Origin of the sequence: Leucobacter sp. OLIS6, assembly GCF_002752355.1 — a bacterium.
Lineage (GTDB): Bacteria > Actinomycetota > Actinomycetes > Actinomycetales > Microbacteriaceae > Leucobacter.
The window spans coordinates 111081-226423 of the sequence record NZ_MRAV01000011.1; the positions used below are offsets into that span (position 1 = coordinate 111081).

A 115343-nucleotide genomic window follows, 5' to 3' on the forward strand; every position below is an offset into this window, starting at 1 on the left:
CTTGCGCACGACCCCGACGAGCTCGGTCTCGAGCTGTCCGCCCATGCGCTGCAACCGGGTGCCGTCGGACTCGGAGACGCGCACCACGAATCGGTTCGGGGCGAGCGTGCGGTCGCGATCCACGATCACGGAGCCGACGTCGAGCTGCTTCTTCAGAGCGGAGGCGATCTCGACGGGCTGGACGCCGGAACGGAAGGTGCGCGCGAAGGCGCCGTTCACGGCGCGCTCGAGCCCGCGCTCCACGCTGTCGAGGATTCCCATCCCGTGCCTCCCCTCGTGCTGTTCGTCGGCGTGCGCCGTCGGATTCGGTGTGCGAGGGGAGCGACAGCCGGGGCCGCGCACACTCCTCGAGTGTTGCTCATGCTACTCGGAGCTGCTGAACGGGGTCCAAATCGCGCCGGGCGTCGTCGACTTTGGCAGAACGAGCCGATCCTGCTAAGCTGGTCTGGTTGCCCGGCGCTTCGGTGCTGGCGGCAGACTCGCGCGAGTGGCGGAATTGGCAGACGCGCTGGCTTCAGGTGCCAGTGCTCGAAAGGGCGTGGGGGTTCAAGTCCCCCCTCGCGCACGAGTAAGAAACAGCAGGCCCCGGATCGGATGATCCGGGGCCTGCTGTGTTTTCGACTCCAGGGGTGTCAACAGCGTGCTCGTCGACGAGCAAGCCAAGCCGTGCCGCGATCAGGCGATCGCGACCCCGAAGAGGAGCCCGATCGCGTAGGTGGCGGCCATCGTCGCCGAGCCCATGATCACGTTGCGCAGGATCGCCGGCCAGATGGGCGCCCTGCCGAGCCGTGCGCTGATGAGTCCCGTGAGGAACAGACCGACCACGACCGACGCGGCGGTCACGGCGACGGGAGAGCCGAGGGGCAGCAGGATCATCGCCAGGGGGATCAGCGCGCCGATCGTGAACGCGACGAACGACGACAGGGCGGCGTGCCACGGGTTCGTGAGTTCTTCGGGGTCGATCCCGAGCTCGACCTCCGCGTGCGCGGCGAGGGCGTTGTGCGCGGTGAGCTCCTCGGCGACCTGGCGGGCGAGGCCCGCCGACAGTCCGCGCTTCCGGTAGAGGCCGGTCAGCTCGGCGAGCTCCGCTGCGGGCTGCTCCTCGAGCTCCTGGATCTCCTTCGTGACCATCGCCTTCTCGGTGTCGCGCTGGGTGCTCACCGAGACGTATTCGCCGCCGGCCATGGAGAAGGCGCCGGCCACGAGGGCGGCGATGCCGGCGGTGGCGATCGCGGGGACGTTGCCGGGGGTGGCCGCGGCGACACCGACGACGACGCCCGCGACCGAGACGATCCCGTCGTTCGCGCCGAGCACGCCCGCGCGCAACCAGTTCAGGCGCTGGCCCAGGCGCTCATCGTTGTGGGCCTCGTGCAAGTGGTTAATCGCCGCTTCGATATCGGACGTCTCGTCGCTCATGGCTCCATGATGCTCCCGCTCAGGAGGCCCCACAAGCAAGGTAAGGCTGCGCATACCGGGCGCAGAGGTCGGCCTCGCCTAGGGTGTGATCCATGCGCCTCCGTCCCGTACTCGCCTTTGCAGCTCTCGGTGCTCTGCTCCTCGCCGGGTGTGCGCAGGAGCCCGACCGATCGAAGAGGACAGCACCGGCGGATAGACCGGAGACGACCGCGCAGGTCTCGACCGCTGATCCCAGCGAGAAGACGCAGTCGGATCCCTCTGCAGGGAAGCGCTGGACGATGCCGAAGGACTGCAGCGGCGTGGTGTCCGCCGAGCAGCTGGCGCGCTTCGACGGTCGGGTGGAACCGATGGTGTACTCGGCGACGTTCACCGGAGAAGCGGGCGACGAGCCTCGGTGGGCGTACTCGCTCGGGCCGGTGGCGCTCGCCGCGATGGCCTCGGCGACGGAGTCGATGAACTGCTCCTGGGGCATCCACTCGACCGATGCGGGAGCGACGGTGTTCGTCGGAAGGATCACCGAAAAGACCGCGACGGAGCTCTCTGCCGCACTCTCGGACTCCGTCTGGGAAGCGTACCGGGTGCCGGGTGCTGCGCACGCGTTCTCGAACCCGGTGAACAGCGACCATCGCCTCAGCACCCACCTGATCATCGATGGAGATCTCATCGTGATCGACGACCACACGATCGGGGATCCGTCCGGCGATTTCGCGATGTTCGCGTTCGAGAACATCTCCGGCTGAGGCGTCGTGGACCCCCGGATCCGCTCCTCGCCGCCGCGTCACTTTTCCCGCCGGGACTGCACTCTGTTTTGAAGGTCCATCGCTTGCGGGGGTGAGGCCTGTCATCATGAAGTACAGGGGGATACCGAGGACATGCCGTTCCGGACATGCACTCGGGTTGGCAGATGTTGGAACCACAGAACGGCGAGCTCGGGGAGCTCGCAGACGAAGCGCTGATCGCCGCGTCACGAGAAGGCAATGAGCTCGCTTTCGCGGAGCTGTGGCGGAGGCATTCCGGTGCGGCCCTCACGGTGGCGCGCCGGCTCGCGTTCTCGGACGCCGAGGACGTCGTCTCGGAGGCCTTCGAGACGGTCTGGGAGCAGCTCGGGCGGGGGATCGGACCACGGCAGTACTTCCGCGCGTACGTATTCACGGTGGTCAGGAACATCGCCGCCCGCCAGTACCGCCTGCGCCAGCGCACCGTCACCGGGGTGGAGATCGAGGGCACTCCGGTGCCCGGTGGCGATGAGATCATCGCCCTGACCGAGAACGTCCACGAGGTGCTCGAGGCGTTCCAGACCCTTCCGGAGCGCTGGCAGCTCGCGCTTTGGTGGATGGAGGTCGAGGGACTGTCCCGCGGTGAGGTCGCGCAGCGCTTCGACCTCAGCCCGAACGCCCTCTCGGTGCTGCTCAGGAGGGCCAAGGAGGGCCTCCGCGTCGCCTGGCTGGAGAAGCAGCTCCCGCCGCTCGCCGACGACGAGCACCGCTTCGCCTTGGAGGCGCTTCCCCGGTACGTCCGTCGAGGCCTGGGCAACGCGTTCCGTCGGGACGTCACCGCGCACCTCCGGAGCTGCGCGAGCTGCGCGGCGGCGGAGGCGGAGCTGCGGGAGGAGAACCGCAGGCTCGGCGGGAAGGTCGGCGGTTCGCTCCTCGTGCTCGTGCTGGGGATCGCGGCCGTCGACCACGCGTGGAGACCGACGAGTGCCCTCGCCGCGGAGGCCGCGAACGATCATCACTCCGCGGGAGGCCTCGGCACGCTGCTCGGAGCGTTCCCGCTCAAGGCCATGGCGTGGATCGCCGGTGTCGCGGTCTTCATCGTGGTCGCCGGCTTCGTCATGTGGCCCCGGCCGGAGCCGGCCGGGGACCCGCAGTCCCCGTCGAGCACCGACACCCGGACGGGGGAGGCGCGCCCTTCGACCCCGGCGCCGACGGTGCGCCGACCGAGCACCGGCGCGACCGGGGGAGAGACTCCCGCGCCCGGCGCGGGCTCCGGTGCGGCGGACGACGCGCCGCTGCCCACGAAGCCGGGCCCCGTCCCCACCACTCCGGCGCCCCCGCAGGGCACGAGCGGCACCTTCACGCTCGTGACCGCCGACGGCGCCGAGGGCGGGTTCGCCCCGGTCATCTCGGGTCGGAGCGCCCCCGGTTCGGCGGTCGCGCTGTCGGTGGGCGGCATCGGATACTCGGTCGACGCATCGCCGGAGGGGGTCTGGTCGAGCGACCTGTCGACCCTCGACCTCCCGGCCGGCACGTACGAGGTCTCGGCGCGACCGTCCGCGAGCGGGTGGAGCCCCGAGGTGCTCACCGCGGGATTCGTCGTCGTGGTACCTGGCATGTCGGCCCGGCTCTCCCCGTCCGCCGCGCAGGCGGGCGGGTCCGGCGAGGCGAACGTCTCGATCTCGGGGCTCCCGTCCCGCGAGGTCTGCGTGATCCTGGGCCCCGGCGTGTACCAGCGATTCGTCCTCGATGCTTCGGGCGCGGCCTCCGGAACCGTTCCGTTGACGGAGCCGAAGCAGTCCGCGGTGAGCTTTCGGTACTGCTCCGGCAGCCGATTCGGAGCGATCGCGAGTACCCCGGTGCGATGATCGTCCGCTGAGTTTCTGCGAACTCGCGTCACTTTCCCGGCACGGCCGCCACTCTTCGGAGTGAACGCGCATGGCTGCTGGGTGATCTCTTCCATCGCATGCGCCCGGAACAAGGGGAGCTTGATGACGCTCAAGAGACAGGGACGCCGCTTCAGAGCCGCCGCGGGGGCGGTCGTCATGGCACTGCTGGCAGTGACGATCGGCACGACCACGGCGGCGCAGGCGGTCGTGGGGGATCCGGCCGTTTCGACGCAGCCCGCCGGGGTGACGAGCGTCGCCTCGACGGCGGGCAAGGCGAAGGGGTCGGGCCTCTGGGGCTACGCGGGCGACGTGAAGACGCGCTCGACGGGGACGGTCTTCAGCTACGGACTCGATCTCAGCCCCGCGGACGGGTCGCTGTGGGTGACCGACAGCGCCAAGATCCAGTGGACCTCGAACAGCTTCCTCTGCTCCCTCGCGGGTGGCACGCTGATGACCGCGTCCGGCCCGTGCTACGTCGGCGATTCGAAGCTGCACCGCTACGCGCTGTCGAGCGCTCCCGATTGGGCATTGGGCCAGTATCAGGCGAACGGCGTCTACGGCGCGGTCGCCGCCGGCGACAACGCGGGCCTGGGCGCGAACTACGCGAAGCTCGCCGATGCGCAGCGTCTCGACGGCGCTGCGATGCCGAGCGGCCAGTTCGGCGGCGTGCGCGGCGTCGCCGTCACCGATGCGGGCGTCGCCTGGACGGTGGACTCCGACGCGGGGTACGCGTGGCTCAACCACGCGAACCACACCCTCCGCATGGTGAACCCCGACGGCTCGGAGGCCGGGGCGCTGGGCAAGACGACCTGGCCGAGCGGCAACACCTGGTCGAATCGGAACGATCCCGAGGCGTTCGACTACTCGGTGGGCATCGCGCGCATGCTGAACGGTGACATGGTCGTCACGAGCCAGACGCCGGAGCTGCTGAAGCAGTACAAGCCCGACGGCACGTTCGTGCGCAACATCTACCTGAACCAGCCCGCGGGCACGGCTTACCCGACGGACGGCGGGTACCGCTCGCCGTACGCGATCGCGGTGGATCCGGCCGACGGCTCACTGCTCGTCGGTTTCATCGATCCGGGCGCCGGCAACCAGACCTTCATCCAGCGCATCGATCCCAACAATTGCACGACCGAGGCGGTCGGCAATCCGACGGGTTCCTCGCGCGACCGGTGCGCGGTCACCCAGACGATCGGTCTCGGCACGCTCGCGACGGGTGATGGGCAGACGAATGCCACGTTCACGATCCAGGTGGAGCCGCGGACGGGCGACATCTACGTCGGCCAGCGCAACGGGCTCATCTCCATCTTCGCGTCCGACGGAACGCCGAAGGGCAAGTTCTCGGCGTTCGGGCAGGGCAATGCGAACGGCCAGGTGAACCAGGTCCGCGGCATCGCGTTCGACGACCGCGGATTCATGTACCTCACGGTGTCCGAGGGCACGGCGAGCACCCGGGTCGAGATCTTCGCGCGCACCCCGGACGCGGTGACCGGGCTCACCGGCGCGTACACGGATGCGAGCAAGACCTCGGCGCAGCTGACCTGGAACGCGCTGCCGACCGGAGTGACCGCCGACGCCCAGGCGCCCCTGCGCGACTTCGTGGTGGAGCAGTCCACCGACGGCGGGACCACCTGGAGCGTCGTGACGACCCCGGCGGGCACCGGTGCTTCGGCGACGGTCACGGGTCTCGACCCGACGAAGACGTACCAGTTCCGGGTGTCCGCCTGGAACGAGGCGGGCAACGGCAATACGGCCGTGACCCCGCTCGCATCGCCGCCCTCGGAGATCAGCGTGGTGAAGACCGGCAACGGCGTGGCGACGCCGACGGCCGCGGACGCGGTGCATGTCGCTGCGGGATCGAACGTCGCGTTCTCCTACACGGTCACCAACGAGGGCGCCTCGCCGGTGACCGGTGTGACGCTCTCGGACAGCGTGCTCGGCACCGTCGCTGCGCCGGCCGGATTCTCCGGCACCCTCGCCGGGGGCGAGAGCGTGACCTTCACGGCCACGGGTCCCGTGGCCGCGGGGAGCTATCAGAACATGGCCACCGCGAAGGGCGTCTCGGAAGGACAGGACGTGACTGCGTCCGACACCTGGTACGGCTTCGGTGTGACGACCGGCATCAGCGTCGTCAAGACCGGCAACGGCCAGACGGCTGAGAACGCGGGAGATGCGATCCAGGTTCCGGCCGGAGCCGACGTGACCTTCAACTACACGGTCACCAACACGGGCAACGTCCCGGTCACCGATCTGGAGCTCGTCGACAGCAAGCTCGGCGCCGTCGGCACCGTGGTCAGCCCCTCGGGCTTCACGGGCACCCTGGCACCCGGCGCCTCGGCGGTCTACCAGGCCACCGGCCCGGTCGCAGCGGGTGCCTACACGAACACGGTCGAGGCGACGGGCACGCAGAACGGCTCGGAGGTGACGGCCTCCGACGAATGGTTCGGCTTCGGCGTCACCGCCGCACTCTCGGTCGTGAAGACGGGCGACGGCGTCGCAACCGCGTCCGCATCGGCACCGGCCTACGTCGCTGCGGGATCGGACGTCGACTTCGCGTACCGGATCACCAACGGCGGGAACGTCCCGATGACGATCAGTACGGTCGTCGACAGCGTGCTGGGCACGATCCAGGCGCCGGCCGGGTTCTCCGGGGTGCTGAACGCGGGTGAGAGCGTCACCTTCACCGCGACCGGGCCCGTCGCGGCGGGCGCGTACGAGAACACGGTCGATGTGCGCGCGACCGCCGGATCCGAAGCGCTGACGGCGTCGGACGACTGGTTCGGGTTCGGTGTCACCAGCGGGCTCACCGTCGTGAAGAGCGGTGACGGCGTGACGAACGACTCGGCCGCCGACGCGCACGCCGTGGCAGCGGGCGCCGCGGTCGACTTCACCTACACGGTGACGAACACGGGCAACTCGACCGTGTCGATCACGGGCGTCGACGACGACCGGATCGGTGCGGCAACGCCTCCGTCCGGCTTCGACGGAACGCTCGCTCCCGGTGCGCACGTGGTCTTCACCGGGTCCGGGCCGATCCCCGCGGGGGACTACCGCAACTCGGTGACCGTCGCCGCAGCGACGCTCTCGGGCGGAACGCTCACCGCGACCGACGACTGGTTCGGGTTCGGCGTGGTCTCCGCGCTCGACGTGGTGAAGCGCGGCGACGGAGTGCGGGCATCGACGAAGGCGCAGGCCCGGCACGTGGTCGCCGGTTCGACGGTCGCGTTCGAGTACGTCATCACCAACCGCGGCAACACCCCGGTGCGGCTCGGGGCGGTCGAGGACAGCGTCCTCGGCGCCATCACCGCACCGGCCGGCTTCGACGGCCTGCTGAAGCCGGGCGCCTCGGTCACCTACACCGGATCCGGCCCCGTCGCGAAGGGCGCGTACCGCAACACCGTCGAGGTCTCAGCGACCGAGACGCTGCTCGGGGTGAAGCTGACGGTGAAGGACGACTGGTACGGGCACGGTGATGCGAAGGTCGTGCCGCCGACGCCCAAGCCGACGCCGAAGCCCCCGGTGGATCCGGGCACGCCCGTCGACCCGAAGCATCCCGGCGAGTTGAGCACGACCGGCTCGAGCGGGGCGCCGTGGATGGCGGCGGTCGCCACGGTGGCGCTGCTCGCGGCCGGCGGCGCGCTCCTGGTCGTCAGGCGGCGACGGGATCGTCCCGCCGGCGAGTGACCGCTCAGAACGAATCGTGGATGGCCGGTGCGGGTCCCGGAGGACCCGCACCGGCCGCTGAAACCAGAAGGAGAACCCAGCAGATGAATACTCGTACGCGCGGCCTCGCGCTGATCCCGGGCCTCGCGCTCGTCCTGGCGGTGCCGCTGCTCGGCGCGCCGGCCGCGTCCGCCGCGGAGACCGATATCTCGGTCACCTACTCGACCCAGAACAACGCGAACGCCGCGATCGACGGCAGCACCACCGTGCACGGCCGGGTCGGTCAGACGCGCGACGACATGCGGGTCACCTACACGATCAAGAGCGACACCGTGAAGTACCCGATCCCGGTGCTCACCTACACGGGCGATTTCACCGACAGCTCCGACGCGACCTACACGTTCCGCTTCGGCTGCGACGCCACCGTGCCCGGCAGCGACTGCGCGGGGTACCAGTACCAGGTCGACGCGATGAACGCCGTCGCGGCCACGCTCGACGGCCGGAGCATCTCCGGGTTCACCGCGGACGTGACCCCGATCATCATGACCTTCGGCGGCGACGTGCCTCCCGGCATCACCGGCACGGTGACGGCCTCGGTCAACTCGAGCGTTCCCGGAACGGGGCAGCTCGAGTTCTTCCTCCAGGAAGGTCAGCAGGCCGGCGCGGAGCGGCTCTCGCCGACGGCGGTGACCCCGCTCTCGATCACCCGGCCCGAGCTCGCCGCCAAGTCGGCCTCGTCGTTCTGCGCCGCGGATCTCGCGGAGCACGTCGAGGGCACGACGAAGTACACGCCGACCGGTTTCGGGCGCTCGACCTTCGACGTCTCGGCGACCGTGACTGACGCCGGCATCCTTCCCGATGACACGACCGCGGTCGGCACCGATCCCGCGGCGCTCCGCTTCAGCGTGCAGAACGGTGCGACGAACCTGACCGAGGCCCAGCTCGAGACGACGCTGCTCGCCGCCGCCCCCGGCACCTACCAGGTGGCGGGCTCGTACACCGCGCCCGACGGCGTCGCAGCCCCCGGCATCTCGACCGGCGTCACCGTGCTCGGCGCCGATGCCGCCGAGTGCTGGTCGACCAGCGAGGTAAAGCCGCCGGTAACCCCGAAGCCCGAGAAGCCGAAGCCGACTCCGACCGCTCCGGCACCCGAGCTCGCCAAGACCGGTGCCGACGGACAGAACGCGCTCCTCGCGGGCGGAGCGGGCATCGGCCTGCTCGGCGCGGCGCTGATCGCGGGCGCACTGGTGCGCCGCCGCGCGATCTGAACGATCATTCTCTGAAAGGAGGTGCGCCGGACGCCCGTCCGGCGCACCTCGCCCACCCCTGACAGGTCGGTCCCCTCCCACGGGATCGGGCTCCTCTCGAGGTCGAAGGAACACCCGCTCATGAAAATCGTCAATCGGGCCGCGGTCGCGGCCGGGCTCGTCGTCGGTCTGCTGCTCGGCCTGCTCGGCGTTCCCGTCGCGGCGACCGCCGCGAGCGGGACCTTCGACTCGGTGAAGCTCACCAAGATCGCCGACGGATACTCCTTCGCGAACAATCCCGTCGACCCGAACAACTCGAACGGCGTCGTCGGCGTGCGCGACCTCGTCGGGTTCGAGATCCAGGCGACGACCACCGGCGCGGTCAACGGCGCGACGATGACGCTGAAGAAGCCGAGCTGCTGGGTGTGGGACGCCTCGGTCGATCAAAACCTCACCTTCAACCTGAACGGCGGGCAGACGACCGGCTCGGTCGCGCATCCGGACGCCGACACCATCGTCGTCACGTGGACCCAGGCGGCGAACGGCGTCGTGCTGACCCAGCCGTTCCGCGCCAAGGCGGGCGAGGGCTGCGCCGACGGGTCCACCTGGACCCCCGAACTGACCGTCACCGATGATTCGGGAACGCAGACCCAGACGCTCCCTGCGATCACCGTCCGCTCCGTCGCGAGCGCCGACATCTCGCTCCAGGCCGTGGGCGCACCGTCGATCCAGGCCAGCCACTGGTTCGCGGGCCCCGAGTTCGGTCCGGGCGGGGCGGGTCCGGCGCTGGTGCAGCGGTGGGACATCCGCCTGCAGCCCGATACGCTCTCGAAGGTCGGCTACGCGGATCCGAACGGCAACATCACTTTCACGGTGGCCTACTCGGGACCCCGATCCTCCTTCGAGCTCCCGCGCAACAACAGCACGCAGGTGCCCGTCGGCGGCGGATGCTGGGCGTTCGTGGGCCCCAACCCCTACAACAACAACCAGTACTACCCGTCGAGCAGCGCTCAGACGGTGACCATCACGATGAAGAAGAACCCGGCGTGCGAGGCGATGCTGGCGGATCAGGGCAACGTCCTGCAGATCTATTCCTTCACTCCGCAGAAGGTGCTCGAGGACGACTACGGCTGCCAGGCCACGCTCAGCGCGCACGTCGCCGCCGGATCCTGGGTCGACGCCAACGGACGCCCCATCGCCGACTCGAACCCGAACAACAACGATGCGAACCGGGCGCTCGCGTGCCAGACCGTCGAGTACGGCTACCAGCAGGGGGCCTCGTACTTCACCCCGAAGGTCGCGGGCGCCGACCTCGTCGACGCGTATCCGTGGCGCAGCACCGCGCAGCCGATCGTGCGCACTCCGGCCGTTGCGGAGTGGGCCCTCCTCGCCGACATCAACAACCTCGGGTACATCGGCAAGGACGGCACCTTCACGAGCGAGACGATCTACGTGCCCGAGGAGCCCGCGCTGACCAACGTCACGAGCTTCCACCTCTGGGACCCGACGAAGCAGCGCCTCGACGTGGCCCACCTCGACGGCGCCGTGCTCGGCGCGGTCGCCCCGAGCTCGAGCTCCGCGGCCACCGATCCGTCGATGGACACCCGCGCGTTCCCCGCATCCTCGTACACGGTGCAGTGCACCGTCGACTTCACCGGGACGAACTCGGGGGCCGCGCCGACGATGACCTGGGCCGACTGCGACTCGCTCGATCCCGCGAAGATCAGCGGGCTCCGATTCCTCCGGGCAGGATCCTTCACCGGCGAGAACTTCGGGGTGAACTTCCCGAACTCGAAGCTGCTGTTCTCGCAGGTCCCGATGATCGCCGTCGGCCAGATCGGGGAACGGCTGCCGACCATCACGCGCTGGCTCGCCGACGAGTTCGCGTCGAAGCCCGCCCGCCAGAACACGGTGAACACCGAGATCATCGGCAACGTGCTGCGCATCTCGAAGGACGCCGCGGAGTCGCAGGCGATGCCCGAAGACGAGCTCCACTACACGATCAAGCCGACCGTGGCACCCGGCGCGGGCACCTTCGTCCCCTACGCGGTCGATGACCTGCGGGTGGTGGACACCCTCGACATCGGCGTGCTCAGCGTCGACGTGTCGAACGTCGATCCGTTCTGGACGGTGACCCAGACGCCGGCCGACCTCGGGCCCGACGGGGTCCCGTACACGGCCGACGATGTGAGCGGCATCGTGCTGACCTTCACCCCGGCGGGTGCGGTGCGCACCGATACCGCTCTGCCCCCGATCACCTACTCCGGCAAGCTCGGGGTGCTCCTGCCCCCGCAGGCCGCGCCCTACAGCGCGACCGTCACGAACACCGCCAGAGTCTCGGCGACCGGCATGGACCCCGAGGTGGCCGCCGGTGTCTCGCCGAAGCGCCACTCCGACACGGCGACGGTGCTCGCGGGCACCCCGCAGGCGGCGTTCTTCTCGAAGCAGCTCATCTCCGCTCCCGAGATCGAGGTCGAGGACGTCCCCGCCGCGTGGCGCGTGCAGTGGGTCAACTACAACAACTACGACCTCGGGCAGGGCCGTTTCGTCGACGTGTTCCCGTTCGACGGCGATGGACGCGGGAGTGCGTTCAGCGGTACGGCGAAGCTCGCGAGCATCGGCCGCGTCGGCGCGGCGAAGCAGCCGGGAACGGTGTTCGAGCTGACCGAGGCGGCACCCGCGGGCATCGGCGCCTCACCGGCGACGGGGACCAACTGGGTCGTCGTCGATCCCGCGGATCCGACCGGATGGCCGGCGCACCCGACTGCGATCCGGGTGACCGTCCCGAACATCCAGGCCAGCACGCAGGGCTACGGCGCGGTCGATCTCGGCTTCGAGGTCGACGGTCAGGTCAAGAACGATATCTACCACAACGACGCCTCCGGCACGGTCCAGGACCCGGTGCAGGGGCGGACGATCAACCTCGGCGAGAAGGCGGCGGACCCGGTCAAGGTCGTCGCGAGTTCGATCGCGGGCGTCGCCTGGGTGGATCGCAATTCCGACGGCGTGCGCCAGGACACCGAGGCGCTCCTTCCGGGCGTCACCGTTCGTCTCTTCCGCGACGGCGATCGGAGCACCGCCTTCCGCACCGCGACGACCGACGCGAACGGCGCCTATCGATTCACCCAGCTCCACAGCTCGGACTACCAGGTGGTCTTCGACGCGGACGAGCTCCGGGCCAAGGGGTACCGCCTCACCGACCAGGGGGTCGGAACGGATCGCACGATCGACTCCGACGCGGACGTCGACTCCGGCGAGGTCGATGAGCTCGCGCTTCCGCGTTCCACCGACGTCGCGCACCTCGACGCGGGTGTGATCCCCATCGGGCTCCAGGCCGCGGTCGACGCCGATGCCTCCCTGACCCGCACGTTCGGCTGGAACATCGAGAAGACGGCCGTCAATCGCGACTCGCTCGCCGTCGACCCGGCCACGGGCGCGACCCGGATCGACTACGCGGTGACGACGACCGAGGGGAAGGCGATCGATTCGAACGCCCGGCTCTCGGGCACGGTCACGGTCACGAACCCGTCGGACACGAAGACCTACACCTTCACGGCAACTGCGGTCGCCGACGGGACCGGACTCAGCTGCACCGTCACCGGGGGCAGCGGCCGGCAGATCGCGCCCGGCGCCCAGCTCTCGCTGCCGTACTCCTGCACCGGTGCTCCGGGGAGCGATCTGGACCGCACCGTGACCGTGACGGTCGCCGCGAGCGACCTCGACCCGATCACCGGCCAGCCGGTCGAACCGGCGACGGCGAGCGTCGATACCAGCTATCGGGTCTCCGAGGTCAACAAGACGGTGAACGTCACCGATACCGCGACGATCGCCGGCGCGACCACGGATCGGAGCTTCGGCCCGTACACCTGGAGCGCGGAAGGGACCGAGCACGCCGAGCGGTACAGCGTCGACGCGACGGTGCCCGCCGGAGACTGCCTCGGTGTCGACAACACGGCGAAGATCATCGAGACGGGCCAGTCCGACACCGAATCGGTGAACGCCTGCCTGCCCGTGGACCTGGCGGTCGGGAAGAACGTCGTCACCGGACTGCAGCGCAGCTACGGGTGGAGCCTGTCGAAGCGACTGACCAACCCCACCGTGCAGCTCGACGCGGACGGGAAGGCGACGCTCGAGTACGCCGTCACCCTGACCGAGGGCGCGAAGACGGATGCGGCCTGGACGATGAACGGCACGGTCACCGTGCAGAACCCCAACCGCTACAAGAGCGTGCAGGCCTCGCTGTCCGATACGCCCGACATCGGCGGGGGTGCGGACTGCGTCTTCGCCGCGGGCGCCACCGTGACCCTCGCCGCGGGTGAGACCCGCGCGCTGGCGTACTCCTGCTCCTTCACCTCCGAGCCCGCCTACGCGGGCACGAACACCGCGAAGGTGACTTGGCGGAGCGACGTTCCCGGAAGCGACCGCGCCCTGACCGTCGACCGAGCGGCCGAGGCTACGGCCGAGATCCGCGAGGCCGACTGGAACCTGACCGAGTTCCGCAGGACCGTCTCGGTGCGCGACCTCATGAAGATCGGCGGGAAGGCCGCCCCGGTACGCGACTTCGGTCCGTACACCTGGAGCGCGGAAGGGACGACCCACGTGGAGCGGTACTCGGTGCCGGTGCAGGTGGATCCCGGAACGTGCCTGGCGGTGGACAACGGGGCGACGATCCGTGAGCTCGGCGTCACGGCGAGCACGCAGCACACGCTCTGCAGGCAGGCCCCCCTTGCCGTGGCCGATACGGCCACGGCGAGCAAGGTGCGGGTGTTCGGCTGGGCGATCGACAAGCGGCTCGACAACCGCGACGACATCGCTCGCGACGCCAGCCCCGAGTCGGTCGACGCGCGCTACTCGGTGACCGTCACGGAGCGCGGATTCACCGACTCGGCGCACCAGCTCTCGGGAACCGTCCTGCTGACGAACCCGAACACGTTCCGCGCGCTGACCGTGAGCGTGCAGGACCTCACCGATATCGACGGGCTGGAGTGCCGCATCGAGGGGGCGCAGAAGGTGTTGATCCCGGCTTCGGGAACGGCGCGCGTGCCCTATCGATGCACCGGCGCCCCCTCGGCCGGAGCCGATGCGAAGCATCTCATCCGGGTCACCGGCACCGGGATCGACCCGATCGACCACGGGACCGCGGTGAAGTACCGGACCTCCGAGGTCGACCGGAAGGTCACCGTCTCGGACGACCGGTTCCGCTTCGATCCGGCGTGGCGGATCACCTGGAGCGCTGCGGGCACGGAGCATCGACGCGAGTACTCGATCCCCGTGCGCACGGAGGCGGGATCCTGCCAGGTGTTCACCAACACGGCGTCGCTCGGTCCGAAGGCGCCTGCGTCGACGGCCTCGTTCGAGATCTGCGCTCCCAGCGGCGCGGGCGGCACCGGGCAGGGGTTCCTCGATCGGCTCTCCACCACGGGCGCCGGCGGGTGGGGCCTCATGATCGGGACGGGAGCGCTGCTGGCCGCAGCCGGTGCGCTCCTGGTGCTCCGTGCGCGACGGAGGCCGCGCGCATAGCGGATGATCGACCGGACGCGGCGCGGGAGAATTCGAATTCTCCCGCGCCGCGTCACCTTTGCACCGCCCCCGGCACTCTCAATGCGAAGAAGTCGAATACGGCAGAGAGTCCCCCTACTCGAGTCCCGGCTCTTCACCCACCGGCTCGCAGTTCCCCCCTTCTTGCCGCAGCCGGCACGGATGGGCGTTCCTCCCCGGGAGGAACGCCCATTCCCTTACCCTGCTCCGCTCCGCTCGCCCTCCAGCGCGAGCCACGCGAGCTCCTCGTCGACGACGAGCTCGGTGATGATCCCGGCCGCGAGGGCGCCGCGCAGGCTCTGCAGCTTGGCGGCTCCCGAGACGACGCAGATGCGGCGGGGGATCCGGCGCACGATGTCGAAGGAGGGGCCGCTCGATCGTTCGTTCAGGGGGATCCCGTCGGTGCTGCCGTCTTCGCGGAAGAACTGGGTGGCGCAGTCGCCGACCACGCCGGCGTGCGCGAGCTCCTTCAGATCCTCGCGCTCCAGGTAGTTGCCCGAGTAGATGTGGGAGCGGCGGTCGCCGAGGCGCGAACCGAGGCTGAACACGAACAGATTGGCGGATGCCTGGAGCTTGAGCACCCGGCTGATGGAGCGTTCGCGCCACAGCGCTCGCCGCGTCTCGGGGTCGTCGAAGATCGCGGGGACCGTGAACTGGTAGACGGTGGCCGAGAAGGCGTCCCCGAATCCGCCGAGGAGGCCCGCGGAGTACGCGAGGCCGGAGGTGTGGAGGTTCGCCGCGCCGTTCAGCTGCACCACGCGGGTCTCGTGCACCGGCTTCGCGGGGAGGTGCCGGGCGACGGCGGTCGTGGTGGCGCCCCAGGCGACGCCGATGGTGGATCGGTCGTCGACGGCTGCGGCGACGAGGTGGGCGGCGGTGCGGGCGGTGCGGTCGAGCCGTGCGGTCTCGGAGGCTCGGGCGGGGGCCGGCGCGACGTGCGCGGTGATCCCGAATCGCTCGGAGAGCTGCTGCTCGAGCCGGGAGCGCGCCTCCTGCGGTGAGTGGACGCGGATCTCGACGAGTCCGGTGTCGCGGGCGTAGCTCAGCAGCCGCGAGATGGAGGATCGGGAGACCCGCATCTCCTGCGAGATCGCCTCCATCGTGTGGTTCTGCAGGTAGTACAGCTGCGCCGCGCGCAGCGCCTCCCGCGCCTTCGTTGCGTTCGCCGGATCTGCCACCGTGCTCCTTCGAGTCGACCCATTCTGCACATATGTGCAGATCGCTTGCAAGCCCGTTCAGTGCTGGATCAGGCTGTGCGTGAATCTCGAAAGGTCTGGACCCCATGAACGATCGCCCGTCGCCCGCTCGCCCCGCCGTCGAAGCTCTGCGTGAGCGCCCGAGCGCCGATGTGCTGATCATCGGCGGAGGCATCAACGGCATCGCCACCTTCCGCGAGCTGGCCCTGCAGGGCATCGACGTGGCGCTGGTGGAGCGCGGCGACTTCGTCTCCGGCGCCTCCTCTGCGTCCAGCCACATGGTGCACGGCGGGATCCGCTACCTCGAGAACGGCGAGTTCCGTCTGGTGAAGGAGGCGGTCACCGAGCGCAACCGCCTGCTGCGCACCGCCCCGCACTACGTCCGCCCGCTCGAGACCACGATCCCGATCTTCTCGACCTTCTCGGGGATCCTCTCCGCCCCGTTCCGCCTGCTCGTCACGCACGGCCGCGGCAAGCCCCGCGAGCGCGGCGCCGCGCTGATCAAGATGGGTCTCACCCTCTACGACACCTTCTCGCGCGACGGCGGCCAGGTGCCTCGGCACCGCTTCCTCGGGCGCCGGCGCTCGCTGGCGGAGCTGCCGCAGCTGAACGACGACCTCTCGTACACGGCGACCTACTACGACGCCTCGATGCACGATCCCGAGCGGCTCGCCCTCGACGTGCTGCACGACGGGATCGTGGCCGGCGGCGACCGCGCCCGTGCCGCGAACTACCTGCCCGCAGTGGGATTCTCGGACGGCGCGGTGCGACTCCGCGACGAGGCGAACGGCGGCGAGGAGTTCGACTTCACCGCCAAGCTGATCATCAACACCAGCGGCCCGTGGACCGACCTCACCAACGCCGCGCTGGGCGAGGGCACCCGCTTCATGGGCGGCACGAAGGGCTCCCACGTGGTCCTCGACCACCCCGAGCTCCTCGCGGCGACGGGCGGGCGCGAGATCTTCTTCGAGCACTCCGACGGACGTATCGTGCTCATCTACCCGCTCAAGGATCGGGTGCTCGTGGGCACGACCGATATCGAAGCTGATCCGGCGAAGCCCGTGGTGTGCACCCCCGACGAGGTCGACTACTTCTTCGACCTGATCTCGCACGTCTTCCCGAAGATCGAGGTCGACCGCTCGCACATCGTCTACACCTTCTCGGGCATCCGCCCGCTCCCGCGCCACGACGACACCGCTCCCGGCTTCGTGTCGCGCGACTACCGCATCGTCGCGTCCGAGCGCGCAGGGGTGCCCCTGCTGAGCCTCGTCGGCGGCAAGTGGACCACCTTCCGCGCGCTCGCCGCGCACCTGGCGGACGACGCGCTGGAGGTCCTGCACCAGCGCCGGAGCGTGCACACCGAGACGCTCCCCATCGGGGGCGGCGACGACTTCCCGCGAACCCCGGCGGCGCGGACCATCTGGGTGGCCTCACGGGCCGACGGGCACGGTCGGGATCGCGTCGAGCAGCTGCTCGACCGCTACGGCACCCGTGCCGACGAAGTGCTCGCCGCGGCGCCCGAGCACGAGGCGGAGCTCGCGGAGCTCCCGGGCTACACGGCGTCCGAGCTCGCCCATCTCGCGGGGACCGAGCAGATCGTGCACCTCGACGACCTGCTCCTGCGCCGCACGTCGATCGCGTTCGTCGGCGGCGTGACCGCCGAGCGCATCCGTGCCGCGGCCGACGCCATTGCGCCGGTGCTCGACTGGGACGAGGATCGGACCGCCGGCGAAGTCGCCCGCACCATCGAACTGCTGCGCACCGCTCACCGCATCGACCCCGAGAAGGGAGGCGCGTTCATCGGCGGCTGAGCAGCCCGAACCGAGCGGCGCGTCCGCTCCTCCACCCGCCGGTCCTGAGCACCGGCACTCCGAAACTTCTCCGATGCGCGGGCGATCCGCCCGGCGTGCAGCGCGAGAACACCCGAAAGGTCAATGACGACATGCAAGAAGTCAATCTCGGTCTCTACTTCCTCTCCGAACTCGTCGGCACGGGGCTCCTCGTCCTCCTCGGATGCGGCGTCGTGGCGAACGTCGTGCTCGCGAAGACGAAGGGCAACGGCGGCGGCACCCTGATGGTGAACTGGGGCTGGGGCCTCGCCGTGTTCATCGGCGTGCTCGCCTCCGCCTACTCCGGCGCGATCCTCAACCCGGCCGTGGGTGTCGGCCTGCTGATCGCGGGCAAGATCTCCGCGGCGCAGTTCTTCGTCGCGGCCGGCGCCGAGATGGTCGGCGCGATCATCGGCGCGATCCTGTGCTGGGTCGCCTACCGCCAGCACTTCGACGAGGAGCCCGAGGCAGCCAACAAGCTCGGCGTCTTCTCGACCGGCCCGGCGATCCGCTCGTACGGCTGGAACTTCATGACCGAGGTCATCGGCACGTTCGTGCTGGTCTTCGCGGTGTTCGCGTTCGCCGACCAGGGCGACATCAAGGTCGGCGTGCCCGGAGGCCTCGGGCCGCTCACCGCGCTGCCGGTCGCGCTCGTCGTCGTCGGCATCGGCGCATCGCTCGGCGGCCCCACGGGCTACGCCATCAACCCCGCCCGCGACCTCGGTCCCCGCATCGCGCACGCGATCCTCCCGATCAAGGGGAAGGGCTCCAGCGACTGGGGCTACGCTTGGGTTCCCGTGCTCGGCCCGCTCGTCGGCGGAGCGATCGCGGCGTTCGCTTCCCCCGTCCTCCTGGGGCTCGCCGCCTGATCGGCGCGCTCACGGCAGCAGCACCCGAACCAGCTATTTCCTCACCGGAGCAACGCCGCTTTCACGAAAGGAAGCACCACATGTCTCAGTACATCATCGCGATCGACCAGGGCACGACCTCGAGCCGGGCGATCATCTTCGACAAGACGGGATCCATCATCTCCGTCGGGCAGAAGGAGCACGAGCAGATCATGCCCCAGGCCGGCTGGGTCGAGCACGATCCGCTGGAGATCTGGCGCAACGTGCAGGAGGTGATCGGCATCGCGCTCGGGCGCGCCGACCTCACCCGGCACGACATCGCCTCGATCGGCATCACGAACCAGCGCGAGACCGCGGTGGTCTGGAACCGCAAGACCGGCCAGCCCGTCTACAACGCGATCGTGTGGCAGGACACCCGTACGCAGGCCATCGTCGACCGCCTCGCGGCCGACGGCGGCATCGAACGCTTCAAGGAGCTCGTCGGCCTGCCGCTGGCGACCTATTTCTCGGGCACCAAGATCGCGTGGATCCTCGAGAACGTCGAGGGCGCGCGCGAGGCGGCCGAGGCCGGCGACCTGCTCTTCGGCACCACCGACTGCTGGGTGCTGTGGAACCTGACCGGCGGACCCGAGGGCGGCGTGCACGTCACCGACGTCACCAACGCGTCCCGCACCCTCTTCATGGATCTGAAGACGCTCGAGTGGCGCGACGACATCCTCGAGGCCTTCGGCGTTCCCCGCTCGATGCTGCCGCAGATCAAGTCCTCCTCCGAGGTGTACGGCGAAGCCGAGGACTCCTCGCTGCTGCGCGGCACCCCGATCTCGGGCATCCTCGGCGATCAGCAGGCCGCGACCTTCGGCCAGGCGGCGTTCGACGCGGGCGAGTCGAAGAACACCTACGGCACGGGCTGCTTCCTCATCTTCAACACGGGTGAAGAGATCGTGCACTCCCAGAACGGCCTGCTCACCACGGTCGGCTACAAGCTGGGCGACGGCCCCACGCACTACGCGCTCGAGGGATCCATTGCGGTCACCGGCTCGCTGATCCAGTGGCTGCGCGATCAGCTCGGGATCATCTCGGCCGCGCCCGAGGTGGAGGAGCTCGCCGACAGCGTGCCCGACAACGGCGGCGTCTACATCGTGCCGGCCTTCTCGGGCCTGTTCGCGCCGTACTGGCGTCCGGACGCCCGCGGCGCGATCGTCGGACTGACCCGGTACTCCAACAAGGGGCACATCGCCCGTGCGGCGCTCGAAGCCGTTGCGTTCCAGACCCGCGACGTGCTCGACGCGGTGAACGCCGACGCCGGTGTGGACCTCACCGAGCTGAAGGTCGACGGAGGCATGGTCGCGAACAACGCGCTCATGCAGTTCCAGGCCGACGTGCTCGGCGTCTCGGTCGTGCGTCCCGTCGTCGCCGAGACCACGGCGCTCGGTGCCGCGTACGCCGCGGGTCTCGCGGTCGGGTTCTGGAGCGGCCTCGACGATCTCGCCTCGAATTGGCAGGAGGATCGCCGCTGGGAGCCCGCCATGGAGGACGCGGAGCGCGACCGTCAGCTCCGCAACTGGCGCAAGGCCGTCACCAAGTCGACCGGCTGGGTCGACGAGGACGTGCGCTGACGCTTCACAGCCCGAAAGCGGAGGGGTCCGTCGGAGTCGCTCCGACGGACCCCACCGCTCTCTCAGGCATCGCCGGGTGGCGGCACGGGGCGCACCGCCCTACCCCTCGCCCGCCTCGATGAGGCCGTGCCGGACGGCCGCGCGCACCGCCTCGGCGCGGGTGTGGGCACCCAGCTTGCGGTAGAGCCGCTGGATCTGGGTCTTCGCGGTGTTGACCGAGATGCCGAGCTCGTCGGCGATGGCCTGCACGCTCTGCTGCGTCGCGAGCGCCTGCAGCACTTCGCGTTCGCGCTGCGATGGCCGTTGGATCCGCGGCAGCTCCGAGACGAGCGAGGGGGCCGAATCGACGTCGGCGAGCAGATCGGCGAACGCGGGGAACTGCAGCTCGCGGGCGATCCCGGCCAGCTCGGTGCGCAGCCGTTCGGGGATGAAGCGCACCTGCAGCGACAGCCGGCTGCTCTCGGCGACCAGGGCCGCCTGCCCGAGGTACAGGGCGACCTCCTTCGTCGCAGCGCCGCTGTCGAGCGCAGCGGCAGCGGCGATGAGGGTGCGCCAGGCCTCGGTGCGCGGGATCTCGCGGGAGCCGTCGAACGCGCCGGTCTCGCGCGAGAGCCGCAGGGCTCCGCCGGGGTCGGAGCGGAGCAAGTGCTGCAGCGCCGGGATCACCGACTCGAGCGGGTCCGCGATCCCCGGAGGCGGTGCGCCCCCGGCATCGCCGTTCGGGGCCTCAGGGCCCATCGCGGTCGGATCGACGAGCCGCATGAGGGCGAGCGCGGTGCGCACGTAGCGGGGGACCACGACGCGGTCGCCCTGTTCGGTGCGGCTGCGCAGCGCGCGTTCGAGCCTGGCCGCGGCAGCGGGGATCCCGGCGGCGGTGTCGACGAGTGCGGCGATGCTCTCGTAGACGGGCCACAGCTCCGCGTCGCCGATGAGGGTGCGCGCGGTCGTGATCGATGCGCGCGCGGTGTCGAGATCACCGCGTTCGAGGGCGAGCATCCCGGCGACGAGCGGGGCGGACGCGGTCATGAACCGTGGTGAGCGCTCCGGGTCCGCGCGGCGCAGGGCCTGCAGAGTGCCTTCGGCGGTGGCCAGGTCGCCGCGGATGGCCTGGACCAGAACGAGATTGCCGCCGAAGACCGCGTTGATGGGCGGGTTCCCGGCGGCGACGGCGATCTCCCAGGAGGTGCGCATGCATGCCGAGGCCTCGGCGAGGCGGTTCGCGGCGAGGTAGGTCATCCCGGCAGTGTTGAGGCCCCAGGCGCCGACGCCCTGATCCCGCGGCGCGAGGGTGCGCGACAGGTCCTGCCAGATCGCGAGCACCCGGTCGGCGCAGTCGGTCGCGCGTTCGAGGTTGCCCTGGATCCGGAACGCGACGGTGAGGATCGCGAAGAAGAGGATCCGGTCGGCCGGGGGAGCGGGCATGGCGAGTTGCGTCGGCTCCATGGCGGCGATGAGCCGGATCCGTTCGGTGATCCCGGGGCCCTCCCCGCGGGTGAAGACGGCGGCGAACCAGCCGAGGTACGGGCAGGGCTCGAACCAGGCCGGCGGCTGACCGAGGCACTCGCGCGCGATCCGGTCGAGCACCTGCGTGTTGAGCCGTGCGGCCGCGGTGACGCCGATACGCCACGCGAGCTGCGCGCCGGCGCGAGGGAACGCGATGTCCCAGGCCTCGTCGAGACGATCCTCGTCGATCCGGTCCTGAGCGAAGGCGGCGAGCAGCGGGAGCGCGGTCGCGTCGTCGAGGGGCGGCAGCGCGGATCGGAGACCCGCGGGGACCCGGCTTCGGGCGCTGCCGGTCCCCGGGAGGGTCTCGAGCCAGCCCGCGCGTGCGAGGTGTTGCACGGTCCAGCCGTCGGGCAGACCGAGTGCGGCCTCGTCGCGGGCGCCGAAGGCGGGCAGCAGCGCGAGTCGCTGCAGGCTCGCGCGCGGGCCGGCCGCGCCGGGATCCGAGCCGTGCGTCGAGCCGGGGCACGCGCCGGGATCCGCGTCGAGCTCGGCGTCGACGAGTTCGCGCAGCGTGCGGGTCAGCTGCAGTCTGCCCGGCACCGGGCGGCGCTGCGCGACGGCATGGCGGAGCTCGTCGAGGATCGCGGCGACGAGTCCGGGCAGGCCACCGGTCAGCTCGTCCACGAGGGTCGTCGTCTCGGTGCCGGCGTCCGGGTGGGCGTCGGCGAGGATCGCGCCGAGCTCGTCCGGGGTGAAGCGCAGTTCGGGCAGGCGCAATGTCGCCGCCGCCGAGAGCCGGTGGTGGGCCCCCGCTGCGCGGCCGAGACCGGTGCGCGATCCGACGGCGATGCGCGCCGAGGGGCCGGCGGCCTCGATGGTCGCGGCGAGTCGCGGGCCCGCGCCCGCGACGTCCCCGTCGAAACCGTCGATGACGAGCGCGTCGACGCCGGTGAGGAGCAGGGGGATCTCGGCGTCGTCGGTTCCGGGAGCGCTCGCGCTCGCCGCAGCGGACTCGCCGGTGCCGGCCGGCACAGGCCGGCCGATGGACTCGATCCATGCGCCGGCGTCGATCCATGCGGTGCGCTCGCCGAGCGCGTGGTGCCGCTGCAGCCATCGGTCGAGCAGGGCCGTCTTGCCGGCCCCGCGCGGTGCGGTCAGCACGGCGATCTCGGTCGAATCCAGTCGGTCGAGCAGGTGGGTGCGCGGCAGCGGGGCGGCGTCGGGCCGCGAGCGGGCATCATCGGTGAAACCGGTCACGTGTCAACTGTAGGGCCATTCGGGCGGGGGAGGCACCGCGGTTCGATCGCGAGCGCCGATAGATTGATCGGATTCGATGAAGCAGGTAACCTATTGGAAAACAATCGAGGGGATCGATCGTGGCCTTCATGTCGACCGACATCACGGTGGTGCTCGGCACCAGGCCGGAGATCATCAAGCTCACCAGCGTCATCCGCGCGCTCGGCGATCGGGCCCGGGTGATCCACACCGGGCAGCACTGGGACGACGACATGGCGAGACGCTTCTTCGACGATCTCAGCCTCGGGGCCCCCGACGTGCGACTGACCGGCATGTCGGGAGCCGGGCGGGCCGGGCAGATCTCGGCGGGCATCGCCGAACTCGCGGCGCACTTCGAGGCGCATCCCGCTGCGGCCGTCGTGGTGCAGGGCGACACCAACTCGACCTCGGCGGGTGCGCAGGCGGCCAACTACCTCGGAATCCCCGTGGTGCACGTCGAGGCGGGGCTCCGCTCCTACGACCGCGGCATGCCCGAAGAGATCAATCGGCTGGTGGTCGGGGCCATCGCCGACGTGCACTGCGCAGCGACCGAGCAGGCGGTCGCGAATCTGCTCGACGAGAACCATCCGGCCGAACGCATCGCGCTGACGGGCAACACCGTGGTGGAGGCGACCGCGGAGGCGGTCGCGCGCGCCGAGTCCACCGAGCGCTTCGCCAGGGAGCCGGGTTCCAGGATCCTCGCGACGATCCACCGCCCCGAGAACACCGACGATCCTGCAGCGCTCGAGCGCGTGCTCGCGGCGCTGATCGAGAGCCGGGCGAACGCGATTCTCGCGGCGCACCCGCGCACGGTGGCCGCCGCCGAGCGCTTCGGGCTCACCGAGATGATGCACTTGCTCGACGTGCGCACGGGGCTCGGGCACGCCGACTTCCTGGCGCTCGCCCAGCAGGCCGACCTGCTGGTCTCCGACTCCGGCGGCGTGCAAGAAGAGGCTACGGTGCTGCAGAAGCCGCTGCTCGTGGTGCGGCGCTCGACCGAGCGGCCCGAGTCGATCGCCGCGGGATTCGCTCGGCTGGTGCGGCCGAGCGAGGACCTGCTGGCGGCGATCCGCTCGGCGCTGGGGCAGAGCTGGGCGCACCTGCGTGAGACGCCGTCGCCGTACGGCGACGGGCTTGCGGGGGCGCGGATCGCGCGGATCGCGATGCGGCTCGGTGATTCTCGGGCACCATGAGGCGAATTTCCCCGGTGCATGGACGCTTCGGGATCTTGTATCTTGCATCTTCCAGGTGACCGCTGAGTTGTTAGGGTGGCAGTCGAGGAGGACGACATGCCGATCCCACAGACCGCATCGCCGATCATTCCAGCCCGGGTGCTGCTGAAGGACGCGATCACCGAGACGATCCGCGACGCGATCCTCTCGGGTGAACTCGCGCCGGGCGCTTCGCTCACCGATATCTGGGTGGCCGAGCAGTACGGAGGCACGCGCGCTTCGGTGCGCGCTGCGCTGCGTCGTCTGGCGGGCGAAGGCCTCGTGGTCGTGCGGCCGCAGGTCGGCACACGCGTGCGCGAGGTCACGCCGGAGCGGACGCGCGATGCGCTCGCGCTGTATCGCGGGATCACCGAATCGACCGCGTTCATGGTGGCGGCCGACCTCGATGACGACGATCTGGCTCGGCTCCGAGAACGGGCGGAGGGCATGCGTCAGGCTCAGCCGGGGCCGGCGAGCGTCGCCGCATTCGACGCCTTCTACGACGTGCTGCTGGTGCGCACCGGCAACCGACTGCTGCACGACTTCCACACGCAGATCGCCGCGCACCTCACACAGGCCGCCGCGGTTCAGGGCGTCGCGCCGCTGTATCGGCCCGAGGTCGATGCGGTGCTCGCGGCGGCCGGGGCCCGCGACGCCGCCGAGCTGGAGCGCGCGATCGACGCGCACTTCGCGCGCGTGGCGGAGGCGTTCGACGTCGCGCTCGAAGCCGAAAGGGACAAGTGATCATGCCGCAGACCGCCAACCGCACGTTCCTGCGGGACCAGGTGTACATCGCGATCCGCGACGCCATCGCCGACGGTGTGCTCGAGCCGGGGGAGCGCCTCCGCGAGGACGAGATCGTCGAGTGGCTGGGATCGTCGCGCGCGTCGATCCGGGACGCACTGGCGCGCCTCAGCGACCAGGGCCTCGTCGAGATGGTCCCGAACCAGTTCACCAGGGTCGCACCGGTGGATCGCGACGACGTGCTGCAGTCGCTCGTCACGCAGTTCGTGTTCTTCCGCATCGCGATCAGCGAGGGCGTGCCGGGCCTGACCGATGAGCATCGCGCGGAGCTGCAGCGTCTCATCGATGTGGTGACGACGTCGGTGGCCGAGGGAGGGCGCCCGTCCGTGTACATCTCGGGGCTCGGGGCCTACATGCGGGTGCTCGCGCGGGCGGCCGGCAACGAGATGCTGCTCCACTACATCGATCAGAGCGGACCGTTGGTGTCGCGCGTGCTCAGCATTCCGGGCACGAGCGTCGATCTGGATCGTCTGAACGGGTACGCGGTGGACGTGCACGAAGCGGTACTTGCGGGCGAAACGGACCGCGCGGTGACGCTGCTGCGCGAGTTCGCCGCGGCGACCGTCGGCGACCTGGAGTAGCGCCCCGTTCCTTCGGACCACCCCGGTGCAGCGAGTCGGGCCCAGGGGCGGGGCTCTTGGTGTGCCCTCATCCCGGTCGGCGGGCGGAGTTATCCACAGCGGGAGCGACTCGTCGAATCCGATCCGCGTTACCTGTTACCGTGAGCTATCGCATCAGCTCACGGAAGGGGTCGGACCTGTACACCGCAGCACCTCCCACCGGCATCGGTGTCGCCGCTGGCGTCCTCGCCATCACGGGCGGCGAACAGCTCGGCCTCATTCTCATCGGGATCGCGCTCCTGCTCGGCGGCGCAGTCCTCACGCGCCTGGGCTGGCTCAACCGCCGTCGTGCGCGGGCCGCGTGATCCGCGGTACGAACAGGGGCGCGCGATGAGCGGCATCACCACCACCCGCGTCCAGCCGCTGAGCCGCCGTGCCCGCCGAGAGCGGGGCGCGGCCCCCGAATCCAAGACCGCCTCGCAGCCCCGCGACTCGAAGACGCGTGGTGCCGGTTCGCCCTTCGACCGTCTCGGCCGGGCGCTCATCGCGTTCCTGCTCGTCGCCGTGGGCGTCCTCTGCTTCGTCTTCGAGGGCGAACTGCGCTGCATCGAGACCGAGATCCAGGCCTGGATCATGAACAGCACGGGCTTGGCCGAAACCGCGGTCTCATCGGTCAACAACGGGATCCCCGCAGTCACCTTCCACGCGAACGGCACCTGGATCTCGCTCCGGCTCATCCCGCAGTGCGCGATCGCCGTGTACCTGGGAGCGGGGTGCCTGCTCTCCGCGATCCTGATCCGGGCGCCCCGGGTGCGCCGCGTCCGTCTGCTCACGGCACTCGCCGTCACCAGCTCCGGCCTCATCCTGCTCAACCAGGTGCGACTGCTGGTCAACGGGGTCATGTTCGCCGAGGGCGGGCGCGAGGCCTTCAACTGGGCGCATGGACCGATCGGCTCCACGATGATGATGCTCGGCGTCGCCGGATCCCTCGCCGTGTTCTTCGCGCTCTGCATCCGACGCTCGGAGCGCCGGGCGTGATCGCGGCCTTCGCCGCCACGGCGCTCGTCGTCATCTGCATCTCGTTCCTCTACCTCTGGACCCTGTTCTTCGCCGGGCTCCGAACCATGAAGAAGCAGGGGGCCGCGCTCTCGACCCTGCGAGGTGCGAAGTACGAGAACCCTTTCGCGGGCGAGCCGGGTACGTTCCACACCTATTTCCTGATCCCGTGCCTCAACGAGGATGCGGTCATCGGCGCCACGGTCGCGGCGCTCGCGGGCTCCCGGTACTCGACCACGATCGTGATCGACGACGCCTCCGACGACTCGACCGTCGTCACCGCCTACGCGCGCGGCGGCGACGGCGTGATCGTGCTCGAGCGCCAGCCGCCCAACGCCCGACGGGGCAAAGGCGAGGCCCTCAACGATGCGCTCAGCCTCGTGCGGCAGCTCGTCGCCGAACGGGGGCAGGATGTCGGCCGGGTGCTCGTCACCGTCATGGACGCCGACGGCCGCCTCTCGGACGGTGCGATGGCCGCCGTGCTGCCCCTGTTCGATGACCCCGAAGTCGGCGCGGTCCAGCTCGCCGTGCGCATCCGCAACCGCGAGCGCTTCCTCACCCGCTTCCAGGACTTCCACTTCTGGTCCCTGACCTCCGTCACCCAGTTCGGGCGTCACCAGTCCTCGACCGTATCGCTCGGCGGCAACGGCCAGTTCTCGCGCCTATCCGCCCTGAACGAGGCCGGCGAGACGCCCTGGAGCGAATCCCTCACCGAGGATCTCGACCTCTCCGTCACCCTCGCGATGAAGAGTTGGAAGCTCGCGACCACCCCCAACGCCGCCGTCGAGCAGCAGGGCGTCGCGCAGATCAGCGCGCTCTTCACGCAGCGCCGCCGCTGGTTCCAAGGACACCTGATGCTGGCGAAGCGCCTGCCCGAGATCTGGGGCGACGCCCGGCTGTCGCAGGTGCGCGCGCTCGAACTCTCCGCCTACATCCTCACCCCGTGGGTCACGGTCCTCCCGTGGTCGATCCTCTTCCACTGGGGCCTCTTCGGTCTCATTGTCGAGGGCCCCTCGTTCTTCTCGTTCGTCACCGGCTCCGCGACGCTGCTCATCGGGTTCGTGATCTGGTACGCGCTTGCTTTCGGTCCCGTCGTCGTCTCCGCGTTCGTCTACTGGAGACGCGACGAGGAGATCCGGTTCCGGACCGCCTTCCTGCACGCGCACTGCTTCCCGCTCATGAACAGCATCGCCTTCGCCGCCGTCTGGTCCGCGCTCGTCCGTATTCTCATGGGTGAGAACGGCTGGCAGAAGACCGCCCGAGTGCGGGAAGGCCGTACCGGTGACCCCGTCGAGGTGCGAGCCGACGCCGAAGTCGTATCGATGCCCGCCACCCCGCTCGGATCGCGCATCACCATGCACCCCGCCCGCCTCGAGCGCCTCGGGGACGCCCCGGCTCCGCTAGCGCTTCTTGCCGCCCGTGCCCGACGTCCGGGGACGCAGCCACGGGAACAGCGACCCGACGGCGACGCCGATGAGGAGCACGACCAGGAACCAGATCCAGGCCGGCATCGTGAGTGCGAGCCCGAGGAAGAACACGCTCGCGCTCCCCAGATTCGAAAAGACGAACAGCAGGGCGATCACGAGCAGCACGATCGCCACGATGCTCTTGGCCGAGAGGCCCTTCGACTCGGACTTCGCTCCCGGCGCGTTCGCCGGTGCTCCAGTGGTGTGCGACATCTGTCTGATCCCCCCTTGCCGGCCGAGGGTCGGCCGAATACTGAAAACGCTAGGGGCCCCGAGGGGTCGTCGAAGCCGCGGGTGACAGCAGGGGTGACATCGCGATTCGAAAGCTGAGTTCTTGCTGAAAGATCCCTTGAACAGGCGGCAGTTCTTTGGGGGAAACATGCTCGGCAAACGATGGCTCGCGTCCGTGGCGGCGCTCAGCGTAGTGCTCACGGCACTGGTACCGCTCGGCGCGACGGCAGCGTCCGCCGCCGACAACGCGGTGCTGCAGCTCAAGAAGTCGCTCGTGGGGGAGCAGACGGTGTTCGAGCCGGGCGACACCTTCGAGTACGAGATCGTGGTGGGCTGCTCGTCCACCCTCGATCTGGGCTGCCTCGACGCCGCGCTCACCGACGCGCTGCCCGAACCCCTCGTGCTGAACCCCGCGAACCCCGACCCCGTGACCGCATCGGTCGCTCCGGGCGGCACCGCGGACGTGGTGCTCGACGGCACCACCGGGTTCACCGTCACGCCACAGCAGCAGGACGCCGACGGCAACACCGGCCTACTCGCCGGCGGCACCATGACCGTGACGGTCAACGTACAGGTCCCCGCCGATACCAGCGGTGAGTTCAACGGCGCCAAGATCACGAACACCGCGCACGCGGACGCCGGCAACGCCGCCGAGGTCCAGTCCTCAGCCGATGTCACCCTGCGGGTCGACACCACGCTGGCCGCGTCCCTCTCGAAGCGGGTCTCACCGACGACGGTTCCAGCGGTGCCGGGCCGTTCGGTCGAGTGGACGATCGCTCCGGGCAACGACTCGAACCAGACGGTCGACACGATCGTGATGCAGGATCCCGCCGCGCCGCCGTTCGCCTTCGCACCGAACCTCGAACTCGCGGGCGTCGACGTCACCGATCCGGCGGGAGCCACCGGGCACGAGGTCGAATACTGGGTGACCGGCACCTGGACCAATGCGCCGCCGAACCCGATCGGGAGCGCCGGCGGCGTGCGTGTCACCTTCACCGGGTCTTTCGCTCCCGGCGCGACCGGCGAGGTGAAGCTGCGCACGCGGACGACCGACGCCGTCGCCGGGATCCCCGAAGGAGGATCGATCGAGGCCGTCAACGCGGCGCAGGCGACCGTCGGCAAGAACGGCGAGGCGAGCGAGCCCGTCACCGCGGACGCGAAGACCACCATCTCGGCGAGCGGCCCCGACGCGACGATCACCAAGACCTTCGACGACAGCACCCTGATCGCGGGCCAGTCCACCGTCGCCACGATCACCGCGACGAACGGCGCGCAGAACGTGCAGCGCCTCACCGTCACCGAGCCGTCGGCGGGCAAGCCCGGCCTCGTCGCCCAGGGCCTCGAGTTCACCGGTTTCGGTGAGGCCCTCGCCTGGCCGGTCGCGGCGAGCAGCGCGACCATCACCTACCGCTACACCGACTGCGCCGAGACCAGCGAGCGCACCACCCGCGTCGATTCGCTGCCCGCCGCGCAGAGCGGCTGCACCGTCGACGGCTTCACCGTGGTGTTCGAAGCCGATGGCGACGGGATCCAGCCGGAGGCGTACGCGGCGCTGCCCCTGCGCGTCACGGCGCTGCCGGTGCGGACCACCGCGGAACTGCACAGCACCAACTTCGTCGACACGCAGGTCGAGAACGAGCTCGGCCAGATCGGCTCGGCCGCGACCGAGGCCCCGTTCACCGTCAAGCCGCTCGTCGTCGACACCGAGGCGTCGAAGCGGATCACGCCCGCAGACATCTACGGGGTGCCGGGCACCCGCGCGAACGTCGCCCTCTCAGGCAAGGTGAGCGACGACTCCACGGTCGGGTCGACCGAGCTCGTCCTCACCGACCCGGTGGATCCCGCGACCGACGGCGACTTCTGGAACGCCTTCGCGCCCGTGCGGATCCACGACACCGACATCCCCAACTGCGTGGCGCTCAGCGTCAGCATCTGGTCGCGGGCCGACGGGGCCTGGAAGCCGCTCGCCGGCGCGACCGACGTGCAGGGCGCGCAGGCCAAGTGGAGCGTCGACATCCCCGCGAGCGTGCGAGCGGACGCCGGCGGGATCCGCTTCGCATACCGGCCGACCTGCGAGAGCACGCTGCCGCCCGGCTTCACCGCGCTCGTGAACCTCGACGTCGAGGTGACCGCCGCGCACAGCGGGCGCGAGACCTTCACCAACACCGTGCAGTCGTCCGTGCACAACGACGACGCCGTCGAACCCGACGCGACCGATACGGCCGAGGCGCCGCTCGGCGTGCACCCGCTCGACGGCACCGGCCCCGATCTCGTCGACAAGCACTGGCTCGACGGCACGGTGCCCGCGCTGTCCGGCGAGGAGCGCACCGCGCGCATCGGCTGGAGCACGCAGGGCCTCAAGCTCACCGACATGACCATCACCGACCCGGCCGCGGCCGGCGAGCTCTCGAACATCGCGACGTCCGTCTACGACGCCTTCGACCTCGTCCGCATCGCACCCGTGACCCCGGCCTCCGATCCCCTGATCGAGAACGACCGGATCACGTCCGTCCTCCGCTACTCGGCGAGCGCGGGCGACTGGGTCGACATCACTTCCGCGGCGTGCGCCAACGGATGCGAGGGAAGGTTCGGTGGCTATTCCCTCTTGCCCGCCGAGCAGCGCGACACCCTCGGTATCCGCATCACATACTCCGAACGCGTCGCGGAAGCCGGGGTCGGCGCATCCTACGATCGCCGACCCCTGGACCTCGTGTTCCGGATCCGGGACACGCTGCGCAGCGACCCGAGCGCGTACGCGCTGGGCACGTTCCACGACTCCGGCTACAACACGGGAGAGCCCGGTCTCGTGCACAACTCCGTCGCCGCCCACGGGGTGAACACCGCGACCGGCATCGATCGCACGAGCACCGACGGCGACCGGATCACGATCATCGACAGCCCGCTCAACGTGTCGCTGCAGAAGGAGTTCGACCAGAGCCAGCTCGGCCTGCCGCAGCCCGGCACCGATCCGGCCGACTATCCGCTGATCTCGGCGAAGCTCACCGCGAGCAACGACTCGGCCGTCCGCATCACGTCGATGCGGATCAGCGATCCTGCGCCCGCGCAGGCGCAGCCGACGGTGTTCGACACGCTGAACCTGTTCTCCATCGACGGCGTCACCGCGCCCGCCGGGCTCGCGGCGGCCGATGCACGCATCGTGCTCACCCGCGGCGCGACCGCGGACGCGCCGATCACCGTCGCCGCGGCGCAGGCCCTCGCTCCGAACGACCTCGCCGACATCACCGGCATCGAGGTCGTGTTCGCGAAGCCCGACGGCAGCCCGGTGATCGAACCGGCCGCAACGGGCGTGCTCGACCTCACCTGGCAGCTGCGCGCCGAGAAGCGATCCGGCGGAGCGGCCTCGATCACCCCCGCGGGGGAGTCGATCCTCAACGAGGCGCATGCCGCGATCGACAGCCCCGGCAGGATCGCGTGTCCCGCCGACGGGTGCAGCACCGGTGAAGCGACCGCCGACGACGAGTTCCGCGTGGTCGAGGCCGACTACGCGATCCGCACGAAGAAGACGATCGCGCCCGGGACGATTCCCGAGAACGGCTCGACCGCCTACCGCACCACGCTCACCGGGCAGCCGCTCGGCAGCGCGCGCACCACGCTGCTCACCCTGACCGATGCGACGCCGACCTTCTGGAACACCATGGAGTACACGGGCGTCAGCATCCGGGTGCCGCGCCCGGTCAACCAGCTGCGCATGGACGTGCTGACCGGGGCCGACTTCGAATTGCAGGGCGGCGTGCTCGTCGCCGTCTGCGACGGGGCACCCGTCGACGCGTCGTCGGACTGCTGGAAGACGGGCGACTGGGTCGACGTGCAGCCGGGCAGCACGGCCCAGCTCGACCTGCCGGCCGGCGTCCCGGCGGGCGATGTGGTCGGCGTGCGCTTCTCGGCGCGGGACCTCGAGAACGGCGCACCCGCGCAGTGGGAGCGCCCCTTCAACCCGACTCTGAACTACGAGCTGCAGACCGAGCGGCTCGAATACCTGCGCAGCGAGCCGATGCGACGCGTCTCGACCACGCGACCGGGCCTCGACCCGAACCCGGGCGAGGCCGAGCGCGGAGTCATCAGCGACACCGTCATCGCCGACGGCACTGCGCAGTTCGGTGCGGACCAGCGGTTCACCGACCAGAAGACGGACACCGCGAAGACCACGGTCACGCACCTGACGAACGCGATCAGGGTGACCAAGACCCGCGGCACCAACCCGCTGGTCAGCCCGAGCGCCACCATCCCCTACGTGATCACCGTCGCGAACACCGGCCAGTGGGACATGACCGGCTTCCGCGTGAGCGACCGGATCGGGCTGATCGACGGGCGCTCGCCGCTGGTCGAGCCGACCCCGGCCGCGTACGATTTCGCGATCAGCGGCCCCGGCGCCCCGTCCGGCGCAGCCGGATTCTCGGCCAGTCTCGACGCGAGCACGGGGATCCTCGACATCGTCAACGCCGACCCCGGCTTCGTGTTCAAGGCGGGATGGACCCTGACCGTCAAGACCCCGCTGAAGTTCCGCGCCGGTGTCTCGCCCGATGTGACGATCGACAACCGGGTCTCGGCGACCTCGGACCGCCTGTTCGACACCTGCGCGTCGACCACCACCGACCTGCAGCCGAACCCCGACACCCACGAGGTCGCGACCTGCGCGGCCGATACCGCGACCGGCGCGCGCGCCAGCGCCTCCGTCGCGCTGAAGAAGTGGGTCAAGGGCGACGGGGCGGGCGACCCCGCGACCGGCGCCGACGACCTCGGCGTGCTCAACGTGCTGGGCGACGGCACCGAGTGCGATCCGTCGACGCCGGGCCTCACCGACCGCGGCTTCACCTCGTACCCCTGCGCACCGATCACCCGCCCCGGCGGGCTCGCGACCTGGCGACTCGACTTCCAGAACACGGGCAACGCGAACGCGCGGGTCATTGCGGCGGTCGACACGCTGCCCGATGTGGACGACCAGGGCGTGATCGTGTCGAGCGGACGCGGGTCCCAGTTCCACGTCACCCTCGCGGGGACCGCGGGCAGCAACCTGAGCGAGCTCGCGGACGCCGCCGACGGGCACTTCGAGCTGTTCGGCTCGACCTCCGTGCAGAGCCAGACCTGCAACCAGAACGCGATCGAGCACTTCACCGAGGGCGCGGCCGTCGACCCGGCCTGCGGTTTCGACTGGCAGCCGCTCGCCGTCGGCATGGACGAGGCGCAGCTGTCGAGCATCCGCTCGCTGCTCGTCGTGCTCCGGTTCGACGATCCGACGCGTGCGACGAAGCCGGGCCTGCGACCGGGCGAGACGCTGCAGCTCGAGTTCGATACGCGTACCCCGTGGGTGCTGCCGGTCGAGAGCGCAGTCGCCGACGGCCTGCCGGTCGCCTACAACTCCTTCGCGGGGGCCTCCCGCTCCGTCGCGACGGCGACGCAGCCCGAGCGCCCCGAGCTGGTGCTCGAGCCGCAGCGCGTCGGCATCGCGACCGTCACGGGGCAGCTCCAGCTGCGCAAGACGGTCGAGCGCGGCGGGTTCCCCGCCGGGGTCGAGCTGCCGAGCAACTTCTCACTGCGCGCCGACTGCGTCTCGGGCATCGCGCCCGTATCGCTCCTCGCCGCGGACGGAGGCGACGCGAGCCGGACGACGGTGCCGGGAGACGGCACGCCGGTGCTCGTCAATGCCGCGACCGGCCCCGTGAACCTGCCCCTCTTCGCGAAGTGCGGCATCACCGAGGACCCGGCACCGGCCGGGGCGACCGTGTCGGTGGATCCGGCGGGCGGCGTCATCGTCGACCGGGATCTGTCGCAGAACGCCGCGGTGTGGAACCCCTACCGGGGCGATACCGAGCGCTCGGCCGTCACCGTGACGAACACCTACACGACCGGCGGCTTCACCGTGCGCAAGGTCGCGGATACGGGCGGCGCGGTCGATCAGAACGGCACGCCGATCGGCACCGCGCAGCGCTTCGCGTTCGCGGCGAGCTGCGATTACCTCGGCCAAGAGGTCCTGCCCCAGGCGCAGCGCGGCTTCGAGCTGCGGGCGGGTGAGACCCGGACGATCACGGGGATCCCGACCGACGCGAACTGCCGCGTGACCGAGACGGATACGGGCACCGCGGTGGGAACGAGCACGACGGTCACGGGCGACTCGGCCGAGCCGCGCACCGAGGCCGGCGAGATCGCCCGCTTCCGGGTCGTCCCGGGCGCGACGCCGCAGGTCGCGGTCGAGTTCGTGAACCGCTTCACCACGGGCACGCTCAGCATCACGAAGGAGCTCACCGGAGCCGGCGCGGAGCGCTGGGGTGACGGGCCGTTCACGGTGCGGGTCGTGTGCACCCTCGCCGGGGCCCTGCCCGAGACCGTCTACGACGGCGAGGCGCAGGTGTCGCGGGCGGCACCCGTCGCGACGGTCGAGCACCTGCCCACGGGCGCGGAGTGCACCGTCACCGAGACGGATGCGGGCGTCGCGACCGAGCACACGACGGAACCGGCGGACGGCCGCGTCACGATCGGCGACGACGCGGACGATCCCGTGGCCGCGGTGACGGTCGTCAACGAGTTCCGCACGGGCGGCTTCGACGTGCTCAAGGAGGTCGCGGGACCCGGTTCCCCGACGTTCTCCGACGGGCCGTTCGACTTCGGCTACGTCTGCACCTTCGGTGGCGAGCGGATCGCCGACGGCACGCTGACGCTGCGCGGCGACGGCTCGGGAGATCCGCTCCGGTCGGAAGCGGTGCGCGGGTTGCCCGTCGGAGCCGAGTGCGCGATCACCGAGAACGGCACGGGCGGCGCCGACGAGACGCCGGCGCCGGTGAGCATCACGATCCCCGACGAGCAGGAGGGTGAGGAGTCGGTGGCGACCGCCGGATTCCTCAACGTGTTCTCGGTCGGCACCGCGACCGTCGAGAAACGCCTCGACGGGCCCGGCGCCGAGCTGCCGAGCGCGCGGAACGCGCAGTTCACGATCCTCGCCACCTGCCAGGTGGAACGCGATGGCACGCTCGTCACGCTGCACGAGGCGAGCCTGCGGATCCGTGGCGGCCAGACCCTGGCCGTGGCCGACGCGAACGGCGACCCGGTGCAGCTGCCGCTCGGCGCGCACTGCTTCATCCGCGAGACCGACCGCGGCGGGGCCAGCGCCTCGACCGTCAGCCACGGCGACTATGCGAACGCGGCCGTGATCGCGCGCTCCGATGCGTCGCAGACGCTCGCGCTCATCGCGACCAACACCTTCGAGCTCCCGGCCCCGAAGCCGGGCGGCAGCGGCGGCGCGAACGGAATCGCAGTGACGGGCGCACCGCTCGGCACCCTGCTCGGCACCGCCGGAGCCGCGGCGCTCATCGCCCTGCTCGGCGGGGTGCTGCTGCTGCGCCGACGGAGGTCGTAGGCGGCGGGAACGGCGACGCGGGGCGGGGATCCAGAGATCCCCGCCCCGGGGTCACCGCCTCGGCAGTCGACCGACTCTGCCCGGCGGACGCAGACTCACTCCACCCGGCGACGGTGCCAGAAGCGCAGCGCCTCGATGACGACCATGCCGACGAGCGAGACGACGAGCACGGCGATCGCGAGCGGCGCGGGCAGGAACTCGACCCGGAAGAACGTCGCGACGATCGGGATGCACCAGATCAGCGCGAGGCCGGCGTACATGGCGACCACGACGGCCGCGCGGAATGCGGTGACCGGGCGGGCCAGCACGGCCAGCACCCACAGCGCGATGCCGGCGAGCACGAGCGTCGACGCGGACTGCATCTGCACCACCGTCGCACCCATGTCGTGGCCGACGATGCGCAGCGCGATGAGCCCGGCGGTCACCACGAGGCCCGCGGGGATCGCGAACGTCAGCGATCGGCGCAGGAAGCCGGACCGGTAGCGCGACGCGTTCGGCATGAGCGCGAGGAAGAACGCGGGGATGCCGATGGTGAGACCGTCGGTGATCGACAGCTGGCGCGGCAGGAACGGGAACGCCCAGGCGAGCAGGCCGAAGATGATGCCGATCGCGAAGGCGTAGGTCGTCTTCGTGAGGAACAGCATCGAGACGCGCTCGATGTTGGCGATCACGCGGCGGCCCTCGGCGACGACGCCCGGCATGCGGTCGAAGCGGCCGTCGAGCAGCACGAGGCGGGCGACGGCCTTCGTGGCTTGCGCGGCGGAGTCCATCGCGATGCCGAGGTCGGAGTCCTTGATCGCGAGGGCGTCGTTCACGCCGTCGCCGGTCATCGCGACGACGTGCCCGCGGCTCTGCAGCGCGTGCACCATGGCGCGCTTCTGCTGGGGGGTGACCCGGCCGAACACGCGCTCGGTCTCGAGCACCTCAGCGAGCGCGTCCTGATCCTCGGGCAGCGTGCGCGCGTCGTAGCCGTGCGCCGCGTCGAAGCCGACCTCGCGTGCGACGGCGGCGACGGTGCGCGGATCGTCGCCCGAGATGACTCGGACCTCGACGCCCTGCTCGCGGAAGTAGGCGAGGGTCTGCGCCGCGTCCTCGCGCACGCGCTCGTGGAACGTGACGAGCGCGACCGGAGCGAGGCCCGCGGGCAGCTCCGGGTGCTCGGCCGGGCCGTCGATCACGGCGCTGTGCGCGAGCACGAGCGTGCGCTTGCCGGCCTCGGCGAGTTCGCCCGCCTGCTGCAGCACGCGCTCGATCTCCGCGTCGCCGCGTGCCTCGGCGAGCACGAACTCGGGGGCGCCGAACACCCAGGTGCCGCCGCCCTCGGCGGCCGGACCGCCGGTGAGCACGGCGCTCCACTTGCGCGCCGAGTCGAAGGGGATCTCGCCCGTGACCGGGGGCGCCTGCTCGCCGCCGAAAGGCTCGGCGAGGCACTGGGCGGTGAGGTTCGCGTCGGGCGCGGACCCGATGCGGCCCAGGATCCCGCGCCAGCCGGCGACCTCGCGCAGTTCGATCGTCTCGCCGAAGCCCATCTTGCCGGTGGTGAGGGTGCCCGTCTTGTCGAGGCACAGCACGTCGACGCGGGCGAGGCCTTCGACCGCGGGGAGCTCCTGGATCAGCACGTTCTGGCGCGACAGCTGCATCGCGCTCACGGCGAAGGCGATGCTGGTGACGAGCACGAGGCCGAGCGGCACCATCGCGATCACGGCGGCCACGGCGCCGACGACGGCCTCGCGCCACTCGCCGGTCTCGAGCGCGCGCTCCCACCCGCCGTGCGACTGGATCTGGCCGTACGCGACGATGAGGATCATGGGGCCGAGCGCCCACGCGATCCATTTGAGCAGGCGGTTGATGCTGCCGCGCAGCTCCGACTGCACGAGCGAGAAGCGGCGGGCCTCGTTGGTGAGTTTCGCCGCGTAGGAGTCGTCCCCGACCCGCACGACCTCTGCGAGCGCGGTGCCGCTCACGACGCTCGATCCCGAGAGCACCTCGTCGTCGCGGCGCTTGCGGATCGCGTCGGACTCGCCCGTGAGCAGCGACTCGTCGACCTCGAGGCCGCTCGGGCCCTGCTCGTCGGTCTGCACGACTCGAGCGTCGGCCGTGACCTGGTCGCCGGTGTGCAGCACGAGCAGGTCGCCGAGCACGACCTGCTGCAGCGGGATCTCGGCATCGGCGCCGTCGCGGCGTACGCGGGCGGTCGGAGCGTTGAGCACGGCGAGCCGGTCGAGGGTGCGCTTGGCGTTGAACTCCTGGACGACGCCGATGACGGTGTTGAACAGCGCGGGGAACGCGAAGAGCGCGTCCTGCCAGCGGCCGAGCGCGAACAGGATCCCGAAGCCGGCGAACACGATCGCGTTGAACAGCGTGAACACGTTTGCGAGCAGGATCTGCCACAGCGAGCGCGTGGAGCCGTCGCTCGACACATTGCCCTGCCCCGCTTCGAACCTGAGGGCAGCCTCTTCGGAGGTCAGACCCGTCTGCTCGGCGTCGACCTCGTCCATCACCCGTTCCATGGGGAAAAGACTACGGAACGCGGGCCCGCTGAGGACCGGAAATCCTCCCTGATCGGCCGAAGATGGTACTCGGGTACCACCTGTCCCGCCGCGGCCCCCTACCGGAGAGGGAGCCGCGTGCGGTTAGGCTGTCCGGCATGGGAATCTCAGCGCACGCGATCACCAGGATCCGCCGCTCGTAGCGGCGGACGCAGTTCCACGTCGTCTCCGCCGCTCCTCGGTCCAACCGGGCGGCCGTTCTCGCGCGCCCGGAAGATCTTCCGCTCCAGGAGTGCATTCCCATGCCCACGTACCGTGGCGGCCGTCATGAGCACGGCCAGAACTACCTCACCGACCGACCGACGATCGCCGCGTTCACCCGGCTCGTCGCAGACTCGACCGGGCCGATCATCGAGATCGGACCGGGGCGGGGCGCGCTGACGCGCGAACTGCACCGCCTCCATCGTCCGCTCACCGCGGTCGAGATCGATCCGCGCAGCGTCGCTGCCCTCGGCGACGCCCTGCCCGGGGTTCGAATCGTCCACGCGGACTTCCTCGACTGGCGGCTGCCCGGATCCCCGCACGTCATCGCAGGAAACGTGCCGTTCCACCTGACCACCGCGATCCTGCGCAAACTGCTGCACGCGCCTGGCTGGAGCCGGAGCGTGCTGCTCGTCCAGTGGGAGGTCGCCCGCCGTCGTGCCGGAGTCGGAGGCGCGAGCATGATGACGGCGCAGTGGTGGCCCTGGTTCGAATTCGGAGTCGATCGTCGAGTGCACCGTTCCGCGCTGCGCCCGGCTCCGAGCGTCGACGGCGGGATCCTGGTCATGAATCGGCGGGCGCAACCGTTGATCGTCGATCGGGATCGCGCCGCCTACCGCGAGTTCGTGCATCGCGTGTTCACCGGTCCCGGGCGCGGCATCGCGGCGATCTCCGCCGCGGCATCGGGACTGCCCCGGCGCGAGGCCGCGCGACGTGTGGCTCGGATCGGGATCGCACCGGAACGGCTGCCGAAGGATCTGAGCGCCGAGCAGTGGGAGGTGCTCTTCCAGGTCATGCGTCGGCAGTGACTCGGGCGAATCCTTGGAGGTTCCTTGGCGGGCCGGGCGGAGGCTGGGTTGCGCGGTGCACCGATTCCGGAGCGCCGTGCGACCTGCGGGAGGAACTCGGATGACTCGGATGATCACGACCCGGCCGGTGCGGCCCGCACGGTCCGCACCGCCGGCGCGAGACCGAGCGGGCCTCGGCGCGCAGCGCGGAATCCTGCGCCGAGCTCCGCGGCCCGCCGTCGCGTTCGTCACGACCGCCGTGGCCGCCGCGGCCGTGATCGCGCTCGGCTTCGTCCTGCGGACCCACCCGTTCGACGCCGGGATCGTGGCCGCGTTCAATCGGGATCACGTCGGAGCCTGGGGCTTCGTCGGGGACGCGATCTACCGGCTCTTCAGCCCCGTCCCCGCCGTCGTGCTCGTCGTCGCGCTCGCCCTGCTCGTCTGGTGGCGTTCGCGCTCCCTGCTGCCGGCGCTGGCGTTCGGCGGCACGATCGCGGTGACGTGGCTGCCGGTCGCGGTGATCAAGGCCCTCGTGGATCGCCCGCGCCCCGATCTGTCGCTGCTCGCGCACCTCCCGGCCCGGGTCCAGACCGACGGGTCGTTCCCGAGCGGGCACACGGCGTTCGCCGTCTCGCTCTCGATCGGGATCTGGTTCCTGCTGCGCGACAGCCGGTGGGAGGGGGTCGCGATCGTCGGAGGCGTCGCGTTCACCCTGCTCGTCGGTGCCGCGGTCGTGAGCGACGGCCTGCACTACCCGAGCGACGCCCTCGCCTCGGTCGTATGGGGGCTCGCGATGGCACCGACGGCGCGGATCCTGGTCGCCGACATCGCCCTGAGCCGGCTCGCGGCGCGATTCGCGCGCTGACCGACCCGGCGCTGCCACCCTGCGCACCCTGCGCACCCTGCGCAGCCGGTGCCCCCGGCACTCGCCCCACCGCCACGAATTACGGAACGGACGGAACGCATGTCTCGACGACCCCGGAACCAGCTGCTGCTCGACGACTCGACTTCGGGCAGGCGTCGGATGAGCCGCCGGAAGCGTCTGCTCATCACGATCTCGGTCGCGCTGACGACGCTCCTCGTCGCGGCCGGCGCGGCGGCCGCGTTCGTGCTGCGCAGTCTGGACGCGGGGATCGTGCGCTCGGACTTCGCGCTGCCGCACGCGACGAAGAAGCCCGAGCCCGGTGAGCAGAACATCCTCATCATGGGGATGGACACCCGGGTCGACCAGCGGGGGAAGCCGCTGCCCAAGCAGGTGTACGAGGCCCTGCATGCGGGTACCGAGGACGACGGCGGGTACAACGCGAACGTGCTCATGCTGGTCCACATCCCCAAGGATCGGAAGAAGTCGGTCGGCATCTCGATCCCGCGCGACGACTACGCCGAGATCGTCGGCGCTCCGCTCGGGGTGACGCACTCGAAGATCAAGGAGGCGTACGGCCTCGCGATGCAGCAGCGCATGAACGAGCTGCAGGACGACTCGAGCCTCACACCGGACGAGCGCTACCAGCAGGCCCGAGCGGCGGGCCGCCAGGCGCAGATCGAGACCGTCTCGCACTTCCTCGGCGACGTGCGCATCGACCACTTCGTCGAGATGACGATGGGCGGTTTCTACTCCGTATCCCAGGCGGTCGCCCCGATCACGGTGTGCCTGAACCGGGCGACCGAGGACAGCTACTCGGGGGCCCATTTCGCGGCGGGCGTGCAGGAGCTCGACGCGCAGCAGGCCATGAGCTTCGTCCGTCAGCGCCGTGACACGGGCGTCGACGGACCGGAGCTGACCGACCTCGACCGAGCGCGGCGCCAGCAGGCGTTCCTCGTGGCGCTCGCCGACAAGCTGAAGCAGCAGAGCACCCTGACCGACCCGAAGACCGTGACGGAGCTCGTCGGGGTCACCCAGTCGCACGTCGCGCTCGACACCGGCTTCGACGTGCTCGGGTTCCTCGACATCGCCCGAGCGGCCGCGCAGAACGGGATCGAGTTCGTCACCCTGCCGATCGTCGAGTTCGGCACCATCGACGGGGCCGCCGTGAACATCGTCGATCTCGATGAGATCCACCGGGTCACCGCCGAGCTGCTCGGAACCGCGCCGAAGGCGGCAGCCGGTGCCGCCCCGTCGCCGGCGGGCGCCGAGCCGAGCACGGCCTCGCCGGCCTCGCCGCCGGTCGAGGGCGGATCGGTCGAGGGCGGATCGGCCGAGCCGTCACCGTCGGAGCGATCCTCACCGTCGGGCACCACCGCCGTCGACTCCTGGGATCAACCGATCCGCCCCGGCACCCGCCCCTGCGTGAACTGAGCTCGCCGTGCCCCCGATGCAGCGCAGCACCATCGGCCTCCCCGAAGCCGCCCCGGCCCGGTTCCGGCTGATCCCCGAGGCCCGGGGACCGCTGCGCCGCCTCACCGTCGCGCTGCTCGTCGTGGTGCTGCTGCTCGTCGCCGTCGGCGTGGTCATGGTCCAGTCGGCCGGCGAGGTCACGGCCATCGCGGCCGGTCAGTTCCCGCTCGAGGGGCTGATGCGGCAGAGCGCGTACGCGATCCTCGGTCTCGGGGCGATGCTCGTGCTGAGCCAGGTGCCCACCGCGCTGCTGCGGCGCTGGGCCTGGGTCGCGCTGCTCGGGGGGTTCGCCCTGCAGGCGCTCGTCTACACCCCGCTCGGCTACGAGGCGGGCGGCAACCGCAACTGGCTGCAACTCGGACCCGTCTCGATCCAACCCGCCGAGTTCATGAAGGTCGTGCTGCTCGTCTGGATCTCGACCGTGCTCGCCGCCAAACGCACGCTGCTGTCCCGCTGGGTGCACGTCGTGATCCCGATCCTGCCCGTGGTCGCGCTGTCGATGCTCATCAACGTGATCGGCGGCGACCTCGGCACGCTCATGATCATCGCGGCGCTCGTGTTCGGCTGCCTCTACTTCTCGCAGGTGCGCGCGCGGATCCTCGCGGGGATCGCGGGAGTCGCCGTGTTCGGCATCGGCGTCATGACCGTCATCAAGCCCAATCGGGTGTTCCGCATCGCGCACTTCCTCGAGGTCGACTGCGTCACGGACGCCGCGCACGCGCAGGGCATGTGCTGGCAGTCGCTCAACGGCTTCTGGGCGCTCGCGGGCGGCGGCCTGTTCGGTACCGGCATCGGCGGATCCACCGCCAAGTGGTCATGGCTGCCCGAGGCCGACACCGACTTCATCTTCGCGATCGTGGGCGAGGAGCTCGGCTTCGTGGGTGCGGTCTCGGTCGTACTGCTGTTCGCCGCGCTCGCCGCCGTGCTGCTCGCGCTCATGGCGCGCTGCCGCGACCCGTTCGCCGTCTCGGCGATCGGCGGGTGCATGACCTGGATCACCGCCCAGATGCTCGTGAACGTCTCGGTGGTGCTGGGGTTCGTGCCCGTGCTCGGGGTGCCGCTGCCGCTCGTGTCGGCGGGCGGCACCTCGCTCGTCTCGACGCTGATGGCGGTCGGGGTGGTGCTGTCGTGCGTGCGCGAGCAGGCGCTCGCGGCGGATCCCGGGCCCTGACGTGCGAGAGTGGACCCGGGCCCGGCTTCGGGCCGTGCGCAGACGGAGGGGGAGCGTGATGCCCGCAACCCGGATCGAACCGGGGGAGCTGCCCGACGAGCGCGCCTACCGGCGGTCGGCCTCGCAGATCGGCTGGCAGGTCATGGCGGTGTGCGCCGGGCTCGTCGTGATCGGCGGCGGCGTGATCCTCGCGTTCGTGTTCTGGCAGACGACCCCCTGGGAGGCGAATCAGCCGCCGCAGCCGGGGGAGATCGAGGTGCGCCTCGATCCCGGTGAGCTGGTGCTCGCGGTCGTGCTGCTCGCGACGGGCGCGGTGCTGAGCGCCGGCTTCGCGGCCCGCATGATCGCCCGCAGGGCCGTGGAACCGCTCGACGAGGCGTTCCAGTTGCAGCGCCGCTTCGTCGCCGACGCCAGCCACGAGCTGCGCACACCGCTCGCCGTGCTGGGCGCCCGGGCGCAGCAGCTGGCCGCGATGACCCCCGACGGGGATCCGCGGGGCGCGATCGTCGCCGAGCTGCGGCAGGACGTGCGCAACCTGGCCGTGGTGATGGACGACATGCTCGATGCCGCGACGGGCGCGGTGGCGGCCCGCGGCCGGGCGGCGCTCGACCAGGTCGCCGGCGAGGTCGCCCGTGACCTCGCGACCGTCGCCGAGGAGTTCGGTGCCGCGATCGCGGTCTCGGCCCCGCCCCTCGCGGTCGCGATGCCCGAGAGCGCCCTGCGACGCTGCCTCGTCGCGCTCGTCGACAACGCGCTCGATCACTCGCCCGCGGGCGGCACGGTGAGGATCGAGGCCGAGCGGCGCGGCGTCTCCGCGGTCGTCGCGGTGTCCGACGAGGGGCCCGGGATCCGGGGCGTCGCCCCCGAGCGGGTGTTCGACCGCTTCGCCCACGGCGCGCCCCCGAGCACTCCGCGCGGACGCGGCCGCACGGGGCGGGGGATCGGCCTCGCGCTCGTGCGCGAGCTCTGCGAGGCCTCCGGCGGGGACGTCCGAGTCGCCGCCACCGGTCCGCATGGGACCCGGTTCGAGCTGACGCTGCCGCTCGCCGCGGACGGGGCTCCGCGATGATGCGCCTGCTGCTGATCGAGGACGATCCGCGGCTCGGCCCCATCATGCGCGACGTCCTGGGCGCCGACTGGCGGGTCGAGCTCGTCGAGTCGGCGGAGGCCGGGTTCGAGGCGGTGCGAACGACGGACTTCGACGCGATGGTGGTCGACCGGGGGCTCCCCGGGATCAGCGGCGAGGACTTCGTGCGCGAACTGCGCAGGCAGCGGATCGCCACCCCGATCCTGCTGCTCACCGCGCTCGGGCAGCTGCACGACCGGGTGGAGGGGCTCGACGCGGGCGCCGACGACTACCTCGTGAAGCCGTTCGAGTTCGAGGAGCTGAACGCGCGGCTCCGGGCGATGACCCGCAGCTACGACCAGCCGCTCGGGGTCGAGATCGGCGGGTGGTTCTTCTCGCCCGAGGACCGCAGCATCGGGTCGCCCTATTCGGGCCGGATCGCGCTGACCGAGACGGAGACGGCGCTGCTCGCCGTGCTCGTCGCCGAGCCGGAGCGCACCTTCACCCGTGAGCAGCTGCTCGAGCGGGTCTTCGCGCAGGGCGAGAGCGCGACCACGGTCGAGACCTATGTGCACTACCTGCGACGCAAGGTCGACCGCGACCTGATCCGCACGGTGCGCGGTCGCGGGTACCGGCTCGGCGCGCTCGACTGAGCGAACGGCCGAGCCGGCACCCGCGAGGCGAGGGTCAGTCGCAGCAGCCGCAGCCGCGGCGGCGCACCAGCATCTCGTTCGGCTGCATCACGAGGCGCGAGTAGCGGCGCTCGCGCCGCGCGGCCGCTGTGGCGACGCGCTCATCGCGCTTCGCGCTGCGGTCGGTGGTGCTGCTCTCGGAGGAACGGGCGGACGGGTTCATAGGGTTCTCCAATGCTCGTGCGAGCTCAGGCCAGGTTCGCGCGGAGCGCGGCGCCCAGCTCGGCGTCGACTCGGGTCCAGTAGTCGATGGCCCGCTCGCGGATTTCGATGCGCTGCACCGAGCCGACGGCGCCCGTGATGGTCGCGAGGAAGCGCTCCTTCGCGGCCGCGTCGAACACCTCGCGGTAGAGGGTGCCGGCCTGGCCGAAGTCGTCGTCCTCGGGATGCAGGGTGGCTGCGGCGCGCAGCAGCTCGCCGTCGGACTCCCAGGAGCCCGCACCCGCGGCGGCAGGATCGGCGACGGGGCCGCCGAGCGAGTTGGGGGCGTAGACCGGCGTGCTCGGCGAGTTGAAGCCGTGCCGCTGCGCGCCGTCCTGCGAGTAGTTCGCGACCGGCGCCACGGGGGCGTTGACCGGGATCTGGTTGTAGTTCGTGCCCACGCGGTAGCGCTGTGCGTCCGGGTACGAGAACACGCGGGCCATCAGCATCTTGTCGGGCGAGATGTCGATGCCGGGGACGGTGTTCGCCGGCGAGAAGGCGGCCTGCTCGATCTGTGCGAAGAAGTTCTCGGGGTTGCGGTTCAGCTTGTGGACGCCCACCTCGATCTTCGGGTAGTCCGCGTGCGGCCACACCTTGGTCAGGTCGAACGGGTTGAAGCGGTAGGTCTTGGCCTCCTCGTAGGGCATGACCTGGACCGACACCTTCCACGCGGGGAAGTCGCCGCGCTCGATCGCCTCGTACAGGTCGCGACGGTAGTAGTCGGCGTCGGCACCGGCGATCGCCTCGGCCTCCTCGTTCGTCAGCTCCTCGTTGCCCTGCAGCGCGTCGAAGTGGTACTTCACCCAGAAGCGCTCGCCGTCGGCGTTGATCCACTGGTAGGTGTGCGAGCCGAAGCCGGGCATGTGGCGCCACGAGCGGGGCAGGCCGCGGTCGCCCATGAGGTAGGTGACCTGGTGCGCCGACTCGGGCGAGAGGGTCCAGAAGTCCCACTGCATGTCGGCGTCGCGCAGGCCCGAACCGGGCAGGCGCTTCTGCGAGTGGATGAAGTCGGGGAACTTGATGCCGTCGCGGATGAAGAACACGGGGGTGTTGTTGCCGACGATGTCGTAGTTGCCCTCGCTCGTGTAGAACTTCACCGAGAAGCCGCGGACGTCGCGCCAGGTGTCCGGCGATCCCATCTCGCCGGCGACCGACGAGAATCGCTGCAGGGTCTCGGTGCGCGCACCCGGCTGGAACACGGCGGCGCGGGTGTAGGCCGAGACGTCGCCGGTGACGACGAACTCGCCGAAGGCGCCGCCGCCCTTGGCGTGCACGATCCGCTCGGGGATCCGCTCGCGGTTGAACTGGGCCAGCTTCTCGACCAGGTAGCGGTCGTGCAGGGCGATCGCGCCGTCGGGGCCGGCGCTGAGCGAGTGGGCGTCGCTCGCGACCGGGGTTCCGGTCTGCGTGGTGGTCTGCGGGGTCTGGGGGCTGGACATGGCTCTCCTTGGGGGATTTCCGGGCACGACGAATCACCGCCCGGCCGTGGGGCGGGCGGACGAACGCGAGTCGTCTATGCGGCCGAGGCTCGGCACTCGGGGCACAGGCCCCAGAACGTGACCTCGGCGGTCTGAACGGTGAAACCCGACGTTGACGACGGGTCGAGGCACGGCGCGTGACCGACGACGCAGTCCACATCACCGACCGCGCCGCATCCGGTGCAGACGATGTGGTGGTGGTTGTCGCCGACGCGCCGTTCATACAGCGCTGCGGATCCTGCCGGCTCGATCCGGCGGGCGAGGCCCGCCTCCGTCAGGTCCGCGAGGATGTTGTGCACCGACTGGATCGAGGTGGTCGGCACGGTTCTCGAGACCGCTCGGAACACCTGGTCGGCGTCCGAGTGGGGCATGGAGGCGAGCGCGTCGAGCACGGCGACCCGGCCAGCGGTCGCACGCAATCCGGCACTGCGCAATGCCGATTCGAGCGTCGTCTCCATGTTCCCCAACCCTATCATTTATTTTGAATGATTCAAAAAAGGAGGCGTTTCCCCATCATTCCCCGCTCCGATTCTCCCGCAGCGGACCGCGATCCTCCAGGGCGAGCGAGCGCCGGTACCTTCCGGGCGTCTGCCCGACGAGTTCGGTGAAGGCGTCGATGAACGCGCTCGGGTTCGCCCAGCCGCACGCCGTGGCCGTGTCGACCACCGAGACCCCGTCGGTGAGCAGCAGGAGCGCGCGGTGCACGCGCAGCTGGATCCGCCACTGCCGGAAGCTCATGCCGACCTCCTGTCGGAACAGGCGGCTGAGGGTGCGACCGCTCGCGCCGACCCTGCGACCCAGCTGATCGAGGGTCGCGGGGCTCGACAGGTCCCGCTCGACCAGGCGGGTCAGGGCGCGGAGCCGGTCGTCGTGCGGCTCCGGCAGGTGCAGGGGCTGCTCGGGCGTCGCGCACACGTCCTCGATGATCACGCGGCGCAGCCGATCGCGCGACTCGGGGGAGCGGGAGGGATCCCCGGTCAGGGTGAGCGTCGCCTCGCGGGCCAGTGGGCTCATCGCGAGCACCGCCGGACGCTCGGGCAGCAGCTCCGCGAGGGCCGCGGGCAGGAACACGACCCGCATGTCGGTCGCGCCGTGCGCCCGGTGCCGGTGCCGGAACCCCGCCGGGATCCAGACCACCCGGTTCGACGGGGCGATCCACGATCCGTCGTCGGTGACGAGCGAGAGCACGCCGGTCGCCGGATACACGAGGTGCCCCATGGCGTGCAGGTGCACGGGGGTGCGCTCGGCGTGATCCAGGAGCAGGATCTGCTCGGGCGCGAGCGAGTCTTGGCGGGTTTCGGGCATCACTGGTCACTGTACCGGTGGATCGCCGCGGCCGGCAGCGGTGGAATGGAGGCACTGGTCGGGATCTCCGACCGCGTCCCGATGCCGAGCCGCCGCAGCCCCCGCCGCTCGAGCGTCTCGGCCCCTTTCGTGAAGGAGCCGCCCGTGCGCACCTCGGAAATCCCGATCATCGACGACCTCCCGGTCGAGGCCGAGCGGCCCGTCGATCGGTCGACGGAGCACCCGGCCGAGCGCTCCCGGAGCCGGGGCGGCATGCTGCTGCTCGCCGCCGGACTGATCCTCATCGGACTCAACCTGCGCATCGGTGTCGCCTCGATCGGCCCGGTGCTCGGCGAGATCCGAGACGCGCTCGGGCTCTCGACCACCGCGGCGGGACTCCTCACCACGATCCCGGTGTTCGCCTTCGGCGCCTTCGCGTTCCTCACGCCCGGGCTCACGCGCCGCCTCGGCATGCACCGGCTGCTCGGCATCACCATGATCGTGCTCGCCGCCGGGATCCTGCTGCGCCTGCACCCGAGCCTCGTCGGGCTGTTCGTCGGGACCGTGCTCGTCGGGGCCGCGATCGCCGTCGGCAACGTGCTCATGCCGCCCGCCATCAAACAGGACTTCTCGCATCGGGCCGGGCTCATGATGGGGCTCTACTCGACCGCCCTGTTCGTCGGTGCCGCCGCCGCATCAGGCCTGACCGTGCCGCTGCTGCCGCTGGTGGGCGGCGGCTGGCGTGCGGCGCTCGCCGTCTGGGCGGCGCCCGCGATCCTCGCGGCCGTGATCTGGATCCCGCAGATGCGCCGCTCGCCCGGCCGCTCGCGGGCCGGCGCCGGGGTCGCCGACGCGCCCTCCGAAGCCGGCGAGCCGCCGTTCCGCGCGATCCTCGGCGACCCCATCGCCATCGCCGTCACCGCGCTCATGGGCCTGCAGAGCGCCGCCTATTACACGAGCCTCACCTGGGTGCCGACGATCCTGCAGGACGCCGGAATCGCGGCCGGTACCGCCGGTTGGCTCTTCGCGTTCTCGGCGTTCCCCGGGATCCTCGCCTCGTTCGTGGTGCCCGCGCTCGCGAAGCGGATCCGACCCCTCTGGCTGCCGGTCGCGGTCGCGGTCGCGCTGATGGCCGTCGCCTACATCGGGCTCGCGGTCGCGCCGGCCGCGGCCCCCTATCTCTGGATGACGCTGCTCGGCCTCGGTCAGGGCGCGTCGATCAGCCTGTCGCTCGCCTACATCGTGCTGCGCTCGCCCGACGCGCATCACACGGGGCACCTCTCGACCATGGCGCAGGGCTTCGGCTACCTGATCGCCGGGCTCGCGCCCATCGGTTTCGGCGCGGTGCACGCACTCAGCGGGGAGTGGACGCTGCCGCTCGCCGCGCTCGGCCTGCTGCTCGTGCTCCAGCTCGTCGCCGGAGTCGTCGCCAGCCGGCCCGGGCACATCCGGGCGCGGATCCCCGGGAGGGCGGCCCGCTGAGGCGGGGCGGGTCGCTTCGGCTGTCAACCGGGTGGCGCAGGGCGCGGTATCGGCCTAGCGTGGCTCCTCCCACATCGAAAGGAGATCGGATCATGGCGGAGTCCGCGCTGAGTCCCGAGGTCGATCTGCTGGTGCGCGAGGTCGCTCGAGCCGCTGAGCTCGCGGGCTGCAGCATCGGCTCTGCCGAGTCCCTGACCGGGGGGACAGTTGAGCGCGGCCCTCACCGCCGCGCCGGACGCGGGCGACTGGTACCAGGGCGGCATCGTCGCCTACCGGCCCGAGGTCAAGTACGCCCTCCTCGATGCTCCGAGCGGGCCGGTGGTCACGGCGGACACCGCGATCGCCATGGCGCAGAGCGCTGCCGCGCTGCTCATGGCCGACTGCGCAGTGGGGCTGACGGGCGTCGGCGGTCCGGAGCCGGAGGAGGGCGAAGCGCCCGGAACGGTGTTCATCGCCGCGGTGCACCGGGGCTCGCCACCGGTGGTGGCGCGGTATCGCTTCGACGGGGACCCGGTCGCCGTGATCGAGCAGAGCATCCTGGAAGCGCTCCGCGCGCTCCGAGCGCGGATCCCCGAAGTTCCCTAGCTCCGCGCGATCGTCTCGATCAGCGCGGGCAGCTCGTCCATGTGGGTGAACACCGCGACGGCGCCCGCCGCGCGCAGCGCATCGGGCGCCGTGCGAGTGGGGCCTTCGGGCGAGAAACCGAGCACCGTGGCCCCCGCAGCGACGCCGGCGGTGGTGCCCGAGACGGTGTCCTCGATCACGATCGCGCGGCCCGCATCGATGCCGATCGCCGCGGCCGCCGCGAGGTAGACGTCGGGCGCGGGCTTGCTGCGGGGCTGATCCATGCCGCTCAGCACCCGGTCGCCGAACAGCGGGGCGAGGCCCGTCAGCTCGAGCTGCATCCGCGCCTTCGGCAGGTCGGCGCCCGTCGCGACCGCGATCCGGCCCGCGAAGCGCTCGGACGCCGCCGCGACGGCCTCCCGCGCCCCCGGGATCGCGGTCAAGTCCGCGCGCAGACGTTCGTCGCGCCGCTCGCGGAAGCGCGCGATCCACTCGTCGGTGATGCGGAAGCCGGTTCTGTCGAGGATCACCTTCCACTCGTCCTTCAGCGCGCGACCGATGAACAGCCGGATGCAGTCCTCCGCCGAGATCGCCCAGCCGAGCTCGTGCAGCATCTCGCGCAGCACGCCGTTCGTGATCAGCTCGGAGTCGACGAGCACGCCGTCGCAGTCGAACAGCACCCCGTCGAAGCCGCCGCTCGCGGTCCCCGTGGTCGTGTCGGTGGTGGTGCTCTGCTGCGGGGATCCGGTCATGCTCGGAGGCTATCCCACCTCGCTGAGGTCGATGAGCGCGAGCCGCGTGCCGGCGTCGGTCGGCCCCTCGAGCACGACGACCTCGGGCAGGCGCTCGCCCGAGCCGTTCGACGGCACCGAGAGCCGCTGCGCCTCGAGGATCTCGATCAGCCCCTGCCCGACCGCGCGATTGAGAACCTCCTGCGACAGCTCGCCGGGCTGCACCTCGCGGAACCGCGGATCGAGCGTGATGGAGCCGTGCTCCGGGACCCGGACCAGCGCGCTGCGGTCGACCTTCGACCGCGCGCCGCCTCCCGAAGATTCGGACCGGACCAGCTGCGTCCCCTCGGGGAACGAGATGCGCGCCCGATCCTCGACGGCGCCGAGGATCTCGGTCTCCGAGGCGGTCCGGCACGCCTGCGCGTCGTGGAGGAAGCACTCCGTGCCCCGCTCCTGGGTCTCGGGCAGCGCCGAACCGACCCAGAACGCCAGGCCGACGAAGATCGCCACGGCGGCCGCGCCGAGAGCGACGACGAGGCCCCAGTGCGCGGAGGTCCGGGTCGCGAGCCGGGCCGGGTCGTCGACCTCGGTCGCCTCGGGGAGCTCCGGAAGCGTCATGGGGACCCCCTCCGCCGCGGGTGTCGGGCCGCCGCGGCTCCGGCCAGGATACTCAGCGGCGATGAATCCTCGCGGGGCGCTCGGAAAGCCGATACAAGTAGGAGTGGGCGATGAACGCCCGGCGACCCGCACCGCGTCGAAAGGGCACCCGTGACCGACTCCCAGCTGCTCCACTGCACCGGCCGCTTCGTGCGTACCGACCTCGACTGCGTCGGCACCGATGGCGTGCCCGCCGACCCGACCGCCGCACCCGAGGCGATGCTCGTCCGAGACGGGATCATCGTCGCGATCGGATCCCGCGACGAGGTGCCCGCGCCCGCGGGCGCCCGGAGCATCGATCTCGGCGAGGGCTGGGCGATCCCGGGTCTCATCGAGCCGCACGGCCACCCCTCGGAGTCCGCCGCGCTCATGGGCGACGGCACCATCGACATCCGACCCGTCACTCTCGGCACCGCCGACGAGGTGTGGGCGGCGATCCGCACGGCGCTCGCCGCCGATCCACGACCGGAGCGCGTCGTCGCGAACGGCTGGGATCCGCTGCTGCAGCGCGGACTCGTGCCGCCTACGATCCAGGAGCTCGACGCGCTCGCGGGCGAGATCCCGCTCGTGATCGTGCACAACTCCCTCCACTCGGTGTACTTCAACTCGGCGGCGGCGCGCGAAGCCGGCGTCGATCGCGACACCCCCGATCCGGTGGGCGCCTCCTACGGGCACGACGGATTCGGAGAGCTCAGCGGCGTCGCCTACGAGGCCGCCGCCGTCGCGCGCATCGCGGGCCCCGCGCTGGCCGCCGCCGAGGCCGACATGCCGAGGCGCCTGGGCGCGCACCTCGCCGAGCTGCGACGGCGCGGCATCACGACCATCGCCGACCTCACCTGGACCGAGGACCTCGCGCGCCTCGCGACCGGTATGTCGGCGGCCGGGCAGCTGCCGATCCGTCTGCGCGGCTACGAGATGTCGAAGCCCGGTGCGACCGCCACCGCGAAGCTCGACAACGGCGACGCCCGTTACCGGCAGGTGGGGATCAAGATCTGGTCGGACGGCTCGCCCTGGGTCGGCAACATCGCGACCTCGTTCCCCTACCTCGACACGGCGGCGACGCGCGCGCTCGGCTTCGCACCCGGGCACATCGGCCACGCGAACTACTCGACCGAGCAGCTCATCGAGATCGGATCGCAGTACGCGGGGGAGGGCTGGCAGTTCGCCTGCCACGCGCACGGCGACGTCGCGATCGACAGCACGCTCGACGCCTACGAGGAGCTGATCCGGCGCTTCGACCTGAGCGACCACCGATTCCGGATCGAGCACTGCGGCCTCATGACGCCGGAGCAGTTCCGGCGTGCCGCGGCGCTGGGTGCGACCGTCAGCCTGTTCGTCGATCACATCACCTATTGGGGCGACGTGCTGGTCGACGACCTGTTCGGCGAGCACGGAGCGGCCTGGGCCGACGCAGGGGCGGCGTTCGCCGCCGGGCACCGCGCGACGTTCCACAACGATGGCACGGTCACGCCGTGCGAGCCGCTGCGCAACATGGCGGTCGCCGAGACCCGCACCTCGCGCACGGGGCGCAGGCTGGACGGCGGCACCGGGGTGAGGCGCCTCGACGCGCTGCGGGCGCACACCGCGAACGCGGCCTGGCAGCTGCGCAGCGAGCACGAGATCGGGGCGCTCGCACCGGGCCTCCGCGCCGACTTCGCGGTGCTCGACGTGGATCCGCGCACGGCGGAACCGGAGGCGCTGGCCGGGGCGCGGACGCTCGCGACCGCGGTCGACGGCGAGCTCGACTAGCGGGATCCCGGGCAGGGCCGGCCGGAAGAACCGGTCGGAACCGAGTCGGCCCGTCGTCAGCCCTGCGGCCCGCCGCCGAGCTGCTGCGGCGTCGCGACGGTGCCGAGCGCCACGCGCTGCTCGGGGTGCATCCAGTAGTAGTGCAGCGCGGAGTACAGCAGCACCGGGTCGGCGTCGATCACGGCCGGCTGCAGATCCCAGTGTTCCATCCCGCGTTCGATCCGCAGCACGGGCACGAGGGCGGGCGCCTTGCCCGCGCTCTTGCGCCTCGTCGCGCGCACCGCGGTGACCTCGTGCCAGGGCACGTCGAAGTCGAAGCCCTGCAGTCGGATCGCGACGCCGTTCGTGCCGAAGGCGACGCACTGGCGGTTCGCCCAGCTGCCTCGAGTGAACGACGCCGTGATCGCGTTCACGAACGCGAGGAGGAAGAACAGGCCGAGCACGCCGAAGCCCGCGGCGACGATGAACGGCATCGGCCCCTGCATGCTGGGCGTCGTGCCGGCTTGCGCGAGCGCGCCCCACACGATCAGGCCGCACACTGCGGCGATGACGCCGCACGCGATGAGCAGCGGGAGCGGGGGGCGGCGCAGCGGCGCGACGTGCAGGTACGCGTCGGGCGCCGGGCGGTACGAACGGTTGAAGAGCTCGGCGGGCATGATGCGCAGCGGCTTGCGCGACGGTGCGCGACCGGCCCAGCCGTCGGGGATCGAGGCGATGCGCGGGTCGAGGTCGGTCATGCGGGATACGTTACCCGCGGGCACCGGTCGAAGCATCGAATCCACCGAGTTATCCACAGGTGGACGGTGACTTGGAACTACACCCGTGTAATTCTCACGATGGAATTACACCTGGTCAGGACTCATTTCGTGAAAACCGGATTGGCGTTTCTCCACGGACGTCCCCAGTGGACTCCACAGAGTTGTCCACGAGGGGGACATGGCGCTACTTCGTCGACCCGGCCAGCAGCGCCGACACGAAGTAGCGCTGGAAGGCGAAGAACACGACGAGCGGGATCAGCATCGACAGGAACGCACCCGACGAGAGCACGTCGATGTTCGCCCCGAACTGCCGCAGCTGGCTCTGGATCGCGACCGTCACCGGCTGCGAGCTCGGGTTGGTGAAGATCAGGGCGACGAGCATGTCGTTCCACACCCACAGGAACTGGAAGATGCCGAGCGACGCGATCGCCGGCATGCCGAGCGGCAGGATCACGCGAACGAAGATCCGCCACTCGCTCGCGCCGTCGATGCGCGCGGCCTCCATGAGCTCCGCGGGGATCTGCGTGAAGAAGTTGCGCAGGAGGAAGATCGCGAACGGCAGGCCGAACGCCGTGTGGAAGAGGATGACGCCGAGCACGGAGCCGAAGATCCCGAGTGCGCCGAACAGCTTCGACACCGGGATCAGTGCGACCTGCACGGGCACGGCCAGCAGCACGATCACCACGATGAGCAGGGCGTCGCGTCCGGGGAAGCGCATCCACGCGAACGCGTAGCCGGCGAGCGCGCCGATCACGACCACGAGCACGGTCGAGGGGACCGTGATCGCGATGGTGTTCCAGAACGAACCCATGAACTGCGCGTTGCCGAGCAGCCCCGCGTAGTTGTCGACCGTGAGCTGGGCGGGCGCGGTGAACACCGTCCACCAGCCGCTCGCGCTGTTGTCGGTGCTGCTGCGCAGCGACGAGAGGAAGAGCCCGAAGCTGGGAACCAGCCAGAACACGGCGACGATGCCGAGCACGAGGTTGACGACGCTCCGGCCGAGGAGCGCGCTCGGCCCGGAGCGGCGCGATCCCGCCGGGCGCGGTTTCGGAGCCCGGCGAGCCGACGCGATGGGGTCGGTCCCGGGGGCGGTGGAGAAGGTGGTGGCCACGGCTATCGACTCCGATCCTCGCGGAACCTGCGGACGTTGATGATCATCGACGGGATGACGAGCACGAGCAGCAGGATCGAGAGCGCGCTGCCGAGGCCCTGGTCGTTGCCGCCGCCGAACGACACCGTCCACATCTGCACCGCGATCACGGTCGCATCGGGCAGCGAGGATGGCGGCGGAATGACGTAGACGAGGTCGAAGATCTTGAGGACGTTGATGATCAGGGTGACGAACACGACCACGAGCACGGGGGCGAGCATGGGCACGGTGACACGGGTGAACACCTTCCACTCGCTCGCGCCGTCGATCCTCGCGGCCTCCTGCAGGGAGCGGTCCAGTGCCGAGAGGCCCGACGCGATCATCACCATGGCGAAGCCGGCCCAGATCCAGATGTAGCTCAGGATGATCACGGCGGTGACGAGGCCGGGCCCGAGCCAGGGGACCCCTTGGAAGCCGGCCGTGAAGTTCGATGCGGGCAGGCGCACGGTCGTCTCCCCGTCGCCGACCCCCTCGATGGCGAAGGTGCCGTCATCGGCGGTGGTCGCGGTGCCGACGACCGAGCCGTCCGCACCGAGCGCTTGCACCTCGACGCCGGGGAGGCCGCGCTTGCCGTCGCCGAGTGCTCCGACGGTGCCGCCTCCTCCCTTCACGAAATCGAGCCAGACGGTTCCGGTGACGGTGCCCGCCTTCGGTTCCGCGGCGACGGCCGGCTTCGCGCCGGCCGGCAACGAGTCCGGCTTCACCCCGACGAGCGGGAACCCCGCCGCCCGGCCGGGCGTCGAGACGAGTTCGAGGCCGCCCGCACGGTTCTCGATGCCGAGATCGGGCCGGGGCCGCGCTCCCGGATACCCGGTGGACGTCCCCGCCGCGTCACTGATCGCGACGAGCCCCGCGTTGACGGCGCCGAGCTGCGGGTTCTCCTGGAACGTCGTGCGGAAGATCACGCCCGCGGCGACCATCGAGATCGCCATCGGCATGAACAGGATGAGCTTGAACGCGGTGCCCCAGCGGATCTTGTCGAGCAGCACGGCGAAGATGAGCCCCAGAATCGTGCAGCTGATCGGCACGACGAGCACCCAGATGAGGTTGTTGCGGATCGCCGTGAAGGTCTCGGGATCCGTGAACATGGTGACGTAGTTGCCGAGCCCCAGGAAGTCCGTCCCGGCCGCGTCGTAGAGCGACCGCCAGCCCGAGTAGATGACGGGATAGGCGACGAGCGCGCCGAGCAGGATCAGGGCCGGGGCGAGGAAGAGTCCGGCCGTGATGAGCTGACGGCGCGAGAACGTGCGTCGGTGCTGCGATCCCCGTCCGCCCGTCTCGACTCGCCGCATGACCTCGGTCTGCGTGGTGGCCACGGATCCTCCCTCCGCTGCATCGGGCCCGCGCCGGAGCGCGGACCCGATGGTGTTCGGCGATTACTTCCAGGCGGCCGCGGCCGCGGCTTCGAGCTTCTGCTGGGTCCCGGCGACGTCGCTCGGGTTCTGGAAGAAGTCGATGAGGATCTGCCACTCGCCAGCGCCCTTGGTGCCGCCGAAGGCGCTGGGCGCGAGGTCGGACATGTCGAAGCGGAACGTCTCAGCCCCGGTCAGCGCTTCCGCGATCTGCTTCGACGTCTCGTCCGGATACTTCGCGGTGTCGACCTTCGAATTCGGCGAGGTGAATCCGCCGAGCTCCACCCAGACGGTCGCCGCCTCGGGAGACGCCAGGTACTGCATGAGCGCCGCGGCTCCCTTGTTGTCCTTGAGCTGCACGGCGGCGTTGCCGCCGCCGACCACCGAGGGGCCGGAACCGTTGATCGCGGGGAAGTCGTAGAATTTCGCGTTCTTGCCGACGACCGACTTGGTGCTCGACGCGATGTTGCCGGCGACGAAGTCGCCCTCGTACACCGTTCCGGCCTTCGGCGGATCGCCGAACACCGCGGTCACCGAGTCGCCGAAGGTGCGCTGGGCGGTACCCGGCTGGATCAGGGTCTTGTCGCCCCACAGCTTGCCGAGGGTCTCGAGCGCCGTCTTCACCGACGGGTCGGTCCACGGGATCTCGTGTTTGCTCAGCTGGTCGTACTTCTCGGGGCCCGCCGTGCGCAGGTACACGTTCTCGAACCAGTCCGTGAGGGGCCAGCCCGCGTCGGCACCGATGGAGAGTCCGTACACGCCCGAGTCGGAGACGGTCCCGAGCTGCTTCAGGAATCCGTCCCAGTCCTTCGGCACGGTCGCGCCCGCCGCATCGTAGACGTCGGTGTTGTACCAGACCGTCGACTTGTTGGAGCCCTTGAACCAGACGCCGTAGAGCTTGCCGTCGACCTTGCCGAGATCGACCCAGTCCTTCGAGTAGTTCTTCTCGACCTCGGCTTTCGTCGCCTGATCGACCTCGATGAGGGCCTGCTTCTGCGCGAGCTGCTGCATGAGGCCCGGCTGCGGGATCACTGCGACGTCCGGCGGATCCCCGCCGTCCACCTTCTGGCCGAGCACCGTGGCGACGTCGGTCCCGTAGCTCGTGTAGTTGACCTTCGCGCCGGTCTGCTGCTCGAACTTCGCGAGTACCTGCTCGAAGTTCTTCTGCTCCGCACCCGACCAGTCGGCGGCGACGTTCAGCGTGACCCCCGAGAGCTCGGAGCCGCCGCCGCTGCCGCCACCTCCGTTCCCGCCGCCGGAGCAGGCGGTGAGAGCGAGCGCTGCTGCGCCCGCGAGCGCGATCAGAGCGGTGGGGATCCGTTGCTTCCGAGACTGCATGATGGGAGTCCTTTCCCCCGGTCCGGGGGCTGCCCTGCCCCTGGACGGGCTGCCTTCACGCTACGTCGGGACTCGGATGGCGGCACGGATCGTGACCTGGTCGTTACCTCGGTCCGAAGGGGTTGACCGGCCGAACGAGGCTCTGCTACTCGCCCTGCGGCGCCTGGGTCTTCGCGTCCTGCGCCGGGAACACGACCTTCTGGATGATGATGATCAGGCTCGCGGCGACGGGGATCGCGACCAGGGCGCCGAGGATCCCGCCGAGCGCGCCGCCGCCGACCGCGGCGATGACGACCATCGCTCCTGGCACGGCGACCGCCTTGCTCATGATGCGCGGGCTGAGCACGTACGCCTCGATCTGCATGTAGACGAGGTAGTAGATGATCGCGACGAGCGCGGTCAGGGGCGAGGCGAACAGGCAGATCACCGAGTTGATGATCGCGCCGCTCAGGGTGCCGACGAGCGGGATCAGGGAGCCCATGAACGCGATGAGCGCGAGCAGGGCCGGCATGGGTGCCCCGATGATGCTCAGGAAGATGAGGCTCAGGATGCCGTTGATGAGCGCGAGGCTGGCCTGGCCGATCACGTAGCGGCCGACGGCGCCCGAGACATCCTCGAGGATCTCCGAGAAGCGGGGGCGGCGGTAGGCGGGGACGAAGCGAGCGGCGGCCTTCTTCATGGAGCGCAGCGAGGCCATGAAGTACAGCGTGAGGATCAGCACGATCGTCACCCCCGTCGCCCCGCCCGCGATCCCGGCGCCCACGGCGAGGATCCCGCCGCCGATCTGGGTGAGGTTGTTCGGGTCCTGCAGGAAGCTGATGGCGCCCTGGATCGCCTTGTCGAAGGTGTCGCCGTACTGGCTGGTCACGTCGTGGTACCAGGCGCTCGCGGTGAACTCCTTGATGAGGCGCGGGGCATCGTCGATGAGGCCCGCGACCTGCTGCACGAGCACCGGGATCACGGCGACGACGATGCCTGCGAAGGCGGCGATCACCGCGACGACCACGATCGTGACCGCGGCCGGGCGGGGGAGCTTGCGCTCGATGTAGGAGACGATCGGGTCGAGTCCGAGCGAGAGGAACAGCGCGACGCCGATGTAGATGAGCACGGTGGCGAGCTGCCCGACGATGGAGCCGATGAGGAGCGCGACGAGCACGCCGAGGGTGCCGACGAGTCCGAAGGTGAACGGTTCGATCCGCGCCCTCGGCGTGCTCGTCGCGCGCGTCGACGCGCCTTCGGTTTCCACAGCGCTTCGCTTGATCCGCACGTTGACCTCTTCCTCGACCGGTGTGCACTCAGTCGAGCACCGCGGGATCGCCGAGTCAAGTCGAGCGCGCGGCGGGGCGGCACGTCGGCAATTACACGTACACTGTTCCGGTAATGTGCCGAGGTCGGACCGAGTCCGCCCGGCCGCTCGCGAAAGGATCCCCCCTCCTATGGAAATCATCACGCAGTTCTTCGACTGGTTCTGGGACCCGGCCAACGCCGTGATCCGCTGGATCATCATCGGCGTGCTCGTCGTCGCCCTGCTGTTCGTCGTCCTGCTCATCTGGGGCAAGTTCGCGCCGCTCGCGCACCACAAGGACTTCCCGGTCGATACCCGCGAGGCGAACCTCCTCGCCCTCGGTTTCCAGCAGATCCTGAACTCCGGCGAACTGTGGAACGACCCCACGGCCAGCACGCTCACCGCCAAGCAGAAGCAGGAGCTCGCACGGATGTGGGGGCTGAATTCGACGCAGGACGTCATCGAGAACGTGGAGCGGCTCACCACCCAGCGCCGCCGACGCGAGCTGTGGCAGCAGCTGCTCGCGCTGCGGGCGCGCGCCGCCCAGGCGAACGGCGGACGCCGTCCGAGCGAGCGCCAGTGGATCGCGGCCATCAAGGAGGCCGGCGGCACCGGCAAGGGCGAGGAACGGGACTTCGTGCGCGCGGTCAACTACTACGAGAAGGAGCTCGGCAAGAAGATGTTCCCCGCGAACGAGCCGGTCGTGAGCCTCGACGGCTACGCGCTCGGGCAGGCGGCCGCGGTGCCGGTCTGGGGCGTCGGCATGGGGCTCATCTCGCGGGCGGACTCGATGAAGCTCGTCGAGTACGTCAACGGTCTCGCCCGCACCGAGTTCGACTCGTGGGCGGCCTTCGGCCGCAGCTACGCCCTCGGCCGGGTCATGCACTGGAGCGACGGCACCATGGACGAGAAGCAGGCGAACCGCGGCGGCGACGCCGTCGTCGCGATGCAGCACGCGCTCGACGGCAAGCGCCGCGGCCCGTGGGGCCTGCTCCCGTGGCGGATCTGAGCCGACACGATCCGAGTCGCGTCCGCCGTCCGCCGCTTCTCGGCCCGGCGGACGTGCTCGAGCCGTCGCCCACGCTCCCGGAGCTGCGGGAGTACCGGCGCGGTGCCGGCGTTCCGTGGCACCGCGGGGTCGCCGTGCTCGCGATCGGATCCCTGCTCGGAGTGGCGCTCGTCGTCTGCGTCGCGATCCTGATCGCCCGGGCGATCGACCCGGTCGGGTTCCCGCCGCTCGTCCGGCTCGCGCTGCTCCTCGCCCCGCTCTCCTGGACCCTGCTGATCCTCGGCGGTTTCGCCTGGTGGCTGCGCTGGCGACTGCGCGACGTCCGGCTGCGCAGGTTCGCGCGGGCGAACGGTCTGGGCTTCGTCGACCGGGCCGCCTCCGGAACGCTCGACTGGCGGGTCGCGCGCACCGGACTCGGGTTCCCGAAGAGCATGGTCAACGTGGAGCGGGCGGCGGTGCTCGGCGACGGGATCGTTCTCGCCCGCAACCAGCCCGTCGCCAAACCGGGCGGCGGATCGGGCTTCCGCCGCCCGTTCGCGTTCGCGCAGCTCGATCTCCCGCGCGAGGTGCCGCACATCGTGCTGAAGAACCGGCGGTCGCGCGTGCTCGCCCTCGCTGGTCTGGGGCTCGGCAACCGGGTCGTGCTGAGCCTCGAGGGCGACTTCGATCGGTACTTCACCCTGTTCTGCCCCGCGGGCTACGAGCGCGATGCCCTCGAGATCTTCACGCCCGATGTGATGGCCGCGCTGATCGACGTCGCGAACGACTGCGAGGTCGAGCTCGTCGACGATCACCTGCTGCTCTACTTCCGCTTCGGGCTGCCGCTCTGGAGGGTGGAGACGATGGAGCGGGTGCAGGCGACGCTCGCGCTGCTGCGCGAACGCTTCGCCCGTCAGGCGGGCGGATACCGGGACGAGCGCTCGGCGCGCCCGCGCGATGCGGTCGGGGGCGCGGGATCGATCGCGCTCGCGGGACGCCGTACGACGAGCGGCACGGGCGTGCCCGCGGCGGCCGTCGTCGCGACCGCCGCGGTGCTGCTGCTCAGCGCCGTGGCTACTGCGCTCTCGGTGTTCGTGCTGCCGGGGCTGTAGGCGTACCACCTGGCCGGATCAGGCGTGCCGCACCGCGCTGCCCTCCTGGTCGCGGATCTCCTCCGTCTCGATCTGGAACGTCGAGTGCTGCACCGAGACCTTGAAGTGCTCTGCGACGCAGGACTTCACCGTGCTGAGCGTCTCGGCCGCATGACCGTCGGTGAAGCACTCGTCGTCGACCACGATGTGCGCGGTGAGGGTCGGCAGGCCGGTCGCGACGGTCGACGCGTGCAGGTCGTGCACGTCGAGCACGTGGTCGAGGCGCAGGATGTGCGCGCGCACCTCGTCGAGATCGAGCCCCTTCGGAGTGAACTCCATGAGCACGCCCGCGGTCTCCCGCATGAGGGTGAACGCGCGGGGCACGATCAGGGCGGCGATGAAGAGGCCCGCGAGCGCGTCCGCCTGCTGGAAGCCGGTCGTCGCGATGACGATCGCCGCGACGATGACGCCGAGGGAGCCGAGCGCGTCGTTCATCACCTCGAGGAAGGCCGCCCGCATGTTGAAGTTCGCGCCGCGGCTGGACGACAGGATCAGCAGGGCGACGATGTTCGCCACGAGGCCGATCACGCCGAACACGAGGAGCTCGCCCGCCGGGACCTCGGGCGGCGCGAAGAGGCGGCGCACGCCCTCGATCGCGGCGTAGACACCGACCACGAGCAGCAGGGTCGCCTGGCCGAGCGCCGCGATCACCTCGATGCGGCGGAAGCCCCAGGTGCGCTTCGACGAGGCGGGGCGGAGCATCAGCGTTCCGGCGATGAGGGCGACGAGCAGGCCTGTCGCGTCGGTCAGGGCGTGCGCCGTGTCGGTCAGCAGTGCGAGGCTGCCGGTCACCCAGGAGCCCACCGCCTGGGCCACCACGATGATCGAGGTGATCGCGAAGGCGATCGCCAGCCGCTTGCGGTGGTCTCCGGGATGGCCGGCTTCGCCGACTGCGGGTCCGTGATCGTGTCCTGCGCCCATCAGTGGTCCTTTCGCTCGGCGGCCGGCGCCGCGGTTCGGGGGGTACGGAGGTGCGAGCAGAGGATCGCCCGCGTTCCGGCCGCTTCGAGCAGCGCTTCGGCGGCGGCGATGACGGTGCTCAGCTGCCCGGGGTGCGCGAGCGAGTACCAGGAGGCGCGTCCGTCGGGACGGACCGCGACGAGGCCGCACTCGAGCAGGAAGCTCAGGTGCTTGCTGACCGTCGACTGCGCGAAGCCCATGTGCTGCACCAGGTCGCGCACCCGGTGCTCGCCCGAGGCGAGGTGCTGCAGCACCGCGAGGCGGGTCGGATCCGCGAGGCCCTGGAAGAGGTGGGCGTAGGCCGCGGTGGCCTGCGGGTCCAGGACCACCGGCTCGATCGCATTCATCGTCATATGACGATGGTATCGCCTGATGGCGATTTTGAGAAGGCTCGATTCTCCCGTCGATCTCAGGGACGAGTGTTAGCTTGGCTGGGTTTTCTGTTCGTCCGCAGCGATTCCGACCGGGAGGTGGAGCATGGAGCAGGCACGCGCGATCGCGCGCCGGAGCGCACCGGGCTCCGCCACGCCCTGGATCGTGCTCGCGGTCGCGGCGATCGTGCTCGGCCTGCTCGGCATGCACGCCCTCCGCGACGTGGATCCCGCGCACGGCGCAGCGGTTCCCGCCGCGTCGAGCGTCGCATCCGGATCCACCGAGACTCGGATCGCACCCCACGACGGCGCCGCCGCGGCGGCAGCCCCGGTCCCCTCGAACCAGGGCCTGACCGGACAGGAGCGCATGCGCAGCACTCCCGCGGAAGGCCACGACACCGCGGCCCCGATCGGCGGCTGCCTCGACTTGGTCTCGGTCTGCGTGCTGGCGCTCCTCCTCACCTTCGCCGTCGCGATCCGTCGGAACCGCGGCCGCACGAGCACCCTCTCGAAGCGGGCGTTCGTCGTCCTCCGCGTCCGCGCACCCGGTCGCCCCTTCGTCGAGCCCCCATCCCCCTTCGCGCTCTCCGTCCTCCGTACCTGATCGTCGGTGCCGCCGCCGCTCCTGCCCCATGCCTCCGCATCGGATGGTGAGCCGCCGCGCAGCAGACCGTTCCGCGGCGACCGTTCCGGCCGCACGCGGATCCCCGACGACCGATACCCAGAGGAGTCCTCGATGCGCTCGACCAAGCATCCGTTCCGCAACCCCATCGTCTTCACCGTGCTCATCGTCCCGGCAGCGCTCGTCGTCGCCGGCCTGAGCTACGCGCTCACGGCGGTGCTGTTCGCGTGAGCACCGAATTCCCGAACGCGCCCGAGCCGCACCCCCGCGGTGAGCTCCGCACGCCGAACCCGATCCACCTGATGTCGGCCGATGGGCCGCAGCCCGCGCTCGAAGCGGCGGAACCCGAGAGCGCCCCACCCACCGCGGCACGGCGGCTGCGGCGCGCAGTGACCGCGACCACCGCCGCACTCGGCGCCTGCGTCATGGTCGCGGGTCTCGCCGCGCCGCTTCTCGCCCAGCCGCAGCAGGCGGGAGCGTCCGGATCCGGTATCGCGCTCGCCGCCGCGGCACCCGCGCAGCACCTGAGCGGCACGGGCGGCACGGCGCTCGGCTCCGGCGAGCGGGCCTTCGACGCCATCTCGCCGATCGAGACCGCGCCCGAGGCGAAACCGGGATCCCCCGACCTCTCGGGGCTGTCCGACTCGAAGGTGCGCTATCCGTTCGACGCCCAGGTGCCCCTGACCGACCCGTTCGGCTATCGCACCGCCCCCGTCGCCCAGTTCCACGACGCGCAGGACTTCGCGGCGGCCGACGGCACACCAATCCGGATCATCGCGAGCGGGATCGTGCTCGAGGCCGGGCAGACGATCGACGGCTGCGGCTTCGGCCTCAAGGTGCAGCACAAGATCGGCGGGCGCGATGTCACGAGCCGGTACTGCCACATGCAGAACGACTCGAGCAGCTTCCAGGTCGGCCAGCAGGTGAAGATCGGCGATACGGCCGGCCGGGTCGGCGCGACGGGCATGGCCTTCGGCGCACACCTGCACCTCGCGATGCGGCAGGACGACAAGCCCATCGACCCCATGGTCTTCCTGACCAAGAACATCCGGTGACCGGCGGAACGGCAGAGGAGCAGCGCATGACCACCCCTTCCGACCCCACCCGGCCCAAACGGCTCTCGACCTCGACGCGGACGGCCCTGATCGTGATCCCCGCGGCGATCCTGCTCGCAGTCGTCGCGATCGCGGTTTCGATCCTGGCTCGGCCGGCGACCCCCGCGCCGAGCGCCGACGCGCCCGCCTCGGCGGCCGACGTCGTTGCGGCGGACTCGCATGTGCTCGACGACGGCGGTCCGGGCGCCCCCACCCTCGTCGAGTTCCTCGACTTCGAGTGCGAGGCCTGCGGCGCCTTCTATCCGTACGGCGAGGAGATCCGCACGCAGTACGACGGCAAGCTCACCTACGTGATCCGCTACTTCCCGATGCCGGGGCACAAGAACTCGATGACCGCCGCGCTCGCGGTCGAGGCCGCTGCGCAGCAGGGCAAGTTCGAGCAGATGTACCGGCAGATGTTCGAGACCCAGGCGGAGTGGGGTGAGAAGCAGGCCTCGGAGGCGCCACGATTCCGCGAGTACGCGAAGCGCCTGGGTCTCGATCTCGCCGCCTACGACGCCGCGGTCGCCGACCCGAAGACCCGCGAGCGGGTGCAGAAGGACTTCGACGCCGCGCGCCTGCTCGGGGCGACCGGCACGCCGACCTTCTTCCTGGACGGGCGCAAGCTCGAGCTCACGAGCGTCACCGACCTGACCGACGCGCTCGATCGGGCGCTCGCCGCGAAGTCCGGGACCTGACCCCACGTCCGAAGCAGTCGAACCGCTGCAACCACCGAATTCCCGAATCCCCGAAGGAGAACCATCATGAAATGTCCCATCGACGCGACCGACCTGGTGATGTCGGAGCGCTCCGGAGTCGAGATCGACTACTGCCCGCAGTGCCGGGGCATTTGGCTGGACCGCGGCGAGCTCGACAAGATCATCGACCGCGCCGCGACCGAGTACGGCCGCACCGCTCCCGCCGCTCCGCAGGCGCCGGTCGACGACCGGGGTCGCTTCTCGGACCACGGACGCGACCGCAGCTTCGACCGCGGTCGTGATCGGGGCCACGATCGCGACTACGACCAGCGCTCGGGCAAGAAACGCCGCCGCGAGGGATTCCTCGGCGAGCTCTTCGACTTCTGATCGATCGAGGCCGGCATCTGCGACGGCGGGCCGGGATCCTCCTCGTCGGAAGGATCCCGGCCCGCTGCCGTTCGCGCGGTGCGCCGGCTCAGTCGCGCGCGTCCTCGGGCAGTGCGGCCCCCAGCTCGCGCATCGCGGTGCGCGCCGATTGCCGGACGATCTTCTCGGTGATGGGCGCTTCGCCGGGGAGCGCGGCGCGCAGCAGCAGCGGGCCGTAGAGCAGGTCGATCACGTACTCCGCGTCTTCCGGGGGATCGATCTCGCCGCGGTCGACCGCGCGCTGCAGCATGCGGCGGCAGGACTCCCGCTGGGGGTGGATGAACTGGGAGGCGAACAGTTCGGCGACGACGTCGTCCTTCGCGCTGGCGTCGAGCAGCAGCGGGATCAGTTCGCGGCAGACGCCGTCGGTGTACATGTTCACCTGATCCTGCACGACGGACTCGATGTCGCCGAGGAGGGTGCCGGTGTCGGACGCGGGGTCGAGCGCGTAGCGGTGCACCGCGACGTCGACCAGGAAGTGCCCGAGCGAGTTGTAACGCCGGTAGAAGGCGTCACGGTTGGTCCCGGCTCGGGTGATCAGGTCTTTCATGGAGATCGAGCGGATCTCCGAATCGATGGCGAGGCCCTCGAAAGCGCGCTTGAGCGCTTCGTCGATGCTCTTGTCGCGGGGCCGCCCGGAAGAGGTTCCTGCTGCTTTGCTCATTGCTCGCAAGGATAGAGCATCGACCCTTTTTCCTTACTGAGGTAAGGTAAGTGCTGGGTCGCGCATGCGCGCGGCGACGAGCGCCCTCCCCCCTGCACGGGGCCCGTCGTTCCACTCTGCCGGCACCCGGATCCGCGTCCGCGTGGAGCGGGGTGCCGGCAGAGTGCCCCAGCCGCTATGTTCGTGTCATGAACTCGCCCCGCGGCATGAGAGCCTGGTCCTTCGTTCGGCTCCTCGGGTCGGCGCTGATCCTCGCCGCGGTCGTGCATCAGCTGATCATCACGGTGACGAATGCGCTCGAGGCGACCACGCCGCACGGGTCGCACCTGCCGACCGTGCTCGCCAACTTCGCGAGCTTCTTCACGATCGAGTCGAACCTGACCGCGGTGGTCGCGCTGCTGCTCGCCGGCCTCTGGGGGCTCCGCGCTGCGGAGGGCGAACGGGAGCCCCGCGGGCTCGCGATCCTGCTGGCCTGCGCCTCGACCTACATGATCACCACCGGCATCGTCTACAACATCCTGCTGCGCGGGATCGAACTGCCGCAGGGCGCGACCGTGGCCTGGGCGAACGAGATGATGCACCTGGTCGGGCCGCTGCTGCTGCTCGCCGACGTGCTCGTCGCGCCGGGGCGCGGGCCGCTGCGAAAGCGCACGGTCGCCGTGATCGCGGCGTTCCCGGTGCTCTGGGCGGTGTACACGCTCGTGCGCGGGCCGCTCGTCACGAGTCCCGCGACGGGTCTGCCCTATTGGTATCCGTACCCGTTCCTCAATCCGAACCAGCCCGGCGGCTACCCGCTGGTCGCGGCGTACATCGTCGGAATCGCGATCGTCGTGCTCGCGATCGGGGCCGGGGTGGTCTGGATCTCGCGGCGGCGGAGCCGGAATCGGGCGTCGGTGCGCTAACGCGCGAGCGCCGCGACGACAAACCAGTGGCCGCCCGTGCTGCGCGCTTCGAACTCGCGCAGCGCCCCCGAGATCTCGGAGCGTGCGTGGAAGCGCCATCTCGCGCCCGCGGCATCGGCGAGCGGAGCCGGGGCGTCCACGACGCGCCAGCGTTCGCTCCGCCACACCATGCGGTCGGGCCGGCCGTCGGTGAGCCAGAGCGCGACCTGATCGTCCAGCAGCACGTCGACGCTCATCTCGCACCCCCGAATCGTTCGAACACATGTTCGAGTATCCAGGGGCTCCGGAGGCGGTCGCAAGTCGACGCTCGGCGATCCGCGAGATCGGTCAGGAGCGCCGAAGATCCTGCGAGATCCCATCCGACGCGAGCACGGCCCGGTCGATGAGTTCCCGGTCGCCGGGCCGTTCGGGATCGAGCCAGTCGTCGTGCATCTCGGCAGGGAGGATCAGTGGCATGCGCGGTTCCCCGTCGCCGGAGTGCGCGTCGAGCGCCGGACCGACCGCGCGACGGGTCACGAGCGAGTAGCTCAGGATCTCCTCGCCGTTCGCGTCGTGCGACGCGGAGGTGATCGCGGCGATGCCGAACATCGCGCCGCCCAGGTCGAGCCTCACCCCCTTCTCCAGGTACCAGCTCGCGGGCACCAGCGCGCGGTGCTGGAACGGGGTGCGCCAGGATCGCAGCAGCGCGTCGTCGCGGGAATTGAACGCCGAGAACCTCGCCGGTGCGTCGCCCCTCCAGAGCCACCACCAGGCCAGGTCGAGCCGCCGCTGCCCGTCGACCTCGCGGATCAGCGGGTTCAGGTTTCGGGCGTGCTTGCCGGTGATCCGCGCCGTGCCGTCGCGCTGCGCCGCCCACTCGGCGACGCGTTCCGCCGATTCCCGCTCGTCGAGCGGCGGGATCGGGGTGTCCGGCGGTTCGACGTAGGGTCCGCCGCCCAGTCCGTACTGCGCGCACATGCCGGAATCGTACGTCCGGCGGCGCGCTGGGGGAAGGCCGGAGTCCCGGTTCACCCGCCCATCGTCAGCACGAGCTTGCCGGTGGTGCGCCCGGTCTCGCCCGCGGCGTGCGCGGCGGCGGCCTCGCTCATCGGGAAGACGCCCGCGATCTCGGCGCGGAGCGCACCGTTCGCGGCGAGCTCCGCCACGGCGAGCATTCCCGCGTGGTCGGCCTCGACGAGGATCAGCTCCGCGCGGACGCCGAGCTCGGCCGCCCGATCGAAGAGCCCCTCGGCCGGGCGGGGGAGCGTCGAGACCATGATTCCGCCGAGGCGGAGCGTGCGCAGCGAACGCAGCTGGTAGTCGCCGCCGATGGTGTCGAGCACGACGTCGACGTCGCGCACGACCTCGGCGAAGTCCTCGGTGCGGTAGTCGACCACCTCGTCGGCACCGAGGCCCCGCACGAACTCGTGCTTGGCGGCGCTCGCCGTGCCGATCACCGTCGCGCCGCGCGCCTTCGCGATCTGGACCGCGAGGTGCCCCACCCCGCCGGCCGCCGCGTGCACCAGCACGCGCTGCCCCGGTCCGACGCCCGCGGTGTCGACCAGCGACTGCCAGGCGGTGAGCGCCGCGAGCGGCAGCGCGCCGGCCTGCACGATGCCGATCCCCTCGGGGATGCGCACGAAGGCGCGCGTCGGGCCGACCACGAACTCGGCGTGGGATCCGACTCCGTGCGGGTACGGCAGCATGCCGAAGACCTCGTCGCCCGGCGCGAAGAGCGTGACTCCGAGGCCCACCGCCTCCACGACCCCGGCGACGTCCCAGCCGAGGGTCAGTGGCAGGGCGCCGGCCCATCCGGGGGCGGCGCGGTGCTTCCAATCGGTGGGGTTCACCCCGGCGGCGCGCACCCGGATCAGCACCTCGCCGATCCCGGGAACGGGGCGAGGCACCTCCGCCAGGTGCAGCACCTCCGGGCCGCCGAACGACTCCTGCCGGACGGCGCGCATGGTCGGCGCTTCGGTCGTGCTCGGGATCTGCTCCGCAGTGCTCATGGTCCTCAGGGTAGCCCCGGCCACTGCGTGCGCGCCGGGGTGATCTGGCGCGCACGAAGTGGCCGGGCGGCTGCGGTCACGCGCGGTGCGTCACGAGGCCGTCCGACACGGTCAGCAGCACCCGGCCCGCCGCGAGCGCGTCGGGGTCCGCGGCGAGCGGATCGACGTCGAGCACGGCGAACGAAGCGGGCTCGTCGACGGCGAGCACGCCGGAGCGCTCGCCGATGGCCGCGCCGGGCTGCGTCGTGTAGCCCTCGAGTGCTTCGCGGGCGGTGAGGCCCTGCTCGGGCAGCACGGGCTCGACCTCGGGCGAGCCCGCCGGGCGGCGCAGTTGCGCGTCGGCCATGATCTCGAGCGGGTTGAACGGTGCGACGGGGAAGTCGGAGCCGAGGGCGAGGACCGCGCCCGAGTCGCGGACATCCCGCGTGCACCAGGCGCGATGCGCGCGCGTCTCGCCCAACCGCCGCGACCAGTCGTCGCTGCCGTCGGCCCGGGTGTAGTGGGTGCAGTGGGTCGGCTGCATGCTCGCGGCGATGCCGGCGGCGGCGAGCCGCTCGATGACGTCCTTCGAGACCGATTCGATGTGCTCGATGCGGTGCTGCGGCCCGCCCGCGGGGAGCGCGGCGAGGGTCTCGACGACGAACCGGATGCCGCGCTCGCCGATCGCGTGGGTCGCGGTCGGGATCCCGGCCCCGTGGAATCGGGCGATCCGCTCGGCGTAGGCGGCGTGGTCGCGCCAGACCGACTCGGTGTTCTCGCCGTGGATGTCAGGGGTCTCGAGCCAGGCGGTGCCGCCCTCGACCGTGCCGTCGATGAAGAACTTGATCCCGCCGACGCTCCAGCGATCCCCGCCGCGGCCCTGCCGGGCGATCAGCTCGTCGATCCCCGCGTCGGTCGTGCCGGGCTCGCACCACGGCGAGAGGCGCAGCGAGACGGGGAGCGGGGCGATCCGCTCGGCGGCCTCCAGGATCGCGATGGCGTCCGGATCCTGCAGATCCATGACGTGCACGCGGGCGATGCCGGTCGCGGCCATCGCGCCGAGCAGCGCGTGCAGCTCGTGCGCCTGCTCCTCGGGGCTGCGCGCCGGCAGGTGCGCGCGTACGTCGTTCAGCGCGCTGAACTCGAGCACGTGCCCGGTGGGGCGGCCGTCGGCGTCGGCGACGATGCTGGAGCCGTCGGGATAGCTGCGCCCCTCGGTGAACCCGGCGAGACGGAGCAGCGCGTCGGAGGCCAGCGCGGAGTGGCCGTCGAACATGCCGACGTGGGCGAGCCGATCCGGGCCGAGAAGTTCGGTGAGGATCCCGTTCGTGATCGGGGCGCCCTCGAACGCGTTCGGATCCAGCCCCGAGGCGAAGAACCAGTCGCTTCCGGCCTGCTCGGCGGCGCCCCGCGCGAGCGCTTCCCGCAGAGCCGCGAAGGTCGGCACCCCAGAGAGGTCGGTGCCCTGCGGGATCGAGACGCTCGCGACCGGGTGCGCGTGCGCGTCGGTGAACGCGGGGACGATGGTGCCGGCCGCGAAGTCGAGACGCTCGGTGCGCTCATCGGCCAGTGCGACGATCTCGGATCGCGGCCCGACGGCGACGATCCGGTCGCCGGCGACGGCGATCGCGTCGGCCGCGGGGTTCGCACTGCCGGCACTGCCGTCGCCGCCGCCGGCGTCGAGGGCGTGGAGTCGGGCACCGGTGACGATCAGATCGATCGGAGGAGTGGTCATTGCGGGTTCCCTTCGGTTCCGTGCGATCAGCGGGTGGCGTTCTCGTCGAGCGGGTGCTCGTCGGCGTAGGCGTCGATCGCCTCGGTGGAGGGGGTCTCCTCCTCGAAGCTCATGCGCGGCACCGGGCGGCGGAAGAAGCCGGTCTTCGCGGCGATGATCGCGAAGCCGATCAGGGCCCAGATTCCGCCGACGATCCACGTCGTGGGGTGCAGCGAGGTCCAGAGCCAGATCGAGAGCGCGACGCCGACGGCGGGTACGACGCCGTAGAGGATCCAGCCCTTCGCACTGCGGTCGCCCGCGCCGCCGCGGGGGAACAGGTACACGCGGATCACCGAGAGGTTGACCATGGTGAACGCCGCCAGGGCGCCGAAGCTGATCATGAACGCGGCCTGGTCGAGGGTGAGGAACAGGCAGGCGAGCGCGAACACCGAGACGGTGACGGCCGCGACGACGGGCGTGCCGAAGCGCTTCGAGAGCCGGCCGAGGGGCTTCGGGAGGGTGCCGTCGCGGCCCATCGAGTAGAGGATGCGGGCGACCGAGACCTGGCCGGCGAGGCCGGATCCGATGCAGCCCGCGATCGAGCCGATCACGACGATGGCCTCGAAGAGCGGAGCGAGACTTCCGCCCAGGTGGGAGACGAGCGCGACGCCGGCCGCGTTCTTCATCTCGTCGGGGATCGCCGACCAGTCGGCGGGGTGGTAGGCCAGCGCGCCGATCCACGAGATGAAGATGAAGAGCGCACCGCCGATGAGGGTGGTGAGCATGATGGCGCGCGGGATGTCGCGGCGGGCGTTCTTCGCCTCTTCGGAGAGGGTCGAGACGGCGTCGAAGCCGAGGAACGAGAGCGCGAGCACGGCGGCGCCTGAGAGCGCGGGGCTGAAGCCCTCGGCGCCGGGCACGAAGGGTTCGAGCAGACCGGGCGCGTTCGGGTCGTTGATCGCGGCCTTCACCGCCAGGATCACGAAGAGCAGGGCGGTCGCGAGGGAGACCGCGATGATGGCGGTGTTGAGCCGGTTCACCATCTTGATGCCCAGGATGTTGAACACCAGCACCAGCACGAGCGCTGCGAAGGCGAACACCTGCGGCGGGACGCTCGGGAACTGCGTGCCGACGTAGAAGCCGAGGATCATGAAGTTGATCATCGGGATGAAGAGGTAGTCGAGCAGCAGCACCCAGCCGGTCATGAATCCGGCGATGCCGCCGTAGGCCTGCTGGGTGTAGGTGTAGGCGGATCCCGCGACGGGGAACTTCTTCACCATCGCCGCGTAGCTCGCGGCGGTGAAGAGCATGGTGATGAGCGCGATGACGTACGAGAGCGGGAGGTGGCCGTCGGTCAGCTGGTTGACGATGCCGTAGGTGGTGAAGACGGTACCGATGGCCATGTAGCTGAGGCCGAAGACGACGAGGCCGGTGAGGCCGAGGGTACGGCGCAGGTGCGCGGAAGATTGCTGGGCCACGGGTTCTCCTTCGAACGGCATTCGCGGGTCTGGGGTGAATGCTAAACCGATATAGTTGCGACCGCAAACCCGCCGCCCGTACCGCGGTCCGGCTGCGGGCACGTCGGTGATACCTTCGCTTCATGCCCGTCAAACGCCCCGTGACCCTGCAGGACGTGGCGGACCTCGCCGGCGTCTCGCGCGGAGCGGCGTCGTTCGCCCTCACCGACCGCGCCGGAGTGTCCGCCGCGACCCGCGAACGGGTGCGCGCCGCCGCCGCCGAACTCGGGTACCGACCGAACCCGACGGCCCGCAACCTCCGCGCCGCGCGCACCGGGATCATCGTCGTCTACCTGCCGAGCATCGCGACCACGCTCGGTTATTACACGGAGGCGGCGTTCGGCATGGTCGACGAGGCGCTCGATGCCGGCCTGCTGGTGACGCTCCTGCCGCGGCCGGCGAGCGGACGACCGCTGCCCCGCATCGACGCCGACGGCATCATCGCCATCGACCCGGTCGCGGACGATCCCGTGCTCGAGCAGCTGCTCGCACCCGGGCTCCCCGTGGTGAGCGGCGAAGCCATGCCAGCGGAGTACCGGACGGTCGACGGCGAGGTCCGCTCCGATCACGCCGCAGCGACCCGCGAGCTGCTCGACCACTTCGCCGAGCACGGTGCGCGCGCCCCCGCGATCATCGTGCCCGAGATGTTCAGCGGGTGGTCCGACGAGATCACGCAGGCCTACCGCGACTGGTGCGCCGAACGCGGAGTGCGCGAGCGCATCGAAGCCGTCTCCGTGGAAGGACTGACCGACTCGACGATCGCGGCGACCCGGAAACTGCTCGGCGACGCGGATCCGGCCGACGCGATCATCTCGCTCACCGAAGGGTCGGTGCTCAACGTGATCACCAGCGCGACGGAGTACGGCCGCACGGTCGGGGAGGACCTGCTCGTCGCCGCGGCAGTGGACTCGCCGGCGCTGCGCTACACCGAGCCGTCGATCACCGCGATCGACCTGCACCCGCGGGTCTTCGGACGCGAGTGCATGCGGATCATGCGGGAGGTGCTCGACGAACGCGCCTCCGGTGCGGCGCCACGGCGGCGGGACGTACCGATCGACGTGGTCTTCCGCGATTCCACACGCGGACGGGGCGGGGCGTGGGAGCGCGCATGAGCGACGCCGACCGGCTCGACGGCGCGGAGCAGGAGCTCTGGCGGAATCTGGTGCGGATCACCGCCGAGCTGCCGAGCGCGATCGAGGCGCGGCTCAAGCGCGACGCGGGGGTCTCGTACCTCGACTTCCGGCTGCTCGGGTCGCTGTCGGAAGCGCCATCGGGGATCCGGACCATGAGCGAGCTCGCGGCCCGCATGAGCGTCTCGATCGCGCGGCTGTCGGTCGCGGTCGGCCGGCTCGAACGGCGGTCCTGGGTGCAGCGCGAGCAGAACCCCGATGACGGCCGTGCCACGGACGTGGTGCTCACGGAAGGCGGCCGGGCGCACCTCGAGGCGCACGTCGTCGCGCACGTGCAGCAGTTGCGACGGCTCGTTTTCGAGGCGATCGAGCCCGCTCGGCAGGCCGAGCTCTCGGAGCTGCTCGGGCGCGTGCTCGGCACAATCGGGAAGGACCCGTGCGCGCGCTTCGAGGGCGATGCGCGCACCGCGCAGCCCGTCGCGTACGCAGCGGCCTGGTCGCCGCTCACCGGGCCGCGGTCGGTCAGCGATACACCTCGCGGCGGTGCGCGGCCCGGACGACGGTGACCAGTAGCCGGTCGTCGGCCACTTCGTAGATCACCCGGTAGTCCCCGGTCCGGATCCTCCAGGCGAGATCTTCACCGACGAGCTTCTTGGCGCCGGGCGGTCGGGGATCGGCCTGCAGGTTCTCGATCGCGTCGAGCAGCCGTTCACGCGCGGGGCGCGGGAGCCTTCGGATCTGTTTCGCGGCTGCCGAGGTGAATTCGACGGCGTAGATCACAGCGCGCGGTCACCGCGCAGTTCGGCGAGTGAGACTCGGATGCCGTCGTCGCTCGACTTCGCATCGCGGTAGGCGGCGAGGTCCTGGCTCATCTCGAGCTCTTCGAGGAGCTCGAGATCCTCGACGCCCACCACGACCGCCGCGAGCTTGCCGTTGCGGGTGACGCCGATGCGTTCGTGCGCGTACGCTGCGCGGCTGAGGATGTCCGATAGCTGGCCGCGAAGCTCTCGCGTGCTGACTTCGAGCGAGATGGTGTCCATGGAATAAGTGTAGCGACTGCGTACACATCTGTCACCGTATCCACGGACTTGGTTTTGGGATCGCTAGCGCGACGGCCAGTGCCAGGGCGGAGCGTCGAGCAGCCCCTGTCCGAGCACCTTCGTGCCTTCGCCCGACGACACGAGTTCGACGGCCGTGCCCCGGGGTTCGAGCGCGCGCCGTAGCGCGGTGGAATGCGTGACGACGATGATCTGCGTGCGCCGCGCCGCCTCCGTGAGGAGCGAGCCGAGCGGACCGAGCAGATCCTCGTGGAGCGAGGCCTCCGGCTCGTTGACCACGATGAGCGGCGGGGGATCGGCGGGCAGCAGCGCGGCGCAGAGCAGCAGGCACCGCAGGGTGCCGTCCGAGAGCTCCGCAGCGGTCAGCGGTCGCAGCAGGCCGCGCTGGGAGAACAGCAGGCGGAACACGCCGTCGACGGCGTCGATGTCGACGTGCGAACCGGGGAACGCGTCGGCGACCGCGGACGCCAGCGGTCCTTCCTGGCCGGATTCGATCGCCGTCGCCCAGACCGCGGCGAGATCCGCGCCGTCGTCGCTCAGCCAGCGGGTCCGGGTGCCGACCTGCGGCTGCCGGGCCGGGGCATCACGGTCGGCCCGGAAGTGGTCGTAGAAGCGCCACTGCGCCATCCCGTGCCGCAGCCGCAGGACCTCGGGAAGCGCCGAGGGATCCTCGAGGTCGAGCAGCACGCTCTGGCCGGGTGCGAGCGTCTGGGGCACCGAGCGCCAGCCGCCGTCGCGCACGCGCACCGCGGCCCGGGTGCGGTCGATGACCACCGACGCCGGTCGCGCGAACGGGCCGGTGAAGACCTGCTCGCGCTTGATCTCGGGATCGCGGGTGAAGAAGCTGCGTGCGGGGTCGACCTGCGGCAGGCCGAGGTCGGCGAGGTAGCCGAAGTCGTCGGAGGCGAAACCGATCCGGAGCGAGACCGGGCGTTTGCGCACCGTGCCCTGACCGCTGCCCCGCCCGGGGTGCTCGGGGCCCGCCCAGAGCACGCTGGAGAGTCCGCCCTCGCGAGCGATCGCACCGACCGTGCGGCCTTCGCCGGCGGCTGCGAGCAGGTGCAGCGCCCGATAGAGGTTGGACTTGCCGGTGCCGTTGGCGCCCGACACGACGGTGAGCCGGTCGAGCGGCAGCACGAGCTCGACGAGGGAGCGGTATCCGCTGACGGCGAAGGTGGTGAGCACGGGGGCAGTCTGGCAGCCACCACCGACACTGCGGACCGGCGCGGCCTCGTCGGCCCGAGCCGCCCCGCCGGGCTCAGACCCGCGCGGTGTCCCGGCGCAGCATCATGATCGCGGCACCCGAGAACAGCGCCAGCCAGACGATGAAGTTCACGTAGGACCACGGGTCCGGTGCGACGCCGAGCGACGCCGACTGCGACATGTCGGCGATGCCCCACAGCGGCGTGAACTTCGCGGCGATCTGCAGGGCCTGCGGCAGGATCTGCAGCGGCACGAACAGGCCGCCCATGAAACTCAGCACGGGGAGGATCGGGCCGAGGTAGCGCATCGCGTTCTGCGCGGGGAACGCGTAGCCGACCGCGAGGCCCAGCGCGGTGAGCATGAGCGACGAGATCCAGGCGATGAACCCGGCGAGCAGCAGATTGCCGAGCGGGGCGTGGATGCCGATGATGACGCCGGCGATGAGTGTCGCGGCGACGCCGACCGCGCCGACCGCGAGCCCCGTGAGGATCTTGACGCCGATGTAGACCCCGGGGTTCAGCGGCGTGAGCCGCAGCTGGCGGCTCCAGCCCTGCGAACGCTCCGTCGCGACCGAGACGCCGATCATGGTCGACGCGACCATCGCGCCGTACACCGCCATCGAGATCATGATGGGCACGGCGGCCGAGAGGCCGCCCTCGGCGATGGGGACGTCGGTCGCCGCCGTGTTCTTGTTCGGCAGCGCGATCATGAAGAGCATGCCGATGGGGAATGCGAGGGTGAAGATCAGAGTTCCCGTGTTGCGGAAGCTGCGCTTCAGCTCCATGCCGAGGAACCGCAGGTTGAATCCGCCGAACGGCGGGGTCGTGCGGTTCGCCGTGTCGATCCGGCCCGGCCGGGTCTGCTGCGTGCCGCTCATCGTGCCGCCTCCGCGTTTGCTCGTTCGGTGGCGTCGCCCGTGAGCTGCAAGAACGCCTGCTCCAGGTTCTGGCTGGTGATGGTGACGTCGTGCGCCGCGGTCGCGGTGAGCAGGTGCCGGGCCGTGTCGTCCGACGACGCCGTGCGCACTTTGACCCGGTCGCCGCGCAGCTCCACCTGTTCGACGCCGGGCAGCGCGCGCAGCACGGGTTCGAGCTCGGCGCGGTTCGCCTCGGCGCCCTCCAGCACGGCCTCGACGGTGCGGCCGGCCGCCATGCTCTTGATCTCCGCGGCGGAGCCGTCGGCCACGATCCGGCCCTGGCGGATCAGCACGATGCGATCCGCGTACTGGTCGGCCTCCTCGAGGTAGTGCGTCGCGAACACGACGGTGCGTCCGCGGGCCGCGTCCGCGTGGATCGCGTTCCAGAAGGATCGCCGCCCCTCGACGTCCATGCCGGTGGTCGGCTCGTCGAGGATCAGCAGCCCGGGATCCGAGAGCAGCGCCATCGCGAAGCGGAGCCGCTGCTGCTCGCCGCCCGAGCACTTCTCGACCTTGCGCGCGGCGATCTGCAGGATTCCGGCGCGCTCCAGGGCATCGTCGACGTCGATGGTCGACGTGAACAGCGAGGCGTTCAGTCGCATGATGTCGCGCACCGTGAGGTCCTTGAGCAGGCCGCCCGTCTGCATGACGGCCGACACGAGTCCGCGCGCGATCGCGGCGCGGGGGCTCATGCCGAACAGCTCGACCGAGCCCGCGTCGGGGCGACCGAGGCCGAGGATCATGTCGATCGTGGTGGTCTTGCCGGCGCCGTTCGGGCCGAGGAACGCGACCACCTCGCCCTGCGCGACCTCGAGGTCGACGCCGTCGACCGCCGTATGCTTGCCGAATCGTTTGACGAGCCCGGTCGCACGGATCGCCGGGGGAGTGCCAGTGTTCACGACGTCACGTTACCGCTCGGGCTCCTGAGCGAGTCTGCGTGCGGGCCGTGAGTCGCGAATCCGCACTGCTCCGCACGGCGCTGCATCGCCCCGCGGGCGTTCGGACGCCTCCCTTAGGCTGAGCCCATGGAACGCATCGAAGCACGGGCAGCGCTGCTCGACATGGACGGCACCCTCGTCGACTCGACCGCGGTCGTCGAACGGCTCTGGGGTGAGTGGGCGGACCGGCACGAGGTGCCCCGCGGCTCAGTACTGTCGGTGATCCACGGCCGTCAGGGGCACGAGAGCATGGCGATCCTGCTGCCCGAGCGCTCCGCAGACGAGAACATCGCCGAGAACGCCGGCATGCTGGCGCGCGAGGCGGTCGAGACGGACGGCGTCGTCGAGATCGCGGGCGCCGCCGCGTTCGTGGAGGCGCTCGCCTCTTTCCCGCACGCGGTGGTGACCTCGGCCGATTCGCCTTTGCTGCACGCGCGCATGGGCGCCGCCGGAGTGCGGGTGCCCGAGGTCGCGGTCACCGCGGAGTCGGTCCGGGCGAGCAAGCCGGACCCCGAGGGGTTCCTGCTCGCCGCCGACCGGCTCGGGATCGCGCCCGCGGACTGCGTCGTGTTCGAGGACTCCTCGGTGGGGATCGCCGCCGCGCGCGCCGCGGGCATGCGCGTCGTCGGCGTCGGTGCCGCAGCGGCGCAGCACGCGCCGGATGCGCACGTCGCCGATCTCGCCGCCGTGCGCGTCGTGCCGTCGGGCGCGGGCTTCGCGCTCGAGATCGGGTAGCGCCCCACCCTCGCGTGCTCGTGCTCGTGCTCGTGCCCGTGCTCGTGCACGCTCGAGCTTGAGCGCGCAAACGCACGCGCACCTTCGTCGAGTGGCGGCAGTCGGCGCGAATGCGATCCCATTCGAGCGTTTTGCCGCCACTCGATGAGGCCGACGAGGCCGACAACGCCGATGAAGCCGACAATGCCGACGAGGCCCGGAGTTCCAGAGGCCAGGGCTCAGCGCGACGCGAGCGTGTACCGATGTTCGGGACGCCCCGTCGACCCGTAGCGCAGCCGCACCTCCACGACCGATCGCGCGGCGAGAGCCGCGAGGTGGCGCTGCGCCGTCGCACGCGAGATCCCCGCGCGCTCGGCGACCTCGCTCGCCGAGCGTTCCTCGGCGCCGAGCGCGTCGAGGATCAGCTTCTCGGTCGCGGAGCGCGACAGCGAGACGGGGTCGCTCGACCCGTTCAGGATCGCGAGGGCGCGATCGAGATCCTCCTGGGCCACCGCGCCCGTCCCCGCGAGCAGGTTGCGGAATCTCGCGTACCGTTCCAGCCGCTCGGCGAGCATGCGCGGCTCGAACGGCTTGAGCAGACAGGCGAGGGCCCCCGAACGGAGCGCGCGGCGCAGGGTCGGGGCGTCGCCAGCCGCCGAGATCACGAACGCGTCGCACCCCGCCGCGCGTACGAGGTCGATGCCGTCGCCGTCCGGCAGATAGACGTCGACCAGCAGGAGGTCGGGTCGGTGGGCGCGGATCGCGGCCCGCGCCTCGGCGACCGAGCGGGCGGGCTCGAGCGCCAGGAACCCCGGGCGCTCGGCGACGATGTCGCGGTGCAGGCCGGCGACGCGGAAGTCGTCGTCGACGACGAGGGTGCGGATCGGATCGGTCACGGGTGCTCCTGCTGGGTCGGATCGGTGGGGAGGTCGGCCGGATCGGTGGGGACGTCGGCCGGATCGGTGCGATCGGGTATCCCGCCCTCGGCGCCGCGGGCGGGTTCGACGGCCCCGCCGATGCGTGCGGCGAACACCGCGCCGGAGCGGGATCCGGGGTCGCTGTCGACCGCGGACTCCGAACGGGGCCCGGATCCGGCCTCGGCACCGCCGCGGTCCACCACCCAGAGGTCTCCGCCGCTCGCCCGCGCGATCTCGCGCGACAGGGGGAGCCCGAGCCCGTGCCCGTGCGCCGACTCGTCGGTGTCGCCGCCCGGTTCGCTGTCGGGAGTTCCGGAGCCGCCCCGGCTGTCGCGCGCGAACACGTCGGTTCCGGGCGGGATCCCGTCGCCGGAGTCCCCCACGGTGAGCACGAGCGCGTCTTCGTCGTCGAGCAGGGTCGCCTCGACCCAGCGCGGCGCCGGACCCCGCACGGCCGCCGAGACGGCGTTGTCGATGAGGTTGCCGAGCACGGCGGCGGTGTTCTCGGGATCGCGGATCGTGCCGAGCAGCTGGGTATCCTCGCCGATGCGCAGGCGCACCCCGCGTTCACCCGCCTCGATGCCCTTGGCGCCGAGGAATGCGTGCAGGAACGGATCGCCGAGCCGGTCGAGTCCGAGCACGGGATACCCGACGGCACCGCGCTCGACGAGCTCGCCGAGGAACTCGCGGGCCTCGGGCACTCGCTCGGCGTCGATGAGTCCGGCGGCGACGTGCATGCGGTTCGCGAACTCGTGCCGCTGCACTCGCAGCGCGCCGGTCATGGCGCGCACGGTTTCGAGTCGTTCGCTCAACGCGACGAGGTCGGTGCGGTCGCGCACGATCACGACGCGGCCGAGCCGCCGCTGCCCGCGTCGGACGGGCCGCGGTTCGACGTACAGCACGCGTCCGGCGTGCACGACGCCGACGTCGCTCGCCTCGCGAGCGGTTCCGGCGCCGGAGGGCGATGCGTCGCGAGACGCGTCGTCGTCGGCGGCGAGCGCCGCGAGGATCGGCGCGGGCAGGCCGAGCGCGGCGAGCGGGCGGCCCACGGGTCGCTCGATTCCCAGCATGCGTTCCGCGGCGGCGTTGCAGACGAGCACGGTGCCGTCGGGGTCGATGCCGAGGACCCCGTCGCCGACGCCGTCGAGCACGGCGGTCTGGTTCTGCACGAGCGCGGCGAGCTCTTCGGGCTGGAGGCCGAGGGTGAGGCGTTCCCAGCGGCGTCGCATCAGCAGCGTGGCGAGGGTCGCGATCCCGACCCCGCCGAGCGCGGCGAGCGCGATCGAGCCGAGCAGCGCGGGCAGGTCGTCGAAGACGCTTCCCTGTTCGAAGCCGACGCTCACCTCGCCGACGGGGCGCTGCGCGTCCGGCCCGGTCCGCTCGGCGCCGGGCGCGTAGACGGGGACCTTGGCGCGGGCCGAGACCCCGAGGGTGCCGCGCTCCCAGTCGACGACCTCGTGCCCCTGCAGCACTCGGTCGTAGGGGGTGCTGACCTCCTGGCCGAGCCGGTCGGCCTGCGGGTGGGCGAGGCGGATCCCGTGGTCGTCGGTGATCACGACGAACAGCACGCCGGTGCGCTCCGTGATCCCCGCGGCGGTGCGCTGCAGTTCGCCGTCGCGCAGTCCGGCGGCCGCGGGGGTGCCGGGGTCGGCGGAGAACTCGGCGACGAGTTCGCGCACGGTGGGATCCTCGGCGACGGTGCGGGCGATGCCGAGGGCGGCGGCCTGCGATGACGCGCGGAGCTGCTGGACCGCGAGGAACAGGTAGACGCCGGTGCAGAGGGCGACGACCAGCACCACCGTGCCGAGCTGCAGCAGCAGGACGCGAGTGGCGAAGCGCAGACGCGCGCGGTCCGGTCGAGCCATGCTCTCCATTCTGCGCATCCGCACCCCCGAAGCTCCGCGCGCACAATGCGCAGAACCCACGCTACGCGCAGAACGCGACGAAATGCGAGCTACCCGGAGCCGGGTCCGGTTTCTCCCTAGCATCGGCGCAGGCCGCTCTCGGCGGTCCGACGACAAAGGAGTCATCTGATGCAACCGGCGATGTCCGAGCTGCTGCTGCGCGCAGCGGACGAGAAGCCCACGTACGACCTCGCATTCGTGCCGCCCGAGTGGGTGCTCGTGATCCTCGGGTTCACGATGGTGCTCGTGTTCATGACCCTGATCATGACGAAGCGCCTCACCCCGATGGTCGCCCTGATCCTCGTGCCCACCATCTTCGGCCTCTTCGCGGGAGCGGGGCTCGGGCTCGGCGACATGGTGCTCGACGCGATCGGCAACATGGCGCCGACGGCGGCGCTCCTCATGTTCGCGATCATGTTCTTCGGGATCATGATCGACGTGGGGCTCTTCGACCCGCTGATCCGTTTCATCACCCGGCTGCTCGGCGACGATCCCGCGAAGGTCGTGGTCGGCACCGCGCTCCTCGCTGCCGCGGTCTCGCTCGACGGCGACGGATCGACGACGTTCATCATCACGACTTCCGCGATGCTGCCGATCTACCTGCGGCTCGGCATGAGCCCGGTGGTGCTCACCTGCGTCGCCGGTCTGATGAACGGCACGATGAACATCCTCCCCTGGGGCGGACCCACCGTGCGCGCCGCGACCGCGCTGAACCTGCAGGTGTCGGACGTGTTCGTGCCGATGATCCCCGCCATGCTGGTCGGCCTTGTCGTGGCCTTCGGCTTCGCCTGGATGCTGGGCGTGCAGGAGCGCAACCGTCTGGGCCGCATCGACGCGGCCCGCCTCGACGGCACCGCCGACGGCGGCCTGCTGGCCGGGGTGCCGAAGCTGTTCCGCGGTGCGGACAGCAAGCCGGGCGCTCGCGCCTCGCTGCACACGGGCAACCTCGTGACCGTCGGGATCGGCGGACCCGCGGTGGCTGCCGCCGAGGTCGACCCGACCGACACCGCCATGGCCGACACCATGCTCGATCCGAACCGCGCGACGCTGCGGCCCAAGCTCATCTGGGCGAACCTGGTCCTCACCGTCGCCGTGATGGTGCTGCTGGTGCTCGACATCATGCCGCTGCCGTACGTGTTCATGGTCGGCGCGGGCCTCGCCCTCGTCCTGAACTTCCGCAGGCTGAAGGATCAGGCGGCCGAGATCGTGGCGCACGCGCCCAGCATCGTCGGCGTCGTGTCCATGGTGATCGCGGCCGGCGTGCTCGTCGGCGTGCTCTCGGGCACCGGCATGGTCGACGCGATGGCGAAGTGGATCACGGGCGTCCTGCCGACCGAGGTGGGTCCGTTCCTGGCGCCGATCACGGGCGTGCTGTCGATCCCCTTCACGTTCTTCATGTCGAACGACGCCTTCTACTACGGGATCCTCCCCGTGCTGTCGCAGAGCGCCGCGCACTTCGGCATCGACCCCGTCGAGATGGCGCGCGCGTCGATCACGGGCCAGCCGGTGCACCTGCAGAGCCCGCTCGTGCCGGCGATCCTGCTGCTCGTCTCGCTCGCGAGCGTGAACCTCGGCGACCACCACAAGAAGGTGCTGTGGCGGGCGACGATCGTGTCGCTCGTGATGCTCGCGGTCGGGATCCTGACGGGCGCGATCCCGCTCTTCGTCGCGGGCTGAGGGTCGTGGTGCTGCGGGTCAGGAGACCCGCAGCACCGACCACAGCGCTGCGGGGAGCTTCGTCCAGCCCTCGCGGCCGAGGAAGTGACCGCCGCCGGGCACCACCTCGACCGGGACGCCGAGCGCCGAGGCGAGGACGTCGGTGTCGGCGGGCGGAACGATCGCGTCGTCGTCGGAGCGCAGCACCGCGATGCTGCGCACCATCGCGGGAACACCCGCGAGGTCGACGCCGGCGGCGGCGAATCGGTCGAGCTCCGGGATCGGTTCGACGGGCCCCGCGAATCCCGAGACGAGGACCAGGCTGCCGAGCCGGTCGGCGGGATCGACCGCGCCGCCCCCGGTGCGGCGCGCTCGCTCGGCCAGCACGCGCGCGGCGGCGAGTGCGCCGAGGCTGTGGCCGATCACCGCGTCGCCGTCGCGAATGTCGCCGATGGCCTCGGCGGCCGCGGCCCGCCAGGCGTCCGCATCGGGATCCTGCGCATCGGGCAGCTCGGGGACGCTCACCTCGAAGCCGGCGGCCTCGAGTCGCTCGGCGAGCCAGGGGAACCAGTGGTCGGCGGGGGACGCGGTGAAGCCGTGCAGGATCGTGGCCCGGGGTGCGCGGCCGTCGCGCCGGCGGCGCCATTCCTCGGCGAGGAGGCCGTACATGACCCCGTCCACCCAACCGTGGTCGCGGTGCAGCGCGTCGCGCACCGAGCTGCTCTCGAGCCGCATGCCGACGCGGCGCATGAGCTTCTGCGAGGGCTCGTTCGGGGTGAAGGCGCCGGCCTGGATCCGGTGCAGACCCAGCTCTTCGAAGCAGACGCGGATCGCCTCGCGCACCGCCTCGGTCGCGTAGCCGCGTCCCTCGAAGTCGGGGTGCATGGTCCAGCCGAGCTCGGCCTGCACGCCGACGGCACGATCCCGCACCTCGCGCTGCGACCAGGCGTTCCCCACCGAGATCATGACATCGCCGATGACGCGGCCGTCGAGCTCGAACACGAGCGTGTCGGGCAGTCGTGCGGGCACCGAAGCGTTCCAGTCGGCGCGATCCGCGGGGTGCCAGCCGAGCCACTCGCCGACGTCGTCCCGGCCGCGGTGCTGCCAGAGCGCGTCGATGTCGCCCGCCTCGGCGCGACGCAGCACGAGACGCTCGGTGCGCTTCGGCCAGGTGACGGCGTCGAGGGGGTGGGGCTGCGGCTGGGGCTCGGACATGGGCACCAGTATGCCGGAGCGCGTCCCTGCCGGACCTCCCTGCACACCGGAGGAGGGCGAGAACTGTGCGATCCCGCGGATCGGGTCCGGTCGCAGGAGCCCTATGCTTGACCCGGTCCGCGCAGTGGGGCGCGGCCGGCTCCGAAAGGAACGCGACAGTGACGTCCAATACTCCGAACGGACACCTCGGCGACGACGAGCACCTGGCGGTGCTCGGTTACGAGGGCAAGTTCGACCGATCCATGAGCCTGTGGGCGAACTTCGCCCTCGGTTTCACCTATCTCTCGCCGCTCGTCGGCGTCTACTCGCTCCTCGCCGTCGCGCTCTCGACGGGCGGCCCGCCCTCGATCTGGTGGATCGTGATCGTCGCCTGCGGGCAGCTGCTCGTGTCGCTCGTGTTCGGCGAGATCGTCTCGCAGTACCCGATCCACGGCGGCATCTACCCCTGGGCGAGGCGGCTCTGGGGTCGCCGCTACGCCTGGCTGGCCGCGTGGGTCTACATCTGGGCCATGATCGTGACCATCACGTCGGTCGCCGAGTTCGGTTCCGGCTTCGTGACGAGCCTGCTCGGCATCGAGCTGACGCCCGAGGCGACGCTGTTCACCGCGCTCGGACTGCTGCTGCTCGCGCTCGCGATCAACTTCTCGGGAACGAGGTGGCTCGCCCGCATCGCCCGCATCGGGCTCGCGGCGGAGCTCATCGGCGTGATCGGGCTCGGGCTCTACCTGCTCATCTTCCAGCGCAAGCACGACTTCTCGGTGTTCTTCGACACCATGGGCACCGCGGGCGACGGCTCCTACCTGCCGGTCTTCCTCGCGTCGGCGCTCGCGGGGCTCTTCCTCTTCTACGGTTTCGAAGCCTGCGGCGACGTGGCCGAGGAGGTGTCGGATCCGGCCCGCCGGATCCCGCGCGCCATGATGATGACGATCTTCGTCGGTGCGATCTCGGCGCTGTTCTCGTTCGGCGGCTACGTGCTGGCCGCCCCGAACCTCGAGGACATCGTGGCGGGCAAGGTCGCCGACCCGATTCCGTCGATCCTCGATGCGACGCTCGGACCCGTGGGCGCGAAGCTGTTCCTGATCATCGCGATCCTTGCCTTCATCTCGTGCGTGCTCAGCCTGCAGGCCGCCGCCAGCCGCCTGCTCTACTCGTTCGCGCGCGACGGGATGCTGCCGGGGCACACCTGGCTGTCGAAGGTGTCGGAGCGCAGCAAGGTTCCGACCAACGCGCTCATCGTCGCCTGCACGGTGCCCGCGCTCATCTGCGTGCTGATCTACTTCAACGACGGGATCCTGGTCGCGGTCACCTCGTTCGCGATCCTCGGCATCTACCTGTCGTTCCAGATGGTCGTGCTCGCGAGCCTGCGCCAGCGGTTCAAGGGGTGGAAGCCCGCGGGGCCGTTCAGCCTCGGAGGCGCCGGCACCGCGGTCAACGTCGTCGCCCTCGCGTATGGGCTCTTCGCCATGTACCTGCTCGCGAAGCCGGGCGAGACGGGCGAGTTCTTCGCCGACTACGTCGTGCTCATCGGCCTCGCGGTCGTGCTGGTCACCGGCCTGGTCTACCTGTTCGTAGCGCGGCCCGACCGCAAGTCGGACGCCCCGCAGGGCGACGCGATCGCGGTCTCCGACGAGATCCGCCGCCGCACCGGAGCGGTCAAGACCCAGTAGGGCGACCCGCGGAGACGCCGAGGGCCCCGGAGCGGAATGCTCCGGGGCCTTCGGCGTAGTCGCACGGGGCCGCGCTACTTCGTCACGAGCGTCGGGTAGGCGTCGGGGTGCTCCTTCAACCACTCGGTGACGGCGTCCGGCTCCTTGCCCTTGCCGAACTTGTTGACGACGAGGTCCTCGAGCGAGCCGTACTCGGCATCGTCGAGCTTGATGCCGGAGATCATCTTCGCGATGTCGGGGTGCTTCTCGCTGAAGCCCTTGTTCGCGAGGAAGTGCAGCGCCTCAGGCTTGCCCATCGCGCCCTTCGGATCCTTGAGGTCCTTCACGGGGAACTTGTCGTTCGCCCAGAAGGGGCGCCACAGGGTCACCGCGATGTCCTGCTTCTTGTCGATCGCGTTCTGCAGGGTCGTGAGCATGGTCGCGGTCGACGAGGTGACGAGCTCGTACTCCTTGTCGAGGCCGTACTCGGGCATCATCGTGTTCTGCGTCTGCTCGGTGAGGCCCGCGCTCGGCTCGATGCCGATGATCTTGCCGTCGAAGCGCTTCGCGTTGCCCTTCAGGTCCTCGATGGAGTCGATGTCGACGTACTTCGGCACCGCGATGGTCAGCACCGCGTTGTCGTAGTAGGCCCCGAGATCCTCGATGTCCGCGCCGTACTTCTTCATGTAGCTGGCGTGGGTCTTCTCGGACCAGGCGGAGGGGTAGATGTCGACGTCGCCCTTCGCGAGACCCGTGTAGAGCACCGCGGCCTCGGTCAGCTCCTTGAGCTCGACCGTGTAGCCCTCCTTCTCGAGCTGGTCCTTCAGCAGGTAGGTCATGCTGAGGCCGTCGGTCCAGGACGGGAGGAAGCCGAGCGTGATCGTCTTGTCCGATCCCGCGCCGCCCGCAGCCGTGTCCGTGCCGCCCGAGGAACGGGTGACGGCGAGGCTGCCGACGGCGACGAGCGCGATCGCGACGACGGCGGCCGCGAGGCCGAACCACATGCGCTTCGCCTTCGCGCTGGGCGCGCGCCGGATCGAGCCGAGCACCGACGTGCGGTACTCGCTGGGAGTGCCGAGCGCCGCGGTGACGCGGTCGAGGAACACTGCGAGGATCACGACGCCGAGGCCGGCCTCGACGCCCTGGCTGAGGTTCAGCGTCGAGATCGAGGCGATGACCTCTTTACCGAGGCCGTCGGCGCCGACGAAGCCGGCCACGACCGCCATCGACAGGGCGAGCATGATGACCTGGTTGATGCCGGCCATGATCGTCGGCATCGCGAGGGGCAGCTGGATGCCGCGCAGGATCCGGCCCGGGGTCGCGCCGAAGGCGTGGCCCGCCTCCACGGTCTCGGAGTCGACGCCTCGGATGCCCAGTTCGGTGAAGCGGACGCCCGGGGCGAGCGCGAAGATCACCGTCGAGAAGACGCCCGGCACCACGCCGATGCTGAAGAACGTCACCGCCGGGATCAGGTACACGAACGCCGGCATCGTCTGCATGAAGTCGAGCACGGGCTTGATGAACGCGCTGAACGCGTCGTTGCGGGCCGCCAGGATGCCGAGCGGAACCGCGATGATCACGGCGAGCAACGTGGCGATCAGCACGAGCGCGAGCGTCTGCATCGAGGTCTCCCACTGGCCCATCGCGACGATGAGCAGGAAGCCCACGATCGTGCCGATCGCGAGCTGCCAGGAGCGCACGAACCAGCCGATCAGGGCGAACAGCAGGATCAGGGCGGGGAAGGGGACTGCGAGCAGCGCATCGGTGAGCCCGGAGACGAGCCACTGCATGACGAAGCCCACGAAGTCGAGCAGCCAGGTGAAGGTGTCCTTGAACCAGTCGAGCGCGCCGGCGACCCAGTCGCCGATGGGAATACGGAAACCGTTCATCGGGTCGCCTCCTCGTCATCGCCGGTACGGGATCCGGGCGCATCGGTGCCGTTCGCCGCGAGGGTCTCGGTGATCGTCGCGGCGGGGACGCCCGGCGCGGGTTCGATGATCGGGATCTCGGTGGTGACCGCGGGCAGATCGGTCAGGGCCGCGAGCAGGGTCACGCGCGGCACGACGCCGATGAGGCGGTCCTGCTCGTCGATCACGGCGACCGGCAGCGGGCTCTCGACCGCGAGCTCGAAGAGCTCCGCGATGTGCTGTTCGGGAGACACGATCGACGGCGTCGGGCGCAGGCGCTTCGTGACGTCCGTGCCGCCCTCGCGCACCTCGCGCAGCATGTCCTTGTCGCGCACGACGCCGAGCAGCTTGCGGCCGCCCGTCGTGACGAAGCAGGCGGAGGTCTGCAGGTCGCGCATGGTGCGCAGCGCGGTGCGCGGGCCGGCGCTCGCCGTCACGACGGCGAGCGGGGGTTCCATCACGTCGCCCGCGGTGAGCACACGGGCGCGATCGACGTCCTGCACGAACTGCGCCACGTAGTCGTTCGCGGGGTCGGTGAGGATGTCGTTCGGCGTACCGACCTGCACGATGCGGCCGTCGCGCATGACCGCGATCCGATCGCCGAGGAACATGGCCTCGTTGAGGTCGTGCGTGATGAACACGATCGTCTTGCCGAGCTCCTGCTGGAGCTCGATGAGCAGCTCCTGCATCTCGCGACGAATCAGCGGATCGAGGGCCGAGAACGCCTCGTCCATGAGCAGGATGTCGGTGTCGGCCGCGAACGCGCGCGCCAGGCCGACGCGCTGCTGCATACCGCCCGACAGTTCGCCCGGCAGCGACGACTCCCACTTGCTCAGGCCGACCCGGTCGAGCCAGCGCCGGGCGGCCGCGGTGCGCTCGGGAAGGGCCACGCCCTGCAGTTCGAGGCCGTAGGCCACGTTGTCGAGCACGGACCGGTGGGGGAGCAGCGCGAAGTGCTGGAACACCATCGACATGCGATCGCGGCGCACGGCGCGCAGTTCGGCGGCGCCGAGGCCGACCACCTCGGTGCCGAACACGCGGATCGATCCGGCGGTCGATTCGTTGAGTCCGTTGAGCATGCGGATCAGGGTCGACTTGCCGGAGCCCGAGAGCCCCATGACCACGAAGATCTCGCCCTGGCGCACGTCGAAGCTCGCGTCGATCACCGCTGCGGTGCCGAACGGGCGTACTTCGTCGCGGCTCGCACCCGTGCGGAGGCGCTTCACGGCCTCGTTCGGGCGGCGGCCGAAGACCTTGAAGACGCTCTCGACCGAGATCGCGGTTCCGGGCTCGGAAGCGGCGCGCTCGCGGGCGTCTCGCTCGTGATCGGTGGGCGGTGCTGGCGATGGGATCGTCACAGACACTCCTCATGCGGGTGCGCCGAAGGCACCCGCTGCGTGGTCCGGGTTCGACGGCGGGGGACGCCCGGGCGCGATCCTCTCGACCGCTTCAACCGGCGTCCTGCAAGCCGCGGCCATCGGGACCGGCGGCCACCGCGAACCGTACGCCCGTCGCGCATCGAGCAGGTGCTCCCGCGGCGGCCGCGGACCAGGGTTTTTCGCGTGGAACGCTGCCTTCGACGCTAACAACGCGCATACCGGGTCGCAAGGTGAACCGGTCGAAAATCCCACGCGCCAGCGGGGGTAATCTTGCGCTGACCGGGGGTTAAATTTGTTACCCGTTCGTTACCCGGAGGCCCGGATATGTGGCCGGAAAACCCTTGGTCTCGATCGGATTCCAATCCGCACGTCGATTTCTGACGCGCATTTCATGCGGGTTAGGCTTCGACTACGCCCGGGGCTCCGCGCAGATTCCGGTACTCCAGACACCGTCTGGTGCCGCCGAGACAATCTGGGGCCGGAACATCCGCCGTGATCGCTACACTCGGTCCCCAGGCTCACCCCTCCTCCCTGACACTGAAGTAAGGAAATGGATCGATGAAGATTCGAGTGGTACTTCCCGCAGTCGCCGCCGTCGCGGCGCTCGCGCTCACCGGCTGCGTCAACAACGCCGATTCCGAAGGCGCAGGCGGCGGCACCAAGTCGCCCGCGACGAGCGACATCAAGGCCGATTCGGCTGCGGTCGCCCTGCTCCCGAAGGACATCAAGGACTCGGGCAAGCTCATCATCGGCACCGACGCGTCCTACCCGCCCAACGAGTACAAGGACGCCAACGGCAACCCGACCGGCTGGAACGTCACCCTCGCCGATGCCATCGCTGCGAAGCTCGGCCTCAAGCCCGAGTGGCAGGTATCGAAGTTCGATTCGATCATCCCGAACATCAACGGCGGCAAGTTCAACATGGGCTCGTCCTCGTTCACCGACACCCTCGAGCGGCAGAAGTCGGTCGACTTCGTCGACTACTATCAGGCCGGCACGCTCTGGGCCGCACCCAAGGGCAAGACCGTCAACCCCGAGGACGCCTGCGGCCTCAAGGTCTCGGTCCAGTCCGGTACCGTGCAGGACACCGACGAGATGCCGGCCCGCCAGAAGGCGTGCAAGGACGCCGGCAAGCCCGAGATCCAGGTGCTGAAGTTCGACGGCCAGGAGGAAGCGACCAACGCGGTCGTCGTGGGCAAGGCCGACGCGCTCTCCGCGGACTCGCCCGTCACGCTCGCCGCGATCAAGGCCACCGGCGACGCGCTCGAAGCCTCCGGTGAATCCTTCGACAACGCCCCCTACGGCTTCGTCACCGCCAAGGACAGCGAGCTCACCAAGGCCGTGCAGGCCGCCATCGAGTCGCTCATGAAGGACGGCACCTACACCAAGATCCTCACCGACGCCGGTGTCGAGGCCGGTGCCGTGAAGGAAGCCGTCATCAACGGCGGAAAGTCCTGAGCGTGACCGACCGAACCGAGGCTGACAAACAGCCGTTCTACGACTCGGAGCCCATCGAGGCCATCCGGCTCAAGCACCCCGGGCGGATCATCCTCGCCGCCGTGCTGGTGATCATCGTCGGACTCTTCCTGTTCGACGCGTTCACCACACGCGGCGGCGCCAAGGGCTACAACTGGCCCGAGGTCGCGAAGTACGTCTTCGACGTCCGCGTGATCCAGGCCGTCGGGTACACCCTCCTGCTCACCGTGTACTCGATGATCATCGCGATCGTGCTGGGCGTGCTGCTCGCCGTCATGCGGCTCTCGCCCAACCCCGTGGTCAAAGCGGTCGCCTGGGTCTATCTCTGGCTGTTCCGTGGCACCCCGGTGTACGTGCAGCTCGTGTTCTGGGGCCTCGTCGGGACCATCTACCAGCAGATCACCATCGGCAGCCTGTCGCTCAACGTGCAGGACCTGCTGCCCGCGTTCGCCCTCGCCGTGATCGGCCTGGCGCTCAACGAGTCGGCCTACATGGCCGAGATCGTACGCGCCGGCCTGCTCTCGGTCGACAAGGGCCAGGACGAGGCCGCGACCGCGCTCGGCCTCGGCTGGTGGCACACCATGACCCGCGTCGTGCTCCCGCAGGCGATGCGCGTGATCATCCCGCCGACCGGCAACGAAGTGATCTCGATGCTGAAGACCACCTCGCTCGTCGTCGCCGTGCCGTTCTCGCTCGAGCTGTACACCCGCACCCGCGACATCTCGGCCGTCACCTACAAGCCGATCCCCATGCTGATCGTCGCATCCATCTGGTACCTCGCCGTCACCTCGATCCTCATGGTCGGCCAGTACTACCTCGAGCGGCACTTCGCCCGAGGCATCGGGCAGCGCCCCGACATCATGAAGCCGACCGTCGAAACCGCGGCCGTCGGCGTCATCACGGCCGAGGAAGCGAAGCTCGCGGCGATCAAGAACGAGACTGATGCGAAGGGTGGCGAACGATGACCGCTCAGACCAGCACCGTGCCCATGGTGAAAGCCGAAGGGGTCTCGAAAGCGTACGGCTCCAACCTCGTGCTCAAATCCATCTCGCTCGAGGTGCAGAAAGGCGAAGTGCTCTGCCTCGTCGGCCCGTCCGGCTCCGGCAAATCCACCTTCCTGCGCTGCATCAACCACCTCGAGACCGTCAACTCCGGCCGCCTCTCCGTCGACGGCGAACTCGTCGGCTACCGGCAGGACAGCGACAAGCTGTACGAGATGCACCCCAAGGAAGCAGCGAAGCAGCGCCGCGACATCGGCATGGTGTTCCAGCGCTTCAACCTGTTCCCCCACATGACCGCCCTCGAGAACGTCATGATCGCGCCCACCCTGCTCAAGAAGGGCGACAAGGCGCAGCTCAAGGCACGGGCCATGGAACTGCTCGCCCGCGTCGGCCTCGCCGAACGCTACGACTACTACCCGGCGCACCTGTCGGGCGGCCAGCAGCAGCGCGTCGCCATCGCGCGAGCCCTCGCCATGGAGCCCAAGCTCATGCTGTTCGACGAGCCCACCTCGGCGCTCGACCCCGAACTCGTCGGCGAAGTGCTCGACGTCATGAAGGGCCTCGCCGAGAGCGGCATGACCATGGTCGTCGTGACGCACGAGATGGGCTTCGCCCGCGAAGTCGCCGACACCCTCGTGTTCATGGACGGCGGCGTGGTCGTCGAATCCGGCGACCCCGTCGAAGTGCTCACCAACCCGCAGCGGGAACGCACCAAGGCGTTCCTCTCGAAGGTGCTGTAGCGGGTCAAGCGCCCGTCGGTGCCGGAATTGCGTGAGCCTGCAGAGCAGGGGACCCCGGCGTGTCTTCGCTTCGCTCGACACGCCAACCCTGATGCAGGCCCACGCAATTCCGGCACCGACGGGCGCTTCCGTGCGTTCAGCACCTTGCTCGTTCCAGCGCTGAGGATCGATAGGGTGAGCGCATGAGCTCGCTCCCCACCCTCGACGGCCTGTTCGGACTCGGCGGGCGCACTGCCCTCGTCACCGGTGGCAGCTCCGGCATCGGGCGGGCCATCGCGCGGGCGCTCGCGGGGGCCGGCGCGCACGTGCGCATCGCCGCCCGAACCGAGCACGCCATCGCCGAGACCGTCGCCGGGATCCGCGACGGCGGCGGCAGCGCCGACGGGATCACCGCCGACCTCGACAGCCGCGCCGGCGCGCACGCGCTCGCGGACGCCGCGGGCGACATCGACATCCTCGTGCACAGCGCCGGGATCAACCTGCGCCCGCCCCTCGCCGAACTCGACGAGGCGGTGTGGGACGCGACCATGGCGGTCAACCTCGACGCCGCGTTCGTGCTCGGGCAGCGCCTCATCCCCGGCATGGCCGAGCGCGGCTACGGCCGGGTGATCCACATCAGCTCGCAGCAGGCGCACCGCCCGTTCGCCAACAGTGGCGCCTACGGTGTCTCGAAAGCGGCGATCGAAGCGCTCGCCCGTTCGCAGGCCGAAGCCTGGTCATCGCGCGGCGTCACCGCGAACGCGCTCGTTCCCGGCTTCGTGCAGACTCCGCTCAACCGGCGCCTCAGCGCCGATCCCGGGACGGTCGCGGCGCTCGCCGCGCGCACGCTCGTCGGCCGCAACGGCGAGCCCGAGGACTTCGGCGGTGCCGCCGTGCTGCTCGCCTCGCCCGCGTCGGCCTACATCACGGGCCAGGCGATCGCCGTCGACGGCGGCTTCTCGACGCACTGAGTGCCGTGCGGGGCACCCGTCCCGAGGCGTCCGCGCTCGCGGACTACGCGCCCTCGCCGAGGTCGTTCTTGATCTTGGTGGTCGAGACGCCCTCGGTGCGGTCGAGGTAGACGACCTCGCAGTAGTCGCGCAGGATCTCGAAGCGGGGGTCGCCCTCCCAATCGCCGCCCATGACGACGGTGTCGATCTCGTACTTCTGCACGTCGCGGATCTTCTGATCCCACGCCTGCTCGGGGATCACGAGATCGACGTAGCGCACCGCCTCGAGCATGTTCTTGCGCGTCTCGAAGTCGTGGTAGGTCTTCTTGCCCTTGCCCGCGTTGAACTCCTCGGTGGACGCGGCCACGACGAGGTAGTCGCCGAGCGATCGCGCGCGACGCAGCAGGCGGATGTGCCCCCAGTGCAGCAGGTCGAACGTGCCGTAGGTCAGGATCCGCTTCAAGGGAGCTCCTTCCGTCGGGGTGGGCGGGTTCCCCCGAATGCTAGTACAGATGGGTGCCCCGACCGGGTCGGGGCGGGGCGTCCCCTGTTGCCGCGCAGGCGCGCGGCGTACGCTGGAGAGCAGTCGGAACGAGTCCCGCCGAGGCGGGATCCGGAGGGAGGACACCATGAGCGGCGTCGAACGCACGGACCTGGGGCGCGACCTCGAATCGGACCCCGCGCACAACGTGGACCCGGGGCGCGACTGGGCGGACGAGGGCGGAGCGACCTCGGAAGGCCCGGCCACGCACGAGGAGTCGGGCCACCCGCACCACCAGGAGGCCGAGGAGTCCGACTGACGCGGCTCTCGCGGTCCCCGCCCTGTCGGGCGGCTACTCGGCCGCGGCCGGCTTCAGGTCGTAGGTGACCCAGGGCGTCTGCGTCGCTTCGCGGTCGTAGACGCGGCGCGCGGTCTCGTTGTCGGCGGCGGTGATCCAGCGCACCAGCACGGCGTCCTCGTCGCGGGCGATCTCGGCGAGGCGGTGCAGCAGCGCGGTTCCCGCGCCCGTGCCGCGCGCGTCGGGCGAGGTGAACAGATCGTCGAGGTAGAGCGCGTACGCGCCGTCGATGGGTCGTGCGAAGCGGCGGAAGTGCGCGAGCGCGACCGGGCGACCGTCGGCCTCGGCGAGGAGCGCGCGGGTCTCGTGCGCGTCGTCCATCAGCCATGACCAGACGGTGTCGAACACCGCGGGGTCGTGCGGCTTCGCGTAGAAGTCGCGGTAGCCGCGGTAGAGCTCCTGCCACGCATCACGGTCCTGCGAGGTGAGGAAGCGGACGGTGGCTGCGCTGCGCTCGGTCACGAGAGTCGCTCCGTTTCGACGAAGAGGACGGGAGAGGTGCTGCTGAGGTTCGTGAGCCGGTGCTCGGCGCCGGCCTCGCGGGCGTAGCTGCCGCCCGGCACCTGCTCGGCCTCGGTCGAACTGCCGTCGGCGAAATCGATGCGCACGCGGCCGGGGAGCAGCGGCACGACGACGTAGTCGAAGTCGTGCCGGTGCATCGGGATGCTCCCGCCCGGGTCGATGGTCCACTTCGTGACGCGGAACCGCTCGTTCTCGAACTGGATCTCGCTGTGGCTGCCCGACGGCCGCCCGGTCGTGTCGCTCATGTCGCCTCCTCGCTCCGGCCAGCCTAGCCCCGAGCGCGGCCGCGACGCACGCCCCGGCTCCGCCTCCGGGCCCGGCGGTCGTGCGGCGGGGCCGGAGCCGGATCCCGCACTTCACCCGTGTGCGGTACGCTCGCCCTCGCGGCGGCACGGCCGCAGCGAGGACCGCACGCGAGCGTGCACGCGCGAGGGGGGGAACACATGGCGATCGTCGATGTCGGCGTCTACCGGGAGGGTCGGCGGCTGGACGGGGTCGAGTCCATCCCCGAGGCTCATGCTCACGCGAGTCTGCTGCCCGGTGCGTTCGCCTGGGTGGGGCTGCTGCGCCCGACGCCCGAGGAGCTCGCGCTCGTCGCCGAGACCTTCGGGCTGCACGCCCTCGCGGTCGAGGACGTCGCCACGGGCAAGCAGCGCCCGAAGGCCGAGTTCTACGGCGACGTGCTCTTCCTCGTGCTCCGGCCCGCCCGTTACCTCGACGCCGTCGAGGAGGTCGAGTTCGGCGAGCTGCACATGTTCGTCGGAGAGAACTTCGTGCTCACGATCCGATTGGCCGAGAACCCGTCGCTCGGCGAGGTGCGCCGGCGCATGGAGGCCGAGCCCGAGCTGCTCTCGCTGGGGCCGGGGGCCGCGGCGTACGCGATCCTCGACCGCGTGGTCGACGACTACGAGCCGGTGGTGCAGGGCCTGCAGAAGGACATCGACGAGATCGAGGACGAGCTGTTCAACGGCTCGGGCACGAGCGTCGCGCTCGCGCGGCGCATCTACGAGCTGTCGGGCGAGGTGATCGCGTTCCAACGGGCGACGGCACCGCTGCTCGGCCTCGTGCGCGACCTGCGGGCGCGCGAGGAGCGCCGCTCGGCGGGGATCCCGCTGTCGCCCGCTCCCGCGAGCGTCGCCGCGTGGGATGTGGAGCTGCGCCGCCACCTGCGCGACGTCGAGGACCACCTGATCCGGATCGTGGAGTTCGCCGATGGCTTCCGCTACATGCTGCGCGACGCGCTGAGCGTGCACCTCGGTCTCGTCGGCCGCGAGCAGAACGAGCAGATGGCGCTCATGACGGAGGCGTCGGTGCGGCAGAGCGACCAGGCGAAGAAGATCTCGAGCTGGGCCGCCATCATCTTCGCGCCGTCCCTCGTCACCGGTATCTACGGCATGAACTTCGACCTGATGCCCGAGCTGCACTGGGCCTTCGGCTACCCGGCGGCGATCGGCCTCATGCTGGCCTTCGCGGGCTCGCTCTACGTGATCTTCAAGAAGAAGGACTGGCTGTAGCGAGCGGAGCGGTCGCGGCCGCTGCATCAGACGCGCGCGCCGCGACGACGCCGAACGCGGCCTCGGCGACGGCCGCGGCGAGCAGGACGCTGAGGATCGCCGCCCACGTCACCCCCGACTGGGAGAGCAGTCCGAGCAGGAGCGGCCCGGTCGCAGCGATCGCGTAGCCGATGCCCTGGCTGAGCGCCGAGAACGCGGCGGTGGCGGCTGCGCTCGGCGCGGTGAAGACGATCAGCGCGATCCCGAAGCCGAACGCGGCGCTCTGCGCGATGCCGAGCACGGCGACCATGAGCGGCGCGAGGGCGAGCGGGGCGAACGCGAGCCCGGCGAGGCCCGTGGCCGACAGGATCGAGATCGTGACGACGATCGGGACGCGGAGGCGGCGTCGCGACGCGAGGGTCGGGGCGATGAGCGACGCGGGCAGGCCGGCGACGCTCATCCAGGCGAGCAGCAGGCCGGCGTTCGCGGGCGGCATGCCGCGATCGGCGGCGATGGTGGGCAGCCAGGCGGTGAGCGAGAAGTAGATGAGGGCCTGCGCGCCGAAGAAGCCGGTGACGGACCAGATACCGCGGGCGCGCAGGACCGAGCGGAAGCGCTGCTGCTGGCGCGGCTCGGCGCTGCGTCCCGCGCGCAGGCGCGAGCCGAACGCGAGGGCGAGCCCGGTAGCGATGAGCAGCGGCACGCCCCAGGCGGCGAGCGCCGGCCCGACCCGGTCGTCGAGCAGGTGCAGCACGGGCACCGAGAGCGCGGCGCCGGCGGCGGCGCTCAGCCCGAACGAGGTCGTGTAGATGCCGGTCCAGAAGCCGCCGCGGTGGGGCAACGAGCGGCGGATGACCTGCGGGGCGAGGATGCCGAGCAGTGCGATCGCGGCGCCGATGACCACGGTGCCGAGGAAGAGGCCCGGTGCGGCGACGGGGCGCAGCAGCGTCGCGAGGGCCAGCGCGGCGAGCAGCACCGTGAGCGCGCGTTCGAGGCCGAGTCGCGAGACGAGCCAGGGGGCGAGCGGCGAGGCGAGGCCGAACAGGAGCACGGGGATCGCGCTCAGCACGGCGAGACCCGATGCGGGCAGATGGTAGGCGCGGCCGATCTCGGCGAGAAGCGGTGAGACCGACGTGATGGGGAAGCGGACGCTGAGCCCGACTGCGAGGACGAGGGTGCCGGCGGCGAAGGCGTTCCGGGGGGAGCCCGTCACGGGCGTTCGTCGAGCAGGCGCTCCTGCTGATCGAGCACGCCGAGTGCCGCGGTCTGGGCGGCCTCGGGATCCTGCGCGGCGATCGCCCGGTACAGCGCCTCGTGCATGTCGGCGCGGTCGGGGTCGTCGCCGTGCGAGAGGCAGGAGGCGTCGGCCACCGACTCGCGCAGGGATGCGTCGAAGCTCGCGTAGATGCTGGAGAGCAGCTGGTTGCCCGAGGCCTCGGCGATGGCGAGGTGGTAGGCGACGTCGTGCTCGGTGAATCCGGCGGTGTCGGCGCGCTCGATCGCGGTGCGGCGCGCCGTGAGGTGCGCGGCGAGCGCATCGAGCTGCTCGGGCGTGCGCGAGGCAGCGGCCTCGCGCGCGGCGAGCGCGTCGAGCGCACGGCGCACGCGGATCACCTCGCGGCTGTCGGCGGTGTGGAGCGCACGGCGCAGGGCGACCTGCGCCTCGTCGTCGGCGATGACGTAGGTGCCGTCGCCCTGCCGGGCCTCGAGCAGGCCGAGCTGCACGAGCGAGCGGACGCCTTCGCGGACGGAGGGTCTGCTGACGCCGAGCGCCGTGGTGAGTTCGGCTTCGGAGGGGATGCGGGTGCCGATCGGCCAGGTGCCGTCGGTGATGGAGGCGCGGAGTTGGTCGACGACGGTGTCGACGAGGGAGCGGCGCTGAATCTGTTGCACGTCTACATCCTTGCGTATCTACCAAGAGGTATGGTTATCATATGTCAGATGACTTGACGGGTCCACCCTCCCGTCCAGCGATCGGAACGAGAATCTCGAAGGAGCGATCTTGAATCCCGCGACCCCCGGCAGCCCGCTGCGTACCCCCGGCCTCGTCGATGCGCATATCCACCCCGACAAGAGCGCGTGGGGCGGACCGTGGATGTCGCGCCGCCCGGCGACGACGCTCGTCGACCTCATCGACAACGACCGCGCGACCCAGTTCTCCTACACGCGGAGCGTCGAGGAACGCGCCTTCGCCCTGCTCTCGAACGCGCTGACGAACGGCACCCTCGCGATGCGCGCGCACGTCGACGTGTCGAGCGAGCTCGGCACCGCGAACGTCGAGGGCGTGCGCGCCGCGGCCGAACGGCTGCCCGGACTCGACGTGCAGATCGTCGCGTTCCCGCAGTTCGGCCTGCTCACGAATCCGGGCACCCTCGAGGTCATGGCGGCCGCGCTCGACAGCGGGGCCGACCTCGTCGGGGGCATCGATCCCGGCGGGCTCGAGGGCGACCTGCACGGCCACCTCGACGCGGTCTTCGGGCTCGCGGATCGCGCGGGCCGAGACGTCGACATCCACCTGCACGACGGCGGCGAGGACGGGCTCGCCCAGATCCGCGAGATCGCCCGGCGCACCGTCGCGGGCGGACGCCAGGGCCGCGTGACCATCGGGCACGCCTTCGCGCTCTGCGACGGGTCGCTGCCGAGCCTCGACGAGACGCTCGACATCGTCGCCGACGCGGGCATCTGGATCGCCACGTGCGCGCTCGGCCCTGACCCCGTGCCCGACATCGACCGCTTCGAGCAGCACGGCGTGCGCCTCGTCGCGGGCTCGGACGGCGTGCGCGACTCGTGGAGCCCCTTCGGCACCGGCAGCATGGTCGACCGCGCGCACCTGCTCGCGTACCGCACAGGCGCGATCACCGACGCCGAACTGGAGCGGGCCTTCCGCATCGCCTCGACCGCGGGCGGCGAGATGCTCGGCATCGACGACATCGCGAACTGGGCCGGCCCGGAATCGGGTTCGGGCCTCGAATTCGACGCCGAGAACATCGCCCAGCTCGTCACCGACCGCCCGGCGCCGACGCGGGTGCTCCGCGACGGTCGCGACGTCCGACCGGCCGGCTGATCCCGGCCGACACCCCAGCTCAGGAACAAGGGAGTTTCTCGCATGCACACCACCCGCACCCAGCGCGTCCGCCGATCCTCGGCGCGCGCCCTGACGGTCGCCGGTATCGCCGTCGCCGCCCTCGCCCTGTCCGCCTGCGCGGGCGGCGGCGGGGCGGCCGGCGCGAAGACCGGCCTCGGCGTCGATCTGAACAAGCTCGCCACCGAGACCGCGGCGGCCAAGGGCCCGATCGACGCGATCACCTGGAACCTGCCGTACGAGCCGCTGTCGCTCGACCCGATGAAGACCTTCAACTACGCCGAGAACACGGTCGACGCGAACCTCTGCGACAGCCTGCAGCGGTTGAACCCCGACCTCACGACCGGCCCGGGGCTCGCCGAGAAGGTCGACACCCCGAACGACACCACCGTCGTCTACACGCTGCGCGACGGCGTGAAGTTCTGGGACGGCAGCCCGCTCACTCCGGCCGACGTGGTCTTCTCGATCGATCGCCAGAGCGGCGCCCACAACGCCGATTCCTACTACTCCGAATACTTCACGAGCGTGAAGTCGGTCGAGCAGACGGGCGCGAACCAGGTCACGGTGCACCTCTCGAAGCCCGATGCGCTCTTCGCGCAGGGCATGGCGACCGCCGCGGGCGCGATCGTCTCGAAGGCGTACGCGACGAAGGCCGGCGAGAAGTTCGGCACGCCCCAGGGCGGGATCATGTGCACCGGCGCGTTCAAGCTCGACCGCTGGAACGCGGGTAAGGGCATCGACATCGTCAAGAACGACGCGTACTGGGACACGAAGCTGACGCCGAAGGTCGGCAAGGTCAGCTTCAGCTTCATCGCCGACGAGACGACGGCCATCAATGCGCTCCGCTCGGGCGACGTCGACGGCCAATTCTTCTACCTGCCGCCGACCGGCATGCAGCAGTTGACCGACAGCAAGACGGTGCAGACCACATACGGCAAGTCGTTCGTCTTCTTCACGCTCGCCGGGGCGTCCGATTCGGGCCCCTTCGCCGACCCGAAGGTGCGCCAGGCGCTGCTCGACTCGATCGACCGTCAGGCGATCTCCGACGTCGTGTTCCAGAAGGCCGCGATCCCCGCGCCGACCCTGGCCGGTCCCGACTACTGGGGCGACCAGAAGTCCCTGTTCGAGCCCGCGTTCACGAAGTTCGGGACGAAGCCGGACCCCGGGGCGGCGAAGCAGCTGCTCGCGGGCGTCGACACGAGCAAGGAGATCACCATCGCGATCCAGGGCTCGTCGGCGGTGCACGAGCAGACCGCGAACCTGATCCAGGCGGCTGGCCAGGCGATCGGCCTGAAGATCAAGACCAAGGTGATCCCGGTCGAGCAGTACGGCAACCTCTACTACGACCCGAAAGCGCGCGCGGGCCTCGACGCGTTCTTCACCACCTGGTACGGCAACGTCACCGACCCCCTCGACGTCTACCAGGTCTTCACCACGGGCGGTGCCAACAACTTCGGCAACTACACCGGGGTGAACGACCTCGTCCAGCAGGCCCGATCCACCCTCGATCCCGCCGAGCGCGCGAAGACCACCGTCGAGATCCAGGCGAAGGTCACGGAGGACCTGCCCTGGACGCCGCTCACCTATCTGCCGACGATCCTGGTGCAGAACGACAAGATCACGGGCGCGGTGCCCTCGATCGCCTACCTGTCGTACCCCTGGGCCGCCACCATCGGCAGCGCCGAGTAACCGAACCTCCTCCGCACCGAATCCACTTTCCTCAAGGAGAACCATGTCCAAGCGTTCCTATGCGCTGCTCGGCGCCGCTGCTGTCGCCGCGCTCACCCTGTCGGCCTGCGCCGGCGGCGGCACCCAGAGCGGTGGCGGCGACGGCGGCAAGAAGTCGACCGCGTTCAGCGTCGACCGCTCGAAGCTCGTCAGCACCACCGAACCCGGATCGAAGCCGGTCGACACCCTCAAATGGAACCTGCCGTACGAGCCCATGTCGCTCGACCCGATGCTGACGTTCAACTACGCCGAGAACACGGTCGACGCCAACCTCTGCGAGGGGCTCACCCGGCTCACCCCGGATCTCGGCTACGAGAACGCGCTCGCCGAGAAGGTCGAGAACTCGAACGACACCACCGTCGTCTACACGCTGCGCGCCGATGCGAAGTTCTGGGACGGCACCCCCGTCACCGCCGACGACGTCGTGTACTCGCTCGGACGCCAGGTCGGCCCGACGTCGAAGACCTACTGGGGCGACTACTTCACGAGCGTGCAGTCGGTCGACAAGACGGGTGCGAACCAGGTGACCGTGCACCTCAAGGAGCCCGACGCCCTGTTCGAGAAGGCCATGGCGAGCGCCGCCGGCGCCATCGTGTCGAAGGCCGCGGCCGAGAAGGCCGGCGAGAAGTTCGGCACGCCGCAGGGCGGCCTCATGTGCTCCGGCCCGTTCAAGCTCGCGAGCTGGGATCCGGGCAAGGCGATCCACCTCGAGAAGAACGACGCCTACTGGGACAAGAACCTGATCCCCAAGGTCTCGAAGCTCGACTTCGGCTTCATCACCGACGAGTCGACCGCGATCAACGCGCTGCGCTCGGGCGACGTCGACGGCCAGTACTTCTACCTGCCGCCGGCCGGCCTCGGCCAGATCACCGACAGCGCCGCGAAGATCACCTTCGGCAAGTCGTACATCTTCTGGAACCTGCGCGGCCTCGCCAAGACCGGCCCGTTCGCGAAGCCCGAGGTGCGCCAGGCGCTGCTGGCCGCGATCGACCGTCAGGCGATCGCCGACGTCGTGTTCCAGGGCGCCGCGGTGCCCGCGAAGACCCTCGCCGGCCCCGCCTACTTCGGCACGGGCCCGCAGGAGCAGCTGTTCCAGGACGCCTACGCGAAGTTCGACACCAAGCCCGACATCGCGAAGGCCAAGGAGCTGCTCGCGAAGGCCGGCGACGTCTCGGGCGAGATCACGCTCGGCGTGCAGGGCTCCTCGGCCGTGCACGAGCAGACCGCGAACCTGATCCAGGCGGCCGGCCAGGCCATCGGCCTCAAGATCAAGACCAAGGTGATCCCGGTCGAGCAGTTCGGCAACCTGTACTTCGACGAGAAGTCGCGCGTCGGCATCGACGGCTTCTTCACGACCTACTACGGCAACATGACCGACCCGCTCGACGTCTACACCTCGTTCACGCCCGGCGGCAGCCACAACTTCTCCGACTACGACGCGGCCGGCGACGACATCGTCGCGGCCCGCAAGACGGCCGATCCGGCGAAGCGCGCCGAGCACACGATCGCCGCGCAGGAGAAGATCACCCGCGACGTCCCCTGGATGCCGCTGAACGACCTGCCCGTGATCCTCGTCCAGAACGGCAAGGTTTCCGGCGCAACGGCGTCCTCCGCCTACCTCTCGTACCCCTGGGCGGCGACCATCGGCGGGGTGGAGTAGCCCCCGATGTCCGTCCCCGCATTCCTCCTGCGACGGGCGGGAGGCCTCCTCCTGGTCCTGTTCGTCACCTCCTTCATCGTCTTCGGACTGATGTATCTCGCCCCCGGGAGCCCGCTGAGCTTCGTGCTCGGGCCCCGGGGCGGGACCCCGGAGCAGATCGCCGCGGTCACCGCGCAGTACCACCTGAACGATCCGTTCATCGTGCGCTACTTCGCCTGGCTCGGCGACCTGTTCCAGGGCAACCTCGGCGACTCGATCGTGTACCGGCAGCCGGTCGGCGACCTGATCGCCGGCCGCGTCGGCACCACGGTCGCGCTCATCGCCTTCGCCACGGTCATCATCGCGATCGTCGGCATCGGCCTCGGGCTCCTCGCCTCGCTCAAGGGCGGGTGGCTCGACACCGTCATCACGACCCTGTCGACCCTCGGTCTCGCGACTCCGACCTTCGTGATCGGCGTCGCGCTGATCAGCCTCTTCGCGGTGGGCACCGGCTGGTTCCCTACGAACGGCAGCGGCGGCGGCGGCTTCGACTCGATCTGGCACCTCACGCTCCCGGCGATCGCGCTCGCGGTCGCGAGCGCCGCGTACCTCGCCCGCATCACGCGGGCGTCGGTGCTCGAGGAGGAGGGCCGCGAGCACGTGCAGACCGCCGTCGCGCGCGGCCTGCGCTCGCCGCTCATCATCCGCCGCCACGTGCTGCGCAACGCGCTGATCCCCATCACCACGGTCATGGGCCTCACCGTCGCGACGCTCATCGCCGGCGCCGTCGTCGTCGAGAGCGTGTTCGCGCTCGACGGCCTCGGCTCGCTGCTGGTCCGCGCGATCCTGCAGCGCGACTTCGCCGTCGTGCAGGCCGTCGTGCTCGTGCTGGTGGTCGCCTTCGTCGTGATCAACGCGATCGTGGACTTCCTGTACACCCTCATCGATCCGCGCATCCAGCTCGGGAGCAAGCAATGAACACCACCGCAGCGCCTCGTACCACCCAGATCGCGCTCGCGCGGGCGCGCACCCAGGACCCGGGTGCGTTCACGCTCCTCCTGCGCAAGCTCGGCCCGCTCGGGATCGCGGCGAGCATCGTGCTCATCGTGTTCGTCCTCGCGGCCGCCCTCGCACCGTGGATCGCGCCCTACGACCCCGACTTCCCCGACCTGCTGTCGGCCCTCAGCGGTCCGAGCGCCCAGCACCTGCTCGGCGCCGACGCCCTCGGCCGCGACCTGCTGTCGCGACTCATGTGGGGCGCCCGGATCACCCTGCTCGGCCCCGCGCTCGTGATCCTGATCGCGACCGTGGTCGGCGTGGTGCTCGCCCTGCTCGCCGCGTGGAACCGCGGGATCGTCGACACCGTGATCTCCTGGATCCTCGACGTGCTGTTCGCCGTCCCCGGCATCGTGTTCGGCCTGATCGCGGTCGCGATCTTCGGCCCGAACCTGATGACCGTCGTGGTCGGCCTCTCCATCGGCTACATCCCCTACGTCGCCCGCGTGGTGCGCGGCGCCGCGCTGCGCGAGCGGAACATGCCGTACGTGCAGGCCGCCTGGCTGCAGGGCCAGTCGGGCTTCGGGATCAGCCTCCGCCAGATCCTGCCGAACGTGCAGCCCATCGTGACCGCGCAAGCGGTGTCGTCCCTCGGCTTCGCCGTCGTCGACCTCGCCGCGGTCTCGTTCCTGGGCCTCGGCGTGCAGCCGCCGACGGCCGACCTCGGCCTCATGGTCAAGAGCGGTTTCGACTCGATGCTGCGCGGCCAGGCCGGGGAGGCGATCACCGCGGGCCTCGCGATCGTGCTGATCGTGTGGAGCATCACCGTGATCGGCGACCGCCTCACCTCGAACGCAAGGAGCATCCGATGAGCCAGCCACTGCTCGAGGTCGACGACCTCCGCGCGAGCCTCGTCACGAAGTACCGCAGGCTCGACCTGCTGAACGGCGTCAGCTTCACCCTCGACCGCGGCGAGGCGATCGGCCTCGTCGGAGAATCGGGCTCGGGCAAGTCGCTCACCACCCGCGCGATCATGCGGATGCTCGCCAAGGGCTTCCGCACCGAGGGCGACATCCGATTCGACGGAGAGTCGGTACTCGGCATGAACCGGGAGCGGCTACGCCGGCTCCGCGGCACCGACGTCGGGATCATCTTCCAGGACCCCCGCGCCCACGTGAACCCCGTGCACTCTGTCGGCGACTTCCTCACCGAGGCGCTCGTGCGCGAGCGCGGGGTGAGCCGGGAGGACGCCGAGCGCCGGGCCGTGCAACTGCTCGACGAGGTCGGCGTGCGCCACGCGGAGCGACGCCTGAAGCAGTACCCGCACGAGCTCTCGGGCGGCCTGCTGCAGCGCGTCATGATCGCGAGCGTGCTGCTCGCCGAGCCGCAGCTGATCCTCGCCGACGAACCCACCACGGCGCTCGACGTCACGGCGCAGTCCGACGTGATGGCGATCATTGAGGAGCAGCGTCGTGCGCGCGGCCTCTCGCTGCTGTTCATCACGCACGACCTCGAGCTCGCGAACGCCTGCTGCGACCGCCTCGCGGTCATGTACGCGGGCGAGATCGTCGAGCAGGGCGCGCACGTCTACGACGCGCCCACCCACCCCTACACGAAGGAGCTCATGGGTGCCCGCCCGAGCATCGACGAGCGGCTCGACCGGCTCCCGGTGCTCGAGTACAACCTGGAGATCCACGAGGAGCTGAAGGCGAGGGCGCAGGCATGAGCGTCGAAGATGCATCCACCGAGACGCTGATCCGCGTCTCCGATCTGCGCAAGGTGTTCCCGGCGCCCCGCGGCACGAAGGGCGAGGACGTCGTCGCGGTCGACGGGGTCTCGTTCGAGCTCGATGCCGACGAGTGCCTGGCCATCGTCGGCGAATCCGGTTCGGGCAAGACCACGGTCGCCCGCATGATCGTCGGGCTCGAGACCGTGACCGACGGCACCGTCGAGGTGCTCGGGCAGGACCGCACGGCCGCGCCGCGCAGCCTGAAGGATCGACGCGTCCGGGCCCGCGAGGTGCAGTACGTGTTCCAGGATCCCTACTCGTCGCTCAACGGGCGGCAGCGGATCGGCGAGGTCATCATGTCGAACCTGAAGCTGCACTCCGGCTCCTCCGCCGGCCTGAAGGCGCGCGCGCAGCAGATCCTCGACTCGGTCGGGCTCCCGCAGCGCTTCTTCGACCGCTACCCGCGCGAACTCTCGGGCGGGCAGCGGCAGCGCGTCGCGATCGCCCGTGCGCTCGCCGCCGATCCGAAGGTGATCGTGCTCGACGAGGCGGTCGCCGCTCTCGACGTGTCGATCCAGGCGCAGATCCTCAACCTGCTCGCCGACATCAAGGCCGAGCGGAAGGTGAGCTACCTGTTCATCTCGCACGACCTCGCCGTGGTGAATCAGATCTCGGATCGCATGATCGTGATGGAGAACGGCCGGATCGTCGACGCCGGCGACACCGCGGAGCTGCTCGCGAACCCGACCCACCCGTACACGCGTGCGCTCCGCGCCGCGGTTCCCGGGCCCGGGTGGAAGCCCGTGCGCCGAGAGCAGCTCGCGTCGTGACCGCGGCCCGCAGCACCGCGATCCGCGCGGCGTTCGTCATCGCCTTCGACGAGCGCCGTGCGGGTGGCCCCGGGTTCGTCGGGCTGCGCGACGCCGTGGTGCACGTGCGCGGCGACCGGATCACGGCCGTCGCGCACGGTGCCGACGGCGCGGCGCTCGAGGCGCTGGCCGACGAGACGATCGATCTCGGCGAGAGCCTGCTCATGCCTGGCCTCATCGATCTCGAGGGTCTCGTCGACATCGACCACCTGCTGCTCGACTCCTGGTGGAGCCCGGGGCACGAGGCCCGCCTCGAGTGGTCGGAGGACTACGCCCGCGCGCCGCGCGAGGTGCTCGACCCCGAGGAGCGCAGCGCGCTCCGCCGCTACGGGCTCGTGCAGCTCCTGCTGCACGGGATCACGAGCGCCATGCCGATCTCGACCGAGATCCACGGCGCCTGGGCGGAGACCCACGACGACCTGCTCGACACCGCCTGCACGGCGAGCGGGCTCGGGATCCGCACGTTCCTCGGCCCGTCGTACCGCTCGGGCGTGCACGTCACCCGCGCCGACGGCTCCGCCGGGATCCACTGGGACGAGGCGAAGGGCGAGGCCGCGTTCGCGGACGCCGTGCGGTTCCTCGCCACGGTCGACGCGCTCGACGATCCGCTCGTCACGGGCGTGCTCGTGCCCTGCCGCATCGAGACGGTGAGCGACGCGATCCTCGCCGAAACCGGTCGGATCTCGGCCGAGCGCGGCGTGCTCGTGCGGGCGCACGCGACCCAGGGACTCGACTCCGAGATCGGGGTGCTCGAGCGCGAGCGCGGCACCTCGCCGCTCGACCTGCTCGACCGCAGCGGTCTGCTGAACGAGCGGCTGATCCTCGCGCACGGCGTCTACCTCGACGTGCACCCCGACGTGCACGGTGAGGATCGCGGCGACCTCGCACGGCTGGCCGCGGCCGGCGTCTCGATCGCGCACTGCCCGCTCACCAACGCGCGCTATGCGTTCTGGCTCGAGCAGCTGTCGCAGTACCTCGACGCCGGGGTGAACATCGGCCTCGGCACCGACTCGTTCCCGCCTGATCTGGTGCGCGCCATCGACGCGGGGGTGCAGCTCGCGAAAGCGCAGCACGGCGACCTCGGGCGCGGCATGCTGGCCGAGTACGTGGAGGCGGCGACGCTCGGCGGCGCCCGCGCCCTGCACCGGCCCGACCTCGGTCGCATCGAGGCCGGAGCCGCCGCGGACCTCGTGGCGTTCTCGCTCGCCGACCCTCGCATGGGCGCGATCGACGACCCCGTGCGCACACTCGTGCTCGCGGGCACGGGCCGCGACGCGTGCTTCAGCATGGTCGCCGGCCGCGTCGTGATGCGCGATGGTGAGGTGCCGGGAGTCGACCTCGCCGCGCTGCGCGCCGAGGGGCAGCGGATCTTCGAGAAGTTGCGCGCCGCCTACCCGGAGCGAGACGCGCTCGCGGGGACCGGGGGATCGAGCGAGGCGGAGCTCTTCCCGCCGGTGTTCCCGCAACCCGCCGGGGCCTGACCGCGGACGCAGCGGTCCGGGGCGCCTCCGGATTTCGTCGAGTGGCGGCAAATAGCCCGAATACGCGCGTATTCGGGCTATTTGCCGCCACTCGACGGGGGAGTCGCGCGTGGAGACCCGCGGATCGCTCGGGGTCCTCCGGTTCAGTCCCGGTACTGGAGGACGGGCATCTGCTCGGTCTCGGCCCCGTCGAGCTGCAGCGCCAGCGGACCGCCGGCCTTCGTGCGCCGGACGACGTAGACGACGATGCCGATCGCGAGCCAGGCGACGCCGAGCACATAGGTGAACCAGGCGAGCGAGGTCCACAGCCAGGCGATGGAGACGAAGCCGATCGCCGGCATGATGAGGTGCCGCACGAGTCCCCAGCCGCTGCGCAGCCTGAGATCGAAGAACAGCACCTTGATCGTCGCGAGATTGACCATCGCGAAGGCGATGAGCGCCCCGAAGTTGATCATGTAGACGGCCTGATCGAGGGTGATGAACAGCGCGACGAGCGCGACGATGGACACGATGCCCGAAGCGACGACCGGCGTGCGGAACTTCGGGTGCAGGCGGGCCAGCGCCGGGGGCAGGATGCCGTCACGGCCCATCGCGAAGATCACGCGGCTGACGCTCATCTGCGCGGCGGTGCCGCAGAGCACGATGCCGGTGACGTTGACGATCACGAAGACGACCATGAGCGCGTCGCCGCCGGCCCGCTGCATGAGTTCCGTCCCCGCAGCGTCGAGATTCGTGAGCGTGGTCCAGTCGGGCACGATCAGGCTGCCTGCGACCGTGAACGCGATGTAGCCGAGGCCCGCGAACAGGGTCGACAGGATGATGCCGCGCGGGACGTTGCGGCGCGGGTTCTTCGTCTCCTCGGCGAGCGTCGAGACGCCATCGAAACCGAGGAAGGCGAACGCGACGATCGCGCCTGCGGCGAAGATCGGGCCGAGGCCGCCCTCGCCGATCGACAGCGGAGTCGTCACCGAGGCCAGGCTGAGGTGCGGCGCGTTGATGACGGCGAGCGCGAGGAACGCGATGATGACGAGGATCGAGAGCACGACGACCACCGAGTTCATGCGCTTGATCCAGCCGACGCCGATGACGCTGAACACGGCGACGACGGCGAGGCAGATGAGCGTGCCCACCCAGGGTGCGATCCCGGTGAAGAGGCTGTTGAAGTAGAGCCCGAACAGCAGGAAGTTCACCATCGGCAGGAACAGGTAGTCGAGCAGCATGACCCAGCCGGTGAGGAAGCCGGTGACCTGGCCGAATCCGCGGGTCGTGTAGGCGTAGGCGCCTCCGGTGATGGGGACGTGCACCGCCATGCGGCCGTAGCTGTGCGCGGTGAAGAGCATGATGACGACCGCGAGCACGTAGGCGGCGGGGAGGTGCCCGTCGCTGATCTTCGTGCCCGGGCCGTAGACGGAGACGACGGACAGCACGCCCATCGAGGTCAGGCCGTAGGCGATGAGTGCGGGGAGGCCGAGCTGCCGCTTCAGCGTGCGGGGAGCGGGAGCGTCGACGTCGGTGTGGACTGCGGACATTGCGGGTCCTTCTCTGGGTGGTGCGTGTGCGGAGGGGTCAGGCGAATCGGTTCGCGAGCGCCACGAGCGCCTGCTGGAAGGCCTCGACCGGCGGGTGGGTGATCCCGGCGCCGATCATGCCGATGCCCGGATCCTTGTGCGCGATCGCGGTGTTGATGATCGGCAGGATGCCGGTCTCCGTGACCTTGCGCACGTCGATGCCCGAGGGGACGCCCATGAAGTCGAGCGCCGGGATCGTGATGTTCGGATTGTTGCCCGTAGTGATCGCGTTCATCGTGCGCGAGTAGCCCATGGCCTCGTCCACGGTGCCGCCGACGAGCGCGACGATCGCCGGAGCCGCAGCCATCGCGAAGCCGCCGATGCCGAAGGTCTCGGTGATCGCGGAGTCTCCCATGTCGAGGCCGGAGTCCGCCGGGGTGTAGCCCGCGAACATCGGGCCGACCACCTGCTGCGCCGGGCCGGTGAACCACTGGCCGCCCGTGCCCGAGACGCGGATACCGAAGTCGACACCGTTGCGGGCCATCGTGGTGACCACGGTCGAGTTCTCGATCCCGTTCGCAGCGTCCATCGACGCCTTCGCGGCGACCATCCAGGTCGGGCCCGAGAAGTAGTCGGACGAGGCGACGAAGTCGAAGACCTCGCGCTTCTCCTTCGTGGTGAAGTCCGACTCGAGGATGTACGGGGCCAGCGCCTGGATCAGCAGGGTGGTGCCGGCCACGTTGCGGTTGTGGGCCTCGTCGCCCATGTGCAGCGCCTGCGACAGCATGAGGCGAAGGTCGATCCCGTCGGTGTTCAGTTCCATGGCGCCCGCGAGCACCGGGCCGAACACGTCGCGCATCCAGTTCAGGCGGTCGATGACCGACTGGTCGTTCGCGCCGAAGCGGAGGATCTTCGAGAGCTGCTCCGACAGGTTGGTGTAGGCGGTGTTGCCGTGGGCGCGGTTCACGACCCGGTGCACCCACATGCTCGCGCTCGTCACGCCGGCCATCGAGCCGACCGATTGGTGCTCGTGGCACGGGGAGAAGTCGATCTCGCCAGAGGCCGCGAGCTCGAACGCCTCGTCGACGTCTTTCGCGAGGCCCTCGAACACGAGCGCGCCGGTGACGGCGCCCTGCATCGGGCCGGACATGCGGGTGAACTCGATCGGGGGGCCGGCGTGCAGGATCGTCTTCCTAGTCATGCCGGGGACGGTGTCGATCGCCTGGCCGAAGCCCTCGAGGAACGGCTGCGACGACAGGATGCGCTCGAGCGCGACCTGGTTGGCCGCGTCGATCTTCCCGGCGATCCCGGGGCGCTCGAGGCGGCCGAGCGCCGAGATGACCTCGGGGTCGCCGCCGCCCGGCGGGGTCCAGTCCATGAGGACGGTGTCGACGCCCTGCGCCGCGAGGTCCTCGGCGAACATGTCGAGGCCGAGGTTCACCGGCTGGAGGGTGCTCTTGAACAGGTCGTTGATGCTCATCTGATGCTCCTTGGCGACTCAGGCGACGAACTCCCGAGCCAGCAGGCCCAGGTTGGTGGAGGAGGAAGCGATGGTGACGCCGGCGGCTTCGAGCTTCGCCACCTGGTCCGCGATCGCGGGGGTGTCGAGGTCGGTGCCGAGCACGTAGCCCAGGATCTCGAGGTGCTGGCCGCGGGCGGCCGCGATCGACTTGGCCTCGGTGATCGCGCCGATGGTCACGCCCACCGGATCCTCGTGCGAGCCGTATCCGAGCACGAAGTCCATCGCGATGACCGCGACCTCGGGGTCCTTGGCCTCCTCGACGATGCGGGCGATCCGCAGCGAGGGGTCGATCATCGGGTGCGGGCGGCCGTTGGTGAAGTCGTCGTCACCCATGTCGAGGAAGGTGTGCTCCTTCGACCTGTCGGTCGCGCCGAGCACCTTCGAGGGGTCGCGCTGGATGTTCGAGTAGACGCCCTCGAACTTCTCGATCGCGGCGAACATCGACTCGTCGCAGAGCGTGCCGCCGCAGAACAGGCCGCGGATGTACTGCTGCTCGGGGGCCAGCTTCGCGCGGACCTCCTTGATGAGGGGGAGATTGAGCGGGTGCGTGTCGAGGGTCGACTCGTCGATGCCCGACGCGACGACGGCCGCGATGGCGAGCGGCTTGGTGCCCTGCACGATGGTCACGTTGTCGGAGCCGGACTCGGTGCGATCCGAGCCGAGGAAGGCGACGAAGACGGGCTTCGAGGCGGCGCCCGCGACGGCGAGCACCCGCTCGGCGACCTCTTCTGCCGGGGGCTTCGAGACGATGACGATGACCTTGGTCTCGGGGTCGGCGTCGAGGGCGCGGATGCCGTCGATCATCGAGATGCCGCCGATGTCGGTCGAGAGGTCGCGCCCGCCGGTGCCGATCAGCTGCGAGATGCCGCCGCCGAAGTCGTGGATCCGGACCGAGACCTCCTGGCTGCCGGTGCCTGAGGCTCCGACGACGCCGATCGAGCCGCGGCGCACGGCGTTCGCGAAGGCCAGGCCGGTGCCGTTGATGATGGCGGTGCCGCAGTCGGGGCCCATGACGATGAGGCCCTTCTCGTGGGCGAGGCGCTTGAGCTCGAGCTCGTCCTCGACGGGAACGTTGTCCGAGAAGATCATGACGTGCTTGCCGGCGGTCAGGGCCTTGCGCGCCTCGCGGGCGGCGAACGCGCCGTTCACCGAGATGATCACGAGGTTGGTGTCGGGGACCTCCTCGAAGGCGCGGTCGAGCGTGCGGTACCGGATCGCCGCGGTCTCGCCGGCACCCTGGTTCTTGCGCGCGAGGATGTCGTCGACCGCGGCGATCGCGGCCTCCAGGAGATCGTCGGCCGCATCGACGACGATCATGAGATCGCTCGGCTTCGCCTCGGCGATCGTCGGGTCCTCGACGCCGAGGTTCGCGAGCACCTCCTTGTTCATCGGGGTCGCCATGCCGAGAAGCGCCTGCGTGACGCCGTTGACGGCGTTCGCACGGGTGCTCATCGACATGAGCGACACCGAGTCGAGGTAGGTGTTCTTCCGGATCGTGATGTGCCTGCTCATCGGATTCCTTTCCTGTGTCGCCCGAGCGGATGGCGCGCGCGGCTCGGCGCGTCCGTGCGGACGGGATCGGCTCCGACTCCCCGGCGCCGTCTCATGGTATGCCAAAATCCTGCGGAAACACTTGCGCATCGAGAAGCCTGTGAAAATATCTACTTTTTGGTATACAAAGTGCTGCTATGCTGACCGGCATTCGATCGGAAGCAGGTCCGGAGGGCTCCCCTCGCGGCATCAGGAGGAGGAAGCCATGCGTGCTGTCGTCGCACTCGGAGGAAATGCCCTCGCCAAGCGCGGCGAGCCCATGACCGCCGACTACCTGCGCAAGAACGTGCGGGAGGCGTGCATCGCCCTCGCGAAGTTCGCCGGGGAGAACGAGGTCGTCATCACGCACGGCAACGGCCCGCAGGTCGGGCTGCTGGCGTTGCAGAATCTGGCCTACCAGGATGTCGCGGCCTACCCCCTCGACATCCTCGGCGCCGAGACCCAGGGCATGATCGGCTACGTCGTGCAGCAGGAGCTCGCCAACGCGCTGGGCGGCGCTCGCGAAGTCGCCGCGATCCTCACCACCACGGTGGTCGACGAGAACGATCCGGCGTTCGACCGCCCGACCAAGCTCATCGGTCCGCAGTACTCGGCGCACGACGCGGCCGAAGCCGCCGCCGAATACCGCTGGACCATCGCCAAGGACGGTGATCTGTTCCGCCGAGTGGTGCCCTCTCCCGTTCCCCAGTCCATCGCGCAGGCCCCGCTCATCAGCCGCCTGCTCGACATCGGAACGCTCGTGGTCTGCGTCGGCGGCGGCGGCGTCCCGGTGAAACAGGAGTCCTCGGGTCGTCGCGTCGGCGTGCAGGCCGTGGTCGACAAGGACGCGGCGAGCGCCGCGCTCGCCGCCGAGATCCACGCCGATACGCTCATCATGCTCACCGACGGCGACTACGTCAGCGAGAACTGGGGCACCCCCGAGCAGCGCGACATCCTGACCGCTTCGGCCGACGCCGTCGCCGCGATGCGGTTCGCCGAGGGATCGATGCAGCCCAAGATCGACGCCGCCATCCGCGTCGCGCGCGCCGGCGGACGCGTGCTCATCGGCCCGCTCGATCGCCTCGATGATCTGCTCGCGCGCCGGATCGGCACCGAGATCGTGCCGCAGCACGAGACGGGCATCGTCTGGGCCGAGAAGGCCGCGAAGAAGAAGTAGGCGACGCCGTTGTCCGGGACCCCGTTCGCCTCGTCGGCCGTGCTGGCCGACGAGGCGTGGCGACCCCTGATCGCATCGGCCCGCACCGAGGCGCGCACCACCGAGGTCACGACCGCGTTCGCGCGCGCCGTGAACCTGGAGCTCGGCGGGGCGCAGTTCACGCTGCTCGCCGCTGGAGGCCGACCCGCACCCGGTGCGCTGATCACCGGCCATTCCGACTTTTCGGAGGTGCGCGCCGGGGACCGCGTCGTCATCCGGGCAGACGGCATCGAGATCGGTGTGCGGAGCGGCTCCGCGGTCGACCTGCGCGGGATCGACTACTTTGACAGCCGTGTGGAACCGTTCGCGGGCCGGGATCCGTTCGGCGTGGGCGAACCGCCCTGCGGCATCGATCCGCCCGAGCTGCGGGCCCGGCTCGATCCCCGCAGCGTCGCGGGGCTGCTCGCCGAGACCGCCCGCCCGGGCTCCTTCGTCGCGGCGGAGGGCGCGCCCCCGTTCGAGCGCGCGGTCGGAGCGCGTCTCGCCGTCGCCCGTTCCGCCTTCGTGCTCGCGCTCGCGGCTGAGACCCGAGAGGCCGCCCCGTCCGCGGCCTGCTCCGCCGCCCGCCCGCCCGGTGCCTCGCCGAAACTGCGCCGCGCGGTCGCCGGACTCGTGGGGCTCGGCATCGGTCTGACCCCGTCGGGCGACGACTACCTCGTCGGAACGCTCGTCGCGCTCTCCGTCCATCCCGCAGCCGAAGCCGCCCGCGGGGCCGTCGCCGTCGCGGTTCGAGAGCTCCTCGAAGCGGTCGACGGTCGCGACCGCACGACCGCGGTCAGCCGGCACTTCCTCCTCGCCGCGTGCGAGCGCGAGTTCCACAGCGACCTCGCGGCCGCGGCGCGCGCCGTGCACCTCGGCGACCCCGCAGCACTCGCGGCGTTCGCTGCCGCGAGTGCGATCGGCTCGACCTCGGGCACCGACGCGCTGTTCGGGCTGGTCGATGCGTACACGGCGCTCGAGACTCCCGGGGAGGGGCGCGCGTGCGCGCACGATGGCTCCGCGGAACCCGTGATCCTCAGGGCCGGTTCCCCGGCCCTCGATTCTGAAGGTGGTACTCCATGACCGAAACCCAGTGGCCCGAGATGGTCGCGACCGCGACCGCGGACGAGGTGCGCGCCGCGATCGCTGAGGGCGCCGATGCCGACGCCACGGCGAGCAGCGAGCAGCAGCGCTCCTCGGCCGTGCTGATCGCGGCGCGCGCGCACAACTTCGCGGCGTTCGACGTCCTCGTCGCCGCCGGTGCCGACGTCGACGCGCAGAACCGGATCAGACTGAACCCGCTGCTCTGGGCCTGCATCACCGACGACCTCGAGGTCGCGCGCCGCGCGGTCGAGGCGGGAGCCGACCTCGAGCGGACGACCCGCTTCGACGGGGTCGGGATCCACCCGGCGGCCGAGAAGGGGTACGTCGAGCTGACGCGCTACCTCGCGACGCTGCCCGACATGAACGTCAACCACACGAACCTCTGCGGATGGACCCCGCTGCTCGAGGCCGTGATCCTGCGCGACGGCGGCGAGGCGCAGCAGGAGATCGTCCGGATCCTGCTCGCCGCCGGTGCCGACCCCGGGATGACCGACCAGTGGGGCGTCTCGCCGCTCGCGCACGCCGAGCAGCTCGGCTTCACCGAGATCGCCGAGCTGCTGCGGGCGGCGGGGGCCTGATCGCGTCCTCCGGTGGATGCTGGTGCGAACACTGCACCCACCGGAGGCGTGCGACCTCAGAACGGGGACTGCCGCGCGAGCCGAGGTGTTCAGAGGCAGCGGGTTTCAGCCGCAGGTTGTGCCGTCCGCGACCGTGTTCGCCAGCAGGGTGACCCCGCCCAGCAGCACCAGCTTCGAAGGCTTCACAACTGACTGCACCTCGTTCACCTCCGGCAGGACGCAGTTCTGGCGCGCGAGCATGAGCGGTGCGCCTTCCTGTCCCGCGATCGCGGCGCCCGAGAGCGCATCGGGGAAGTTCAGGCCGTTCGCGAGGTAGATGCTGCCGCCCACGGTGTGGTGGGCTTTCGCGATCAGCGCCGAGGTGCCGAACCGGTCGGACGCCGCGTACCGAGTCACTGGACCGTATGCCTTGAGGTTCGTCTCGATCCCGGTCGACACGATCGTCTTCCCTCCGGCGATGTATGCGTGCTTCGTGCCCTCCGCCAGGTAGGTCTTCGTCGCGGTGGGGAGTGCAGCCGCGGTGCCGGGAACAAGGACGACGGGCGCGCCCAGCTTTCCGGCCGCGGATCCTGCGGAGAGCGCGTCCGGGTAGTCGAGTCCGGTCGCCACGAACACGGTGGGTGCGGTCGGCCAGCCGTGTTTCGCGATCGCGAGCGAGGTCGCATACCGGTCGGCGCCGGACAGGCGCGTCACGCTTCCGCCCGAGGCGGTGAGGGTCTTGAGCGTGCTTTCCACGCTTGCGGAGACGACGCCGGTGCCGCCGAGCACGAGAATTTTCGTGGGCTTCAGCCGGGTGATCTCCGCCCGGGTCTCAGCGGGCAGGGCTGTCGGCGCGGTCAGGAGCAGCGGACCGGCGAGCTTCGCCGCGAGGGGTGCGCCGGAGAGCGCGTCGGGGAAGTCCAGACCGGGGGCGACGACCACGGTTTTGACGTTCGCCGGGTTCGTGAAGCGGTGCTGGGACGCCTTCGCTGCGGTTGCGTATCGGTTCGCGCCCGCGACGCGGATGACGTCGCGGCGGTCCCGGTAGGACGCGGCGTGCGGGGCGATGAGGTTGATGCTGAGGGCGTTGTTCTCTGTGCCGGTGCCGGAGGGCTTCCCGGGGTGGCCGATGAAATCGATGCCGGGGTTGGAGAACTGCGGAGTGGCCGGGCAGCCATCTGTGCAGCTGCGCTCGTAGCTCATGAGGTCGCGTACGACGCCGTTGATGAGGTGTCCGTGGCTGAACGGATACGGGTAGTTCAGGAGGGCTTCCTTACCCGACTGGGTCCGATCGTGGTTCCCGCCGAGGTTGTGCCCGATTTCGTGCGTGAAGGTGAGCTCGTGATCGATCGTGTCGTACGCGACCACGCTGAACGCATTCCCGTCGTACCCGCTTCTGGGCGGGATGTTGCCCCATCCCCAGGCCCCGACCGCGTCGGGCACGATCATCATGACCAGGTCGGCGCCCACCGCATCACGTCGGGAATGCAATTCCGAGAACACTCCCCAACCATCCATGAGCTGTCTGGTGACAGT

Annotated in this window: 95 protein-coding genes, 1 tRNA gene and 2 pseudogenes (2 of these 98 cut by a window edge); 54 read left to right on the top strand and 44 right to left on the bottom strand. The window is 70.5% G+C overall.

Translation table 11 applies throughout. From position 1 onward, the window contains the following. On the bottom strand, positions 1-261 hold the 5' end (the start) of the coding sequence (locus BMH31_RS07115; protein WP_099724575.1) for a DUF3662 and FHA domain-containing protein. It extends 588 nt beyond the left edge of the window; only the first 261 of its 849 coding nucleotides appear in the window; it begins with the start codon at positions 259-261; its stop codon lies beyond the left edge, outside the window. 220 nt (positions 262-481) lie between these two features. On the opposite strand from BMH31_RS07115, the gene BMH31_RS07120 reads away from it, so the two are divergent. Continuing rightward, positions 482-565, top strand: a tRNA-Leu gene (locus tag BMH31_RS07120). Between the two features lie 110 nt (positions 566-675). On the opposite strand, the gene BMH31_RS07125 is transcribed toward BMH31_RS07120, so the two are convergent. After that, positions 676-1416, bottom strand: coding sequence for a VIT family protein (locus tag BMH31_RS07125; RefSeq protein ID WP_099724576.1), 741 nt, complete (start codon positions 1414-1416; stop codon positions 676-678). 278 nt (positions 1417-1694) lie between these two features. Here BMH31_RS07125 and BMH31_RS07130 point away from each other — a divergent pair, with 278 nt between their 5' ends. The 5 genes from BMH31_RS07130 (at position 1695) to BMH31_RS07150 (ending at position 14454) form a co-directional block, all read left to right on the top strand. Further along, positions 1695-2156, top strand: a complete 462-nt coding sequence (locus BMH31_RS07130; RefSeq protein WP_099724577.1) for a hypothetical protein — start codon at positions 1695-1697, stop codon at positions 2154-2156. Positions 2157-2320: 164 nt separating this feature from the next. Then, on the top strand, positions 2321-4000 hold the full coding sequence (locus tag BMH31_RS07135; RefSeq protein ID WP_158234905.1) for a sigma-70 family RNA polymerase sigma factor: 1680 nt from the start codon (positions 2321-2323) through the stop codon (positions 3998-4000). 123 nt (positions 4001-4123) lie between these two features. Next, positions 4124-7708, top strand: a complete 3585-nt coding sequence (locus BMH31_RS07140) for a fibronectin type III domain-containing protein (protein WP_099724579.1) — start codon at positions 4124-4126, stop codon at positions 7706-7708. An 83-nt stretch (positions 7709-7791) separates the two neighbouring features. After that, on the top strand, positions 7792-8955 hold the full coding sequence (locus tag BMH31_RS07145; protein ID WP_099724580.1) for an LPXTG cell wall anchor domain-containing protein: 1164 nt from the start codon (positions 7792-7794) through the stop codon (positions 8953-8955). Between the two features lie 120 nt (positions 8956-9075). Next, positions 9076-14454 (top strand): SdrD B-like domain-containing protein, encoded by a 5379-nt coding sequence (locus BMH31_RS07150; RefSeq protein WP_099724581.1) that lies wholly within the window; start codon positions 9076-9078, stop codon positions 14452-14454. 215 nt (positions 14455-14669) lie between these two features. On the opposite strand, the gene BMH31_RS07155 is transcribed toward BMH31_RS07150, so the two are convergent. After that, positions 14670-15650 carry a sugar-binding domain-containing protein gene (locus tag BMH31_RS07155; RefSeq protein ID WP_241898177.1) on the bottom strand — a complete coding sequence of 327 codons (981 nt, stop codon included), beginning with the start codon at positions 15648-15650 and terminating at the stop codon, positions 14670-14672. A gap of 104 nt (positions 15651-15754) precedes the next feature. On the opposite strand from BMH31_RS07155, the gene BMH31_RS07160 reads away from it, so the two are divergent. From BMH31_RS07160 to glpK, 3 genes are all read left to right on the top strand, one after another. Then, positions 15755-17479 carry a glycerol-3-phosphate dehydrogenase/oxidase gene (locus tag BMH31_RS07160; protein ID WP_099724582.1) on the top strand — a complete coding sequence of 575 codons (1725 nt, stop codon included), beginning with the start codon at positions 15755-15757 and terminating at the stop codon, positions 17477-17479. A gap of 131 nt (positions 17480-17610) precedes the next feature. Next, positions 17611-18366 carry an MIP/aquaporin family protein gene (locus tag BMH31_RS07165; protein ID WP_099724746.1) on the top strand — a complete coding sequence of 252 codons (756 nt, stop codon included), beginning with the start codon at positions 17611-17613 and terminating at the stop codon, positions 18364-18366. Between the two features lie 80 nt (positions 18367-18446). Next, on the top strand, positions 18447-19961 hold the full coding sequence (gene glpK / locus BMH31_RS07170; RefSeq protein ID WP_099724583.1) for a glycerol kinase GlpK: 1515 nt from the start codon (positions 18447-18449) through the stop codon (positions 19959-19961). 99 nt (positions 19962-20060) lie between these two features. Here the strand turns inward: glpK and BMH31_RS07175 are convergent, their stop codons facing one another. Next, a complete protein-coding gene (locus BMH31_RS07175; protein ID WP_099724584.1) occupies positions 20061-22664 on the bottom strand; it encodes a LuxR C-terminal-related transcriptional regulator in 2604 nt (867 codons plus the stop codon). A 128-nt stretch (positions 22665-22792) separates the two neighbouring features. On the opposite strand from BMH31_RS07175, the gene wecB reads away from it, so the two are divergent. The 7 genes from wecB (at position 22793) to BMH31_RS07210 (ending at position 35379) form a co-directional block, all read left to right on the top strand. Further along, positions 22793-23875, top strand: a complete 1083-nt coding sequence (gene wecB / locus BMH31_RS07180; protein ID WP_099724585.1) for a UDP-N-acetylglucosamine 2-epimerase (non-hydrolyzing) — start codon at positions 22793-22795, stop codon at positions 23873-23875. Positions 23876-23971: 96 nt separating this feature from the next. Beyond that, on the top strand, positions 23972-24637 hold the full coding sequence (locus BMH31_RS07185; RefSeq protein WP_099724586.1) for a GntR family transcriptional regulator: 666 nt from the start codon (positions 23972-23974) through the stop codon (positions 24635-24637). Between the two features lie 2 nt (positions 24638-24639). Next, entirely contained in the window at positions 24640-25278 is a 639-nt protein-coding gene (locus tag BMH31_RS07190) for a GntR family transcriptional regulator (RefSeq protein ID WP_143469804.1), read from the top strand. Between the two features lie 140 nt (positions 25279-25418). Beyond that, positions 25419-25622 (top strand): hypothetical protein, encoded by a 204-nt coding sequence (locus BMH31_RS07195; RefSeq protein ID WP_099724588.1) that lies wholly within the window; start codon positions 25419-25421, stop codon positions 25620-25622. Positions 25623-25647: 25 nt separating this feature from the next. Continuing rightward, positions 25648-26295, top strand: a complete 648-nt coding sequence (xrtR, locus tag BMH31_RS07200) for an exosortase R (RefSeq protein ID WP_099724589.1) — start codon at positions 25648-25650, stop codon at positions 26293-26295. After that, on the top strand, positions 26292-28109 hold the full coding sequence (locus BMH31_RS07205; RefSeq protein ID WP_241898178.1) for a glycosyltransferase family 2 protein: 1818 nt from the start codon (positions 26292-26294) through the stop codon (positions 28107-28109). Before xrtR ends, BMH31_RS07205 begins: the two co-directional genes overlap by 4 nt. A 49-nt stretch (positions 28110-28158) precedes the next feature. Beyond that, complete coding sequence (locus tag BMH31_RS07210; RefSeq protein ID WP_099770560.1) at positions 28159-35379, top strand: DUF5979 domain-containing protein; 7221 nt, start codon at positions 28159-28161, stop codon at positions 35377-35379. A 95-nt stretch (positions 35380-35474) separates the two neighbouring features. Here the strand turns inward: BMH31_RS07210 and BMH31_RS07215 are convergent, their stop codons facing one another. Further along, positions 35475-37889 carry an HAD-IC family P-type ATPase gene (locus tag BMH31_RS07215; protein WP_099724591.1) on the bottom strand — a complete coding sequence of 805 codons (2415 nt, stop codon included), beginning with the start codon at positions 37887-37889 and terminating at the stop codon, positions 35475-35477. A 281-nt stretch (positions 37890-38170) separates the two neighbouring features. Here BMH31_RS07215 and erm point away from each other — a divergent pair, with 281 nt between their 5' ends. The 6 genes from erm to BMH31_RS07245 all read left to right on the top strand — a co-directional run bounded on the left by erm (position 38171) and on the right by BMH31_RS07245 (position 44142). Beyond that, complete coding sequence (erm, locus tag BMH31_RS07220) at positions 38171-38938, top strand: 23S ribosomal RNA methyltransferase Erm (protein ID WP_099724592.1); 768 nt, start codon at positions 38171-38173, stop codon at positions 38936-38938. 100 nt (positions 38939-39038) lie between these two features. Then, complete coding sequence (locus tag BMH31_RS07225) at positions 39039-39782, top strand: phosphatase PAP2 family protein (RefSeq protein WP_143469805.1); 744 nt, start codon at positions 39039-39041, stop codon at positions 39780-39782. 99 nt (positions 39783-39881) lie between these two features. Further along, positions 39882-41213 (top strand): LCP family protein, encoded by a 1332-nt coding sequence (locus BMH31_RS07230; RefSeq protein WP_241898179.1) that lies wholly within the window; start codon positions 39882-39884, stop codon positions 41211-41213. Positions 41214-41229: 16 nt separating this feature from the next. Then, complete coding sequence (locus BMH31_RS07235) at positions 41230-42423, top strand: FtsW/RodA/SpoVE family cell cycle protein (RefSeq protein WP_099770561.1); 1194 nt, start codon at positions 41230-41232, stop codon at positions 42421-42423. Between the two features lie 58 nt (positions 42424-42481). Continuing rightward, entirely contained in the window at positions 42482-43492 is a 1011-nt protein-coding gene (locus BMH31_RS07240; RefSeq protein ID WP_099724595.1) for a HAMP domain-containing sensor histidine kinase, read from the top strand. Further along, entirely contained in the window at positions 43489-44142 is a 654-nt protein-coding gene (locus tag BMH31_RS07245) for a response regulator transcription factor (protein ID WP_099724596.1), read from the top strand. The genes BMH31_RS07240 and BMH31_RS07245 overlap by 4 nt, the downstream gene beginning before the upstream one ends. 34 nt (positions 44143-44176) lie before the next feature. Here BMH31_RS07245 and BMH31_RS15480 read toward each other — a convergent pair whose 3' ends face one another. The 4 genes from BMH31_RS15480 to BMH31_RS07260 all read right to left on the bottom strand — a co-directional run bounded on the left by BMH31_RS15480 (position 44177) and on the right by BMH31_RS07260 (position 47165). Beyond that, positions 44177-44344, bottom strand: a complete 168-nt coding sequence (locus BMH31_RS15480; RefSeq protein ID WP_158234904.1) for a hypothetical protein — start codon at positions 44342-44344, stop codon at positions 44177-44179. Between the two features lie 25 nt (positions 44345-44369). Then, positions 44370-45821 carry a catalase gene (locus BMH31_RS07250; protein ID WP_099724597.1) on the bottom strand — a complete coding sequence of 484 codons (1452 nt, stop codon included), beginning with the start codon at positions 45819-45821 and terminating at the stop codon, positions 44370-44372. A 74-nt stretch (positions 45822-45895) separates the two neighbouring features. Further along, positions 45896-46318 carry a Fur family transcriptional regulator gene (locus BMH31_RS07255; RefSeq protein WP_099724598.1) on the bottom strand — a complete coding sequence of 141 codons (423 nt, stop codon included), beginning with the start codon at positions 46316-46318 and terminating at the stop codon, positions 45896-45898. A gap of 55 nt (positions 46319-46373) precedes the next feature. Further along, positions 46374-47165 carry a helix-turn-helix transcriptional regulator gene (locus tag BMH31_RS07260; RefSeq protein ID WP_099724599.1) on the bottom strand — a complete coding sequence of 264 codons (792 nt, stop codon included), beginning with the start codon at positions 47163-47165 and terminating at the stop codon, positions 46374-46376. Between the two features lie 144 nt (positions 47166-47309). Here BMH31_RS07260 and BMH31_RS07265 point away from each other — a divergent pair, with 144 nt between their 5' ends. Continuing rightward, positions 47310-48626 carry an MFS transporter gene (locus tag BMH31_RS07265; protein WP_241898180.1) on the top strand — a complete coding sequence of 439 codons (1317 nt, stop codon included), beginning with the start codon at positions 47310-47312 and terminating at the stop codon, positions 48624-48626. Positions 48627-48833: 207 nt separating this feature from the next. Further along, positions 48834-49211: a CinA family protein gene (locus tag BMH31_RS07270; RefSeq protein WP_099724600.1), complete on the top strand. Its 378-nt coding sequence runs from the start codon at positions 48834-48836 to the stop codon at positions 49209-49211. Here the strand turns inward: BMH31_RS07270 and BMH31_RS07275 are convergent. Both BMH31_RS07275 and BMH31_RS07280 read right to left on the bottom strand, forming a co-directional pair. Next, positions 49208-49942 (bottom strand): HAD family phosphatase, encoded by a 735-nt coding sequence (locus tag BMH31_RS07275; RefSeq protein ID WP_099724601.1) that lies wholly within the window; start codon positions 49940-49942, stop codon positions 49208-49210. The genes BMH31_RS07270 and BMH31_RS07275 overlap by 4 nt on opposite strands. Positions 49943-49951: 9 nt before the next feature. After that, a complete protein-coding gene (locus BMH31_RS07280) occupies positions 49952-50539 on the bottom strand; it encodes a hypothetical protein (protein ID WP_099724602.1) in 588 nt (195 codons plus the stop codon). Positions 50540-50689: 150 nt separating this feature from the next. Between BMH31_RS07280 and BMH31_RS07285 the strand changes: the two genes are divergently transcribed. Further along, on the top strand, positions 50690-52327 hold the full coding sequence (locus BMH31_RS07285; protein ID WP_241898181.1) for an amidohydrolase: 1638 nt from the start codon (positions 50690-50692) through the stop codon (positions 52325-52327). A gap of 56 nt (positions 52328-52383) precedes the next feature. On the opposite strand, the gene BMH31_RS07290 is transcribed toward BMH31_RS07285, so the two are convergent. The 5 genes from BMH31_RS07290 to BMH31_RS07310 all read right to left on the bottom strand — a co-directional run bounded on the left by BMH31_RS07290 (position 52384) and on the right by BMH31_RS07310 (position 58171). After that, a complete protein-coding gene (locus tag BMH31_RS07290; protein WP_099724603.1) occupies positions 52384-53064 on the bottom strand; it encodes a hypothetical protein in 681 nt (226 codons plus the stop codon). Between the two features lie 205 nt (positions 53065-53269). Further along, a complete protein-coding gene (locus tag BMH31_RS07295) occupies positions 53270-54196 on the bottom strand; it encodes a carbohydrate ABC transporter permease (RefSeq protein WP_241898182.1) in 927 nt (308 codons plus the stop codon). 2 nt (positions 54197-54198) lie between these two features. Further along, the gene (locus BMH31_RS07300; protein ID WP_241898183.1) at positions 54199-55551 is read right to left on the bottom strand and encodes a sugar ABC transporter permease; all 1353 of its coding nucleotides are present in this window, start codon (positions 55549-55551) and stop codon (positions 54199-54201) included. Between the two features lie 60 nt (positions 55552-55611). Then, positions 55612-56925, bottom strand: coding sequence for an ABC transporter substrate-binding protein (locus BMH31_RS07305; protein WP_099724604.1), 1314 nt, complete (start codon positions 56923-56925; stop codon positions 55612-55614). Positions 56926-57070: 145 nt separating this feature from the next. Beyond that, positions 57071-58171 carry an AI-2E family transporter gene (locus BMH31_RS07310; protein WP_241898184.1) on the bottom strand — a complete coding sequence of 367 codons (1101 nt, stop codon included), beginning with the start codon at positions 58169-58171 and terminating at the stop codon, positions 57071-57073. Between the two features lie 190 nt (positions 58172-58361). On the opposite strand from BMH31_RS07310, the gene BMH31_RS07315 reads away from it, so the two are divergent. Next, complete coding sequence (locus BMH31_RS07315) at positions 58362-59219, top strand: DUF1266 domain-containing protein (RefSeq protein WP_158234903.1); 858 nt, start codon at positions 58362-58364, stop codon at positions 59217-59219. 53 nt (positions 59220-59272) lie between these two features. After that, entirely contained in the window at positions 59273-60310 is a 1038-nt protein-coding gene (locus BMH31_RS07320; protein ID WP_143469806.1) for a hypothetical protein, read from the top strand. 18 nt (positions 60311-60328) lie between these two features. Here BMH31_RS07320 and BMH31_RS07325 read toward each other — a convergent pair whose 3' ends face one another. Then, on the bottom strand, positions 60329-61270 hold the full coding sequence (locus BMH31_RS07325) for a cation diffusion facilitator family transporter (protein ID WP_099724606.1): 942 nt from the start codon (positions 61268-61270) through the stop codon (positions 60329-60331). Further along, a complete protein-coding gene (locus BMH31_RS07330) occupies positions 61270-61662 on the bottom strand; it encodes a metalloregulator ArsR/SmtB family transcription factor (RefSeq protein WP_241898185.1) in 393 nt (130 codons plus the stop codon). Before BMH31_RS07330 ends, BMH31_RS07325 begins: the two co-directional genes overlap by 1 nt. A 124-nt stretch (positions 61663-61786) precedes the next feature. Here BMH31_RS07330 and BMH31_RS07335 point away from each other — a divergent pair, with 124 nt between their 5' ends. The 4 genes from BMH31_RS07335 (at position 61787) to BMH31_RS07350 (ending at position 64481) form a co-directional block, all read left to right on the top strand. Beyond that, positions 61787-62284 carry a hypothetical protein gene (locus BMH31_RS07335; protein WP_099724607.1) on the top strand — a complete coding sequence of 166 codons (498 nt, stop codon included), beginning with the start codon at positions 61787-61789 and terminating at the stop codon, positions 62282-62284. 245 nt (positions 62285-62529) lie between these two features. Beyond that, a complete protein-coding gene (locus BMH31_RS07340; protein WP_241898186.1) occupies positions 62530-63357 on the top strand; it encodes a M23 family metallopeptidase in 828 nt (275 codons plus the stop codon). A gap of 26 nt (positions 63358-63383) precedes the next feature. After that, positions 63384-64094, top strand: coding sequence for a thioredoxin domain-containing protein (locus tag BMH31_RS07345; protein WP_099724608.1), 711 nt, complete (start codon positions 63384-63386; stop codon positions 64092-64094). A gap of 66 nt (positions 64095-64160) precedes the next feature. Beyond that, positions 64161-64481 carry a zf-TFIIB domain-containing protein gene (locus BMH31_RS07350; protein ID WP_099724609.1) on the top strand — a complete coding sequence of 107 codons (321 nt, stop codon included), beginning with the start codon at positions 64161-64163 and terminating at the stop codon, positions 64479-64481. Positions 64482-64569: 88 nt separating this feature from the next. On the opposite strand, the gene BMH31_RS07355 is transcribed toward BMH31_RS07350, so the two are convergent. Continuing rightward, positions 64570-65184 (bottom strand): TetR-like C-terminal domain-containing protein, encoded by a 615-nt coding sequence (locus BMH31_RS07355; RefSeq protein ID WP_099724610.1) that lies wholly within the window; start codon positions 65182-65184, stop codon positions 64570-64572. A 188-nt stretch (positions 65185-65372) separates the two neighbouring features. Between BMH31_RS07355 and BMH31_RS07360 the strand changes: the two genes are divergently transcribed. Then, complete coding sequence (locus BMH31_RS07360) at positions 65373-66086, top strand: Pr6Pr family membrane protein (protein WP_241898187.1); 714 nt, start codon at positions 65373-65375, stop codon at positions 66084-66086. On the opposite strand, the gene BMH31_RS07365 is transcribed toward BMH31_RS07360, so the two are convergent. The 5 genes from BMH31_RS07365 to BMH31_RS07385 form a co-directional block, all read right to left on the bottom strand. Then, positions 66083-66322, bottom strand: coding sequence for a hypothetical protein (locus BMH31_RS07365; protein WP_099724612.1), 240 nt, complete (start codon positions 66320-66322; stop codon positions 66083-66085). The two genes, BMH31_RS07360 and BMH31_RS07365, sit on opposite strands and share 4 nt — an antisense overlap. Before the next feature lie 91 nt (positions 66323-66413). Next, positions 66414-67043, bottom strand: a complete 630-nt coding sequence (locus tag BMH31_RS07370) for an SOS response-associated peptidase family protein (RefSeq protein WP_099724613.1) — start codon at positions 67041-67043, stop codon at positions 66414-66416. Positions 67044-67093: 50 nt separating this feature from the next. Continuing rightward, the gene (locus BMH31_RS07375) at positions 67094-68074 is read right to left on the bottom strand and encodes an NADP-dependent oxidoreductase (protein ID WP_099724614.1); all 981 of its coding nucleotides are present in this window, start codon (positions 68072-68074) and stop codon (positions 67094-67096) included. 76 nt (positions 68075-68150) lie between these two features. Beyond that, the gene (locus BMH31_RS07380; protein WP_099724615.1) at positions 68151-69788 is read right to left on the bottom strand and encodes an amidohydrolase; all 1638 of its coding nucleotides are present in this window, start codon (positions 69786-69788) and stop codon (positions 68151-68153) included. 26 nt (positions 69789-69814) lie between these two features. Then, positions 69815-71245 (bottom strand): amino acid permease, encoded by a 1431-nt coding sequence (locus tag BMH31_RS07385; RefSeq protein ID WP_241898188.1) that lies wholly within the window; start codon positions 71243-71245, stop codon positions 69815-69817. Positions 71246-71367: 122 nt separating this feature from the next. On the opposite strand from BMH31_RS07385, the gene BMH31_RS07390 reads away from it, so the two are divergent. Together BMH31_RS07390 and BMH31_RS07395 are read left to right on the top strand one after the other, a co-directional pair. Continuing rightward, positions 71368-72396: a LacI family DNA-binding transcriptional regulator gene (locus tag BMH31_RS07390; protein ID WP_099724617.1), complete on the top strand. Its 1029-nt coding sequence runs from the start codon at positions 71368-71370 to the stop codon at positions 72394-72396. Beyond that, a complete protein-coding gene (locus BMH31_RS07395) occupies positions 72393-72980 on the top strand; it encodes a MarR family transcriptional regulator (protein WP_099724618.1) in 588 nt (195 codons plus the stop codon). Before BMH31_RS07390 ends, BMH31_RS07395 begins: the two co-directional genes overlap by 4 nt. On the opposite strand, the gene BMH31_RS07400 is transcribed toward BMH31_RS07395, so the two are convergent. From BMH31_RS07400 to BMH31_RS07420, 5 genes are all read right to left on the bottom strand, one after another. Continuing rightward, positions 72937-73194 carry a type II toxin-antitoxin system RelE/ParE family toxin gene (locus BMH31_RS07400; RefSeq protein ID WP_099724619.1) on the bottom strand — a complete coding sequence of 86 codons (258 nt, stop codon included), beginning with the start codon at positions 73192-73194 and terminating at the stop codon, positions 72937-72939. The two genes, BMH31_RS07395 and BMH31_RS07400, sit on opposite strands and share 44 nt — an antisense overlap. After that, positions 73191-73454: a type II toxin-antitoxin system prevent-host-death family antitoxin gene (locus BMH31_RS07405; RefSeq protein ID WP_099724620.1), complete on the bottom strand. Its 264-nt coding sequence runs from the start codon at positions 73452-73454 to the stop codon at positions 73191-73193. The genes BMH31_RS07400 and BMH31_RS07405 overlap by 4 nt, the downstream gene beginning before the upstream one ends. 63 nt (positions 73455-73517) lie before the next feature. Further along, positions 73518-74657, bottom strand: coding sequence for an AAA family ATPase (locus BMH31_RS07410; protein ID WP_099724621.1), 1140 nt, complete (start codon positions 74655-74657; stop codon positions 73518-73520). A 73-nt stretch (positions 74658-74730) separates the two neighbouring features. After that, complete coding sequence (locus BMH31_RS07415; RefSeq protein WP_099724622.1) at positions 74731-75552, bottom strand: ABC transporter permease; 822 nt, start codon at positions 75550-75552, stop codon at positions 74731-74733. After that, positions 75549-76490 carry an ABC transporter ATP-binding protein gene (locus BMH31_RS07420; RefSeq protein WP_199068383.1) on the bottom strand — a complete coding sequence of 314 codons (942 nt, stop codon included), beginning with the start codon at positions 76488-76490 and terminating at the stop codon, positions 75549-75551. Before BMH31_RS07420 ends, BMH31_RS07415 begins: the two co-directional genes overlap by 4 nt. Before the next feature lie 126 nt (positions 76491-76616). On the opposite strand from BMH31_RS07420, the gene BMH31_RS07425 reads away from it, so the two are divergent. Next, positions 76617-77264: an HAD-IA family hydrolase gene (locus tag BMH31_RS07425; RefSeq protein WP_099724623.1), complete on the top strand. Its 648-nt coding sequence runs from the start codon at positions 76617-76619 to the stop codon at positions 77262-77264. Positions 77265-77482: 218 nt separating this feature from the next. On the opposite strand, the gene BMH31_RS07430 is transcribed toward BMH31_RS07425, so the two are convergent. Both BMH31_RS07430 and BMH31_RS07435 read right to left on the bottom strand, forming a co-directional pair. Next, the gene (locus BMH31_RS07430; protein WP_099724624.1) at positions 77483-78139 is read right to left on the bottom strand and encodes a response regulator; all 657 of its coding nucleotides are present in this window, start codon (positions 78137-78139) and stop codon (positions 77483-77485) included. Continuing rightward, positions 78136-80025, bottom strand: a complete 1890-nt coding sequence (locus BMH31_RS07435; RefSeq protein WP_099724758.1) for a sensor histidine kinase — start codon at positions 80023-80025, stop codon at positions 78136-78138. Before BMH31_RS07435 ends, BMH31_RS07430 begins: the two co-directional genes overlap by 4 nt. 168 nt (positions 80026-80193) lie before the next feature. On the opposite strand from BMH31_RS07435, the gene BMH31_RS07440 reads away from it, so the two are divergent. Further along, positions 80194-81741 (top strand): CitMHS family transporter, encoded by a 1548-nt coding sequence (locus BMH31_RS07440; RefSeq protein WP_099724625.1) that lies wholly within the window; start codon positions 80194-80196, stop codon positions 81739-81741. Positions 81742-81759: 18 nt separating this feature from the next. Here BMH31_RS07440 and BMH31_RS07445 read toward each other — a convergent pair whose 3' ends face one another. Next, on the bottom strand, positions 81760-82935 hold the full coding sequence (locus BMH31_RS07445) for a GNAT family N-acetyltransferase (protein ID WP_099724626.1): 1176 nt from the start codon (positions 82933-82935) through the stop codon (positions 81760-81762). Between the two features lie 158 nt (positions 82936-83093). Between BMH31_RS07445 and BMH31_RS07450 the strand changes: the two genes are divergently transcribed. Further along, positions 83094-84602, top strand: coding sequence for an amino acid permease (locus BMH31_RS07450; RefSeq protein WP_241898189.1), 1509 nt, complete (start codon positions 83094-83096; stop codon positions 84600-84602). A gap of 74 nt (positions 84603-84676) precedes the next feature. On the opposite strand, the pseudogene BMH31_RS15550 reads toward BMH31_RS07450, so the two are convergent. From BMH31_RS15550 to BMH31_RS07460, 3 genes and pseudogenes are all read right to left on the bottom strand, one after another. Then, a pseudogene (locus tag BMH31_RS15550) lies at positions 84677-85465 on the bottom strand (glycine betaine ABC transporter substrate-binding protein); the annotation flags it as partial. A gap of 144 nt (positions 85466-85609) precedes the next feature. Beyond that, a pseudogene (locus BMH31_RS15555) lies at positions 85610-86470 on the bottom strand (proline/glycine betaine ABC transporter permease); the annotation flags it as partial. Then, the gene (locus BMH31_RS07460; RefSeq protein ID WP_241898213.1) at positions 86467-87765 is read right to left on the bottom strand and encodes a glycine betaine/L-proline ABC transporter ATP-binding protein; all 1299 of its coding nucleotides are present in this window, start codon (positions 87763-87765) and stop codon (positions 86467-86469) included. The pseudogene BMH31_RS15555 and the gene BMH31_RS07460, both read right to left, overlap by 4 nt. 660 nt (positions 87766-88425) lie before the next feature. Between BMH31_RS07460 and BMH31_RS07465 the strand changes: the two genes are divergently transcribed. The 4 genes from BMH31_RS07465 to BMH31_RS07480 all read left to right on the top strand — a co-directional run bounded on the left by BMH31_RS07465 (position 88426) and on the right by BMH31_RS07480 (position 92034). After that, complete coding sequence (locus BMH31_RS07465) at positions 88426-89325, top strand: ABC transporter substrate-binding protein (RefSeq protein ID WP_099724628.1); 900 nt, start codon at positions 88426-88428, stop codon at positions 89323-89325. Positions 89326-89327: 2 nt separating this feature from the next. Then, positions 89328-90308 carry an amino acid ABC transporter permease gene (locus BMH31_RS07470; RefSeq protein WP_241898190.1) on the top strand — a complete coding sequence of 327 codons (981 nt, stop codon included), beginning with the start codon at positions 89328-89330 and terminating at the stop codon, positions 90306-90308. Next, a complete protein-coding gene (locus BMH31_RS07475; protein ID WP_099724630.1) occupies positions 90305-91084 on the top strand; it encodes an amino acid ABC transporter ATP-binding protein in 780 nt (259 codons plus the stop codon). The genes BMH31_RS07470 and BMH31_RS07475 overlap by 4 nt, the downstream gene beginning before the upstream one ends. Positions 91085-91266: 182 nt before the next feature. Further along, entirely contained in the window at positions 91267-92034 is a 768-nt protein-coding gene (locus BMH31_RS07480; protein WP_099724631.1) for an SDR family NAD(P)-dependent oxidoreductase, read from the top strand. Between the two features lie 43 nt (positions 92035-92077). Here the strand turns inward: BMH31_RS07480 and tagD are convergent, their stop codons facing one another. Then, on the bottom strand, positions 92078-92476 hold the full coding sequence (gene tagD, locus BMH31_RS07485) for a glycerol-3-phosphate cytidylyltransferase (RefSeq protein ID WP_046456459.1): 399 nt from the start codon (positions 92474-92476) through the stop codon (positions 92078-92080). A 166-nt stretch (positions 92477-92642) separates the two neighbouring features. On the opposite strand from tagD, the gene BMH31_RS15485 reads away from it, so the two are divergent. Beyond that, a complete protein-coding gene (locus BMH31_RS15485; protein ID WP_158234902.1) occupies positions 92643-92813 on the top strand; it encodes a hypothetical protein in 171 nt (56 codons plus the stop codon). A gap of 33 nt (positions 92814-92846) precedes the next feature. Here the strand turns inward: BMH31_RS15485 and BMH31_RS07490 are convergent, their stop codons facing one another. Next, positions 92847-93314 (bottom strand): GNAT family N-acetyltransferase, encoded by a 468-nt coding sequence (locus BMH31_RS07490; protein WP_099724632.1) that lies wholly within the window; start codon positions 93312-93314, stop codon positions 92847-92849. Beyond that, a complete protein-coding gene (locus BMH31_RS07495) occupies positions 93311-93619 on the bottom strand; it encodes a cupin domain-containing protein (protein WP_099724633.1) in 309 nt (102 codons plus the stop codon). The genes BMH31_RS07490 and BMH31_RS07495 overlap by 4 nt, the downstream gene beginning before the upstream one ends. A 198-nt stretch (positions 93620-93817) precedes the next feature. On the opposite strand from BMH31_RS07495, the gene BMH31_RS07500 reads away from it, so the two are divergent. Continuing rightward, positions 93818-94888, top strand: coding sequence for a magnesium and cobalt transport protein CorA (locus BMH31_RS07500; RefSeq protein WP_099724634.1), 1071 nt, complete (start codon positions 93818-93820; stop codon positions 94886-94888). On the opposite strand, the gene BMH31_RS07505 is transcribed toward BMH31_RS07500, so the two are convergent. Then, entirely contained in the window at positions 94866-96080 is a 1215-nt protein-coding gene (locus BMH31_RS07505) for an MFS transporter (RefSeq protein ID WP_158234901.1), read from the bottom strand. The genes BMH31_RS07500 and BMH31_RS07505 overlap by 23 nt on opposite strands. After that, positions 96077-96760 (bottom strand): FCD domain-containing protein, encoded by a 684-nt coding sequence (locus tag BMH31_RS07510; protein WP_099724635.1) that lies wholly within the window; start codon positions 96758-96760, stop codon positions 96077-96079. Before BMH31_RS07510 ends, BMH31_RS07505 begins: the two co-directional genes overlap by 4 nt. Positions 96761-96869: 109 nt before the next feature. Here BMH31_RS07510 and BMH31_RS07515 point away from each other — a divergent pair, with 109 nt between their 5' ends. From BMH31_RS07515 to BMH31_RS07550, 8 genes are read left to right on the top strand one after another with little or no spacing between them, the layout of a single operon-like run. Next, positions 96870-97931 (top strand): amidohydrolase family protein, encoded by a 1062-nt coding sequence (locus BMH31_RS07515; protein WP_241898191.1) that lies wholly within the window; start codon positions 96870-96872, stop codon positions 97929-97931. A gap of 42 nt (positions 97932-97973) precedes the next feature. Continuing rightward, on the top strand, positions 97974-99638 hold the full coding sequence (locus BMH31_RS07520; RefSeq protein ID WP_099724636.1) for an ABC transporter substrate-binding protein: 1665 nt from the start codon (positions 97974-97976) through the stop codon (positions 99636-99638). Positions 99639-99681: 43 nt separating this feature from the next. Then, the gene (locus BMH31_RS07525) at positions 99682-101337 is read left to right on the top strand and encodes an ABC transporter substrate-binding protein (protein ID WP_099724637.1); all 1656 of its coding nucleotides are present in this window, start codon (positions 99682-99684) and stop codon (positions 101335-101337) included. 6 nt (positions 101338-101343) lie between these two features. Further along, on the top strand, positions 101344-102294 hold the full coding sequence (locus BMH31_RS07530) for an ABC transporter permease (RefSeq protein ID WP_099724638.1): 951 nt from the start codon (positions 101344-101346) through the stop codon (positions 102292-102294). Next, positions 102291-103184: an ABC transporter permease gene (locus tag BMH31_RS07535; protein ID WP_099724639.1), complete on the top strand. Its 894-nt coding sequence runs from the start codon at positions 102291-102293 to the stop codon at positions 103182-103184. Before BMH31_RS07530 ends, BMH31_RS07535 begins: the two co-directional genes overlap by 4 nt. Further along, positions 103181-104038, top strand: a complete 858-nt coding sequence (locus tag BMH31_RS07540) for an ABC transporter ATP-binding protein (RefSeq protein ID WP_099724640.1) — start codon at positions 103181-103183, stop codon at positions 104036-104038. The genes BMH31_RS07535 and BMH31_RS07540 overlap by 4 nt, the downstream gene beginning before the upstream one ends. Then, positions 104035-104871 (top strand): ATP-binding cassette domain-containing protein, encoded by an 837-nt coding sequence (locus BMH31_RS07545; protein WP_099724641.1) that lies wholly within the window; start codon positions 104035-104037, stop codon positions 104869-104871. The genes BMH31_RS07540 and BMH31_RS07545 overlap by 4 nt, the downstream gene beginning before the upstream one ends. Then, complete coding sequence (locus tag BMH31_RS07550; protein ID WP_099724642.1) at positions 104868-106391, top strand: chlorohydrolase family protein; 1524 nt, start codon at positions 104868-104870, stop codon at positions 106389-106391. Before BMH31_RS07545 ends, BMH31_RS07550 begins: the two co-directional genes overlap by 4 nt. A gap of 143 nt (positions 106392-106534) precedes the next feature. On the opposite strand, the gene BMH31_RS07555 is transcribed toward BMH31_RS07550, so the two are convergent. The 3 genes from BMH31_RS07555 to fdrA are packed head-to-tail and all read right to left on the bottom strand — an operon-like array spanning position 106535 to position 110933. Then, on the bottom strand, positions 106535-107920 hold the full coding sequence (locus tag BMH31_RS07555) for an amino acid permease (protein ID WP_099724643.1): 1386 nt from the start codon (positions 107918-107920) through the stop codon (positions 106535-106537). 37 nt (positions 107921-107957) lie between these two features. Then, entirely contained in the window at positions 107958-109379 is a 1422-nt protein-coding gene (locus BMH31_RS07560; protein WP_099724644.1) for a DUF1116 domain-containing protein, read from the bottom strand. An 18-nt stretch (positions 109380-109397) separates the two neighbouring features. Further along, on the bottom strand, positions 109398-110933 hold the full coding sequence (gene fdrA / locus BMH31_RS07565; protein ID WP_099724645.1) for an acyl-CoA synthetase FdrA: 1536 nt from the start codon (positions 110931-110933) through the stop codon (positions 109398-109400). Between the two features lie 244 nt (positions 110934-111177). On the opposite strand from fdrA, the gene BMH31_RS07570 reads away from it, so the two are divergent. From BMH31_RS07570 to BMH31_RS07580, 3 genes are read left to right on the top strand one after another with little or no spacing between them, the layout of a single operon-like run. Next, positions 111178-112128, top strand: a complete 951-nt coding sequence (locus BMH31_RS07570; RefSeq protein WP_099724646.1) for a carbamate kinase — start codon at positions 111178-111180, stop codon at positions 112126-112128. A 9-nt stretch (positions 112129-112137) separates the two neighbouring features. Beyond that, positions 112138-113229, top strand: coding sequence for a DUF2877 domain-containing protein (locus BMH31_RS07575; protein WP_099724647.1), 1092 nt, complete (start codon positions 112138-112140; stop codon positions 113227-113229). Then, complete coding sequence (locus tag BMH31_RS07580) at positions 113226-113828, top strand: ankyrin repeat domain-containing protein (protein ID WP_099724648.1); 603 nt, start codon at positions 113226-113228, stop codon at positions 113826-113828. The genes BMH31_RS07575 and BMH31_RS07580 overlap by 4 nt, the downstream gene beginning before the upstream one ends. Positions 113829-113933: 105 nt before the next feature. Here the strand turns inward: BMH31_RS07580 and BMH31_RS07585 are convergent, their stop codons facing one another. Beyond that, on the bottom strand, positions 113934-115343 hold the 3' portion of the coding sequence (locus BMH31_RS07585; RefSeq protein ID WP_099724649.1) for a cell wall-binding repeat-containing protein. 1143 nt of this gene lie beyond the right edge of the window; only the last 1410 of its 2553 coding nucleotides appear in the window; its start codon lies off the right edge, out of view; its stop codon occupies positions 113934-113936.

What these genes read in the sequence shown, in the direction of transcription:
- BMH31_RS07125 (WP_099724576.1), bottom strand. Translation starts at nt 1,416, where the DNA reads ATGAGCGACGAGACGTCCGATATCGAAGCGGCGATTAACCACTTGCAC.
- BMH31_RS07130 (WP_099724577.1), top strand. Translation starts at nt 1,695, where the DNA reads ATGCCGAAGGACTGCAGCGGCGTGGTGTCCGCCGAGCAGCTGGCGCGC.
- BMH31_RS07135 (WP_158234905.1), top strand. Translation starts at nt 2,321, where the DNA reads ATGTTGGAACCACAGAACGGCGAGCTCGGGGAGCTCGCAGACGAAGCG.
- BMH31_RS07140 (WP_099724579.1), top strand. Translation starts at nt 4,124, where the DNA reads ATGACGCTCAAGAGACAGGGACGCCGCTTCAGAGCCGCCGCGGGGGCG.
- BMH31_RS07145 (WP_099724580.1), top strand. Translation starts at nt 7,792, where the DNA reads ATGAATACTCGTACGCGCGGCCTCGCGCTGATCCCGGGCCTCGCGCTC.
- BMH31_RS07150 (WP_099724581.1), top strand. Translation starts at nt 9,076, where the DNA reads ATGAAAATCGTCAATCGGGCCGCGGTCGCGGCCGGGCTCGTCGTCGGT.
- BMH31_RS07160 (WP_099724582.1), top strand. Translation starts at nt 15,755, where the DNA reads ATGAACGATCGCCCGTCGCCCGCTCGCCCCGCCGTCGAAGCTCTGCGT.
- BMH31_RS07165 (WP_099724746.1), top strand. Translation starts at nt 17,611, where the DNA reads ATGCAAGAAGTCAATCTCGGTCTCTACTTCCTCTCCGAACTCGTCGGC.
- glpK (WP_099724583.1), top strand. Translation starts at nt 18,447, where the DNA reads ATGTCTCAGTACATCATCGCGATCGACCAGGGCACGACCTCGAGCCGG.
- wecB (WP_099724585.1), top strand. Translation starts at nt 22,793, where the DNA reads ATGTCGACCGACATCACGGTGGTGCTCGGCACCAGGCCGGAGATCATC.
- BMH31_RS07185 (WP_099724586.1), top strand. Translation starts at nt 23,972, where the DNA reads ATGCCGATCCCACAGACCGCATCGCCGATCATTCCAGCCCGGGTGCTG.
- BMH31_RS07190 (WP_143469804.1), top strand. Translation starts at nt 24,640, where the DNA reads ATGCCGCAGACCGCCAACCGCACGTTCCTGCGGGACCAGGTGTACATC.
- xrtR (WP_099724589.1), top strand. Translation starts at nt 25,648, where the DNA reads ATGAGCGGCATCACCACCACCCGCGTCCAGCCGCTGAGCCGCCGTGCC.
- BMH31_RS07210 (WP_099770560.1), top strand. Translation starts at nt 28,159, where the DNA reads ATGCTCGGCAAACGATGGCTCGCGTCCGTGGCGGCGCTCAGCGTAGTG.
- BMH31_RS07215 (WP_099724591.1), bottom strand. Translation starts at nt 37,889, where the DNA reads ATGGAACGGGTGATGGACGAGGTCGACGCCGAGCAGACGGGTCTGACC.
- erm (WP_099724592.1), top strand. Translation starts at nt 38,171, where the DNA reads ATGCCCACGTACCGTGGCGGCCGTCATGAGCACGGCCAGAACTACCTC.
- BMH31_RS07225 (WP_143469805.1), top strand. Translation starts at nt 39,039, where the DNA reads ATGACTCGGATGATCACGACCCGGCCGGTGCGGCCCGCACGGTCCGCA.
- BMH31_RS07230 (WP_241898179.1), top strand. Translation starts at nt 39,882, where the DNA reads ATGTCTCGACGACCCCGGAACCAGCTGCTGCTCGACGACTCGACTTCG.
- BMH31_RS07235 (WP_099770561.1), top strand. Translation starts at nt 41,230, where the DNA reads ATGCAGCGCAGCACCATCGGCCTCCCCGAAGCCGCCCCGGCCCGGTTC.
- BMH31_RS07240 (WP_099724595.1), top strand. Translation starts at nt 42,482, where the DNA reads ATGCCCGCAACCCGGATCGAACCGGGGGAGCTGCCCGACGAGCGCGCC.
- BMH31_RS07245 (WP_099724596.1), top strand. Translation starts at nt 43,489, where the DNA reads ATGATGCGCCTGCTGCTGATCGAGGACGATCCGCGGCTCGGCCCCATC.
- BMH31_RS15480 (WP_158234904.1), bottom strand. Translation starts at nt 44,344, where the DNA reads ATGAACCCGTCCGCCCGTTCCTCCGAGAGCAGCACCACCGACCGCAGC.
- BMH31_RS07250 (WP_099724597.1), bottom strand. Translation starts at nt 45,821, where the DNA reads ATGTCCAGCCCCCAGACCCCGCAGACCACCACGCAGACCGGAACCCCG.
- BMH31_RS07255 (WP_099724598.1), bottom strand. Translation starts at nt 46,318, where the DNA reads ATGGAGACGACGCTCGAATCGGCATTGCGCAGTGCCGGATTGCGTGCG.
- BMH31_RS07260 (WP_099724599.1), bottom strand. Translation starts at nt 47,165, where the DNA reads ATGCCCGAAACCCGCCAAGACTCGCTCGCGCCCGAGCAGATCCTGCTC.
- BMH31_RS07275 (WP_099724601.1), bottom strand. Translation starts at nt 49,942, where the DNA reads ATGACCGGATCCCCGCAGCAGAGCACCACCACCGACACGACCACGGGG.
- BMH31_RS07280 (WP_099724602.1), bottom strand. Translation starts at nt 50,539, where the DNA reads ATGACGCTTCCGGAGCTCCCCGAGGCGACCGAGGTCGACGACCCGGCC.
- BMH31_RS07290 (WP_099724603.1), bottom strand. Translation starts at nt 53,064, where the DNA reads ATGACCGACCTCGACCCGCGCATCGCCTCGATCCCCGACGGCTGGGCC.
- BMH31_RS07305 (WP_099724604.1), bottom strand. Translation starts at nt 56,925, where the DNA reads ATGCAGTCTCGGAAGCAACGGATCCCCACCGCTCTGATCGCGCTCGCG.
- BMH31_RS07315 (WP_158234903.1), top strand. Translation starts at nt 58,362, where the DNA reads ATGGAAATCATCACGCAGTTCTTCGACTGGTTCTGGGACCCGGCCAAC.
- BMH31_RS07325 (WP_099724606.1), bottom strand. Translation starts at nt 61,270, where the DNA reads ATGGGCGCAGGACACGATCACGGACCCGCAGTCGGCGAAGCCGGCCAT.
- BMH31_RS07330 (WP_241898185.1), bottom strand. Translation starts at nt 61,662, where the DNA reads ATGACGATGAATGCGATCGAGCCGGTGGTCCTGGACCCGCAGGCCACC.
- BMH31_RS07335 (WP_099724607.1), top strand. Translation starts at nt 61,787, where the DNA reads ATGGAGCAGGCACGCGCGATCGCGCGCCGGAGCGCACCGGGCTCCGCC.
- BMH31_RS07345 (WP_099724608.1), top strand. Translation starts at nt 63,384, where the DNA reads ATGACCACCCCTTCCGACCCCACCCGGCCCAAACGGCTCTCGACCTCG.
- BMH31_RS07350 (WP_099724609.1), top strand. Translation starts at nt 64,161, where the DNA reads ATGAAATGTCCCATCGACGCGACCGACCTGGTGATGTCGGAGCGCTCC.
- BMH31_RS07355 (WP_099724610.1), bottom strand. Translation starts at nt 65,184, where the DNA reads ATGAGCAAAGCAGCAGGAACCTCTTCCGGGCGGCCCCGCGACAAGAGC.
- BMH31_RS07360 (WP_241898187.1), top strand. Translation starts at nt 65,373, where the DNA reads ATGAACTCGCCCCGCGGCATGAGAGCCTGGTCCTTCGTTCGGCTCCTC.
- BMH31_RS07365 (WP_099724612.1), bottom strand. Translation starts at nt 66,322, where the DNA reads ATGAGCGTCGACGTGCTGCTGGACGATCAGGTCGCGCTCTGGCTCACC.
- BMH31_RS07370 (WP_099724613.1), bottom strand. Translation starts at nt 67,043, where the DNA reads ATGTGCGCGCAGTACGGACTGGGCGGCGGACCCTACGTCGAACCGCCG.
- BMH31_RS07375 (WP_099724614.1), bottom strand. Translation starts at nt 68,074, where the DNA reads ATGAGCACTGCGGAGCAGATCCCGAGCACGACCGAAGCGCCGACCATG.
- BMH31_RS07380 (WP_099724615.1), bottom strand. Translation starts at nt 69,788, where the DNA reads ATGACCACTCCTCCGATCGATCTGATCGTCACCGGTGCCCGACTCCAC.
- BMH31_RS07390 (WP_099724617.1), top strand. Translation starts at nt 71,368, where the DNA reads ATGCCCGTCAAACGCCCCGTGACCCTGCAGGACGTGGCGGACCTCGCC.
- BMH31_RS07395 (WP_099724618.1), top strand. Translation starts at nt 72,393, where the DNA reads ATGAGCGACGCCGACCGGCTCGACGGCGCGGAGCAGGAGCTCTGGCGG.
- BMH31_RS07405 (WP_099724620.1), bottom strand. Translation starts at nt 73,454, where the DNA reads ATGGACACCATCTCGCTCGAAGTCAGCACGCGAGAGCTTCGCGGCCAG.
- BMH31_RS07415 (WP_099724622.1), bottom strand. Translation starts at nt 75,552, where the DNA reads ATGAGCGGCACGCAGCAGACCCGGCCGGGCCGGATCGACACGGCGAAC.
- BMH31_RS07425 (WP_099724623.1), top strand. Translation starts at nt 76,617, where the DNA reads ATGGAACGCATCGAAGCACGGGCAGCGCTGCTCGACATGGACGGCACC.
- BMH31_RS07435 (WP_099724758.1), bottom strand. Translation starts at nt 80,025, where the DNA reads ATGGCTCGACCGGACCGCGCGCGTCTGCGCTTCGCCACTCGCGTCCTG.
- BMH31_RS07440 (WP_099724625.1), top strand. Translation starts at nt 80,194, where the DNA reads ATGCAACCGGCGATGTCCGAGCTGCTGCTGCGCGCAGCGGACGAGAAG.
- BMH31_RS07445 (WP_099724626.1), bottom strand. Translation starts at nt 82,935, where the DNA reads ATGTCCGAGCCCCAGCCGCAGCCCCACCCCCTCGACGCCGTCACCTGG.
- BMH31_RS07465 (WP_099724628.1), top strand. Translation starts at nt 88,426, where the DNA reads ATGAAGATTCGAGTGGTACTTCCCGCAGTCGCCGCCGTCGCGGCGCTC.
- BMH31_RS07475 (WP_099724630.1), top strand. Translation starts at nt 90,305, where the DNA reads ATGACCGCTCAGACCAGCACCGTGCCCATGGTGAAAGCCGAAGGGGTC.
- BMH31_RS07480 (WP_099724631.1), top strand. Translation starts at nt 91,267, where the DNA reads ATGAGCTCGCTCCCCACCCTCGACGGCCTGTTCGGACTCGGCGGGCGC.
- BMH31_RS15485 (WP_158234902.1), top strand. Translation starts at nt 92,643, where the DNA reads ATGAGCGGCGTCGAACGCACGGACCTGGGGCGCGACCTCGAATCGGAC.
- BMH31_RS07495 (WP_099724633.1), bottom strand. Translation starts at nt 93,619, where the DNA reads ATGAGCGACACGACCGGGCGGCCGTCGGGCAGCCACAGCGAGATCCAG.
- BMH31_RS07500 (WP_099724634.1), top strand. Translation starts at nt 93,818, where the DNA reads ATGGCGATCGTCGATGTCGGCGTCTACCGGGAGGGTCGGCGGCTGGAC.
- BMH31_RS07520 (WP_099724636.1), top strand. Translation starts at nt 97,974, where the DNA reads ATGCACACCACCCGCACCCAGCGCGTCCGCCGATCCTCGGCGCGCGCC.
- BMH31_RS07525 (WP_099724637.1), top strand. Translation starts at nt 99,682, where the DNA reads ATGTCCAAGCGTTCCTATGCGCTGCTCGGCGCCGCTGCTGTCGCCGCG.
- BMH31_RS07530 (WP_099724638.1), top strand. Translation starts at nt 101,344, where the DNA reads ATGTCCGTCCCCGCATTCCTCCTGCGACGGGCGGGAGGCCTCCTCCTG.
- BMH31_RS07535 (WP_099724639.1), top strand. Translation starts at nt 102,291, where the DNA reads ATGAACACCACCGCAGCGCCTCGTACCACCCAGATCGCGCTCGCGCGG.
- BMH31_RS07540 (WP_099724640.1), top strand. Translation starts at nt 103,181, where the DNA reads ATGAGCCAGCCACTGCTCGAGGTCGACGACCTCCGCGCGAGCCTCGTC.
- BMH31_RS07545 (WP_099724641.1), top strand. Translation starts at nt 104,035, where the DNA reads ATGAGCGTCGAAGATGCATCCACCGAGACGCTGATCCGCGTCTCCGAT.
- BMH31_RS07555 (WP_099724643.1), bottom strand. Translation starts at nt 107,920, where the DNA reads ATGTCCGCAGTCCACACCGACGTCGACGCTCCCGCTCCCCGCACGCTG.
- BMH31_RS07560 (WP_099724644.1), bottom strand. Translation starts at nt 109,379, where the DNA reads ATGAGCATCAACGACCTGTTCAAGAGCACCCTCCAGCCGGTGAACCTC.
- fdrA (WP_099724645.1), bottom strand. Translation starts at nt 110,933, where the DNA reads ATGAGCAGGCACATCACGATCCGGAAGAACACCTACCTCGACTCGGTG.
- BMH31_RS07570 (WP_099724646.1), top strand. Translation starts at nt 111,178, where the DNA reads ATGCGTGCTGTCGTCGCACTCGGAGGAAATGCCCTCGCCAAGCGCGGC.
- BMH31_RS07580 (WP_099724648.1), top strand. Translation starts at nt 113,226, where the DNA reads ATGACCGAAACCCAGTGGCCCGAGATGGTCGCGACCGCGACCGCGGAC.